This window comes from Bradyrhizobium sp. NBAIM14 (genome assembly GCF_020193895.1).
GTDB classification, from domain to species: Bacteria; Pseudomonadota; Alphaproteobacteria; order Rhizobiales; family Xanthobacteraceae; genus Bradyrhizobium; species Bradyrhizobium yuanmingense.
Map to the genome: position 1 here is coordinate 1 of NZ_JADYVQ010000007.1, position 109,691 is coordinate 109,691.

Below are 109,691 nucleotides of genomic sequence, written 5' to 3' on the forward strand. Positions count from 1 at the left end.
GGCGAAGGGGTGGGTGGAAGAAGAGGTAGACGCGTAGGTTTATCGGCGACGTTCGTGGTTACCCCCTCACCCCACGCTCGCCGCCACCACGGCCATCACCGACAGCAGCAGCACGATCGTCACCAGTTGCAGCGAGGCGACGGGCTGGGTGCGCCAGGCCGTGATTTTGTCGGAGAGCGACAGATGGGCCTCGAAGAATTTCGGCTCGTAGACGGTCTTGAACAGGTGCGGGAAGCTCGGGCCGAGGGTCACGGCGATCAGGGCGTGGGTGAACGAGGCGAAGGCGACGAAGATGGCGACGCCGGGATCGCCGACAAGGTCGTGGTTGCCAACGAGCTTGAGCAGGAAGGCCGCAGTGGCGAAGGTCGGGAAGCTCTGCAGGGCCGCGGTCAGCGCGAGGCCTTCGAGCGCGTTATGCAGGCGGGACTTTCTCGTGGCGGCGATGGTGGCCATGGCACGTCTCCCTGATGACTTGGGGATGACGGTAGCGGCGTCTGGACAGGCGCGACGTGAGATGGATCACGCAGGCCGGCGATGCCGGCTGCGTCTCTCCCCTCCACGTTCACGCAAGCTTCGGCGCACGAGAGCGGGCCGCCTATGTTCCCGGCGCGCGGCTTTGCGGGTTCGTCCACGCGGGCTTGCACACCAAGCAGCCGAAGACGCCGCGAACCCCATGAACCGGGCATTGCGCTCGCACGTCAAAACCTCTGCAAACATTCCTGTGATCTTGCGGATTGCGCCGGCGTGAGACCACGCGCTAGGCTTGCAAAAGGCACAAGATCAAGGAGAGCGGGTGGGAATGACGGTGGAGCAGCTGAATCGCCAACGCGTCGTGCACCTGCTCGATGCCTTCGCGCGCGGCGACATCGAGACGGCGCTGGCCAGCTGCACCGACGACGTCTATTTCCTCACCCACGCCCCGATTGACGTGCTGCCACATCTGGTGCCGCGCCACGGCAAGCAGGAGCTGCGCGAGCTGTGGCAGACGGTCTGGTCGCGCTATTCGGAGGTTCGTTACAAGACGCCGCATATCGTCGCCGAGGGCGAGGCCGTCGCGACCTACATGCACGCTTTTTTCAAGAAGCGCAGCAACGACCGCATCGTGCAGTTCGACATGGCGGTGTTCTACACGTTTCGCGGCGGACTGGTGGCGGAGATGCGCGAGATCATCGATTCCTACGACCTGGTGCAGCAGGTGCTGGAACGGGAGATCGGGCCGCTGATTGCCGGGGCGGACTGAGCGCCGGGACCCGGACAATTACGGGGTTGTATTGTAAATCTCACAAAACCCGTTCAAGTGTGCATTGCGAAAACGTGAATTGCGTTTTGGCCGAAATCTGCTAATTTGTTCGTATACAAATGAGTTGAGCCCTGGCGCCTTGGTGCGCATGGGGTTGTTTGCCGTTTTTTTCCGTAAAGCCAGCTTCAGGACTGCCCCAAATGACAGAGCACAGCCTCTGGCGTTTCTCGCGTGCGTTGCACCGCGCGATCAACGACCGGGATTTTAGGGAAATCGAGGCCCTGATCGACGAGGACGTCGAGTGGGCGCTCTACGGCCCGATCGACATGTTTCCGTTCCTCGGCGCGCGCCAGGGCAAGGATGCCGTGCTCGACGTCATCCGCCAGCTCGCCGACAATTTCCAGGTCCGCCGCTTCGACCGCGAGAGCATCATGCTGGGCGTCGATTCCGCCGCCTCGATGGTGCGCTATTCGCTGACGGCCCTGGATTCCAACAAGCCGATCAGCCTGCGCGTGGCGCAGTTCGCCCAGTTCAAGGCCGGCAAGCTGATCAGCATGCGGGTGCTGATCGACACCTTCGACCTGGTCGAGCAGGCACTCGGCCGCGCCATTCATCTGCCGAAGATGACCAGCGTCGGCTAACGCATGATCCGGCTCCGAAGGGCCGCGTTAGCGCAAAGTGCCAAGCGGTTTTCCGAGAAGATCATGCGCAAACAACAACCTGAAGCGCGACGATGATCATCGCGCTTCAGGGGGGACGCCAACGGGCCCCGCTGTTCGGGACCGATGACGAGGCGATCGCGACGTCCTGGCCTCCAGCCCCGCCGGATGCCGTCGCATCACGAACCTGTCATCGGGCGCGCGCCTTTCGCGCGGCCCGTTGGTTCGCCTCCCCTTGCGAACCGCCACAATTCCGCAACGATAAACCGGCACTTTCAGCGCCGGAATGGCGCATGGTCATTGCGACCGCTATAGTGGGGCGGACAGCATGCGCTGGGGTTCGTGGGCAGGACGATGGAATTCTCGACAGGGTTTGGCTGGACCAGGCTGCCGTTGCTGGCGGCCGCATTCATCTTGGGCTCGGTGCTGACGTTACAGGCACAGATCATTCCGCCCTTCTCGTCACCCGCATCCGACGACGAGGCCGAGGCGGCCGAAGTCCCCGACGTCAATGGTCCCGACATCATGAAGGGCATCGACGTCGACAAGCTCGACTGGAGCCAGATCGGGGTCGATGCGGGGACCGGCATCGACCCGATGGCCGCCAAGAAGTGCGCGCAGGCCGCCGCAAGGGAAGGCCTCGACTGGTCGTCGAATCCCAATGCCAACGGCTCCTCGGCGGTGACCGTGAAGCAATCGGTGTCCTCGTTCTGGGATACCCGAGTCGGCGCCGACATGACGCTGGCGAGCGAGCCCAGGACGATGTCCGAGCTGCTGGCGCAGAAGGCCACCAACGGCGGCAACCTGCCGCAATCCTCGGGCAGCGCCTGGGCGACGGCAACCGCGCCGGGCGCGGGCGCGATCTGGGACAAGACCGCGGTGGAAGCCAGGGTCGATCCCGGCGCCGAGCACAGCAAGATCGGGGCATCGCTGACCAAATCGGTGCCGCTGTCAGGCGACACCTCGCTGACGCTGCAGAACGGCTACAGCGTCAACCAGCAGGGCACCAGTGCGGTCCCCGGCATCGGCGGCCACGTCACGCGCAATTACGAGACCGACCAGAGCGCCAAGGTCACCGTGACCGACACCGGCACCAGCATCGTTGCCGGCCAGACGCTGTCGACCACCGACGACAAATGGCTGCGCAAGCTCGGCGCCGAGCAGAAGCTGTTCGACAACGTCACCGTATCAGGCTCGGTCGGTGAAACCTCGCAAGGCACGCTGAACAAGAGCGTGACGGCGGGCTTCAAGAAGAGCTGGTGAGGCCGGCGCCTCTCCCCGCCTGCGGGGAGAAGGCCATCACCGCGGCAGCATTCACCCTTCCCTAACCATACGCCACGGCAAAACCCCCGAATGGTCCGGCCTTGCCGCATCTCGGCCCATTTGCGGTCAAAATCGGACGCCCTGATACGGCCTGCCTCACAGACGTCGTCGTGCGGGGGACACTCGCGCTGCGCTCAACGCGAACAGGGGAATAACGATGAACGCCATGCGTCCCGAAAAGATCGAAGCCACCGAGACCGAGACGGTCGACACTAACCTCGCCGCCGTGACCGAGGTCGAAGCCGGCATCCGCGACTTCGTCCGCAACGACATCGCCTATCTGCGCCGTCCGGCCGCGACCACCACCGATGCGCCGCCGCTCGATCCGAGCGCGGAAGCCACCGTCAATAACGTCAACTCGCTGATCCAGCGCGTCGCCGGCACTTCGCTCGCCGAGATCGAGAATTTGATCTCCGAGCTCGAGAGCCTGCGCGACCTGCTCCACGCCGAAGGCCAGCGCGTCCAGCGCGAGATCTCCGGCTACGCCCAGCTCAGCCAGGCCGCGATGAAATCGACCCGCATGATCGCCGACAACGTCGCGCAGTGGAAGCGCGCCGCCGACGGCCTGCGCAACAGCTGATCGCCGGTACGAACGCATCATTGGCCGCCGCGTTCCGGAAGGGAGCGCGGCGGTTTTGATTTGTTGGTGGGTCACGCAGCCGTTTCTCCAACACAGGTGTCATCACCCGCCTGTGCGCAATTGCGCACAGGGGCGGGTGATCCAGTATTCCACCAGCGCCGGTGATTGAATCGATAGGCCGCGGCGTACTGGATGCCCCGGACAAGCCGGGGCATGACAGCGGAGAATGTGGCGCGGCCAACGGCCACCATTGAACCCTCCGGCCCACCCCGGCGACCAACGCCAAGCGCCCGTGCTACGGCCGGGCTCAGGGGACATTTCAGATGGAAAGCATTCGGCCCGACACCACGGACCCGATCCCGTTGCGGCCCGCGCCGAATCAATTCGGCACGATCATGCTGCGCTTTGTCGGGCTGCTGGCGGTTGCGATCGCCATCCTGGCGTTCGTCTATAGCCGCTGAGCTGCGGCCGGATGCCGGCCGCGATCGTTAACGAATTCTTACCGGGCCGCTTCCGCCGTCGAGGCTTCCAGCGTGTAGGCGCCATCGGCGTAGCCCTTCGCCACCATGCCCGCGACCAGCATCACGGCCAGCGTCGCGGTCGCGAAGATGAATCCAACAAATTTGAGTGCGCCGCGATCAGCCATGGTCCTCGTCCCCTGTCGTCTGCCTATTCGTTTCAAATAGACAGCGACAGGTTCATAATTAGTTAGCAACTGACTGGTTCCGCGAAACTGCTTCGCCGTAACCATGTTGCGCAGGCTTATGGCAGCCACCCGGAATCGCGTCCATAGCGCGCGGGCAACACTCGCGCACTCATTTGCCCGTTCATCTTGGAACAGATCTAACCGCCCTTGCGCAGCGGCACGAAGGCGGAGGCGGTGATGGAATAGACCTCCTCGCCGCGCTGGTTGGTGCCGGTGGTGCGGGCCGTCAAAATGCCCCAGCCGGGACGGGAGGCGGAGGCGCGCTTGTCGATGACTTCATTGACGTAAGCGACGGTGTCGCCGGCGAGCACCGGCCTGATCCAGCGCAGGTCGCGAAAGCCCGGCGACGGGCCCCACACCGCGACCTCCTCGCCGCGCGAGGCGGCCTCGCGTGCCAGGCGCTGGCCGTCGGCGACAAGCAGGCTCATGCAGGCCGAGCCGACATGCCAGCCCGAGGCCGCGAGCCCGCCGAACAGCGAGTTCTTGCCCTCCTCCTCGTCGAGGTGAAAGCGTTGCGGATCGAACTTGGCGGCGAAGGTCTTGATCTTTTCCGCCGTGAACGTATAGGCGCCGATCTCGCGGCGCTGACCGATCGCGATGTCTTCGAAGAACCGCATCAGGCCGCTCCCTCGCGCCGCTTGATCAGGATCGGCGAGGTCATCTCGGCGAGCGCCTGCCCCGCCGCATTGCGCGCGGTGCATTTGAACTTGACAATGCCGAGCTCAGGTCGGCTCTTCGAGGCCCGCGCCTCCAGGACATCGACGTCGAGCGTGAGATCGTCGCCGGGCCGCAGTGGCGACAGCCAGCGCACCTCGTCGACGCCGGGAGATCCCAGTGACGCGGCGCGCGTGATGAAGCCGTCGGCCATCATCCGCATCATCAGCGAGCACAGGTGCCAGCCCGAACCGGACAGGCCGCGCAGCATGCTCTCAGCTGCTGCCGCCTCGTCGAGGTGCATCGGCTGCGGATCGAACTCGGCGGCAAAGGCCAATATCTCGTCGCGGGTGACGTGGCGCGGGCCGAACGTTCCGAACCGGCCAGGCGGGAAATCTTCGAAGGTCAGGGTCATCTCGGAAAGCTTTGCGGGAATGACAGATTGTGGCCGCACTTTGCGGCAATCTCAACCCGCCGGCCCGCATGGCTCGTGCTACATACTTGAGATCGGCGTTGATTTGAGTCGGATCGATCGACGGCCGAAGCCCGATTTGAAGTCCCGATTTGCCTTGCGATTTGCCTTGGGGAGAGCAATGTTCTCATTCAGCGACCTGTTCCAGTGGGACCGCTTCATCACGCCGACGATCATCAAGACCTTCTACTGGCTGGTGATCGCGCTGATCTGCCTGTTCGGGCTCTCCGGCATCTTCTCAGGGTTGGCCGCGATGGCGATCAGCCCATTCGGCGGCTTCCTGGTGCTGCTGTCGTCGATCGCCAGCGTCGTGGTCGGCATCGTGTTCTCGCGCATCGTCGCGGAGCTGATCCTGATCGTCTTCCGCATCAACGAGCATCTCGGCGCGATCCGGGACCAGGGATCAGGGATGCGGTGATTCCCGTCATTCCGGGGCGCCTCGAAGAGGCGAGCCCGGAATCCATTGAGCCACAGAACAAGCGTATAGATGGATTCCGGGCTCGCGCTTCGCGCGCCCCGGAATGACCAGCTCCTACGTATTAAACCTGAAATGCATCACGTCGCCGTCGGCGACGACGTAATCCTTGCCTTCGAGGCGGAGCTTGCCGGCATCGCGGGCACCGGCTTCGCCGCCGAGCGCGACGTAATCGTCATACGCGATGGTCTCGGCGCGGATAAAACCCTTCTCGAAATCGGTGTGGATCACGCCGGCCGCCGCCGGCGCCTTGGTGCCGCGATAGATGGTCCAGGCGCGCGCTTCCTTCGGGCCCACGGTGAAGTAGGTGATGAGGTCGAGCAGGGTGTAGCCGGCGCGGATCAGGCGATCGAGGCCGGCTTCTTCGAGGCCCAAGGTCTCCAGGAAGTCCGCGCGCTCGTCACGCGAGATGGTCGCGATCTCGGATTCGATCTTGGCGGAGATGACGACGGCAACCGCGCCCTCCTTCGCCGCCTGCTCCTCGACCGCCTTGGAGAAGGCGTTGCCTGTCGCGGCCGAGCCTTCCTCGACGTTGCAGACATAGAGCACGGGCTTGGACGACAGCAGGCCGAGCATCGAGAAGGCCCGCTCCTCCTCCGCCTTGCGCTCGACGAGGCGCGCGGGCTTGCCTTCGCGCAAGAGCACCAGGGTGCGGTTGACGAGATCGAGCTGCTCCTTGGCGTCCTTGTCGTTGCCCTTGGCCTTCTTGGTGAGATTGTCGACGCGCTTCTCGAGGCTGTCGAGATCGGCGAGCATCAGCTCGGTCTCGATGGTCTCGATGTCCGCGAGCGGGGCGATCTTGCCTTCGACATGGGTGATGTCGGAGTCTTCAAAGCAGCGCACGACATGCGCGATGGCGTCGACCTCGCGGATATTGGCCAGGAACTGGTTGCCGAGGCCTTCACCCTTGGAGGCGCCGCGCACGAGGCCTGCGATGTCGACGAAGGTCAGCCGGGTCGGGATGATCTGGCCCGACTTGGCGATGGCCGCGAGCTTGTCGAGCCTGGGATCGGGCACGGCGACCTCGCCGACATTCGGCTCGATGGTGCAGAAAGGATAGTTCGCGGCCTGCGCCGCGGCCGTCTCGGTCAGCGCATTGAACAAGGTCGACTTGCCGACATTGGGCAATCCGACGATCCCGCATTTGAATCCCATGGTGGTCCTGGCCTCCGCGCTTCGCGCGCAAATGTCTTTCGAACTCGTCATGCGCGGGCTTGATCCGCGCATCCATCGTCTTCGAAGGATGGATCGCCGGATCAAGTCCGGCGATGACAGGTGTTATTCCTTGCCGTTCTCGTCCTTGGTCAAAAACCCCTTCGCCTGCATGGCCAGATGCACCCTGTTGGCGAAGGTCGCGTCCGTGCCCTTGGCAAGCAGCGCGGCATGCTCGGCCACCGCATCGCAGAGCGTCGCCACCCATTCGTTGTCGGCCTTGGCGAAGTCCGACAGCACATGGCCGTGCACCAGCTCCTTGACGCCGGGATGACCGATGCCGAGCCGCACCCGGCGATAATCGTTGCCGATATGCGCCGAGATCGAACGCAGGCCGTTATGGCCGGCAATGCCGCCGCCGATCTTCACCCGCACCTTGCCTGGCGGCAGCTCGAGCTCGTCGTGGAACACGGTGGTGTCGCCCGCGGCGATCTTGAAGAAGCTCGCCGCTTCCTGAACGCTGCGTCCGGACTCGTTCATGTAGGTCGTGGGCTTGAGCAGGATCACGCGCTCGGGTCCGAGCGCACCTTCCGAGGTCTCGCCCTGAAAGCGGCGGCGCCACGGCGCAAAACCATGACGCCGCGCGATCTCGTCGACGGCCATGAAGCCGATATTGTGCCGGTTACGTGCGTATTTCGCGCCGGGATTGCCGAGCCCAACAAAGAGTCGCATGACGCGGCGCGCCCCCCGCTCGGCGCGCGGTCAAGGACCGCGCGCCAGCTTCGAGAGATTACTTCTTCTTGTCGCCGCCGGCGGGAGCCTTGGCAGCAGCGGCAGGAGCAGCAGCCGGAGCCGCAGCACCAGCGGCCGGAGCAGCCGCAGCGCCCGGGGCCGCACCAGCAGCGGCAGCCGCAGCAGCGGCCTTCTGCTCTTCGGCGTAACCGGACGGCGGCACGATGGTGACGAGGGTCGCGTCCTCGCGGGTCAGCGCCTTGACGCCGGCCGGTAGCTTGACGTCGGCCAGATGCAGGGAGTGACCGATCTCGAGCGAGCTGACATCGGCCTCGATGTATTGCGGGATGCTCTCGACGCCGCATTCGAGCTCGATCGCGTGGGCGACGATGTTGACGGTGCCGCCGCGCTTCACGCCCGGGGAGGTTTCGGCCTTCACCACGTGCAGGGGAACGCTGATGCGGATGGTGGCGCCTTCGCCCAGCCGCATGAAGTCGACATGGATCGGGAAGTCCTTGACCGGATCGAGGTGATAGTCGCGCGGAATGACGCGGTGCTTCTTGCCCTCGAGGTCGATGTCGACCAGCGTGGTCAGGAACCGGCCGGCAAGGATGCGCTGGCGCAGTTCACGATCCTCGATCGAGATCGTCAGCGGGGGCTGGTTGTTGCCGTAGATCACTCCGGGCACTCGCCCGGCGCGACGCTCAGCCCGGGCGGCCCCCTTGCCGCTCTTCGGACGTGCGGTCGCCTTCAATTCCTTGACGGTCGTCGCCATGTCGTTAAGTCCTTGTTTTTGCAAAAGTTAATGGGCCGCAAGGCGGCCCATGGCATGGTCCACAGCAAGCCTCCAGGGGTGCGGGGGCCGCGGACGTGGCGGGCTTTTACCCGGAAGCTGCGGAAATGACAAGGAGAATGGGCTGGCAGCCCGCGGTTCGCACCCTCCCCTGGAGGGCCAGGTGCTTACCCTCCCCTGGAGGGGGAGGAGTCAGAGACCGCGCTTAAGACGTCGGAGTCCCCCCCAGCCTCGCCTCCAGCGCCGCGATCCGCACCTTCAGCGCCTCGTTCTCCTCGCGTGCCAGGCGTGCCATGTCCTTGACCGCCTCGAACTCCTCGCGCTTGACGAGGTCCATGTCGCGCAGGAATTTTTCGGCCTGGCTGCGCATCACGGAATCGAACTCGCGCTTGACGCCCTGGGCAGCACCGGCGGCGTCGTTCATCAGGCGGCCGATCTCGTCGAAAAACCGGTTATTGGTCTGGGTCATTGTGGGCCTCCGATAAACTTTGCGCGAACACGCAGAATGACAATGGCAATCCGACGGGGCCGGTTCAAGGGCGAAGCGGCGGTATCCTTGTCATGCATCGGTTTCCTTGCAATCGTATTCAACGTCCCCGCATAAGAGGAATCACGGGGCGTCTGCCGGCGCCGACCGCCGCGATCCCGCTTGGACATAGAAGGCGCGATGCCGTTTCTGCTCATCGACTTCCCCGCCTTCAACCCGATCGCGCTCGAGATCGGTCCGTTCGCGATCAAATGGTATGCCTTGGCCTATATCTGCGGCATCGTGTTCGGCTGGCTTTATGCCCGCGCGCTGCTGAAGAGCGAACGCCTGTGGGGCGGACCCGCGCCGATCTCGCTGCTTCAGATCGATGACTTCATCCTGTGGGTCACGCTCGGCATCATCATCGGCGGCCGCGCCGGCTACGTGCTGTTCTACAACCTGCCCTTCTTCATCGACCATCCCGCCGCGATCTTCAAATTGTGGGAGGGCGGGATGTCGTTCCACGGCGGCTTCCTCGGCTGCGTCGTCGCGGTGATGTGGTTCGCCTGGCGCAATGGCATCTCGATCCTGTCGCTCGGCGACATCACCACCGCGGTCGCCCCGGTCGGGCTGTTGCTCGGACGCATCGCCAATTTCATCAACGGCGAATTGTGGGGCCGCGCCACCGACCCGACCCTGCCCTGGGCGATCATCTTCCCCAACGATCCGACGCAACTGCCGCGGCATCCGAGCCAGCTCTACCAAGCCGGCATGGAGGGCATCCTGCTGTTCACGGTGCTCGCGATCATGATCCGGTTCGGTGCCTTGAAGCGCCCCGGCATGATCCTCGGCGCCTTCATCCTGGTCTATGGTCTGGCCCGCATCGCCGGCGAGCATTTCCGCGAGCCGGACGCGCAGCTCGGTTTCCTCTGGGGCGGATTAACCATGGGCATGCTGCTGTCGATCCCGATGCTTATCGTCGGCCTCATTCTTATTGTATTGGCAGTGAGGCGCGGTGCGCCGACGCCCTTCCAGGCCATTCGTTAATTCATTTCGAGAAGATCGCCGTGACCGACCAGCCGCTGCTCAACGAGATCAAGGCGCTGATCAAATCTTCCGGGCCCATGCCGGTCTGGCGGTACATGGAACTGTGCCTGATGCATCCGCGCTACGGCTATTACGTCTCGCGCGATCCGCTCGGGCGCGAGGGCGACTTCACCACGGCGCCCGAAGTCAGCCAGATGTTCGGCGAGCTGTTGGGGTTGTGGACCGCCTCGGTCTGGAAGCAGATGGGCTCGCCGCAGTTCCTTCGGCTGATCGAGCTCGGCCCCGGCCGCGGCACCATGATGGCGGATGCGCTGCGCGCGCTCCGCGTGCTGCCCCCGCTCTACCAGGCGCTCCACATCCACATGGTCGAGGTCAATCCCGTGTTGCGGGACCGGCAGAGCGCGACGCTCGCCAACGTGCGCAACATCGCCTGGCACGACAGCATCGACGAGGTGCCGGAGGGCCCCAGCATCATCCTCGCCAACGAATATTTCGACGTGCTGCCGATCCACCAGATGGTCCGGCTCGAGAACGGCTGGCACGAGCGCGTGATCGAGATCGATCCCAACGGCAAGCTTCAGTTCGGCGCGGCGCCGGAGCCGACGCCTCGCTTCGACGTGCTCCTGCCGCCCGTGGTGCGCGCCGCCCCCATCGGCGCCGTGTTCGAGTGGCGCCCCGACGGCGAGATCATGAAGCTTGCCACGCGCGTGCGCGACCAGGACGGCGCGGCGCTGATCATCGATTACGGCCACCTCCGCAGCGACGCCGGCGACACGTTCCAGGCGATTGCGCGCCACAGCTTCGCCGATCCCTTGAAGGCGCCGGGCCAGGCCGACGTCACCGCCCATGTCGATTTCCAGGCGCTGGCGCGCGCGGCCGAGGATGTCGGCGCGCGCGTGCATGGGCCGGTGACGCAAGGCGACTTCCTCAAGCGGATCGGCATCGACACCCGCGCCGCCGCCCTGATGCAGAAAGCTGCGCCCGACGTTGCCACCGACATTTCGGTGGCGCTCAGACGCCTGACCGATACCGGGCGTGGCGGCATGGGCTCGATGTTCAAGGTGCTCGGCATCTCCGAGCCGCGGCTAGCAAGCCTAGCCGGCCTCAGCGATCTCGAACAGGCAGGAGAGGCCTCATGACGATAGCTTCGTCGCTGCTGTCGGCCGTGCCCGGCCTGCGCCATGCCTTCTTCACCCGCGAAGGCGGCGTCTCCGGCGGCATCTATTCCGCGCTGAACGGCGGGCTCGGCTCCAACGACGACCAGACCCTGGTCGCCGAGAACCGGCGCCGCATGGCCGAGCATGTCGGCGTTGCGCCCGAGCGCTTCCTCAGCCTGCACCAGATCCATTCGCCCGACGTGCTGGTTGCCGAGGCACCGTGGCCGAGCGGGCCACGACCCAAGGGCGATGCGCTGGTGACGAAGACGCCGGGCATCGCGCTCGGCGTCTCCACCGCCGATTGCGGGCCGGTGCTGTTCGTCGATCCGAAGGCGCGCGTGATCGGCGGCGCGCATGCGGGGTGGAAGGGCGCACTGACGGGCGTGCTGGAATCCACCATCGCGGCGATGGAGCAGCTCGGCGCCACGCGCGGCGGCATCATCGCCGCGATCGGCCCCTTGATCCGCCAGGACAGCTACGAGGTCGGCAACGAGTTCGTCGCGCGCTTCATCGAACAGGATGCCGAGAACACTGTGTTCTTCATCCCCTCGGTGCGCGAGGGCCACGCGATGTTCGATCTCGCCGGCTTCATCCGCAAGCGGCTCGAGGCCGCAGGCATCCTGATGATCGACGATCTCGGCCTCGATACCTACGCCGACGAGCGCTTCTTCAGCTATCGGCGTTCGGTCCATCGCAAGGAGCCGGATTACGGCCGTCACGTTCACGCGATTGCGCTGGATGGGTGAACACAGGGGCAACCCCGTGTCATTCCGGGGCTCGCGAAGCGAGAACCCGGAATCCATCGTGCGGCAATTCACGCGGCGAAATGGATTCCGGGTTCGATGCTTGCGCATCGCCCCCGGAATGACAGTGGGGATGTGTCGCGCCTGCCCTAGACCTTAATCGATTTTAACGATATCGCTGCCCTCCATAATGAGGGACGCGTCATTCATCTTCCGCCGCGCGGGTTCGCGCGTGCTGGCGGTCATGCTGCTGGTGGCGGCGGCCGCGCTGGGCGGCTGCGCCGGCGGCGGCGGCAGTGCCGCCAATTCCTATGCGATGGCGCCGAGCGCCGGCAGCGGGGCCACTATCGCCTTCGAATCGATCGACGGGCCACCTCCGCAAGTGTTCGACCGCATGGTCGGCGTGCTCGACAGCGAATCCAAGCTGCGCAGCCTGTCCGTGGTCTCCCGCGAAGGTACGGCTGCCTATCGCGTGCGCAGCTACCTCTCCGCCCAGGTGGTGCGCGGCAAGACCGTGATCGCCTGGGTCTGGGACGTCTACGACGCCAACCAGCAGCGCGCGCTGCGTCTCTCCGGCGAGGAACCGACCTCGGCCAAGGGCGGGCGCGACGCGTGGTCGGCTGCCGACGACCTCGTGCTGCGGAAGATCGCCCAGGCCGGATTCAGCGGACTTTCCAACATGATCAACGGAACGCCGGATGCACCCGGCGCGGCTCCGGCATTGCGGGGACCGGCGGTGGCCAGCGTCGTCAAGGACGCTCCCGCGCAGGACATGCCGGCATCAGCGCTCGGCTATGCCGAGCAATAACCCCCGCTAAACCACGGCCTCAACTTGCGGCCAAGCCGTTGGCCCGACTCAGGATTTTCGAAGGGAAAACGTAGCATCCCGGGTTGCCATCGCGGCCTTCCGCCTGATATTTCCTCGCCCGTCGTAACCGTGCTGCCAGCGGGTATTTTCTGATGTTGAAGGTCGTATCCAGCAAAGCGCGGGAGGAAGCGTCCATGTCGGCCAAAAACGGCTCCATCAAGCTCGTCGCCGGCAACTCCAATCCGGCCCTCGCCCAGGCGATCGCGCAAGGGCTCGACCTGCCGCTGACCAAGGCGGTGGTGCGGCGCTTCGCCGACATGGAGATCTTCGTCGAGATCCAGGAGAACGTCCGCGGCTCGGATGCCTTCGTCATCCAGTCGACCTCGTTCCCCGCCAACGACCATCTGATGGAATTGCTCATCATCACCGACGCGCTGCGCCGCTCCTCGGCGCGCCGCATCACCGCAGTGCTGCCCTATTTCGGCTACGCCAGGCAGGACCGTAAATCAGGCTCGCGCACGCCGATCTCGGCCAAGCTCGTCGCCAACATGATCACGCAGGCCGGCGTCGACCGCGTCATGACGCTCGACCTGCATGCCGGCCAGATCCAGGGCTTCTTCGACATCCCGACCGACAACCTCTTCGCCGCGCCGCTGATGGTGCGCGACATCAAGGACAAGTTCGACCTGACCAAGACGATGGTGGTCTCGCCCGACGTCGGCGGCGTCGCCCGCGCGCGCGGTCTCGCCAAGCGCATCAACACCCCGCTCGCGATCGTCGACAAGCGCCGCGAGCGGCCGGGCGAGTCCGAGGTCATGAACGTGATCGGCGACGTCTCCGGCCACACCTGCATCCTCGTCGACGACATCGTCGATTCCGGCGGCACGCTGGTGAACGCGGCCGATGCGCTGCTCGCCAAGGGCGCCAAGGACGTCTACGCCTACATCACCCACGGCGTGCTCTCCGGCGGCGCGGCGGCGCGCATCGCCGGCTCCAGGCTGAAGGAGCTGGTGATCACCGATTCGATCCTGCCGACCGACGCGGTGACCAAGGCGCCGAACATCCGCACCCTGCCGATCGCCAGCCTGATCTCGGATGCGATCGCGCGCACGGCGGCGGAAGAATCGGTGTCGAGCCTGTTCGACTGATTTGATCTAGCACCGTCATTCCGGGGCGGCGCGTCACCGCCGAACCCGGAATCCATCTTGCAGCAATCCGTGTCGATCAATGGATTCCGGGCTCGCGCTGCGCGCGCCCCGGAATGACCATTGCCTACCCCACGATCCCCGCCGCGACCTGGCCGCGCAAACGCTCCAAGCCGTGCAACGTCTCCGCACAGGCGGTCGCGACCTCGACGCCCTTGATCGCAAAGTGCTTGCGGAAGAAATCGTAGTGCACCTCGGTCTCGTGGAATTGCTGCGGCGTCAGCACGGCCGAGAACACCGGCACCTCCGTCCGCAGCTGCACGTCCATCAGCGCCTTGATCACGGTGTCGGCGACGAATTCGTGGCGGTAGATGCCGCCGTCGACGACGAGACCGGCCGCGACGATCGCGGTGTAGCGCCGCGTCTTGGCGAGGACCTGCGCGTGCAGCGGAATCTCGAACGAGCCCGGCACCTCGAACACGTCGACATGGGTGAGGTGGCGGGCTTCCGCCTCCTTCATGAAGGCGATGCGGGCTTCCGCGACCACGTCGCGGTGCCAGCAGGCCTGCACGAAGGCCACCCGCTGCGGCTTGGCGAAGCGCGGATGCGCAGGGGCCGGATCCACGGGAACCGGCGGCGGCGTTTGGGACGTTTCGGTTTGGGGGTCTTGCAGCATCTGATTCATGGCTTTCCTCGGTTTAAGGACCAGAATCAGGGCACACGGAACGACAAACAGCCGCATCGTCTCGATGCGTCTGCCAGCGACCGTTCTCTTTCATCCGGACTTTAACCGTCGGCTTCGGAGTTGCACCGAATCTGCTGACCCTTCCGTTCGGGATAAACCCTTGCGGAAGGCGCTCGCGGGCTTGGGCCTGTCGGCCCTTACCGCCGGTGGGGACTTTCACCCCGCCCTGAGAACATCGGCCGTCCGGGATGAACGGCCTATCAGGAAATATGCCGCCGCCGGGCAGTCGCGGCAAGCGTGTTCCGCATGGGCCAAGCGCATGGTGCCATGCCGCGGCGGCGGTTCGGCCCTCGCCCCACGGAATTTGCGGCGAGCTTTTTTGCCGAATCCGATTCCGGTTTGTTCTCGTCCGTTAAGAATTGTGGCGGAGATGAGCTGTGGACGAACGAGTCCTGGCTTGTGGACGGACTCGCGACCCCGTTGCGCAGATTCCGCAAATCACATCACTTGATCCGCGACAGGCCCGCGCTGATCCGAGGGATCGCAACAGCGACTCCGAGGGGATTGCAAAGGCTGATCCGAGGGACGCCGCAGCGACGTTTAGGGAGTGCGCGCCGGGCCCAACCGCGTGCGTATCAAAGACAACAAGAAGGCAAGAGGTCGAGACGGCATGTCCCTGCTCGAAGGCACTATCGATTCCAGAAACCATCCGCTCGCGGTGGTCGAGGACATCGCCGCCAGCAACAACTGGCCGTTCGAACGCTCCGGCGAGGACGAGCTCACGATTGTCTCCAAGGGACAATGGACCGACTACCAGCTCTCCTTTACCTGGATGGGAGAGATCGAGGCGCTGCATCTGGCCTGCGCCTTCGACATGAAGATTCCGCCCGCGCGCCGCGGCGAGGTGCAGCGGCTCGTCGCCGCCGTGAACGAGCAGCTGTGGGTCGGCCATTTCGACCTGTGGACCACCACCGGCATGGTGATGCACCGCCAGGCCCTGGTGCTGCCGGGCGGCCTCACCGCCTCGCCGGCGCAATGCGAGGTCATGCTTGCCGGCGCCATTCATGCCTGCGAGCGCTACTTCCCGGCGTTCCAGTTCGTGGTGTGGGCCGGCAAGAGCACGGCGGAGGCGATGGACGCGGCAATGTTCGATACGGTCGGAGAAGCGTAGGGCCTCCCAAGGCGCGAGGGCGGCAGCTCCCTCCCCACGTCATCCCGGACAAGCGCGCCCAAAGCGCGCGCAGATCCGGGATCCAGACCGCGTGATTTCGCTTGTGGCACAACGCTTGTTGCTCTGCCCTCCGTCCATTAGAACGGCCTGTGGTTATGGGTCCCCGCCTTCGCGGGGACGACACCGAGTATTTGGCGACACCGATGGCGAACAGCACCCTCCAAAACGTCACCGGCACAATCCTGCTTGCCGGCGCCGGCAAGATGGGAGGCGCGATGCTGACCGGATGGCTTTCGGGCGGACTCGATCCGCGCCGCGTCGCGGTGATCGAGCCGCACATTGCGCCCGAGATCTCCGCGCTGGCCGCCAAGGGCGTCGTGCTCAATCCTGATGTGAGCGCCGCCGGCGCCGTCGAGACGCTGGTCGTGGCGGTGAAGCCGCAGATGTTCCGCGAGGCCGGCGCCAAGCTGAAGCCGTTCGTCTCGGAGAAGACGTCGGTGGTCTCGATCATGGCAGGCACCACGATCGCCTCGCTCCAGGAGGTCTGTGGCGGCGCCGTGGTGCGCGCGATGCCGAACACGCCGGCAGCGATCGGCCGCGGCATCACCGTCGCTGTTGCCGCGAACAACGTCAGCGCCGCGCAGCGCGCGGTGGCGGATGCGCTGCTGCGCGCCACCGGCTCGGTCGAATGGGTCGAGGATGAAGGATTGATGGACGCGGTCACCGCCGTGTCCGGCTCGGGCCCGGCCTATGTGTTCCTGCTCGCTGAGGAGCTCGCCCGCGCCGGCGTCGAAGCGGGATTGCCGGAGGCGCTGGCGACCAAGCTCGCCCGCGAGACCGTCGCCGGCTCCGGCGAGCTGCTGCACCAGTCGGAGCTGCCGTCCAGCGCCCTGCGCCAGAACGTCACCTCGCCCGGCGGCACCACGGCCGCCGCGCTCAGTGTGCTGATGGGCGAGCCGGGCCTGCGCGAACTCATGATCCGCGCCATCGCCGCGGCCACGCAGCGGTCGAAGGAATTGGCGAAGTAGACGGATCAGAGCGCTTCGGCGGCCGAATGCGCGGCGATCCCGGTCGTTGCCGATAGGGAGAGCAATCGTGAACCTCTACGCGAAACTTCTCGAACGACAGGCCGAGCGGCGCCCCATCAAAATCGGACTGATCGGGGCGGGCAAGTTCGGCGCAATGTATCTCCATCAAGTCCTGCGTACGCCGGGCGTCCATCTCGTTGGAATTGCTGACCTGTCCCCATCGCGTGCCCGCGAAAACCTGTACCGGGTGGGGTGGCGCCCGGAGCAGTTCGCCGCGACCTCACTCGGGGATGCTCTCAAGTACGGCACGACCTTCCTGACCGACGACTGGGAAGCGCTTGTGAAGTGCGAAGGCATCGAGGTGATCGCAGAGTGCACCGGCAATCCTGTCGCGGCGGTCGAGCACTGCCTCGGCGCCTTTTCTGCAGGCAAGGCCGTCATCAACGTGACCGTCGAAGCCGACGCCTTCTGCGGACCGATCCTCGCGCAGAGAGCCAGGCAGGCCGGCGTGATCTACAGCCTGGCCTATGGCGATCAGCCGGCTCTCGCTTGCGACCTCGTAGATTGGGCGAGGGCCTGCGGTTTTCCCGTCGTGGCAGCGGGCCGTGGCCACAAATGGCTGCCGCATTACCGGGAATCGACGCCCGAAACGGTCTGGGATCACTGGGGATTGTCTGCAGAGCAAGCTGCGCGCGGGGGCATGAATCCAAAAATGTTCAACGCGTTCCTCGACGGCTCCAAGCCTGCGATTGAATCTGCCGCGATCGCGAACGCAACCGGCCTGGAGGCGCCCTCGCATGGCCTTGCATTCCCACCGGGATCGGTCGACGACATCCCCACGCTGATGCGCCCCCGTTCGGAGGGCGGCATCCTGGAATCCAAGGGCCAGGTCGAGGTCGTATCCTGCCTGACGGCCGAAGGCAGGCCCATCCCCAACGACATCCGCAAGGGCGTGTGGGTCTGTTTCGAAGGCGACAGCGATTACATCCGCAACTGTTTCCAGGAATACAGCGTCGTCACCGATCCGAGCGGTCGTTACATGAGCTCCTACAAGAAGTGGCATCTCATAGGGCTGGAGCTTGGAATTTCAGTTGCCTCGATCGCTCTGCGCAATGAGGCGACAGGCGTCGCCACGACGTTCAACGCCGATGTTGCTGCCACAGCCAAGAAGGACTTGCGCGAGGGAGACATGCTCGACGGAGAAGGTGGCTACACCGTCTTCGGCAAACTGACGCCCGCCAGCACCTCCCTTGAAAAGCGCTATCTGCCACTCGGGCTTGCGCACAATGTGCGATTGACCAAGGCGGTAGCCAAAGACACCTGCATCACCTGGGCGGATGTGGCGATTGACGAGAGGCTGTCTGCCGTGCGTCTCCGCAGGGAGCAGGAAACGTCGTATTCGTCTCCAAAAGCGCGGAAGCTGGATTAGGCGAAATCCACAGCCGCGTTAAGCCCCGAGCCGCTTGTTGAACATCTCGACATTGACGAGCCCGCGGGCGTGGCGGCCTTCGCCGAGCTTGCGCGGGCCCTCGAATGCCTCAACCTCGAAGCGAATGACGCGGCGCTCGACCGCGACCACCTTTGCAGTGGTCCGCACGGTCGCACCGACGAGCGCGGCGGCAAGATGGCGGATGTCGACCTCGGTACCGACAGTGACCCAGCCCGGCTGAAGCGCTGAGCGGATCGCATCACCCGATGCCATCTCCATCTCCAGGATCATCATCGGCGTCGCGTAGACAAAAGGCATGCCTGACACGAAATGCCCGACGGTGCGCTCCACCGGGACCACCAGCGTGCGCTCGGCGCTCATGCCTGTTGTGATGAAGTCGCGTGCGTCCATGGACCCCTTACACTCAGTGTCGTCCCGGACAAGCGCGCCTTAAGCGCGCGCAGATCCGGGACCCATAACCACAGGATCAAGTTTGGCGAAGGCTCGGAGTTACCAGCTGGCCCAATACCACTCCCTGTGGTTATGGGTCCCCGCCTTCGCGGGGACGACAGCGGTGAATGCAGAACCGTCGACCGCTACTTCTTCGCCGCCGCCGCACGCTCCACGAAGGTCTTGCCGCCCTTCATCTTGTGACGGAGCGGGGCTTCGTTGATCTGGATGACGACGGCATCGGCATCGACGCCGAGATTCTTCACCAGCGCCTGGGTGATGTCGCGCATCATGCCGGCCTTCTGCTCGTCGGTACGGCCTTCGGCCATGCTGATGGTGATCTCAGGCATTGTTCTCTCCCTGCTGCTGTCGTCATGGCCGGGCTTGTCCCGGCCATCCACGTTCTCTTCTATCAAACAAGACGTGGATGCCCGGGACAAGCCCGGGCATGACGCGGCCTGCGAATAGCTAGCCCCACTTCACGTCATGGCGGCCCAGGACCTCGCGCACTTTTGCGACGAGATCGGCTTCGCTGCACGAGAACTGCGCCGGCCGGGTCTCGCGCCATTCCTGGTTGGAGGCGATCGCAGCGGCCGCCTTGGCGCCCTCGATCAGGTCCTTGACCTGCACTTCGCCGCGCGCCTTTTCATCCGAGCCCTGGATGATGACGCAAGGTGAGTTGCGGCGATCGGCATATTTGAGCTGGTTGCCCATGTTCTTCGGGTTGCCCAGATAGAGCTCGGCGCGGATGCCCGCGGTACGCAAGCTCGCGACCATCTTCTGGTAGTCGGCCACGCGGTCGCGGTCGAACACGGTGACGACGACCGGGCCGAACTCGGGCCGCGTGTCGAGCTTGCCGAGCAGCGTCAGCGCGGCCTGCAGCCGCGATACGCCAATCGAGAAGCCGGTTGCCGGCACCGGCTCGCCGCGGAAGCGCGAGACGAGGCCGTCATAACGCCCGCCGCCACCGACCGAGCCGAAGCGCACCGGGCGGCCCTTCTCGTCCTTGGTATCGAGCAGGAGTTCGACCTCGTAGACGGGACCGGTGTAATATTCGAGGCCGCGCACGACCGAGGGATCGATCTTGATACGATCCGCACCATAGCCCGAGGCCGTGACCAGTTTTGCAATCTCTTCCAGCTCGCTGACGCCGGCCTGACCGACTTCGCTCTTGGCGAGATAGGTTTCTGCCGCGGCAATTGCTTCTCTCCAATCCTCGCGCGGCTTGGTGATGGCGAGAACAACATCGGCTTCCGCCGCACTCAAATTGGCGCCTTTGGTGAAGTCGCCCTTGCCTTCCTCCCCGCCATCCCAGCGTCCGGGACCGAGCAGCTTGCGCACTTCATCGGCGGAAAACTTGTCGAGCTTGTCGATCGCGCGCAGCACGGTCAGTCGGCGCGCCGCATTGTCCTCACCAGCGAGGCCAATGGCTTCCAGAACGCCGTCGAGCACCTTGCGGTTGTTCACCTTCACCACGTACTGGCCGCGCGCGATGCCGAGCGCCTCCATCGTGTCCGCCGCCATCATGCAGATCTCGGCGTCCGCCGCCGGCGTCGCCGAGCCGACGGTGTCGGCATCGAACTGCATGAACTGGCGGAAGCGGCCCGGGCCGGGCTTCTCGTTGCGGAAGACGTAGCCGACGCGGTAGCTGCGATAGGGCAGCACCAGACCGTCGGTGCCGTAGCGCTCACCGACATAGCGCGCGAGCGGCGCGGTGAGGTCGTAGCGCAGGCTGATCCATTGCTCGTCGTCGTCCTGGAACGAGAACACGCCCTCGTTGGGGCGATCCTGGTCCGGCAGGAATTTGCCGAGCGCGTCGGTGTATTCCATCGCCGGCGTTTCCACCGGCTCGAAACCGTAGAGTTCGTAGACGGCGCGGATCTTTTCGACCATCTCGCGCGTCGCCCGGATCGCGGCAGGGTCGCGATCCTCGAGCCCGCGCGGCAGGCGCGCCTTCAGTTTCTGGGGTTTTTTGGGTTTCTCGGCCATGCGGGCGTTTACCAGCCGCGGCGCGGGGCGGCAACTGCCCTACGGCTGCTCCATTCGCGCCCGGAGCGCGTCCGCGTCGGCCTTCGGCAGCGATTTCAGCGTCGGCTTGATGGTCTCGCCGCCGACGATCTTGCCGTTGCGCATGAACATCCAGTCCGAGATGTCGGCCTCCGCGAACTTGACCTTATCGCCGGCTCGCTTGCCCGGCAGATCGCGCGGCTCGTTGGCGAAGACGCCGGTCAAGGTCCCGTCGGGCAGCTTCTTCACCTCACCGATCCAGATGTGCTCCCCGCCCTTGCGGGTCGTAAAGCGCACCTTCAAAGCGTGACCAGACTCGGACGGCTTGGGCGATTCATAGGAGGCCCAGAAGGTCGGCAGCGAGCCGCGGGCGCGAGCGATCGCGGTGTTCATCTCGGGATCGCCGGTGCGCACATCGACGATCGGCGAGCGGTCTTGCGCAGCAACCTCGTGCGTCGGGCCGACGGTCAGGATGCCGAAAACGCAAACGCCGGTGATGGCGGCGAGAACGACCCATTTCATGGGTTGGGAGAGCTTTGTTGCCATGATCGCGATGTCCGGGACGCTTGTTGTGTCCTGGCTTTGTCGCACGTCGGCAGCAGCACGTTCAGTGCGCAATAAGCCACAAACGTTGCGCTTTTTACCCTCCCCTGGAGGGGGCCCGGGACGAGCGTAGCTCGCCCGTGGTCGGCTCGCATCTGAGCGTAGCGAAGATGAGAGACGGGGTGGGGTGAGGGTCTCTCCACATCGAACACTGCCCGTGTTGAGAGATCACCCCACCCCGCTCGCGCTGCGCGCGATCGACCCACGGGCGAGCTACGCTAGTCCCGGACCCCTCCAGGGGAGGGTGATCAAAACACCTTGCGGATCCAGTTGTGGGGATCGTTGGTGCGGCCGTACTGGATGTCGACGAGCTGCTTGCGCAGGCCCATGGCGACGGGGCCGGCGGCGCCGCCCGAGATGTCGAAATCGCCGCTGACCGAGCGCACCTTGCCGATCGGCGAGATCACCGCGGCGGTGCCGCAGGCGAAGGCTTCCTTCAGCCTGCCTGAGGCCGCGTCCTTGCGCCACTGCTCGAGCGTATAGGGTTCTTCGCGCACCGTCTTGCCGGCGTCGCGGGCGAGCGTGATGATGGAGTCGCGGGTGATGCCGGGCAGGATCGTGCCGAGCGGCGGCGTCGACAGCGAGCCGTCCTCGAACACGAAGAACACGTTCATGCCGCCGAGCTCCTCGATGTAGCGGCGCTCGACCGCGTCAAGGAAGACGACCTGGTCGCAGCCGTGCTGGATCGCTTCGGCCTGGGCGCGCAGGCTCGCGGCATAATTGCCGCCGCATTTGACCGCGCCGGTGCCGCCGATCGCGGCGCGCGTGTAGTTCTCCGACACCCAGATCGAGACCGGCGCGGGCCCGCCCTTGAAGTAGGAGCCGACCGGCGAGGCGATCACCGCAAAGATGTATTCGGACGACGGCTTGACGCCGAGGAAGGTCTCGCTCGCGATCATGAACGGCCGCAGGTAAAGGCTGCCTTCGCCGCCCGGCATCCAGGCGCGGTCGATGCGCACGATCTGCTCGACCGCCTCGATGAAGACGTCTTCGGGCAGCTGCGCCATCGCCATGCGATCGGCCGAGTCCTTGAAGCGGCGCGCATTGGCGTCGGGACGGAACAGGTTCACCCCGCCATCGTCGCGCTTGTAGGCCTTCAGGCCTTCGAAGATCTCCTGGGCGTAGTGCAGGACCGCGCCGGCGGGATCGAGCTGGAAGTTGGCGCGTGCCTCGATCTTCGCCTCGTACCAGCCGCCCTTGGCCTGGTTGTAGCGGACGATTGCCATGTGATCGGTGAAGACCCGCCCGAAACCGGGATCCACCAGCTTGGCGACGCGGTCCTTCTCGGGCGTCGGATTGGATGCGGGCTGGATGTCGAATGTCATGCTCATGTCCTTGCCTCCCGCTGCCGGTGGCGGCGCTGTTTCTCGCGCCCGCCTGCCCGTTCGGGCCCGGCTGGCTTGATTGGTTTCTGGCCGGACCGCCGCCAGCCATGTTACGGCCGGTTTCCGCAGCCAGCATGTCATCGAGGACATGCTTTTGCGGAAGGCGGAAGTCCAGTATGTTTTGCCGAAATGCCGCTCGACAATCGCACGGTAGATCTGCTTCGGCCGTCGCCGCCTGTCCGGCTCTCTCCGGCCGTCCTGCTCCGATGCCACCCGGCGCGAAACGATCTAAAATTTCGTGCGGGTCGATCGTTTTGTAACATTGAACCCAAGATACGTCAATATGCCTGACATAAATTTCGCGACTCCTTCTCAAGACGCTGCCGCGCCCCGGCCGGCCGCAGGCGATGGAGGCAATTTGCGCTGGGATATCATCGAGCTGCTGTTCTTCGCCTATCGCGATTTCGTCGGCGATCCCGACCAGGAGCTGGAGGCGTTCGGCTTCGGCCGGGCCCATCACCGGGTCATGCATTTCGTCTACCGCTATCCCGGGCTCAAGGTCGCCGACCTGCTCGACGTCCTGCGCATCACCAAACAGTCGCTCGGCCGGGTGCTGAAGCAGCTCCTGGACGAGGGTTATATCGTGCAGAAGACCGGCGACAACGATCGTCGCCAGCGCCTGCTCTACGCGACGCCGAAGGGCGAGGCGCTGGTGCAGAAGCTCGCCGGGCTGCAGACCACGCGGATCACCAGGGCGCTCGCGGAGATGGGTCCGCAGGACGCCGAGACGGTCAAGCGCTTCCTGCGCGCGATGATCGACCGCGACGATCCGGACAAGGTGCTGGAGACGATCTTCGCTGCCGTCAAACAAGACGCCAAGGAGTGACCGTGCCGCTCGCTGCCACGCTCGCGCGCCCGCCGGTGCAACCGGCCGACGATGCCCCGCATCTCTTGCTGGTCGACGACGACCGCCGCATCCGCGACCTGCTCTCGCGCTTTCTTGCAAGTGAAGGCTACCGCGTCACCACCGCGGCGAGCGCCGGTGATGCGCGCTCGAAGCTGATGGGCCTGCATTTCGATCTCCTGATCCTCGACGTCATGATGCCCGGCGAGACCGGCTTCGACCTCGCCCGCTTCATCCGCACCTCGTCGTCGGTGCCGATCGTGATGCTGACGGCGCGCCACGAGGCGGAAGCCCGCATCGAGGGCCTGCAGATCGGCGCCGACGATTACGTCGCAAAACCGTTCGAACCGCGCGAGCTGGCGCTGCGCATCAACAACATCCTCAAGCGCGCCGCGCCGCCGCCGCAGGCCACGACGATCGAGAAGATCGCCTTCGGCCCCTATGTCTACCATCTCGAACGCGGCGAATTGCGCCAGGGCGAGGAGGTCATCCACCTCACCGACCGCGAGCGCGAGATGCTGCGGATTCTCGCGGAGACGCCGGGCGAGACCGTGCCGCGCAGCGCACTGACCGGCAATGGCAGCGTCAACGAGCGCGCCGTCGACGTGCAGATCAACCGCCTCCGGCGCAAGATCGAGACCGATCCCGCCAATCCGCTGTTCCTGCAGGCGGTGCGCGGCATCGGCTACCGCCTGGTGGCCTCGCCCTGAACCGCAGTGAAGCGCGCCAGATGAGCACGATAGATACCGGCCTGACGCTTCTGAAGAGCGCCGCCGGCCGCGTCTCCGCCGCGAACGGCTGGATGGGCAACGCGTTCAAGGGCTGGATGCCGACCGGCCTCTACGCCCGCGCGCTCCTCATCATGATCGTACCGATGGTGGTGCTGCAATCGGTCGTCGCTTTCGTGTTCATGGAGCGGCACTGGAACACGGTGACGCGCCGCCTGTCGGCCGCGGTGGTGCAGGACATCGCCGCGCTGATCGACGTCTACAAGGGCTATCCGCAGGACAAGGACCGCACCGAGATCCGCCGCATCGCGCAGCAGCGGCTCGGCCTCGTCGTCGATTTCCTGCCTGCCGGCGACATGCCGCCGCCGGGACCAAAACCGTTCTTCTCGCTGCTCGACCAGACGCTGTCGGTGCAGCTCGGCCGCCAGATCGGCCGCTCGTTCTGGATCGACACGGTCGGCCGCTCCAACCTGGTCGAGATCCGCATCCAGCTCGACGACGCCGTGATGCGCGTGTTCGCGCAGCGCAGCGCCGCCTATGCCTCGAACTCGGAGATCTTCCTGTTCTGGATGGTCGGCACGTCCTCGATCCTGTTGATCGTCGCGGTGCTGTTCCTGCGCAACCAGATCAAGCCGATCCTGCGCCTCGCCGATGCCGCCGAGAGTTTCGGCAAGGGCCGCGAGGCCCCGAATTTCCGGCCGCGCGGCGCGCGCGAGGTGCGGCGCGCGGCCGTCGCCTTCCTGGAGATGAAGTCGCGCATCGAGCGCACGATGGAGCAGCGCACCGCGATGCTCGCCGGCGTCAGCCACGATCTGCGCACCATCCTGACCCGCTTCAAGCTCGAGCTGGCACTGATCGGAGACAGTCCCGAGCTCGAAGGCATGCGCAAGGACGTCGACGAAATGTCGATGATGCTGGAGGATTACCTTGCGTTCGCCCGCGGCGATTCCGGCGAGCAGTCGCAGCCGACCGACATGGCGCAGGCGCTCGAGGAGCTGCGCAGCGATGCCGAGCGTCACGGCCATACCGCGACCGTCGCCTTCAACGGCCTGCCCGTGGTGACGGTGAAGCCGGCTTCGTTCAAGCGCTGCCTCGCCAACCTCGTCACCAACGCAGCGCGCTACGGCAAGAACATCGCCATCACCGGCCAACGCGATCACCGTTATTTGACCGTCACCGTCGACGATGACGGCCCCGGCATTCCCGCCCACTTGCGCGAAGAGGTATTCAAGCCGTTCCTGCGGCTGGACAACGCCCGCAACCAGGACGAAGGCGGCACCGGCCTGGGGCTCGCGATTGCCCGCGACATCGCCCGCTCGCACGGCGGCGACATCACGCTCGGTGACAGCCCGATGGGAGGATTGAGGGCGAGCGTGCGGATACCGGTGTAGGTGGGGTCTTCCCTTCTCCCCTTGCGGGAGAAGGTGGCGCGAAGCGCCGGATGAGGGGTATCTCTCCGCGCGTCCAAGCCTCATTGAATTCGCGGAGAGAAACCCCTCACCCGTCTCGCCGCTTTGCGGCGATCCACCCTCTCCCACAAGGGGAGAGGGAAAGAGTACACCTACTTCGGCAGCAGCGCCTTCAGCTTGTCCATGTCGCGCGTGTTCATCTTGAAGCCGCCGGGCATGACGATGTCACCGGGCTTCTGATCCGGCTTGCAGGCCCCGAGCCACTTGGCTTGCAGCGTCGTCGTGCTATCGCGCCCCGCCGCACCAGCAACGCCGCCTTTGGCGTGTGAGGTCGTCTTCACCGTGTAGGCCGAGTTGAAGTCTCCGGTGATCTCGGCATGCGAGGTCGTGCTGACGCCGGCGACGCTGCACTCGGAATCGCTGACATAGCCGGTCGCGGTCTTCTTGATCTCCTGCTTGGCGCAGATCTGCTTGGCCATCGGGGAGACGTTGTTGCTCATCTCCTTGTCGACGGTCTCGTCGGTGCAGTGCTGCATGGTCATCTCGGGCATGGGCGAGCCCGATGTGACCAGCTTCATCTCCCAAAGACCGGCCTTGCGCAGCGGCAGTTCGTCGGCGCTGGCGCTGCCTGCCGACAACGCGAGGCAAAGCATCGAGCCGAGCAAAGCGAGTTTGCGCGTCATGAGGGAAGCTCCCGGCTGAGAGAGGTGCGGCGCCTACGACAGCGCCTCAGTACAGTGTGCGGATCGGCCGGTCGGCGGCGCCATAAGGCACCCAGCGGCACGAGAACGAGATGTAGCCGCCCTCATAGCCCTGCACGGCCAGGAATTTCGCCACCTTGCCGTAGCGGGCGCAATGATCGACCGCGACCTGGCGCGCATCGACCCGGGTCGCCATCGAATAGGCGATGATGCCGCCGGTGTCGTTGCCCTTGAACGGCGGCACGTAATCGGCGCGCGCCGACTGGCTCGCCATCATGCCTGAGACAACCAGGCTGGCAAGAAGGCCCGCGGCCGCAATGATTCGCATTCCCGTCACTCCAATTGGCTGGCGCCAGTTTACGGTGCCGCGACGCACGTGAAAAGAACCGAACCCCTGTTGGCCGCGACACTTGGTCAAGTCCTTGCGAAGTGTTGCCGCGCTGCACTTGACCTCCTCCAACCTTCGCGGCACCGTCCGGCCTTCGCAAGACCTTAGCTGCCCGGATTGATCATGCGCGCCCCCTTCGAGAAATCGCTCCGTTTCGCCGCCGTGCTCGGCCTCATGTTCGGAGCATTGTCACTCGGCGAGGCCAGGGCCGCCAATCCGCTGGAGCTGAATTTCTGGCTGAGCGGGCCGCGCTATGACGGCGCCGTCGCCCCTTGCGACTGGGCTCTGCCGAGGATCGTGCACGAATTCGCCGAAAAGGAATCCAAGTTCTGGAATTCTTCGTTGCAGATCACCGGCTTCTCCGCCGTTCGCGAAACCGCGTTCCGGCCCTGGCAGTCCGACAACATTCCGCGCCGCTATTGCACCGGCGAGGCCATGCTCAATGACGGCAAGCCGCGCAAGGTGCATTTCTCGATCATCGAGGATGGCGGCTTCGCCTCCTACGGCAACGGCGTCGAATGGTGCGTCGTCGGGGTGGATCGCAACTGGGCCTATAACCCGGCGTGCCGCGCCGCCAAGCCCTGATTCCAGCAGCGGCTGGCTGGGCTGATCAGCCGGCCGACGACAGCTCCAATTTTGTTCTTGAAATGTTCCCATCGCCTGCTAGGCTGTTTGTACAGTCTAGTTGAGGGGCGTCGCCATGTTTTACTCCAGATTGCGTTCGTTGTCCCGTTTGATGATCTCGCTCACTCTTGCTGCGGGGTTGGCTAGCCTCGCCGGCGGTGCGAAGGCACAGGACAAGCGGCAGAACGCCCCGGGCGAGTTCGATTTCTATGTGCTGGCGCTTTCATGGTCGCCCTCGTTCTGCGAGGAAGCCGCCGAACGCGGCGGCCGGTCCCAGATGCAATGCGGCGGACGGCCCTACGCCTTCGTGGTGCATGGGCTGTGGCCGCAATACGAGAACGGTTTTCCGGAATACTGCCAGCGCCCGGCGCCGCGGCTGAACCGCAACATCGTCTCCTCGATGCTCGATTTGATGCCGGCGCCGGGCCTGATCTTCAACGAATGGGACAAGCACGGCACCTGCTCCGGGCTGGAGGGCCGCGGCTATTTCGAGATGATCCGCAAGGCGCGCGCTGCGATCAAGATTCCGGCCGAATATCTCGATCTGGCGCAGGCCAAGACCGTCGCGCCAGCGGAGGTCGAGGAGGCCTTCATCAAGGCCAATCCGGGTCTCAGCAATGCCGCCGTCTCGGTCACCTGCAACCGGACACGGCTGTCCGAGGTCCGCATCTGCCTCAGCAAGGACCTGCAATTCCGCGCCTGCGACGAGATCGAGCGCCGCGCCTGCCGCCGCGACCAGGTGACGATGCCGCCGATCAGGGGCGGGTAGCTCAGTCATTGCGAGCGCAGCGAAGCAATCCAGAGTGCCTCCGCGGACGCATTTCTGGATTGCTTCGCTGCGCTCGCAATGACAGGGGTTAGGATCGCGCCAGACAACGTAGTCCTCTCCGCCATGAACTACCGCCACGCCTTCCACGCCGGCAGCTTCGCCGATGTCATCAAGCACATCGTGCTGGCGCGCATCCTCACTTATCTGCAGGACAAGCCGGCAGCGTTCCGCGTCATCGACACCCACGCCGGCGCCGGCCTCTACGATCTCGACAGCGACGAGGCGCGCCGCGGCGGCGAATGGCTGACCGGCATCGCGCGGCTGCTGCAGGCGCGCCTGTCCAACGAGAGCGCAGCGCTGACGAAGCCCTATCTCGACATCGTCCGCGCCTTCAATCCGAAGGGGGAGCTCAAGGCCTATCCGGGCTCGCCGTTGATCGCGCGCGGCCTGCTCAGGCCGCAGGACCGGCTCGTCGCCTGCGAGCTCGAGCCGAAGGCACGGAAAGCGCTGATCGATGCGCTGCGCCGCGACGAGCAGGCCCGCGTGGTCGACCTCGACGGCTGGGTGGCGCTGCCGGCCTTCGTGCCGCCGAAGGAGCGGCGTGGCCTCGTGCTGATCGATCCGCCGTTCGAGGCCAAGGACGAGTTCGAGCGGCTCGGCGAAGCCTTCTCGGCAGCGTTCGCGAAATGGCCGACCGGTATCTACGTAATCTGGTATCCCGCCAAGAACCGGCGCGCCACCGACACGCTGGCACAAACCGTCGCGCGGCTCGCAGCTGCAGCAAAGCCGCCCGGAAAATGCCTGCGCCTCGAATTCAGCGTCGCGCCGCAAGCCGACAGCGCCGCCCTCACCTCCACCGGTCTCTTGATCGTCAACCCGCCCTACACGCTGCACGGCGAGCTCAAGACCATTCTGCCGGAGCTGGAAATACCGCTCGGCCAGGGCGGTGCTGCCAGATTCCGGCTGGAGGTGCCCAAGCCTTAGCGCCAAGCATTGACGCCAAGCCGTAACACTCCGGCATTCTTGGGAAAAATATGCAGGACCGGTAGTCAATCTGCAAAGAACCGTATTATGCTATTTCCGTGACTGGCTTTACGTTCCGCTTCCGCGAATGGTTGCGGCGGAGTGAAGGCCCTAAGAAAGATCCCGCCGGACCGATCAGGTCCGTCCAAGGATGGCCAGCTCCCGGGCTCCGTAAGGCCCGGTCATGTCGCGACGTGAGTCTGCGTCGCGACGGAGGAGCAATGAGGGGGAGTTTCCCGATGGCCATGACGGGAACGGTCAAGTTCTTCAACGGCGAGCGCGGCTACGGCTTCATCAAGCCTGACGACGGCGGTCGCGATGTTTTCGTTCACATCACCGCTGTGGAGCGGGCGGGACTGAAGGACCTCGCCGAAGGACAGCGTATTACTTTCGAAGTCGAACCGGACAAGAAGGGGAAGGGACCGAAGGCGGTCAATCTGGTGATCCTCTCCTAGCAAGCCTGGCGAAAAAAAATCCCGGCCGCGAGCGGCCGGGAGGCTGGTCCGGTATTTTCTTCTTTGGATGTCAGAAGCGATAGTTCACGCCTGCGCGGACAACGTTGGCGCTATAGCCGTTTGACACGCCCGTGATTGCGAACTGGCTGGTCGACAGATCGATGTAGAGATATTCGAGCTTGGCGCTCCAGTTCGGCGCGAGGCCGACTTCCGCACCGGCGCCGATGGTCCAGCCGGCACTGGTGTGCGACTCCGACCAACCGAAGGTTTGTGCGCGCAGCTCGCCGAAGGCGAGACCGGCGGTGCCGTAGAACAGCACGTTGTTGAACGCATAGCCGGCGCGGCCGCGCAGGGTGCCGAACCACGGGTTGGAGAACTTCCACGGCGCAAACGTGTCGTCGGCGCCGGCGGCCTGGATGTCGCCCTCGACGCCGAACACCCACGGGCCGTTCTGGAAATTGTAGCCGGCCTGCACACCGGCGACGAAGCCGGACGGCTTGGTGGGGTTGTTGTCGACCGAGCCCCATTCATAGCCGATATTGCCGCCGAGATAGGGACCCGCCCAGCTATAGGCATTAAGCGGCTGATTGACGGTATAGGGCGCGCGCTGCCCGTAACTGAGATCGGCGGCCTCTGCCGAAGCTGTCCAGCCGGCTGCAACCAACGCGGCTGCGCCCACAACGAGCCTCTTCATCACTCACTCCAACGCCACTGTCGCAACCCGAGCGATGCCCGCGCCGCCGCGCGAGCAAAACCGCATGGTTACGGAACCAAGAGCTATTCGCGTAGGATTTATCGAGAGTTTTAAGTTAAAGGGCTGTTAAGCCGGGTTACCGCCCGCTTAACAGACTTAAGGAAGCGTTACCGGGAGCTGCCCGCCATCCTCTGTGCGTGCCGCATGGCAGGAACTTCAAATCAGTCCCCCCAGCGCCTAAATTCGTCCCATGGTTCACGATTCCCCCGACAATCCGGACGACCGCGCGCGCAAGGCGCCGCCGGCTGCGAGCGACACGCCGCCCGAGCGGCTGGCCGGGCCGGACGTAGATCCCGCGGCGGCAGGGGGCGATGACGAGGACGATGCCCTGCTGCCGGACATCCTGGAAGAGAGCGGCGCCGTCGGCGAAGGCCCGCTCGCGACCGGTCACGAGGCGATCGAGCGCGCGGTCCGCCTCGCACCGACCTCGCCTGGCGTCTATCGTATGCTCAATGCGAACGCCGACGTGCTCTATGTCGGCAAGGCCAAGAACGTCAAAAAGCGCCTGTCCAGTTATGCGCGCCAGAGTGCGCCGCTGCCGGCCCGCATCCTGCGCATGATCGCGGCCACCGTCACGGTGGAGATCGTCTCGACCACGACCGAGACCGAGGCGCTGCTGCTGGAAGCCAACCTGATCAAGCAGCTGCGGCCGCGCTTCAACGTGCAGCTTCGCGACGACAAGTCGTTCCCCTACATCCTGATCACCGGCGACCATTGGGCGCCGCAGATCCTGAAACATCGCGGTGCGCAGACCCGGCCCGGGCGCTATTTCGGCCCGTTTGCCTCCGCCGGCGCGGTCAACCGCACCATCACGGCGCTGCAGCGCGCGTTCTTGATCCGCTCCTGCACCGATTCCTTCTTCGAGAGCCGCACCCGGCCCTGCCTGCTCCACCAGATCCGCCGCTGCGCCGGACCCTGCACCCGGGAGATCGATTTCGGCGGCTATTCGACGCTGGTGCGCGAGGCCAGCGACTTCCTCTCCGGCAAGAGCCATGCGGTGAAGCAGGAGCTCGCCGGCGAGATGGAGAAGGCCTCGAACGAGCTCGAATTCGAGCGCGCCGCACTGTACCGCGATCGCCTCGCCGCGCTGTCGGCGATCCAGTCGCAGCAGGGCATCAATCCGCGCACGGTGGAGGAAGCTGACGTGTTCGCCATCCACCAGGAGGGCGGCTTCTCCTGCGTCGAGGTGTTCTTCTTTCGCACCGGACAGAACTGGGGCAACCGCGCCTATTTTCCGCGCGCGGAGAAGAGCTTTACGCCCGAGGAGGTGCTGGGGTCCTTCCTGGCGCAGTTCTACGACGACAAGCCGCCGCCGAGGAACATCCTGCTCTCGCACGATATCGAGGAGAGCGAGCTGCTCGCCAACGCGCTATCGATCAAGGCTGGCCACAAGGTCGAGGTCACCGCGCCCAAGCGCGGCGAGAAGAAGGAGCTGGTCACCCACGCGCTGACCAATGCGCGCGAGGCGCTCGGCCGCAAGCTCGCGGACACCGCGACGCAAAGCCGGTTGCTCGAGGCCATGGCCGCGACGCTGAGCCTGCCGCACGTGCCCAAGCGCATCGAGGTCTACGACAACAGCCACATCCAGGGCACCAACGCGGTCGGCGCCATGATCGTCGCGGGCCCAGATGGCTTCGTGAAGAACCAGTACCGCAAGTTCAACATCAAGTCGGAAGGGATCACGCCCGGCGACGACTTCGCCATGATGCGCGAAGTGCTGGAGCGCCGCTTCAAGCGCCTGATCAATCCGCCCGAGGATGCCGCCAGCAAGGCCAAGGACGACGATTTCCCGCAATGGCCCGACCTCGTGATCATCGACGGCGGCCGTGGCCAGCTCAACGCCGTGCGCGAGATCTTCGCCAATCTCGGCCTGACCCAGGTGTCGCTGATGTCAGTCGCCAAGGGACCGGACCGGGATGCCGGCCGCGAGACCCTGTTCATGCCGGAGCGCGAGGCGATCAAGCTGGAGCCGCGTGATCCCGTGCTCTATTTCATCCAGCGCCTGCGCGACGAAGCCCACCGCTTCGTCATCGGCTCGCACCGCAAGCTGCGCAAGAAGGACATCCGCGAGGCTGGTTTGCAGGAGATTCCGGGCATCGGCCCGTCACGCAAACGTGCCTTGCTGCACCATTTCGGAACCCTGAAGGAGATCGAACGGGCCTCGATCGCCGATCTCGGCAAGGTTCCGGGGGTGAGCGCCGAGAGCGCGCGCAGGATTTTCGAATATTTCCATCCCCAGCCGGGATGAACTAAAGGGGGACCGCAGTCATATGATCGTCGTGTCCGCACCTCATTTGGGGCGCGGGACGGTTGACGTTCAGGCAGCAGCGGTATTGGTAGGACGGATGAACATCGCCACCACACGAGGGACGACCAGCCGCGCGATGTCCCTCCCCAACATCCTGACCTATGGCCGGATCGCCGCGATCCCGGTCGTGGTCGGATGCATCTATGCGCAGTCGATTCTGGATCAGCCGCTCTGGCTGCGCTGGCTCGCGGTCGCCCTTTTCATCGCCGCAGGGGTGACGGATTACCTCGACGGCTATTACGCGCGGATCTGGAATCAGCAATCGGCTTTCGGCCGCATGCTCGATCCGATCGCCGACAAGCTGCTGGTCGCCTCCTGCCTGTTGATGCTGGCCGCGGACGGCATCATTCACGGCTGGTCGCTATGGGCCGCCATCGTGATCCTGTGCCGCGAGATCCTGGTCTCGGGCCTGCGCGAATATCTGGCTGCGCTCCGTGTCAGCGTGCCCGTGACCAAGCTTGCGAAGTGGAAAACCACGGTCCAGCTGGTTGCGATCGGCTTCCTGATCGCCGGCCCAGCCGGCGATCAGGTGGTGCCGGTGGTCTCGATGATTGGGCTCGCACTGCTGTGGGCTTCGGCGATCCTCACCATGTACACCGGCTACGACTATTTCCGCGCCGGCATCCATCACCTCATCAAGGAGGACGAGGGATGAAGGTGAAGTATTTCGCCTGGGTGCGCGAGCGCGTCGGCAAGGCCGAAGAGACGATCGAGCCTCCCGCGAGCGTGCGCACCGTCGAGGAGCTGATCGCCTGGCTCTCCGGCCAAAGCGAAGCCTATGCGTACGCGTTCGAGAAGCCGAAGGTGATCCGCGCCGCGATCGACCGCGCTCACGTCAAGCAGGACGCCGCCATCGCAGGCGCCCGCGAGATCGCGTTCTTCCCGCCCATGACCGGCGGCTAGCCTCATGACCTGCCCCGTCACCATCCGTATCCAGGAAGACGATTTCGACATCGCGCGCGAGATCTCGGTCCTGACGAGCAGCCGGACCGATATCGGCGCTGTGGTGACATTTTCCGGCATCTGCCGCGCCGACGAGGACAGCGCCACGGTCGCCGCGCTGACGCTCGAACATTACCCCGGCATGGCGGAGGAAGAGATCAGGCGCCACGCCGAGGAGGCCGTCTCGCGCTGGCCGCTCAACGGCATCACGGTGATCCACCGCGTCGGCCGCTTGAAGCCGGGCCAGAACATCGTGCTGGTGGTGACCGCCTCGCAGCACCGACAGGCGGCGTTCCAGGCCGCCGAGTTCCTGATGGACTATCTCAAGACCAGCGCGCCGTTCTGGAAGAAGGAAGAGAGCGCCACCGGCACCGGCTGGGTCGAGGCCCATGCCCGTGACGACGAAGCCGCCGCACGCTGGACCAAATCCTGATGGCCAAGCCAACGAAAAAGACCGCGCGCGGCCGCGCCGCGCCTAACCTCGCGAAGGTGGGACCCGGCGAGCTTCTCACGCTGCTCGACTTCGTCCGCTATGCGGTGAGCCGCTTCGTCGAGGCCAAGCTTTCCTTTGCTCATGGCACGACCGACCCCGTCGCGGAAGCCGCGTTCCTGGTCTGCGAGGCGCTGCATCTCAATCCCGACCAGTTCGAGATCTTCGCCAACGCGCGCGTCAGCGCCGCGGAAGGCAAGACCCTCCTTGACCTCATCCATCAGCGCGTCACGACGCGCAAACCGGCCGCCTATCTCGTCAACAAGATCTACATGCGCGGCCTGCCCTTCTATGTCGACGAGCGCGTCATCGTTCCGCGCTCCTTCATCGGCGAGCTCCTGGAGTCGCATTTCGGCGCCCACGGCGAGGCCGGATCGCTGATCGACGACCCGACGGCGGTCGAGCGCGTGCTCGATCTCTGCACGGGCTCGGGATGCCTTGCGATCCTCGCCGCGCATCATTTCCCGAACGCCACCATCGACGCCGTCGACATCTCCAAGGGCGCGCTCGAGGTCGCTGCGCGCAATGTCGGCGAATACGGGCTCGAGGACCGCATCAGCCTGTATCGCGGCGATCTGTTCGCCCCTCTCGGCGGCAATAGATACGACCTGATCATCACCAACCCGCCCTACGTCGACGCCGAGGGCATGGCGGCATTGCCGCCGGAGTGCCGGGCCGAGCCGAAGCTCGCCTTCGATGGTGGCGCCGACGGTCTCGACGTGGTGCGCCGGATCCTGCGCGATGCGCCCGACCACCTGACGGCGGATGGCGGGCTGATTTGCGAGATCGGCCGCGGCCGCGAGCTGGTCGACGAGGCCTTTCCGGAACTGCCGCTGCTCTGGCTGGACACCGAAGATTCCGAGGGCGAGGTGTTCTGGATCGCGACCGCCGATCTCGGCTGATTCATCGCGGCCGATCACGCTCCGTCGGAACAAGTCAAATATCGCCACGTTCATCCCCCGATGAATTTTCTCGTCTTGGGAGGATGTCCGCATGCTCGCGCCATCGGGCGAATTGCTGCGCGCCGGGATGGCGCTCAAGCTCAATCACGTCAAACGCGCTGCTCAATCCTATCTGCGTGACCAGACCAGCCAGGCCACAGGCAAGGTGACATCCTACGCGGTGGCCGGCGGGCTGTTCGCGGTCGCCGGCCTGTTCGTCGTCGCGGCATTCTTCGTCGGACTGATCGCCTTGTACCGCTGGGTCGGGATCACCTACGGGCAGTTCTGGGGATTCGGCGCCGTTGCCGCAGTGCTGCTGGTGCTGGCTGCGGTCTGTGCCGGGGTGGCCATGGCCCAGATGAAACGCAAGGCCAAGCCGGTCGTGCCGCTCGCGAGCCGTCTGCGCGTGGCGGTCGCCACGCCCCGGATCCCGCGTGGAACGGTCAAGGAGGCGGTGAAGGAGGTCGCAACGACGATTCCCCTCGCGCCGCTCGCACCGGGCGAGCGCGGCGGCATCAAAACCTGGCCGGCCCGCGCCAACCGTCCCGTGCAGCTCGGCCTGATGCTCGCGGCGGTCGGCCTGGTCGGACTGACGGCCGCCCGGCGGCGACGCAACAGGCATAGTCTGGAGGCGTGATGCTGGCGCGGCGCCCCGAACAGATCGACTCTTGGCTGCTGGTGGCGGCGACGGCCGTGTTCGTGCTGACCGCGGAGCGCTACTTTCAGGATTCCGGCCTGGCGAGGCCCAGGCCTCCGCAACACCACCGCAAGGGCGAAGCGAATTCCCCGGAAACGCACCCGGCCGGTGCGGCGATGCAGCCGGGCCGCGGCCGCCGGGCGAAAAGCCCGTTCGAGATCCCCTGGGCTGGCTGGAAGGACATTTTCTGGCGGACCTATCAACGCATCGACGAGGATCGCCTGCTCGCGACGGCGGGCGGCGTCGTCTTCTTCGGGCTGCTCGCGCTCTTCCCCGCAGTCACCGCGCTCGTCTCCTCTTATGCCCTGTTCGCCGATCCCGCCACGATCAGCGCCAATCTGCACACGCTTGCGACCATGCTGCCGGAGGGCTCGTTCCAGATCGTCGAGGACCAGGTCGCGCGCGTGGTGTCGAACGGCAATGCGACGCTCGGCGTCACCTTCCTGGTCGGCCTGCTGCTTGCGATCTGGAGCGCCAATGCCGGTGTCAAGGCGATCTTCGACGCCCTCAACGTCGCCTATGAGGAACGCGAGAAGCGCAGCTTCATCCGGCTGAACATGGTCTCGCTGGCCTTCACCGTCGGCGGCATCGTGGCGCTGCTGTTAATGGTGGGAGCCGTCGTCGCCTTCCCGCTTGCGCTCAATCATCTCGGCATGGCGCCGGAAAGCAAGCTGATCGTGGCGCTGGCACGATGGCCGCTGCTGTTCATCATCCTGCTGGTCGCACTCGCCATCCTCTATCGCTTCGCGCCGAGCCGCGATGCGCCGCGCTGGCAATGGCTGAGCCTCGGCGCCGTGATTGCCGCGATTCTCTGGATCGCGGGCTCTGCCCTGCTGTCCTGGTATCTCTCGGAATTCGCCAATTACAACGCAACCTACGGCTCGCTGGGCGCGGCGATCGGCCTGATGACGTGGATGTGGATGTCGGCGATCGTCATCATGTTCGGCGCCGAGCTGAATTCGGAGATCGAGCGGCAGACGCTGCGCGATACCACCACCGGGCGGGCGAAGCCGCTCGGCACCCGGGACGCCGTCTCCGCCGACACCGTCGGCGCCACCGCGCCATTTTGATCGGTGGCGGTCGGGCCGAAGCTAGCCCGACCGCATCCCAGGCGCGATCAGCGCTTGGTTATCACGGCTTCCAGATATTCGCTGTGCACCACGATCGTGCCGTCATCGGCGTGGTTGAACTCTTCTAGCAGCGCCAGGAGATCGCGCGCCAGCGCGGCCTGCCCGTTCGCGTCGAGCGCGGCAAACGCCTTCAGCGTGGGGCCATAGAAGGTCTTGAAGATCTCGAGCCAATGGTCCGGCGAACGATAGCGGAACACGAACATGCGCGGCTCGGCGGCGATCTCCGCGGCCACGCCGCCGAACATCTCCTCGAGCCGTGCCGGTGTGCCCCACATGGCGGGCGATTTCACGCCCGCCGGGGGCGGCAAATGCTTGCCGATGGTCTTGAACAGCTGGCCGATGAAGCCTTGCGGCGTCCAGTTGGCAAGGCCGATCTTGCCGCCGGATCTGCAGACCCGCGCGAGCTCGGAAGCGGCCTTGTCCTGATCCGGTGTGAACATCACGCCGAAAGTGGAAAGCACGACGTCGAAGGCGGCATCCGCAAAGGGCAGCGCCTCGGCATCCGCTTCGCGGAACTCGACGGCGAGGTGTTCGGCCATGGCGCGCTCGCGCCCGCGCTTGAGCAGCGCCGGCACGTAGTCGGTGGATGTGACGTCACACCAGCGCCGCGCCGCCGCCAGCGTCGCATTGCCGTTGCCGGCTGCGACGTCCAGCACCTTGCTGCCGGCGCGCAAGTCAATGGCCTCGCAGAGCTGTTCCCCGACGATCTGCAAGGTGGTGCCGACCACGGCATAATCGCCGGACGACCAGGCGCCGTGCTGGCGCTGCTTGACGGCGGCAAGATCAGGTTGGGGGGCGGCTGGCTTGAGCGCGGCGGATGTCGACATGGCAATCTCCTGCGGTTGAAAACGCCGGGACGATAGGGCGCATGCGGCGCGCTGGCCTTGAGGGCGGCATGATTTTCCGCTGAGAGCGTCTTGATTTCCGCACCTGAGCCGGCAGACGTGTGACGAAACGCTTTGGGCGCGCGGGCCTGAATAGGCTCCGACACAGTCCTATCCCCTCGAATCAACAATGATGTTAGGCTGATCGAAGCTTGGGGGAGCATGAGGCGTGACGAGGTCGAGCGACCCGTGTTTTCCCCGGGTGAGGCAGTCAGCTCTTAAAGGCATAACGCGCGGCATGATTCGCATTTCGACGATCTTCATCGCCATCTGCATGGTCCTGGTCGCGGCCTCGCTCGGGCTCGTGCTCTATTCGGTCGCTGGCATCAGCGGAACGGAATCGGCGATCGTGGCGCTGACCGCGCTGACTTTCCTGATCCTCTACAACGCGGTGTCGATGCGGCTGCGCGACCGCAGCGACGTCGGCGGCCAGATCGCCGATCTCTCGCGCGGCACCGCCGACCTCGCCCGCCAGGTGGCCGAGTTCGGCCGCCGGCTGGCTGCGGTCGAGAGCCGCATCGCCGCGTCCAATTCGACCAATTCCGACCGCATCCAGTCGGTCATCGGCGAGATCAACGAACTTGGCGGATTGGTCAGGCAGCTCGCCACCACCGTGGCGGCCCATGAGGATCTGCTCGCCGGCCACGCGTCGGCCCCCGCACCCGCCCCGGTCTCAAGGCCCGAGCCGGAAACGCCGATCGATCTGGCTGCCCCGTTCGAGGAGAAGCCGCTCGCTCCTCCTCCGCTTCCGCAGCCCCCGCTACGGCCGGCGTCGCCGACGGTGCAGGCCGCCCCCCCGGTTCAGACCGCGCATGGACGCAACCAGACCCAATTGCTGGCGACGCTGCGCAATGCGGTCGACGAGAACCGCATCGATATCTTCCTGCAGCCGATGGTCACGCTGCCGCAGCGCAAGGTGCGGTTCTACGAGGCGGTGACGCGCCTGCGCGACGAGCGCGACCAACTGATCGCCGCCGAAGAGTTCATCAGCATCGCGGAAGCCTCGGGCCTGATCGGGCGCATCGACAACATGGTGATGCTGCGATGCGTGCAGGTGCTGCGGCGCCTGATGGTGCGCAACAAGGACGTCGGCGTGTTCTGCAACGTCGCGGCGTCCACGCTGGGCAATTCCACCACCTTCGCGCAATGTCTCGATTTCCTGGAAGCCAACCGCGCGCTGGCGCCCTCGCTGGTGCTGGAGTTCAAGCAGTCGACCTTCCGCAATCTCGGCCCCGCCGAGACCGAGAACCTCGCGGCGCTCGCCCAGCGCGGCTTCCGTTTCTCGATCGACCATGTCACGGATTTGCGCATCGAACCGCGCGAGCTGGCCGATCGCGGGGTCCGCTTCATCAAGGTGCCTGCCGCGCTGCTGCTCGATCCCAAGCAGGCCTCCGCCTCCGACATCCACCCGTCCGACCTCTCCGACCTGCTCGGCCGCTTCGGCATCGATCTGATCGCCGAACGGATCGAAGGCGAGCGCGCCGTGGTCGACCTGCTCGACTATGACGTACGTTTCGGCCAAGGGTTCCTGTTCGCACCGCCCCGGCCATTGCGGCCGGAGGGGGCATCTGCTACCGGCGGGGCCTCGCCGAACCAGGCGCAGGACATTCAAGGATCCAATGGCTCCGCCACACCCAACTCAGGCGCGACCTCTTCGGCGCCTCCGCCCCAACGCGTCACCGGCAACGCAGCGCTCGCTCGTCGCATCTGATCGGCCGCGCACGCCATGACCGCGCTGCATTTTGCCGAAGGCCTGCGCGAGCTCGTGGGCGGTGTGGAGGTCGTGCTCAGCGATATCTGGGGCGTGGTCCATAACGGGCTGGAATCCTTCGCCGAAGCTTGCGAGGCGCTGCACACCTATCGCAGCCGCGGCGGTACGGTAATCCTGATCACCAACGCACCGCGCCCTGCCGACTCCGTGCAGCGGCAATTGCGCAAGCTCGGCGTCCCCGATGAGACCTATGACGCGATCGTATCTTCAGGCGACCTGACCCGGCTCTACGTCGCCGAGCATCCCGGCCGCAAGATGTTCTGGCTCGGCCCCGAGCGCGACAACTCGATCTATCGCGGCCTCGATGCGGTGACCGCGCCGCTGGAGCAAGCCGATTACATCGTCTGCACCGGCCTCTACGACGACGAGACCGAGACGGCGGAAGACTATCGCGGCATGATGCTGCAGGCGCGCGAGCGCAAGCTGACGCTGGTCTGCGCCAACCCCGACATCGTGGTGGAACGCGGCGACCGGTTGATCTACTGCGCCGGCGCCATCGCCGAGCTCTACCGCGAGCTCGGCGGCGAGGTGATCTTCTACGGCAAGCCGCACCGGCCGATCTACGAGCGCGCCATGGCGCTTGCCGGTGAACGCCAAGGCTACCAGATCGACCGGAAAAAGGTGCTGGCGATCGGCGATTCCGTCCGCACCGACTTAACCGGCGCCCGCGAATTCGGCATCGACTGCCTGTTCGTCACCCGCGGCATCCATGCCGAGGAGTTCGAGGGCCTCGACCAGCTCGACCCGAATTCGGTCATGGAGCTGTTCGGCCACCCGCCGAAGGCGCTGATGCGCGAATTGAAGTGGTGACGGCGGAGCGCGCGCAGCTGCAATGGACTTAGACCAAAGGGCAAGCCTCAGACGCCGTCATGGCCGGGCATAGCCGTCCGAAGGACGGCGTCGCTTGCGCTCGCCTATGACCCGGCCATCCACGTCTTCCTTTTTTTGCATCCAAGAACGTGGATGCCCGGGACAAGCCCGGGCATGACGTTCCAAACGGAAAATTGTTGTCCGGCGAAGAGCGCCCTTACGCGCTCGCCATGTCCGGGAAGACCGCCTCGATCTTGGTCTTCAGCGTCGCCGCATTGAACGGCTTGACGATGTAGTTGTTCACGCCGGCCTTCTTGGCCGCGATCACGTTCTCGGTCTTGGATTCGGCCGTGATCATGATGAAGGGCGTGGTGGCGAGGTTCGGATCCGCGCGGACTTCGCGCAAGAGGTCGTAGCCCGTCATCGGCTCCATGTTCCAGTCGGAGATCACGAGCCCGTACTTCTTGCCGCGCATCTTGTTCAGCGCTGCCGAACCGTCGCTGGCATCATCGATATTCTCGAAGCCAAGCTGCTTCAGCAGATTCCGGATGATACGGATCATGGTGCTGTAGTCATCCACCACCAGAACCGGCATCGACAAATCAACCGCCATCTCGACTCCCCCAACGCAAACCCAGGAATATTACGATCGGACCTGCCAGGCCGGCGCCCGGCAGTTCCACGCCTCAAGGACTAGCACCAAGGCCTTAAACAGCGCGTTAACTGCGGTCAGCTCCGAAGGCTTGAAATCGTGTTCAATGTCTGCCCGCCCCGCCGCTTGACTTCGCGGTGCCGGTCGCGCCACGGTCCGGGCCGGTCCTGCCCGGTTCGAGAATTCCCCTGATGGCTCCGCCTTTTACCGTCATCCGCGATACAACGCCGGATTCCGCGATTCCGAGGGGCGCCGTGGTTGCCATGGGCAATTTCGACGGCGTGCATCTCGGCCATCGCGCCGTCATCGCGGCTGCCCTGGAGATGGGCAGGGCGCATGGCCGGCCTGCGCTGGCCTTGACCTTCGAGCCGCATCCGCGACGGTTCTTCAGCCCCAACACCCCGCAATTCCGCCTGACGGACGAGCGGGCCAAGCTGCGGCTTCTGGCCGGTACCGGGCTTGCCGGCGCCGTGGTCATGACCTTCGACAAGGCCCGTGCCGGAACCAGCGCGCAAGATTTCATTCACCATGACCTGATCGGGCGGCTCGGCGTCAGCGGCATCGCGGTCGGCTACGACTTCCATTTCGGCAAGGGTCGCGTCGGCTCCCCGAGCCTCCTGGTCAACGAGGCGCCCCGGCTCGGCATCGAAGTCGACGTCCAGCCGCATGTCGATATCGACGAGCGGCCGGTCTCCTCCAGCGCGATCCGGATCGCCCTCGCCGAGGGCCAGCTCGACGAGGCCACGACCATGCTGGGCGCGCCCTGGTTCATCACCGGCGAGGTCATCCACGGCGAAAAGCGCGGCCGCGACCTCGGCTATCCCACTGCCAACATCCGCCTGGACGCCAATTGCGGCCTCAAGCACGGCATCTACGCGGTCCGGGTCGGCCGCGGCACCGAGCGGCTGGACGGGGTGGCCAGCTTCGGCCGCCGCCCGACCTTCGACAATGGCGCCCCGCTGCTCGAAATCTTCCTGTTCGACTTCAAGGGCGACCTCTACGGGCAGGCGCTCGACTGCGCCTTCATCGGCTTCATCCGCGATGAGCTGAAATTCGATGGTCTAGAGGCCCTGATTCACCAGATGGACGACGATTCCGCCCGCGCCCGCGCCATGCTCGCCGCCGCCCCGGACGCGTTTCCGCGCCTGGGCGTGATCGATTGAGAGGCGAAACCGGGCCCCCGGACCTTTGCGCTTCCTCCGCCCCCCTGCTATGGAGAGCCCATGTTTGCGCGGCGCATCATAGGGATTAGCGGCCCGGCTTCCGCCTGAGCCTGAAGGCTCGGCGCAAGACCGGGATTTCGTCGTTTCACCCGCGATTCCGCATCGCCATCCGTTCCCGCGCCCCTTCCGAGCCAGTCAGCCTCATGTCCGAAAAGCCGCAAAAGTCCCAAAAGTCTGAAGCCAAGGACTATTCGAAGACCCTGTTCCTGCCGCAGACCGAATTCCCGATGCGCGCCGGCCTGCCGCAGCGCGAGCCGGAGATCCTCAAGCGCTGGTACGAGATCGGCCTCTACGAGAAGCTGCGCCAGAGTGCGAAGGGCCGCGCCAAGTTCGTGTTGCATGACGGCCCGCCCTACGCCAACGGCAACATCCATATCGGCACGGCGCTGAACAAGATCCTGAAGGACCTCGTCACCAAGAGCCAGCAGATGCTCGGCTACGATTCCAACTACGTGCCGGGCTGGGACTGCCACGGCCTGCCGATCGAGTGGAAGGTCGAGGAGGAGCATTATCGCAAGAAGGGCAAGCAGAAGCCCGACTTCCGCGACAGCGCCGCGATGATTGATTTCCGCAAGGAGTGCCGCGCCTATGCCACGCACTGGCTCGGCGTGCAGCGCGAGGAGTTCAAGCGCCTCGGCGTGATCGGCGATTGGGACCATCCCTACGCCACCATGAGCTATCCGGCCGAAGCCCAGATCGCGCGCGAGCTGATGAAGTTTGCCGCAAACGGCACGCTCTATCGCGGCTCCAAGCCGGTGATGTGGAGCGTGGTTGAGAAGACCGCGCTGGCCGAAGCCGAGGTGGAGTACGAGGACCACACGTCCGATACGGTCTGGGTGAAATTCCCGGTGACCTCGCCCGCGCACGGTGCGCTCGCCTCGGCGAGCGTCGTGATCTGGACCACCACGCCCTGGACGCTGCCGGGCAATCGCGCCATCTCGTTCTCGCCGAAGATCGCTTATGGCGTCTACAAGGTGACGGACGCCCCCGCCGACAATTGGGCCAGGAACGGCGACCTCCTCATCCTCGCCGATGCGCTCGCGCAAGACGTCTTCAAGCAGGCGCGCGTGACGGCTTATGAGAAGGTCCGCGACGTCCCCGGCGACACCATGGACGCGATCGAGTGTGCCCATCCGCTCAAGGGCGTCGGCGGTGGCTACGACTTCATCGTGCCGCTGCTGCCTGGCGACCATGTCACCGATGACACCGGCACCGGCTTCGTGCACACGGCGCCCGGCCATGGCCGCGAGGACTTCGATGTCTGGATGGCGGCGGCGCGCGATCTCGACGCGCGCGGCATCAACACCGCCATCCCCTATACCGTCGACGAGAATGGCGCCTACACCGATCATGCGCCGGGCTTTGCCGGCAAGCGCGTCATCACCGACAAGGGCGAGAAGGGCGATGCCAACGAGGCCGTGATCAAGGCGCTCGTCGAGAAAGGCATGCTGCTCGCCCGCGGCCGGCTCAAGCATCAATATCCGCACTCCTGGCGCTCGAAGAAGCCGGTGATCTTCCGCAACACGCCGCAATGGTTCATCGCGATGGACAAGGACATCGCGGTGGGCGGCAAGACGAAGAGCGGCGACACGCTGCGCGCCCGCGCGCTGCAGGCGATCTCGGTGACGCAATGGGTGCCGCCGTCCGGCGAGAACCGCATCAACGGCATGATCGAGGCACGCCCCGACTGGGTGATCTCGCGCCAGCGCGCCTGGGGGGTGCCGATCGCCGTGTTCGTGCGCGAGAAGGGCGACGGCTCCGCCGAGATCCTCCAGGACGAGGCCGTCAATGCGCGCATCGGCGACGCCTTCGAGAAGGAAGGCGCCGACGCCTGGTACGCGACGGGCGCGCGCGAGCGCTTCCTCGGGTCCCGCGCGAGCGAGGACTGGCAGAAGGTCGATGACATTCTCGACGTCTGGTTCGATTCCGGCTCGACCCACGCTTTCGTGCTCGAAGATCCCGTGCAGTTTCCCGGGCTCGCCGGCATCAAGCGCAAGGTCGACGGCGGCGCCGACACGGTGATGTACTTGGAAGGCTCGGACCAGCATCGCGGCTGGTTCCACTCCTCGCTGCTGGAAAGCTGCGGCACGCGCGGCCGCGCGCCTTACGACATCGTGCTAACCCACGGCTTCACCCAGGCCGAGGACGGCCGCAAGATGTCGAAGTCGCTCGGCAACACCATCGAGCCGCAGGCCGTCATCAAGGAATCTGGCGCCGACATCTTAAGGCTCTGGGTCGCATCCAGCGACTACACCGACGACCAGCGCATCGGCCCCGAGATCCTGAAGAACACCGTCGAGACCTACCGCAAGCTGCGCAACACCGTGCGCTGGATGCTGGGCACGCTGCATCATTACAAGCCGGCCGACGCAATCGCGCCGGCCGAGATGCCCGAGCTCGAGCGCTTGATGCTGCACGAGCTCTCGGGTCGCGCCGCCGCGATCGGCAAGGCCTACCGGGAGTTCGACTACAAGACCGTGGTCGCGATCCTGTCGGCCTTCCTGAACAGCGAGCTCTCCGCCTTCTACTTCGACATCCGCAAGGATACGCTGTATTGCGATCCGCCCTCGTCACTGACGCGCAAGGCGGCGCTGACGACCATCGACCTGTTGTGCGCTTCGACCCTGAAATGGCTGGCCCCGATCCTCAGCTTCACTGCGGAGGAGGCGTGGCGCATGTACCGGCCCGACGCCGAACCGTCCGTGCACCTGACGCTGTTCCCGACCGATCTCGAAGCCTTGCGCGACGACAAGCTCGCCGCGAAATGGGAGACGATCCGCAACGTGCGTCGCGTCGTCACCGGCGCACTCGAGCTGGAACGCGCCGCCAAGAACATCGGCTCCTCGCTCGAGGCATCGCCGGTAATCTATGTCGTCGATCGCGCCATGCTGGCGACCTTGTTCGACATCGATCTGGCTGAAGTCTGCATCACCTCGAACTACGAGGTGCGGGAGGGCGAGGCGCCGGCCTCGGCGTTCCGCCTCGATGCCGTCCCCGGCGTCGCGGTCGTGGTGGAGAGGGCGATCGGCACCAAATGCGCCCGCTCCTGGAAGATCTCGCCGATGGTCGGCGAAGACGCCGAATACCCCGACGTCACCCCGCGCGACGCCAAGGCGCTGCGCGAGTGGAAGGCGCTGGGGGTGAGCGTCTGATCGGTCGGCCATGACCCCGCTCCGTGCCGGCATCCTCGCGGCCATGGTCACGCTCGTGGCCGACCAGGCCTCGAAGCTCTGGCTGTTGAACGTGTTCGACCTCGCCCGTCGCGGCGCAGTGCGGGTGACGCCGTTCTTCGACCTGGTGCTGGCCTGGAATATCGGCATCAGCTTCGGCTGGCTCCAGAACGACAGCCAGGCCGCGCAGCTCGCGCTGATGGCCGTCAAAGTGATCGCGGTGGTTGCGCTGGCGATCTGGATGGCCCGCTCGCACACCATGCTCGCGACCGTCGCGCTCGGTCTGATCATCGGCGGCGCCATCGGCAACGGCATCGACCGCTTGGCCTATGGCGCGGTGGTGGATTTCGCCCTGTTCCACATCGAGATCGCCGGAAATACCTATAATTGGTATGTGTTTAACCTCGCGGACGTGGCCATCGTTGCTGGGGTGGCAGCGCTATTGTATGATTCCTTCCTGGGGGTACCCGCCGCAAAAGCGCCCTGATCCCGGCCGATACGGACCGGCAGCTGGAACCCGGCTTTTGCAAGGGTGAAGCCGCGTGTGGGCGGCAATCTGCTACAATATGAAACAGGTACGGTGATGCGCAGCTCGAAGACCAGCGGTTCGATGGTTCGGGGCTCCCAATCGGGGGGCTGGCGGGCACTGAAATTGGCCGCCGTCGCGCTCGGCATCGGCCTCGTCATGTCGATCGGTGGCGCCCGTGCTGCCGACGATGACGACGACGACGACATGACCTTCGAAGAGAAGCTCATCGACAACCTGATGACCGGCCTTGGCGCCCGGAGCATGGAAAAACCCGGCATCGAATACCGCGAGCGTTCGCCGCTGGTCGTGCCGCCCAAGCTCGACCTGCCGCCGCCTGCCGCAGCCGAGGCTGCGGCTGCGCCGAACTGGCCGAAGGACCCCGACGAGAAGCGCCGCAAGGAGGCCATCGCCCAGCGGAAGAAGTCCGGTAACAAGGCAACGGAGTACTGGAAGAACGCCCAGCCGCTGTCGCCCGCCGAGTTGAACGCCCATAGGACGGCCGCCGCCGAAAAGACCGGCAATGACCCGGTCCAGCCGGGCACCAACGTGGCCAATCCGACGATGAGCCCTGCCGAACTCGGATATACCGGAGGGCTGTGGAAACTCTTCAAAGGGAACGGGCCCGAGTCCAAGCAGTTTACGTCGGAACCGCCACGCCAATCGCTGGTGGAGCCGCCGCCGGGATATCAGACGCCGTCGCCGAACTACGCCTACGGCGCCGGCCCGGATAATTCGAAGCGGACCTATTTCGACGTCCGATCCGGCAAGGAGAAGGAACAATAGCGTTCCTGTCCTGTCGCGACATTCTGACCCAGGCGAAGCGAGGGTCGGGCGGTGCATGTCCGCCCACCGCGTTCAAAATTGCTTATCAGTAACTTGCCTAAGCGTTGAGTTCTCTGCTTCGTGACGCGAAGCCTCAGCCGCACGGTGTAGCCTGCCGTGCCCTCCGAGCCGGAGATCCGGGCTCGGCACCTCACAACCAGGGATCATGATGTCCTCTTACCGATCGGCTGCCTGCCTCCTTGCCGCGCTGCTTTCGACGAGTGTCCTTTCGGCCGGCGCCGCCCTTGCCCAGACCACGGTGACATCGGCTCCGCCCGCCAGCTTCACGCTCGCCAACGGCATGCAGGTCGTGGTGATCCCGGACCGCCGCACCCCCGTTGTCACCGAGATGATCTGGTACAAAGTCGGCTCGGCCGATGAGACGCCCGGCAAGTCCGGCCTCGCGCACTTCCTCGAGCACCTGATGTTCAAGGGCACCGCGAAGCATCCGGCAGGCGAATTCTCCCAGACCGTGCTGCGTGTCGGCGGCAACGAGAACGCTTCGACCTCGGTCGACTACACCAACTACTATCAGCGCGTGCCGAAAGAGCAGCTGCCGACCATGATGGAGTTCGAGGCCGACCGCATGACGGGCCTCGTCCTCAAGGACGAGAACGTGCTGCCCGAGCGCGACGTCGTGCTCGAAGAGTACAACATGCGCGTCGCCAACAATCCGGATGCGCGGTTGAACGAGCAGATCATGGCCGCGCTCTATCTCAACCATCCCTACGGGCGGCCGGTGATCGGCTGGCATCAGGAGATCGAGAAGCTCGATCGCGAGGATGCGCTCGCCTTCTATCGTCGCTTCTACGCGCCGAACAACGCGATCCTGGTGATCGCCGGCGACGTCGACGCCGCCGAAATCCGCCCGCTGGTCGAGCGCAATTTCGGCTCGATCCCCGCGCAGCCCGCGATCCCGGCGCGGCGCGTTCGTCCGCAGGAGCCGGAGCCCGCCGCCCCGCGCACCGTCACGCTGGCCGACCCGCGCGTCGAGCAGCCGAACATGCGGCGCTATTATCTCGTGCCCTCGGCGACCACGGCCGCGGCCGGCGAGAGCGCGGCCCTCGACGTGCTGGCGCAGCTGATCGGCAGCGGCAGCAATTCCTATCTCTACCGTGCCCTCGTGGTCGACAAGCCGCTCGCGGTCTCCGCCAGCGCCAGCTATTCGAGCATCTCGCTCGACCCGACCCAGTTCGCGATCTCGGCTGCACCGAAACCCGGCGTCAGTTTTTCGGAGGTCGAGCAGGCGGTCGACGGGGTCCTCGCCAACGTCGCGCAGAACCCGATCCGCGCCGAGGATCTGGAGCGGGTCAAAACCCAGCTCATTGCCGAAGCGATCTACGCCCAGGACAACCAGGCTGTGCTGGCGCGCTGGTACGGCGGCGCGCTGACCACCGGCCTGTCGATCGAGGACATCAGGAGCTGGCCCGATCGCATCCGCGCCGTCACCGCCGAGCAGGTCCGCGCCGTTGCGCAGAAATGGCTCGAGAAGAAGCGTTCGGTGACCGGCTACCTGATCAAGGACACTGCAACCGCCAAGCGCGAGGAGAAGCGCTCGTGACCTATTCCTTCGTTCGCCGCATTGCATTCTCCGTTGCCGCCGGCGCGGTCCTCGCATTCTCTGCGGTCTCGCCGTCGCAGGCCGCCGCAAAGATCCAGCACCTGATCTCGCCGGGCGGCATCGAAGCCTGGTTCGTGCAGGACGCAACCGTGCCGCTGATTGCCATGGAATATTCCTTCGCCGGGGGCTCGGCGGAGGACCCCAAGGACAAGCCGGGCGTTGCCAATCTGGTCGGCTCTCTCCTCGACGAAGGCTCAGGCGATCTCGATTCCAAGACGTTCCATGAACGGCTCGACCGCCGCGCCATCGAGCTGTCCTTCAACGCCACCCGCGACACCCTCCGGGGCAGCCTTCGCATGCTGCGCGACAACAAGGACGAGGCCTTCGACCTGCTCAGGATGGCGCTGACCTCGCCGCATTTCGACACGGCCGACGTCGAACGCATCCGCTCGCAGGTCATATCGGGCCTGCGCCGCGAGACCACCAATCCGACCTCGCTGGCGAGCCGCAAGTTTCTGGAGCTCGCGTTCGGCGATCACCCCTACAGCCGGCAGAGCAACGGCAACCTCGACAGCGTGCCGACCATCACAATTGCCGACCTGAGGAATTATGTCGGCCGTGTCCTCGCCAGGGATGGCCTCAAGATTGCGGTCGTCGGCGACGTCGATCCGGCTACGCTCGGAAAGCTGCTCGACCACACCTTCGGCAGCCTGCCCGCCAAAGCCAATCTGACGCCAGTCCCCGACGTCGAGGCTGCAAAGCCGCCGCAACGCGCCTTCGTGACCCTCGACGTGCCGCAGACGGTGATCACCTTCGGCGGACCCGGCGTGAAGCGGAGTGATCCGAGCTTCATGGCGGCCTACGTCGTCAACCACATCCTCGGCGGCGGCGGCCTATCGTCCCGGCTCTATCGCGAGGTGCGCGAGAAGCGCGGACTGGCCTATTCGGTGTACGAGTCGCTGCTCTGGATGCAGCACTCGGCGATTTTCATCGGCAATACCGGCACCCGCGCCGACCGCGCCGGCGACACCATCGAGGCCATCGAACAGGAGGTGCGCCGCATCGCCGAGGAGGGCCCGACGCAGAAGGAGCTCGATGAGGCCAAGTCCTATCTCAAGGGCTCGCAGATGCTGGCGCTCGACACCTCGTCCAAGCTGGCACAGGCGCTGCTGCAATATCAGCAAGACAAGCTGCCGATCGACTATATCGAGAAGCGCAACGCCATCGTCGACGCCGTGACGCTGGACGATGCCAAGGCGGCCGCCAAGCGGCTCTGGGGCCAGGGGCTGCTGACCGTCGTCGTCGGCCGGGCCCCGCAGGCCGCCGTGCAACCGGCGGCTGCACCGGCGACGAAGTCGAACTGATCTCTTTTCTCGACGTTTCCTGAATGGCCGGGGCCATCCCGGCCATTTGCGTTTCACGGCAGCGCCATTGCTGACGACGGATGTCCGCGGTATGTCCTGACATCACGAATGGTGCCAGCATGCTGCGGATATCCCGCGATCTCGTCATCGACGAGGACGACATCGAGATCGGCTTTGTCCGCGCCTCCGGCCCGGGCGGGCAGAACGTCAACAAGGTCGCGACCTCCGCGCAGCTGCGCTTCGACACGCGCAAGCTGACCTTGCCCGAGGACGCGGCGCTGCGCCTTGCCCGCATTGCCGGCCAGCGCATGACCAAGGACGGCGTGATCGTGATCCACGCTCAGCGCTTTCGCACTCAGGAGCGCAACCGTCAGGATGCCATCGACCGTCTCGTCGAGATCCTCAAGGAGGCCATGGTCCGGCCGACGCCTCGCCGTGCGACGCGGCCGACCTTCGCCTCCAAGCAGCGCCGGCTCGAGGGCAAGAAACGCCGCAGCGACATCAAGGCCGGCCGCGGCCGGAGCTTCGACGATTGATGCGAAAAACCTCCGGTCGCGCGAGCGACCGGAGATTTGCCGTTCGCGAGCTGGCGTCAGTAGCGCTTGCCGGCCGCAGCACCGCCGGTCGCCGCATCGTCCGTGGTGCCCTTGCGCGTCGCGCTGCCGGTGGTCCCGACGGACCCCTTCGTGCCTTTGCCCGACTTCATGCCGACCTTCTCGCCGGCTGCGCCCTGCTGTGCACCGAGATCCTCATCCTCGCTGCCTGACGCGCCTCCTTGCATGGGCTTGCTTTGTACGGTGCCGCCAGGCCTCGTCCCAGACGAGGTGCCTTGGGCGAGAACGGGCGTTGCAACGAGGGCCGCGAGAGCGCAAGCGATCGCAGAGGTCTTCACCAACTTCATCCATTTCTCCTGGAATGTCGCGATGAACCGTCGGTTGCCTTCTGCACCGTTCGCCTGCACCGGACCGGTTCATCGCAAAGAGAGTTCGAACGGCGCGGTGTGATGCAAGCCGCGTCGTGTGGTGATCGTTTAGGGTTTTCGCGGCGCTTTCGCGGAATTGTGCTCCTCATATGCGGCGGCGCGGAACATGCCAAGCATTCCCGACGGACGAGGCGCGCCGAAAATGTCCCCCATTTCGGGTGTGGGAAGCTCGACCTGACCCATGCATTTGTCGCTGCGCGGCATTAGACTTGAGAATATTCGCCGAGTGAGCCTCATGCCCGTCCGCCAGCTGCCAGAACAGGTCGTCAACCGCATCGCCGCCGGCGAGGTGGTCGAACGTCCGGCGAGCGTGGTCAAGGAGCTGGTCGAGAACGCTATCGATGCCGGCGCGAGCCGCATCGACGTCTTCACCGACGGCGGCGGGCGGCGGCGAATCGGCATCACCGACGACGGCAGCGGCATGATCGCAAAAGACCTTGCGCTCGCCGTCGAGCGCCATGCCACCTCCAAGCTCGACGACGAGGACCTGCTGCAGATCCGCACCCTCGGGTTTCGCGGCGAGGCCCTGCCCTCAATCGGCTCGGTGGCGCGCCTCTCCATCACCACGCGGCACGCCAGCGAGCCGCACGCCTGGGCGTTGTCGGTCGAGGGCGGCGAGAAGTCCGGGATCATGCCGGCGGCGCTGGCGCATGGCACGCGCGTCGAGGTTGGCGACCTCTTCTACGCGACGCCGGCGCGGCTCAAGTTTCTGAAAACTGACCGCACCGAAGCGGAAGCCATCCGCGAAGTGGTACGGCGCCTCGCGATGGCGCGGCCCGACATCGCCTTCACGCTCGCCGGCGAGGAGCGCGCACCGGTGACCTGGACCGCGGCGCTGCCCGGCGCGGCCGGACGGCTGACTCGGCTTGGCGACATCCTCGGCGCCGAGTTCCGCAGCCACGCCATCGAGGTCCATGCCGAGCGCGAGGGCGTCGTGGTCGCCGGCTATGCCGCGGCTCCCGCGCTGACCAAGGCCAACGCACTCGGCCAATATCTCTTCGTCAACGGCCGGCCGGTGCGCGACAAGCTCATTCTCGGCGCCGTGCGCGCGGCCTATTCCGACTATCTGCCGCGCGACCGCCATCCGGTGCTTGCGCTGTTCGTCACGCTCGATCCGCGCGAGGTCGATGCCAATGTGCATCCGGCCAAGACCGAGGTGCGCTTCCGCAATGCCGGCCTCGTCCGCGCGCTGATCGTGCATGGCTTGAAGGAAGCGCTGGCGCGCGAGGGCCGCCGCACCGCCGCCAATAGCGGCGAGAGCGCGCTGTCCTCGTTCCGCCCAGCCTTCACGCCGCCACGTCCGGCAAGCTGGGACTGGCGCGCCTCGCCAGCCGCCCCGGTGGCGCCGATGCCGTCGTTCGAAGGCGCCGCCGCGCCCGCCTTCGCCGAGCGTGCGCAGGCTGCCTTCGACGTCGGCGCGCCCAGTGCTGACGTGCGGATCGAGAGCCAACCCGCCGGCGATCTCGTCGATCGCCCGCTCGGCGCGGCGCGCACGCAGATCCACGAGACCTACATCGTCTCGCAGACCCGCGACGGCCTGATCATCGTCGACCAGCACGCCGCGCATGAGCGCATCGTCTACGAGCGGCTGAAGGCCTCGCTCGCCGCCAACGGCGTGCAGCGGCAGATCCTGCTGATCCCCGAGATCGTCGAGATGGATGAGGCCACTGTGGAGCGCCTGCTGGAGCGCAGCGAGGAGCTGGCATCGTTCGGCCTTGCCATCGAATCCTTCGGCCCCGGCGCGGTCGCGGTGCGCGAGACGCCGTCGCTGCTCGGCAAGACCAATGCCGGCGGCCTGTTGCGCGATCTCTCCGAGCACATGGCCGAATGGGACGAGGCGCTGCCGCTCGAACGCCGCCTGATGCACGTCGCGGCGACCATGGCCTGCCACGGCTCGGTGCGCGCCGGCCGCCGGCTGCGGCCGGAGGAGATGAACGCGCTGCTCCGCGAGATGGAGGAGACGCCGAACTCCGGCCAGTGCAATCACGGCCGGCCGACCTATGTCGAGCTGAAGCTCAGCGACGTGGAGAAGCTGTTCGGGCGGCGGTGACGGTGCCGTAGGGTGGATTAGCCGAAGGCGTAATCCACCTCTTCTGCGTCCGCAGTGAGAGACAGTGGCGGATTACGCTTTGCTAATCCGCCCTACGCAAGAACACAAACTCCGTGTCGTCATAGGCGCGCCGCTCCAGCTCCTCGAAACCTTCAGGCGTCACGAACTGCGCGGCCTTCGCCTCTTCCACCACGAGCAGCGCGCCGGGCGTGAGCCAGCCGCCGTCGCGAAGGCTCGCGAGCGCCTTCTCGGCAAAGCCCTTGCCATAGGGCGGATCGAGGAACACCAGCGAGAACGGCTCGACGGGATGCGCGGGGCCGAGATCGGTCGCATCGCGGCGATACACCTTGGTGACGCCGCCGAGGCCGAGCGCCTCGACATTGTTGCGCAACAGCGCACGCGCCTCCGCGCCGTTGTCCACGAACAGCGTGAACTTCGCCCCGCGCGAGGCCGCCTCGATGCCGAGCGCGCCGGTGCCGGCGAAGAGATCGAGCACGCGCGCATCCGCAATCGGATCGTCATAGGCGTGCACGAGGATGTTGAACACGGACTCGCGCAACCGGTCCGCCGTCGGGCGGATGTCACGCGAAGACGGTGAGGCGAGATTGCGCCCCTTCAAACGACCGCCGACGACGCGCAACTTCAATCCTCCCGCGGCGTCAGGTCGCGTTTGCCGTGATAACCGCGCTTGGGACGGCGCGGCGGGCCGTAGCCGCTCGCCTCCATCTCGTTGCGCTCGCGCGCCTCCTCGCTGCCGGTGCGCTGCACCAGCACGCGGCGGCCCTTGCGGTCGTTGATGACGGCGCGCTTGCTGGCGGGCTTCTTCTCGCTGGTCGCGTCGTCGATGCGCGAAGATGACTTCGAGGACGCGTCGAACTGCGCGCCCGACTTCTCGATCACCTTGTCGCCGAGCTGCTCGCGCAGCACGCGCGCGCGGATCTCCTCGACCTGGCCTTCCGGAATCTCGCCGAGCTGGAACGGTCCGTAGGAGACGCGGATCAGCCGGTTCACCTCGAGGCCGAGATGGGCGCAGACATTGCGCACCTCGCGGTTCTTGCCCTCGCGGATCGCGAACACCAGCCAGACATTGGCGCCCTGGTCGCGCTCCAGCGTGGCCTCGATCGGACCATACTTGACGCCCTCGATCTCGATGCCGTTCTTGAGCTGGTCGAGCTGCGCCTGGGTGACGTCGCCATGGGCGCGGACGCGGTAGCGGCGCAGCCAGCCGGTGTCGGGCAGCTCGAGCGTGCGCGCGAGGCCGCCATCGTTGGTGAGCAGCAGCAAGCCCTCGGTGTTGAAGTCGAGCCGGCCGACGCTGATCAGGCGCGGCAGGCCTTCGGGCAGATTGTCGAACACGGTCGGACGGCCCTCGGGGTCGTCATGCGTCGTCATCAGCCCGCGCGGCTTGTGGTAGAGAAAGAGGCGCGTGCGCTCGCGCTCCGGCAACGGCTTGCCGTCGACCATGACGACGTCGTTCTTGGTGACGTCGAGCGCGGGCGAGTTGATGACGCGGCCGTTGACGGTGACGCGGCCCTGCGTGACCATCTCCTCGGCATCGCGGCGCGAGGCAAGCCCGGCGCGGGCCAGCACCTTGGCGATGCGCTCGCCGGCCTTCTTCGGCTTCGGCGCGTCGTCGCGGCGCGGCCGGCCCTCGAAATCACGATCGCGCTCGCGATAAGCGCCGCGGCCGCCGAAGGCGGGACGCTTCTCGAAGATCCTGCTGTCGTCCTCGTTGTCGCGGCGCGGACGGTCGCGGAAGCGGCCCTCGTTGCGCGGATGCTCCTGCCAGTCCATGCGGCCTTCAGGGCGCTGGCGTGGGCGATCGAACTTCGGACGGTCACCGCGTTCGCTGTCGCGGTCACGGGGCCGATCGAATTTCGGCCGCTCGCGAAACGGGCGGTCACCGGATGCGCGGTCGTCGCGCGAACGAGAGAAACGCGGACGGTCCTCGCCACGACCGCCCTCACGGCGATCGTCGCGCTGACGCCAGGGCTTCTCGTCGCCGCGATCGCGGCCGCCGAAATCCTTATCAAAACTCTTGCGCGGGCGATCCCCGCGCGGTGCGCGATCACCGCGATCGAAATTCGGGCGGTCTCCGCGCGGCTTGAAGCTACGTTCGCCACGATCCTCGCGCGGTCCGCGATCCCCACGGTCGCGTCCGCGATCCCCACGGTCGCGTTGGCGATCCGGCCCGCCTCGCGAAAATTTCCGTTCGCCGTCGAACTTGCGCTCTGGACGGTCGCCGCGCGGCGCGTAGGGCTTCTTGTCGCCGAACTTCCTGTCGCTGGAGCGGCCGGCCGAGCGTGCATCGTCGCGATCCCTGCGGGGCGGACGATCGCCGCGGCCAAAGGACGGGCGATCGCCGCGCGGCTTGAAGCTGCGCTCGCCGCGGCCTTCACTGCCGCGGTCGTCGCGCTTGAAGCGGGGACGGTCGCTGAAATCGCGGCGCGGTGCGTCGCCCTCCTCGCGGCGGCGGAATGGACGGCTGTCACGGTCGCCACGGGGCGGGCGGCTGTCGCGCGCGCCCTTACCCTCACCCTTGCCCTCGAAGCTGCGCTTGGCGAATTTCTTCTCTGGCCCGCGCGGCTTGCCGCTACGGCCTTTGGCCGGGCCTCGCCGGCCGCGGGAATCGTTGTCTTTGTCGCTGTCGCGAGGCATGACTAATCTCACTTAAGGGGTGGCGCGAGCATTGTGCGCGCTCGCTGCGAGCCGCATGCTCAGGCAAAATCGGTATCCACTCTTGCTGAAGGCGGAGCTAGTAGCAGGTTTCTGGCGATGATACGAGGCATGAAAGCCCCTTCTTTCATGGATTTGGCACTTCTGGCGGCCGAAAATGCCGGAAAAGCGGGCGAAGTTCCGATCGGCTGCGTGGTGGTCCGCGATCACGAGGTGATCGCCACCGGCGCCAACCGGACGCTGACCGACCATGATCCGACCGCCCATGCCGAGATCATCGCGCTGCGCGCGGCCGCCGCGAAGATCGGCAGCGAGCGGCTGATCGACTGCGACCTCTACGTGACGCTGGAGCCCTGCACCATGTGTGCGGGCGCGATCTCGTTTGCAAGGGTGAGACGGCTCTATTACGGCGCGGCCGACCCCAAGGGCGGCGCGGTGGAGTCAGGCGTGCGGTTCTTTGCCTCGCCGACCTGTCACCACACGCCGGACGTCTATTCCGGCGTCGGCGAGAGCGAGGCGGCGCGGCTGCTGAAGGAGTTCTTTCGGGAGCGGCGGTAGGTCGGAGTCGCGTAGCCCGGATGGAGCGAAGCGCAATCCGGGACAGTGCCGCGGCGAGGAGAGAATCCCGGATTTCGCTGCGCTCCATCCGGGCTACAAGATCGTCAGGCCAAGAAGAACTCGCGCAGCGCCCTCGCTGTCACATCGGGATTCTCCTCCGTGAGGAAGTGGCCGGAATCCACCGGCATGCCGGAGGCGTTCGTGGCCCATTGCTTCCACGTGTCCAGCGGCGTCGCGGCGGCCTGGGCCACGCCGGCATTGCCCCACAGGGCCAGCATCGGGATCGTGATCTTCTTGCCCGCCTCGAAATCGGCCTTGTCGAGGTCGTAGTCGAAATGGGCGCCGGCGCGGTAATCCTCGCACATCGCGTGGATGCGGGCGGGATCGCGGAACGGGGCGAGGTAGTGCTCGAGCGCGCGCGGGTCGATCGCGTCCAGCGTCTTCGACCTGGTCTGGCTCGCCATCTTGAAGCGCAGGAAGAACTCGCCTTGGCCTGCGATCAGCGTCTCCGGCAGCGGATAGGGCTGCGCCAGGAAGGTCCAGTGATAGATCTTCAAGGCATAGGCGCGGTTCATCCGCTCCCAGTAATTATAGGTCGGCAGGATATCGAGCACGGCGAGCTTCGACAGCCGGCCGGGATGATCGAGCGCGAGCCGGTACGACACGCGGCCGCCGCGGTCGTGGCCGGCGAGCGCGAAATGCACGTGGCCAAGGCGCTCCATGACCTCGACCATGGCTTTCGCCATGGCGCGCTTAGAGTAGGGGATGTGCAGCGCATCGCTGGCGGGCATGTCGGACCAGCCGTAGCCCGGCAGATCGGCGATGATCAGCGTGAACGCTTCCGCGAGCTCAGGGGCCACCTGGTGCCACATCACGTGGGTCTCGGAGAAGCCGTGCAGGAGCAGCAGCGGCGGGCCCTTGCCGCCGACGCGGGCGAAGATGCGGCCGAACGAGGTATCGATCCATTCGGCGGCAAAGCCCGGATAGAGGTCGGCGAGATCGGACATCTTGTTGCATCCTTGTTGGTCGGTCGCGGGGCCGCTCGCCAAAAAAGTGTCGAAAACAACCCCATGCACAGTACCGGTATTATCGTCGGGGCAACTAACCCCAACTGCTGATTGCACATTCTGGATTGTAGATGTGGCGGCGCGGTGACGCGAACGTCGCGATTCCGGACCGGCGCTTTTGGGGGCGCCGTCCGCAATGACGCGCTAATTTTTGGCCTTTTCCGCCTCCACCGCCTGCCAGCCGATGTCGCGGCGGCAGAAACCGTCCGGCCAGTCGACGCGGTCGACGGCTTGATAGGCGCGCGCCTGCGCTTCCGTCACAGTCGCCCCCAGCGCGCAGACATTGAGCACGCGGCCGCCATTGGCGAGGATCGCGCCGTCCTTCTCAACCGTGCCGGCGTGGAAGATCTCGACGGTGTCGACCTTGGCGGCCTCCTCCAGCCCCTGGATGCGCGTGCCCTTCTGGTAGTCGCCGGGATAGCCCTTCGCCGCCATCACCACGGTGAGCGCGGATTCCTTGTGCCAGCGCAGGTCGAAGTGCTTCAGCTCCCCGTCGCAGGCGGCGAGCAGCGCCGGCACGATGTCGCTCATCATGCGCAGCATCAAGACCTGGCACTCGGGATCGCCGAAGCGGACGTTGAACTCGAACAGTTTTGGCCCCTGCGTCGTCAGCATGATGCCGGCATAGAGCACGCCGCGGAACGGCGTGCCGCGCTGCTTCATGCCTGCGACCGTCGGCAGGATGATCTTGGCCATGATCGCGTCGTGGACGGCGGGCGTGACCAGCGGCGTCGGCGAATAGGCGCCCATGCCGCCGGTGTTCGGGCCGACGTCGTGGTCGAACACGCGCTTGTGGTCCTGGGCGGAGGCCAGCGGGATCGCCGTCTCGCCGTCGCACAGCGCAAAGAAGCTGATCTCGCGGCCCGGCAGAAACTCCTCGATCACGACCTCCGCGCCGGCCTCGCCGAAGGCGCCCTCGAACATCATGGCGATGGCGTCCTCGGCCTCGCGCACGGTTTTCGCAACGACGACGCCCTTGCCGGCGGCAAGGCCATCGGCCTTGACCACGATCGGCGCGCCCTGGCTCTGCACATAGGCGCGCGCGTCATCGGCATTGGTGAATCGCTTGTAGGCGCCGGTCGGAATGCCGAACTCGGTGCACAGCGCCTTGGTGAACCCCTTGGAGCTTTCGAGCTGGGCCGCGACCTTGCTCGGCCCGAACGCCTTGATGCCGGCGGCGCTGAGATCATCGACGATGCCGGCCGCGAGCGGCGTCTCCGGCCCGACCACCACGAGCTCCACCGCGTTCTTTTTGCAGAAGTCGATCACGGCGGCATGGTCGGCGACATCGAGCGCCACGCATTCCGCCTCCCTGGCGATGCCGGCATTGCCGGGCGCGCACCAGAATTTGGTCACCAGGGGAGAGGCTGCGATCTTCCACGCCAGGGCATGTTCGCGGCCGCCGGAACCAAGCAGGAGAATGTGCATCGAGGGCTCAGGATGAGGGGTTTTGCTGGAGGCGGAGGTCGCATGAATCGGGGTGGGGCTCAAGAGGAAACGGTGCGAACTCCCCGCCATTCGATGTGCTCGATCATTCCAGGCGCTTGCTGGCGAATGACTTTTCGCCATGCGAGCGATCGGCTACACGGGAATTGCATTTCCCCGTGTGCTCGCGGGCGCTGATCCAACAAGGCCCAAAGAATGACTGAGAAGCCGCAACCGGGCGCGCCCGCCCTGGAGAAAGGGCTGGACCTTCTGGAGGCGCTGGCGGGCGCTGCACGCGGGATGAGCCAGAAGCAGCTCGCCGAACGCGTCGGGCGCTCCGTCAGCGAGATCTTCCGGATGCTGGTGGCGCTGGAGCGCCGGGGCTATGTCGCGCGCGACCCCGCGACCGGCGAATACACGTTGACGCTGAAGCTGTTCCGCATCGCCTCGCAATTCCCGCCGACCGAGCGGCTGCTGAAGGCCGCGCTGCCGGTCATGGAGCAACTCGCCTCCCGCGTGCAACTGTCCTGCCACCTGACGGTGCTGCACGGCGAGCAGTTCATGGTGATCGCCCGTATCGAGCCGGAATGGCTGATGGGCTGGTCGGTCAAGGTCGGCGCGGTGTTTCCGCTCACCCAGCAATACGCTTCGGCGAAGGTTCTGGCGGCCTTTCAGCTCGAGGGCCGCCGCCAGGAGCTGGCGCAGGTCATCGCGACTAATGATCGGATCAGCATCAAGAAGGCACTTGCCGCGCTCGACCGCATTTCAGCGGAGGGAGGAAACTTCTCCAACGACGACGGCTATACGCGCATCCTTGCCTATAGCTGCCCTATCATCGAAGTCTCCGGCCGTGCGGTGGCCGCGATGACCGTGCCGCTGGTGAGGCAGGATCAGATCCCGGCAAGCGAGGCCAGCACCATCGCCGCGGAGCTGCGTAGCGCCGCCAGGATCGTGTCCGAGAAGATCGGCGGCGTTTCTTGACGCGATAGCCGACATTGTAGGCGCCGCCATGCCTGGACATGGCGATTCCAGGAGAAGCCTTCGAGGGAGTCCCTGTGATATTATGATCCGATGCAGCTAATTTTCATCTATGGGCAAGTCGCCTCAGGAAAACTGACTATCGCGCGCCATCTTGCCTCCGGGACAGGGATTGCGCTGTTTCACAATCACCTTGTCGTCGATGCAGTTGGCGCGGTGTTTCCGTTTGGCACGGAGGCATTCGCGCGTTTACGTGAACAATTCTGGATGGCCGTGTTTGAGGAAGCTGCCAAGCAGAGGCGATCGTTGATATTCACATTCGCCCCCGAGCCAACGGTGGCTGGCGATTTTCCGATCCGAGTACAAGAATTAGTGGAGCGCAATGGCGGTGAGGTCATCTTCGTAGCACTTCACCTGGAACAGGCAGAGCAAGAGCGACGCCTGGTCGATGAAGATCGTGCCGCATTCGGCAAGATGCGGGACCTGTCGCTACTGCGCACACTCCGACCGCAGTTCGATGCCTGCATGGCATCAATGCCCCAGCCCGCCCTCACCCTCGATGCAGGTCATCTGAAGCCGTCCGAGAGTGCCGAGGCTATCTCAAGCCTGATCTCGGCAAAGGCTAAGTGAGAGACCTAGACTAAAGCGTGATGAGATCAGGTTTGATTTGCGGCCTGGATTCACCCTTTTTGTTTCTCTTCTGCGCTTTTTCCATCGGAGCTTTTCGAGCGCTCTTCGAATCGATCGGCTCCCTTGGCCAGATCGTGCCCCATCTTGCTCTCGTTTTTCGCTTCGTCCTTGGACGTCGATTCCCGCAAGCCTTCAGCGGCCCGTTCGCCCGCCTTTGATGATTTTCGTTCGTCATCCATTGGTGGCTCCTCCCTGATAAAGACGCCTCCCAGGAAGCTCGCTGGTCTATCCCGGATGGACGTACCAACGTTCCAATCGGATCGCCTGGACATTGTTCCCAATTCCGTTGACGCTCTTGGTCGAGCCGCGACACACCCGGCATCGATGCGCCAAGCACGCTTCGACGCGGGCCCAACAGCGCTCGAACGTCTGCCTCGGGTCAAGCCGGCGTCGCCGGATTAGGCGACAAGCTCAGCTGGGCCAGAAGGCGACATTGTGAGTTTGATGTGTTAAGAGCGCTCCATAGATCACGCTCAAATGTTGGGTGCGATGAGTTGGAACGAAACAGCGATTTTGGCTGCCCGCCGGGAGATTCTCACGACCGCGCAAGACATGCTTGCTCGAAGGCTCACTTACATCGAAGGTGCGCGGAGGATCGTTGCGCTTGCCATGGCTGCACGCCTCGATGAGCGGGACCCCGATCTGCTTCCCTTTGTTGGCATAGATTCCGAGACTGACGCATTGCCGTTTGGTGAGATGAGGAAGTATTGGCAGCCGACAGCCCTGGCGGCGCTACAGCCAGAGATCAACGAGAAGGAGGCTTGGGCTCGCGATTTTGGCGAACCTCATTGCAAAAGCCTAGTCGTTCGCCTTTCAGATTAGCAGCGGTTGGCAGCCGCTTCCCACTTTCGGGTCACAAGCGGTAATGCTGGCCGATCAGAAGAATTCCGCTTCGTTCCTCCGGAGGCGGACAGGCTTTGATGCGTACACGCCCTTACGCCAGCGTCATTCCGCCATCCACGACCCAGGCCGCACCATTCACGTGTGCAGCTTCGTCGGACGCGAGAAAAGCAACGACGTTGGCGACATCCTGCGGCCGCCCATGCGTGCTTGCAACGTTTCGGCGCAACGCTATGGCGCCGTCACGCGCCCGGCTTTCCAATTCCCGGATCATGCGCGACTCGACCGGCCCTGGCAGAACGGCGTTGACCCTGATCCTCGTCTCCGCGACATCGAGCGCCGCCGTGCGTGTCAGCCCGAGCACGGCGTGCTTGGAGGCAACATAGCCGGCGAGGCCGGCGCGTCCCCGGATCGCCGAGGTCGATGCGGTGTTGATGATTGCGCCCGTCCCGCGCTGCATCATCCTGGCGATCACGTGCTTGAGGCCGAGAAACACGCCCTTGACGTTCACCTGCAGCAATTGATCGAACGTTTCGTCGGGATATTCGTGAAGAGGCGCGACGACACCCTCGATGCCCGCGTTGTTGGCGAAGATGCCGATCGGCCCCAGACGTGCTTCGGTCGCCTCTACGAATGCGATCGTATCCTGAGCGAGGGAGACATCCGCGCGGATGGCGAGCGCCCTTGCCCCGCCCTCCTCGACCAGCTGCGCGGTGGCGCGTGCAGCCGCTTCGTCGCGGTCGACGATCGCGACCGCAGCGCTCATCTGCGCCAACTTCAGCGCAATGGCGCGCCCGATATCGCCCCCGCCGCCCGTGACCAGCGCGACCGGCCGATCAGTGCCACTCACGACTTCAGGAACTCGCAGCCGCCATCCGCCAGCGGCCGCCAGGCCTCGGACGGCGCGATGGTCTTGACCAGCTTGTAATAGTCCCAGGGATATTTGGAATCACCGGGAGTCTTCACCTCGAACAGATACATGTTGTGCAGCTTGCGACCGTCGGCGCGCACGCTGCCCTTGCCGAACAGGGGATCATCGGTCGGCAGCTTCTTCATCTGCTCGACCACGGCCTTGCCGTCGCTGGAGGCGCCGAGCGCAGCGACGGCCTTGAGATAGTGCAGCGTCGTGGCATAGGCGCCCGCATGCAGCGCGGTCGGATAACGGCCGTTGTTGCGCGGAGCGAAGCGCTTGGTCCAGGCGCGGGTGTCGTCATTCAGATCCCAGTAGAAGGATTCGGTGAACTGCAGCCCTTGCGCAATCTTCAGACCGAGCGAGTGGACGTCGCTGAGATACAGCACTGTTGCCACGACGCGCTGACCGCCCTGGGGAATGCCGAATTCGACCGCCTGCTTGATGGAGTTGATGGTATCGCCGCCGGCATTGATCAAGGCGATGATCTCCGCCTTCGAAGCTTGCGCCTGCAACAGGAAGGATGAGAAATCCTGCGTGTTGATCGGCGTGCGGACGCCGCCGAGAACCTTGCCGCCGAATTTCTGCACCACGGTCTTGATGTCGCCTTCCATGGCGTGGCCGAAGGCGTAGTCGGCGGTGAGCAGGAACCAGCTCTTGCCGCCGCTCTCGACGACGGCGCGCGCGACACCCGACGAGAGCGCGTAGGTGTCGTAGGTCCAGTGCACGAGATTGGGCGAGCAGGACTTGCCGGTCAGGTCCGACGACGAGGCGCCGGAGACCAGCAGCGTCTTGTTGTTCTGCTGCACGACGTTGCGCACCGCGAGGGCGACGGCCGAATTCGGCGCATCGACGATGACATCGACGCCTTGCCGGTCGATCCACTCGCGCGCGATGTTGGCGCCGAGATCGGCCTTGTTCATGTGGTCGCCGCTGATGATCTCGATCGGCCGGGTCATCTTGGGAGACGATGCCTGGAAATCCTCGACCGCCATCTTTGCCGCCAGCAGCGAGCCCGGGCCGGTGACATCGGCATAGAGGCTGGACATATCCGTCAGCACGCCGATGCGGAGCGGCTTTGCTTCTTGCGCCCGTGCACCGAGCCCCGCCATGCCTAACGCCAATCCGCCGGCGCCAGCCAGCAGCCGGCGGCGGCTCACTCGAAATCGTGCTGCCATGGGCAGACCCTCCTTTGCCTTGTGCGTGTTTCTTCCCAATTTTCGCCGCCCGCATGTACATTGCACGCAGGCTGATCTTGTCGTTCAGGGTGTGAGGCGCTCGACGAGTCGCCGGTCCTCGACCTCGAATCCGCCGCCATAGACGTCCGAGACCATGAAATGCGCGCCGAGGATCTCCGGATCGAGCTCGGCAATCGGATCGTACGCGCTGGCGTGCAGCGTCATCGCGGCGCGGCCCGGCACCGGCTTGGAATATTTCAACGGCGTGCGGCGGTAGGCGATGTCCGCATAGGCCGTGCCGAGCCGCTCGGGATGCGGCAGACGGCGCACATGGATCTCACCGGCCGGCAGCTTATCGCCGTCGACGATGCGGACGACCGGCGCGGACGGATCCGGCGTGAAGGCGAAATCGGCGAGCGGAATGCCGCGGCGCCGCACCCATCCGGTGATCGATCCATCGGCATGCTCGTCGAAGGCGTAATGCGCATCCTTCTTGGTGTAGCCGAACACCTCGCGTCCGGCACAGATCCCCATGGGATCGCTGCAATACATGAAGATATGCGTCTCGGTGAACAGCCCCTTGTAGCGCACGGGCACCGAGATCATCAGATCGAACATCTCGCCCGCATGCACGGCGAGAGAATGGCCAGGCGAACGCATGAAGCGGAACGCCACGCGGTCGCTGGCGATCTCGAACGGCGTCTCTGCGAGCAAGGTCGCGACCTTGCCGGGCGCGACACGGGTCATGATCTCGACGGTCCGCAAGGTGCAGCCCCATTCCACCGGATAAGCCGGCGAATAGGGCGGATTGACCCCACTATTCGGCTTGAGCTGGTACTGCCCGAACATGCGTCCGCGCGGGTCGTCGGGATCAGTAACCGCAGTCATCGGGTCCGCTTCCTCTGAATCCATATATGATTTTACAATTTCATATATGAAAATTGAGGTTGGTCAAGTCGCCTTCCAGGGCGGTTCCCCGGCACCCCCGAATCGATTGGCGCTTGCCTGCGAAAATCCTTAACGTCGGGCCTGACCCCGAAATGCCGAATCGTTTGCTATGCCGCCTGCGGAACAACTGCTCAACGCGCCTGAATTCACCGTCTCCGAACTGTCCCTGTCCCTGAAGCGGACGGTCGAGGACGCCTACGGCCATGTCCGCGTCCGCGGCGAGATCTCCGGCTTTCGCGGGGCTCATTCCTCCGGCCATTGCTATTTCGCGCTCAAGGACGAGAGCGCCAAGATCGAGGCGGTGATCTGGAAGGGCGTGCATAGCCGCATGCGCTTCAAGCCCCAGGAGGGGCTCGAGGTCATCGCCACCGGCAAGCTCACGACCTATCCGGGCTCGTCGAAATACCAGATCGTGATCGAGGCGCTGGAGCCGGCCGGCATCGGCGCGCTGATGGCGCTGATGGAGGAGCGCAAGAAGAAGCTCGCCGCCGAGGGCCTGTTCGACGAGGCGCGCAAGCAGCTCCTGCCCTGGCTGCCGGAGGTGATCGGCGTCGTGACCTCGCCGACCGGCGCCGTCATCCGCGACATCCTGCATCGGCTGGAGGACCGCTTTCCCCGCCGCGTGCTGGTGTGGCCGGTGAAGGTGCAGGGCGACGGCTCGGCCGAGCAGGTCGCGGCCGCGATCCGCGGCTTCAACGCGCTCCCCGAGGGCGGCCGGATTCCGCGGCCCGACGTCTTGATCGTCGCGCGCGGCGGCGGCTCGCTGGAGGATCTCTGGTCGTTCAACGAGGAGATCGTGGTGCGCGCCGCAAGCGAGAGCATGATCCCGCTGATCTCGGCGGTGGGGCACGAGACCGACATCACGCTGATCGATTTCGTCGCCGACAAGCGCGCGCCGACGCCGACGGCGGCGGCCGAGATGGCCGTGCCGGTGCGCAGCGACTTGTTCGTCGAGGTGGGCGATCTCGGGCGTCGCACCCGCGCCTATTGGCAACGCGCCCAGGAGAGCCGCCGCAGCGAGCTGCGCGCCGCCGCGCGCGCGCTGCCGGCAGCCGGCGATCTCTTGGCGATCCCGCGGCAGCGGCTGGATTCGGCGGGCGCGTCCCTGCCCCGCTGTCTCAAGGCCAACACGCATGCGCATTTCCGCAGGTTCACCGCCGCCAGCGCGAAGCTGACGCTGCGCGTGCTGCACGGCCAGATCTCCCAGGCCGATCATCGCCTCACCGTGTGCGGCGAGCGGCTTGGTCTCTCCACGCGCTCGCTGCTGCGGCGGCGGCGCGACCGCTTTGCGGGACTGGAGGTGCGCCTGCGGGCCTCGAAGCTTGCGAATGCGCAGGCGCAGCGCAACGCCATTGCCCGCCAGCGCGAGCGCACCCATCGTCTGACTGAGCGGGCTCAGCGCGCACTTGTCACGCTGCTGCATCGGCTGGAGGCGCGGGTCGAGAACAGCGGCAAGCTGCTCTCCGCGCTGTCCTATCGCAGCGTGCTCGCGCGCGGCTTTGCCCTGGTGCGCGACGAGGCCGGCCATCCCGTGCATGCGGCTGATGCGATCGGCCCCGGCGCACGGCTCGAGATCGAGTTCGCGGACGGCCGCGTCGGCGCGACGGCGGATGCGGATCGGCCGGCGCCCGCGGAGAGGCGCGCGCCGGCGCAGGCGAAGCCGGCGGCGGAGACGAAGCCGGCTCCGAAGCGCGTGGCCAAGCCGGTGGATCAGGGCAGCTTGTTTTAGGGAGCGAGCACGGGCTCTATCCGCGTCATTGCGAGCGCAGCGAAGCAATCCAGAGTCTTTCCGCGGAGGGACTCTGGATTGCTTCGTCGCAAGGGCTCCTCGCAATGACGACGTGGAGGCAGCGCGTCGCCCATCCAAATCTACTTCAGCGGCACGACAATCCCGCCTCGATCGTGGTCCAGAAGCCGCAATGGTCCGGCGCGTGATGGGAGGCGCCGGCGCGGGCTTCGAACAGCAGGATCGCGACGGTGAAGACGATCAGGGCGGAGGCGAAGAGCGTGATGCGGTTGCGCATATGAGATGCGTTGAATCGACATCGTGGTCGAATGATGACGCGGCCACGTGCTGAAACCGCAGCCATGCGCGATCCGTAGATTTCCCCGTCGGCCACACTCCGTGCAGGGCGGTGGTCGATGCGGGGCTGTCCGCCTGACGTTGTTCCCCGGACGGCCCCGCTCGGGCAGGACGCGTAGCCCGGATGGAGCGAAGCGTAATCCGGGGTCGGGCCACACGTTGCATTGTCCCGGATTTCGCTTTCGCTGCATCCGGGCTACGGCACCGCCATCACCGCGCCAGCCATTGCGCGACGTCCTTTTGCGAGGCGGCACGCGCCTCGGCATCCTGCTCGGGTGCGGCGGCGTGCAACGGCGTGGTGGCGCGGTCGAAATCGTGATCGGCGCCGGGATAGACCACGATGCGCGCCAGCGCGCTGCGGCCGCGCGCGCCGTCCACCATCTGGCGGCAGGCCGGCGGCGAGGACACCTCGTCATCGGCGCCGATCAGGACCAGCGTCGGCACCCGCGTGCTCCAGCCGAGGCCCGCCGAGATCCGGCAATCCGGATAGAATGCGATCGCGGCACGGAAGTCCGGACCGGGATCGCGCCCCGCGCTCTGCGGACGCACGGCCCAGAGCAGCGCGCTCGCACCATTGGCCCAGCCGATCAGGCTGACACGGTCCCGCGCCACGAAAGGCTGCTGCATCAGCCAGGCGCGCGCGGCCGCGATATCGGCGACGCGTTCGCGCCGCGCCTTGACGTGCATCTCCTTGACGCGGCATTGCGGGCCGAGCTCGCGCGAGCCGTAGCTGTCGGGCAGCAGCACGGCATTGCCGCTCCTGAGCAGTCGCTCGGCCCATTCGCGATAGCGCGGCAGCACGGGATCGGAATGGCTACTCAGCCCGCCGCAGCCGTGCAGCGCGATCACGGCCGGAAACGGCCCCTCGCCCGCGGGCTTGTAGAGCTGCGCATGGAGCACCCCGGACGCGAGCGGAATCTCCACCGGCTGCGGCGCCGGGGCGGCGTGCGCGGCCGACATCAGCAGCGTCAGGAACAAAGCGGCGAGGCGAAGGCGCATCGAACTCTGCCGCAGGAGCTGCCGGAACCAGCGCCCCTTCGACTGAAGCTCTATCATGCGAAAACGGCGGCAAATCATCACGAACCGGTGGGTTTAACGGGCGGACAAGCCACCCCATCTATGCTACATCCCGTCCAACACATCGTGCCTTCCACGGTTTTCCTGGAGAGGCCTTCCGCGGAGACTTTCGACCGTGCTGAACAAGTTCGGCCCCTCGGGCCATGGCGAAGCGCAGGTGCAATATCTCGACGGCGATTTCCGCGTGATCTCGCCGGGGACTTACGTGCGCTGCGCGATCACCGACGTCCGCATCCCGCTCGACGAGCTGAAGTATTGGAGCGTCGATCTGCAGGAGGCCTATGCCACGCCCGCCGCGGTGCTGCAGCGGCATTTTCCCGGCGCACCGAAGCAGTCGTGATCCCTCGGCTCTCGTAACTCTCGCAGGGCGGGCAAAACCGGCAGACACACGGGGCCGGCGGTAACAATTGCAGACCGCAATTTCATCTGACTTCTCCTGGACGCGGCTTCATTCAATAAGATTGCGGCCATGAATGCCGGCTGAATGTTCGCCGATGTTTAAAATTGTCCGGCTCCCATTGGGGCCCATTTAAGCCGCCCCGCACCACATTGCCTCGGGATAAAGTGGCAATCGGGCAGGAAGCATGGACCTCCGGAGAATTTTCAGCCGTTCGTTCGGTGCACCTTCGAGCGCAAAGGATCAATTGCTCGAACGGTTCATCCGCGACGAGCAGGGCAGCTACGTGCTCATTTCTGCGGTGCTCATGCCGGTCCTGGTCGGCACCGCCGGCCTCGGAACGGAAGTGGGCTGGTGGTACTACAAGCACAAGAACATGCAGAGCGTTGCAGATTCCGGCGCGGTCAGCGCTGCGACGGCTGCCAGTGCAGGCGGCGACCCCCGGTCCGAAGCCAAGGCGGTCGCGGCAAATTATGGTTACACCGACGGCGCGAACGACGTCACTGTGACGGTGAACCAGCCACCGAAAACAGGCAGTCAAGCGTCGAACGCGCAGGCCATCGAAGTCATCGTCAGTCAACCGCAGCGTCGGCTGCTGTCGGCCTTGTTCGGCTCGGATCGCGTACCAATCACCGCGCGCTCGGTCGCGCTGCCCAATTCCGGCACCGGCTGCGTCCTTGCGCTCAACAGGAGCGCAAGCCCCGCCGTCAACGTCAGCGGCGGCAACCAGCTCAACCTGATCAAGTGCAATCTCTACAGCAATTCGAGCGCGAGCCCCTCGCTCAACGTCGCCGGCAGCGCCTCGGTGGCGGCAAACCAGGTCGGCGTGGTTGGCGACGTCTCCGGCGCGAGCAGCATCACGGCGGCCAACGGGATCAAGACGCACATCACGCCTGTCGCCGATCCCTATGCCGACGTCTCTCCGCCGACGCGGCCGAGCTGCAGCAATGCCAAGATCACGGTCAACGCCAACGGAAAGACGAACTCGCTCGACCCCGGCTGCTACATGGGCAGCATCACGGTCAACGCCGGCGCAGTCCTGAACCTCAATCCCGGCATCTACTATCTGGACGGCGCCAGCTTGAGCGTCGCCGGAAATGCCACCATCACCGGCAGCGGCGTCACCCTGGTGTTCACGGGCTCCGGCAGCGACTGGGGCACCGCCTCAATCGGCAGCAACGCGACCGTCGACCTGACCGGGCCGACCAGCGGCCCGACGAAGGGCATCGTCATGTACGGCGACCGCAACATGCCGGCCGGGACCAATTTCAATCTCACCGGCGGTGCTACGCAGAATTTCGGCGGTGCCATCTACCTGCCAAAGGCCAATCTCAGCTTCAGCGGCGGCAACGGCACCAGCACATCCTGCACCAAGATCATCGCGGATACGCTGACGTTCAGCGGCACGTCGAACCTGCAGGTCAATTGCACCGCGCTCGGCACCGCGACGATCGGTTCGCAGACCGCGCAGCTCGTCGAATGAGGTTTGGAGCGATGCAGATCCGGAGGTTCTCATTTAAGCTTGGCCGTCGATGGCTTGGTTATCTGGCGCGGCATGTGCGAATCGCTGCCGGCGATCAACGGGGCGTCGCGGCAGCCGAATTCGCCATCCTGGTTCCCCTGCTGTCTCTGATGGTCGTCTCGGTCACGGACATCGGGCTTGCGCTCTATCGCAAGATGCAGGTCGAAAATGCCGCGCAAGCAGGAGCCCAGTACGCGATTGCACGCGGCTTCGACACGAGCGGCATCGCGAACGCCGTCGCAAGTGCCACCAGCGCAACGAACATCACCGCTTCACCTCCGCCGGTCCAGTTCTGCGGATGTCCAACGAGTGCGGGCGTCAGCGCCACCAGCTGCGGAACGGTCTGCACCGGCGGTGCGCCGGCCGGGACATATACGACGGTCTCGGCGCAAGCGACGTACTATACGATCATCGATTATCAGATCGTGGCGGCTACCTACACATACACCGCGCAGTCCACCACGAGGCTGCAGTGAAGCTCACCGCATTATGGCGGGACACGCGCGGCACCACAGCGCTGGAATTTGCGCTGACCGCTCCCGTGTTCTTCCTGTTCATATTCGGGATCATCGAATGCGGGCTGCTGTTCTGGACTCAGCTCGGAATCCAGCATGGCAGCGAAATGGCGGCGCGCTGCGCGAGCGTCAACAACACGCTCTGCCCGAGCAGCAGCGCGATCACGACCTACGCTGCCGAGCAGGCCTACGGCCTCACGCTCCCGCCGGGGACATTCACCTTTGCCACGGCCGCGTGCGGCAACCAGGTCAGCGCCAGCTATTCATTCGAGTTTCCGCAGATCATCAACCTGTCCCCGATCACGCTGACCGCGCGAGCCTGCTTCCCGAGTTGAGGTCGCCGACAGAAAAATGGATTCTGCCATGCCAATCGCTTGCGTTCTACATTCCTTGCAGCCGTGGGTGAGTCGTTTCGCCCTGTGGTTGGATTCTTTGTTGCAATTCCGCGCCCTAGAGTTGTTTGATGAAGTTCTGCTGAAACAAAGCACTGCTATAGTGCAGGTTAGGTAATTGGCCCTGTTCTTTTTATCGCACAGACGATCAGGTCAACCAAACAGCCATCGAGCGTTGGAATTGGCGCGGTCTGTGAACGGGCTCATATCGAAGAGCCATCTGACGGGCGACGATCACCTTGAAAATTCGCGGTGGAATATCTGTAAATCGACAATCAAGCGATGGGGGTGATCATGCCCGCCATTTTCGACCTGCTCTATCGTGAATATTGCCGCGCCCGTCTCGCTGAGATGCGCAAACAGCTTCTGATCGCAGCTGAGCGCGCTGAAGCTGTCGCAGCGGATCATTATCCCGCGACGCTGAGTGATGATGAGAGAACGGACCCGCACCGCAAGACCGGTCTCGGCCTGCCGAATTGAAGCGGCTCCAAGACCGGCGATCACTCCCGCGTAGCAGTGACCAAGCAATTGGCAACAGTTTGGGAGACGGCAATGAATACACCCGAATGCTACACCGTCGTCGTCGCCTGCATGTCGTGCCTCACCATCATCGGATTGATGGCCGCCGGCGCGTGGTGAGCATGGCTCGTTGCAGACATGATTCCGACTTCGACATGAGTACAGCCGCCGCGTCGTCCGACGGCGGCGGCTGCGCTTTGGATCCGCAGATCAGCTTCCCGGCGGCGAATACGACACGATTCGCGACCAGGGCAGAGACCTTGCCTCACGTTGCGCGATCAGCGCGCACTGAACCTTCGCTCGCGCGCTCTGTATAGATGATCGCTGATCAATTGCCGCAGCTTCGCCAAGTCATCGAACTCGAGCTGAACGGCGAACGGCACGATGCCGTCAGGCACGCCTGCGCGGCCGCGCAAGCGTGCAAGATCCTTTTCCGTCGTCACCAGCGTGAGCTGCTCGCGCTGCGCCTCCGCTGCGAGCGCTGCGATCTCGCCGTCCGAAAACATGTGGTGGTCGGCGAAGGCGCGGGTGCGCGCGACGTCGATCCCGCTCGCACGCAGGGTACGGAAGAAACGCTCGGGATCGCCGATGCCGGCGAAGGCGAACACCCGCGTGCCGAGCAGCTGCGCGAGCGAGGCCGCATCCGGCTTCAGGCGCGCACGCAGCTCGGGCTTGTTCCGCTTGGCGATCTCCGCCGCGACATCGTTGGCGGCATTGCCGTCGCCGATCAGCACCAGCGCATCGGTGCGCGCGAGCTGCACCGCGAGCGGTGCGCGCAGAGGCCCTGCGGGAAACACCGCGCCGTTGCCAAGGCCGCGCTCGCCGTCGATCACGATCAGCGAGGCGTCCTTGAACAGGCGCGAATTCTGGAAGCCGTCATCCATCAGGATCACGGTGGCGCCTTGCGATTTCGCCAGCGCGACGCCGTCGAGGCGGTCGCGCGCGACCACGACCGGGACGTCGCGCGCCATCATCATGGGTTCGTCGCCGACGTCGGACGCATCGTGACGCTCGCGGTCGACCATCACCGGCCCCTTCAGGCGCCCGCCATAGCCGCGGCTGAGCACGACCGGCGTCTCGCCGAGCTCGCGCAAGAGCTTGGTCAAGGCCAGCACCGTCGGCGTCTTGCCGGCACCGCCGACATGATAGTTGCCGACACAGATCACGGGGATGCCGGCGTCCACGCCCTGGCGCAGCATGCGCCGTGCAGTGATCGCGCCGTAAAGCGCACCGAGCGGCCATAGCGCGTACGATTGAAGGGAGCGTGGCCGGTACCAAAAGGCCGGCTCACGCATTGGCGGCCCCCATCTCGATCCGCAACTGCAGCAGATAGGGCTCGAGCGCGGTCATGGTGCGATCGAGCGCACCGCCAAGCTGCTCGACCACGCCCGTGCCTGCGCGCTGCATCTTGTCGCGCATGGTGGGATCGGCCAGCAACTGGCCGAGCTGCTTGACGAGCGCCTCCTGCGTGTCGGCTTGCCGCGCCCCGCCGCTGGTATCGAGCGCTTCATAGACGTCGGCGAAGTTGAACACGTGCGGACCGTGGACGATCGCGGCGCCCAGCTTGATCGCCTCGATCGGGTTCTGCCCGCCATGGTGGATCAGCGATCCGCCCATGAACACAATTCCCGAGAGCCGATAGAACAGGCCGAGCTCGCCCATGGTGTCGGCGACATAGACGTCGGTCGTCGCGGTCGGCAGCTCCTCGCGCGAGCGCAAGCTGGGCTTCAGGCCCGACGCCGTGACGAGGCCTGCGATCGATGAGCCGCGATCCGGGTGCCGCGGCACGATCACGGTGAGAAGCTGCGGGAAGAAGCCGACCAGGCTGCGATGCGCCGCGACCAACATCTCGTCCTCGCCCGGATGGGTCGAGGCCGCGACGATGATCGGACGCCCGCGCGTCATCGCCATCAGCCGTTCGAGCTTGGCGGGGTCGGCCGGCGGCGCGGGCACGTCGAGCTTGAGATTGCCCGTCGTCGCGACGTCGCGGCCGCCGAGCGCGGCAAAGCGCTCGGCATCTTTCTTCGACTGCGCAAGACAGATGTCGAACCGCGACAGCAGCGCCGAGATGGTGCCGTGCATGCGGCGCCAGCGCGGGAAGGAACGCGGCGACATCCGCCCGTTGATCAGCACCATCGGCACCCGGCGCGCCGCGCCGGCGAGGATCAGGTTCGGCCACAAATCGGATTCAATGAACAGCGCCAGCGACGGCTTCCAATGATCGAGGAAGCGCGCAACATAGCGCGGCGAGTCATACGGCACGTATTGATGGATGACGTCGGGGGGAAAGCGTTTTGCGACGACCGCGGCCGAGGTGACCGTGCCCGAGGTGAGCAGGATGCGCAGATTGAGATCGCGCAGGCGCTCGATCAGGGCGGCCGCCGCCAGGACCTCGCCAACGCTGGCACCATGAATCCAGACCAACGGGCCGTGCGGCCGCACGTCGGCGGACAGGCCGCGCCGCTCGCCGACGCGGGCGGGATCCTCCTTGCCCTGCTTCAGCCGCCGCTTGATCAGCGCAGGCGCGAGTGGCACCAGGCCGGCGGCCAGGCGCCGATACATCCGCAGCGTGATCGGCAGCGCAATGGGCAGCGACTTAGGCATCTTCCGGTCCCGGACGGCCGAGCTGCGCATAGGCGCGACGGGTCGCCTCGTTCAACGTGTCTTCCAGCTCCTGCCGCAACGTCTCCATCATGGCGGCGTCGGCATCTGCGGGAACGTGGATTTCCTTGATGCCGACCAAAGCGCCCCGCCCGAATGGCAAATTGATGGTGGTGCGATCCCAGTTCTTGAGCCGGACGAAGCGGCTGGTCGCCATCGCGAAAGGCATGATCGGCCGTCCCGATTCCCGTGCCAGCATGATAATGCCGAGCCCGACCACGCGCGAGCGCTTGGGGACATCGGCGGTCAACGCGACATTACAACCGGCCTGGAGCGTCCGCACCATTTCCTTGAAGGCGCCGACGCCACCTTTGCGGTGGAACGCGCCGCCATGGTCGCCGGAACCGCGGATCGTACCGATCCCGAGCCGCTCGGCGGCGATCGCATTGAACTCGCCGTCGCGGTGCCGGGAGATCAGCACCTTGGCCCGATAGGAGGCCTTGTTCTGGTTCTTGATGAAGGGCGTCAGGAAATGCTGGCCGTGCCAGAACGCGAAGATCGCAGGGAGCTGCGGCTCGACGCGCTCGTAGACGTCGGGCGGATCGAAGGTGAAGGTGTTGGTCCGCCAGACCAGACGCAGATATTCGGCCGCCAGGACCCCGACGGCACGCTGAAACCAGCTGCTTCGCAGCGTATTGCGAAGCAGTTTCTTCAACGCGCCGGTTCTTGATTCGGATCGAGCAGCCGATGCAGGTGGACGATGAAGTAGCGCATCTGCGCGTTGTCGACCGTGCTCTGCGCCTTGGCCCGCCAGGCGGCGTGGGCGCTGGCATAGTTCGGATATAGGCCGACGATGTCGACCTCGTCCAGATTCTTGAAGGTGTTGTGCTCGAGATCGACGAGCTCGCCGCCGATGACGAGGTGGAGCAGTTGTTGCGGGGCGCTATCTGGCATGAGTTCTGTTCCTAAGGGGCTGCCCGGCAAAGCAGTGTTCGAGAAGCACCACGAATGCGCCTTAGGCTATCGGACGGTTGCGAAAATGCGCGACAATGCCCGCATGACGTTCGCGTCCCGCTGCCACCAGCACCCCGTGCGCCACTTCCCGGCGGTTATAGAGGATGGGTTCTCCGGAGAGGTCGCTCATCCTACCATCCGCTTCCTGCACGATCAAATCGGCCGCCGCAAGATCCCAATCATGGCTGTTGCCGCCCGCAAATGCCGCATCCAGCGCGCCATCGGCGACCCGGCACAGCCGCAGCGCCAGCGAGCCGATCCGCCGGTGCAGCTTGATCTCGCCGAGTGACGGCTTCAGCCGCTCGACCAGCGGCTTCGGGCCGGCGACGCGGGCGAAGTCGAGTTCGGATCCGCCTGTCGCGCGCACCGGCTTGTCGTTGAGCGTCGTGCCCTTGCCGCGCACCGCGAAGAAGAATTCGTCGCTGGCCGGGGCGAATACGGCGGCGAGCACCGGCGAAGCGTCCGCCACCAGTGCGACGCTGACGCACCATTCGTCATGGCCGCCGAGATAATTGCGCGTGCCGTCGATGGGATCGACGATCCAGGTCAGCCGCCGCGACAGCCGCGCCGCATCGTCGGCGCTCTCCTCGGACAGCCAGCCATATTCGGGCGTTGCAGCACGCAGGCGCGATTCGAGCAGATCGTTGACGGCGATGTCGGCCTCCGACACCGGCGAGGACGCGCCCTTGGTCCACTTCCTCAGCTCGGTGCGGAACATCGACTGCGCCAGCGCGCCCGCCTCCCGCACCGTGTCCTTCAGCAGCGCCGCGTCGCGGGTCAGGAGGGTGTGGTCGAGAGAATGCGCGTCAGCGTCCGCCAAGCGTCAAACCCTCGATGCGCACCGTCGGCGCATTGATGCCGTAGCGGAATTCGAGATTGTTCGCAGGCTGCATCGACCTGAAGATCTCGAACAGATGGCCGGCGATCGTCACCTCGCTGACGGGATAGGTGATCTCGCCGTTCTCGATCCAGAAGCCGGAGGCGCCGCGGCTGTAATCGCCGGTGACGCCGTTGACGCCGGAGCCGATCAGGTCGGTGACGTAGAAGCCCTGCTTGATGTCGGCGATCAGCTCGGCCGGCGTTGCAGAGCCGGGCTCGAGATGCAGATTGTACGGCCCCGGCGAAGGCGAGGAGGACACGCCGCGATGGGCGTGACCGGTGGTGGTGAGGCCGAGCTCGCGCGCGGTGGCACAGTCGAGCAGCCAAGTCGTCAACACGCCGTCGTCGACCAGCGCGGTCCGCTTCACCGCGACGCCTTCGGCATCGAAGGTCTGCGAGCGCAGCCCGCGCTTGCGCAGGGGATCGTCGATGATGCGGATGTTCTTCGCAAACAGCTGCTGGCCGAGCTTGTCCTTCAGGAAGCTGGTCTTGCGCGCGATCGAGGCGCCGTTGATGGCGCCGACGAGATGGCCGACCAGGGAGCCGGCGACGCGCGGATCGAACACCACCGGGACCTTGCAGGTCTCGACCTTGCGCGGATTGTAGCGCGCCACGGTGCGCTCGCCGGCGGAGCGGCCGACGACCTCCGGCGACAGCAGATCGGCGCCATGCGGCGCCGAGGTGAAGTCGTAGTCGCGCTCCATGCCGGTGCCTTCGCCCGATATGGCGGTGGCGGAGATGCCCTGGCTGGAGCGCAGATAGGAGCCGTGGAAGCCGGTCGAGGTGACGAGCACCATGCCGCCGATGCCGGATGAGGCCGAGGCGCCGCCGGACTTGGTCACGCCCTTGACGCCGAGCGCGGCAGCTTCGGCCGCGAGCGCGCGGCGCTCGAGCTCGGTCGTCGTGGGCACGGCGGGATCGAGTAGGTCGAGATCGGGAAAGTCGCGCGCGAGCAGCGCGGGATCGGCAAGGCCGACATATTTGTCGTCGGGCGCGACGCGCGCCATCGCAACCGCACGCTCGGCGAGCTTGGTGACGGCATCGCCGCTGACGTCGTTGGTGGAGACCACCGCCTGACGCTGACCGACCAGCACGCGCAGACCGACATCGTCGCCCTCGGACCGCTCGGATTCCTCGACGCGTCCGTCGCGGACCTCGACGCCCTGCGAGACACCGCGCACCGCGACCGCGTCGGCCGCATCCGCGCCGGCGCGCTTGGCCGCCTCGACCAGCCGCTGCGCGAGATCGGAGAGCGCGGACTGATCGAACAGGTCGCGATTGGCGGAAGGCGAAAGCGTCGGGCTTGGTGAAGAGTTCACGAACGAAATCCTGTTGGGGCGGGGTTCGGGACCGGAACCCACAGATGTGCCCTGATAGCGCGGACTTCAAGCATTTTCAGCCCGCCAAAAGCTCAGATTCGCGACGTCGGCGCAACGTCTCGTCAATCATGCACGCCAAGGTCTTGTCAATCATGAGGAGCGAGTGACGGTGGGTTAACCAGCCTTTTTAAGCGGTTTCGGACCGCCCGGCGCTAAGGTCCTCGCATCGACCGGGAACATAATCCTGGCGGGGAGAACGAAGCCGTGAGGCGTCAAACAGCAACATGCGGGGCCCACCCCGCCGGGTCGAGCCGCTCCCTGCGGCTCGACCCTCTTTCCCTTCCGGTCCGCTTCGATGCGCATGATCCGCGCGCCGACGGACATGTCAGGCAGATCGAGCTTCATCGCGAGCGTGTCGTGCTGCGCCGTGCCGTGCGCGGCATGCAGATGGCGATCAACGTGCGCGTCGCCGACTTCACCGGCGTTGCGCTCCGCGGCAATGACGAGACGCAGACGCTCGTCCTCGTGCATCGCGATCCTTCGCTGTCCATCCCGCTACTGATCAGCGCGGACGCGGACGAGATCGCGCAGGCCTGGGCGATCTGGAGCGAGATCTTTGCGCTGCCGCAGCTCGACGAAGGCGCGCGCAAACCCGCACCGCGCCGCCGCCGCGCCAATGCGATCCGCGCCCGCCGTCCGAAATTCTTGATGCGCCGGCGCACCGCAATGGCGCGCGAGCTGCCGGTTCATCAGGGCGAGCGCGAGATCATCGCGAGGAATTGACGGTGCCGTAGGGTGGGTTAGCCCGAAGGGCGTAACCCACCTCTTTGCTTTTCGCGCGGATAGAAGTTGGTGGATTACGCTTCGCTAATCCACCCTACGCATTTTCGCGTCACGCCGCTCGCATCATCGCGTCCGCGAGCAATCCCGCAAACAGCAACAGGCCCGCATGCTTGTTCGACTTGAACAGGCGAAGGCAGAGCGCGCCATCGGCGATATTCAGCCGCACGATCTGCCACACCAGATGCGCGGCGAAGGCGGCAAGCCCAAGCCAGGCCGGCCAGCGCGCTTCGCCAGATGCCAGCGCGACGCCGATCAGCATCACCGCGAGCCCGTAGAACAGGACCAGCGCCTGGCGCGTATGCGCGCCGAACAGGCGCGCGGTCGACTTGATGCCGATCAACGCGTCGTCCTCAGTGTCCTGATGCGCGTAGATGGTGTCATAGCCGATCACCCAGGAGATCGCGCCGGCATAGAGCACGAGCGCGGTGGCGTCGATGCGGCCGAAGGTGACGGCAAACCCCATCAACGCGCCCCAGGAGAAGGCGAGCCCGAGCACGATCTGCGGCCACCAGGTGATGCGCTTCATAAAGGGATAGATCGCGACGATCAGGAGTGAGGCGATGCCCGTTGCAATCGCGAAGCGGTTGAACTGCAGCAGCACCGCAAGACCGACCAGCGCCTGCGCGACCATGAAGACCAGCGCCTGCCTGGTGGTCACCTGCCCCGACGGCAGCGGCCGCGAGCGCGTGCGCTCGACCTTGCCGTCGAGGTCGCGATCGGTGATGTCGTTCCAGGTGCAGCCGGCCCCGCGCATGACGAAAGCGCCGATGAAGAACAGCACGATGGTGAGCGGCAGGCCGCGAACGTCATGCGCCATGCCGGCGGCCAGCGCCGCCGACCACCAGCATGGCATCAGGAGAAGCCAGGAGCCGATCGGGCGATCGAAGCGGGACAGGCGCAGGTAAGGCCGCGCCCAATGCGGCGCGAGCGTATCGACCCAGTTGCCGGTGGAATCGGCAACGCGGGCGGATGTATCGCTCATCGGGTCAGGACGTTGCCGTTGAGCGTATCGAAGGTGCTGCCACCCTTCCTGCCGGCATTGGCCTCGGGCGCCGAGCCCGAGCCCAGCACCTCGCTCAGCGACGGTCCGGCGGGCCCGCGCGGCTGGTTCTGCATCTGTTGCGCGACGTTGCAGACCTTCGTCGCCATGGCCTCGGTGTTCTTGTGACCTTCCTTCAGCTGCGCACCGATCTGGGGCGGGATTCCGCATTTGGCGGCATTGGTCTCGATGTACTTGATCATCTTGACTTCAGCCTGGCTGAAATTGCGGATCAGCTTGCAGGCCTCGTCCGGCTGCGCGCGACGATCGCTCGCGGCCTTGATCAGCTTGCCGCGCTTCTCGGCTTCCTCGCGCAGCGGAATGAATGCCTTCATGCAGTCCTCGCCGGGACCGGCCTGCGTCGGGGGAGCCGCGCTGAAGGCGCCAGCGCCACCGATCGGGGCAGCACCGTTCACGGGAAAGGACGATTGCGGCGCCGCACCGAGCGAAGCAGCGGGTGCCGAACCGTTAACCGGAGGAAATGGGGAATTGGCGGCAGGCTGGTTGGGCAGCGGCGCCGGGAACGCGCTTTGGGCAGTCGCGCCCGCAGCACCCATGGCCACCATGGCGGCAGTGATCGGAACCATCAAATGGCGGATCATCAAGACAGTCTCTCCGGCAGGAGCTTACGGGTTCAGGGCTTCCCAATTGAAGCGCGACCAGCGTGTTCGCGTTTTTACGATTCCCGCCGGCGCTTAACAACCCGTGGAATAGGGCGAGAGCGCGGCGCTGGGACGCACCAGTTCGGCAATATTTACCCCCGAAATGGCGCCTTTCGGTTAAGAACGGCCGGTAATCGGATCCCAAGCGATGCCTTCCCACGATTTTCGCGCCCCCCGCCTGTTCGTCGATGCCACCCTGGCCCAGGACGCCAGGGTGCCGCTCGACCGCGACCAGAGCAACTATCTCGGCAATGTGCTGCGGCTGGCGGCCGGGGCCGAGGTCCTGGCCTTCAACGGCAGGGATGGCGAGTGGCAGGCCGCCATCGAGGGCCGCAAGCGGCCGGACGGCCTCGTGATCCTGCAGCAGACCCGGCCCCAGGACCATCTCGCCGACCTCACTTACGTCTTTGCCCCGCTCAAACATGCCCGGCTGGACTACATGGTGCAGAAGGCCATCGAGATGGGCGCCGCCGCCCTGCAGCCGGTGCTGACCCGGTTCACCCAGGCGTCCCGGGTGAACACCGAGCGGATGCGCGCCAATGTGGTCGAGGCGGCCGAACAATGCGGCATCCTCAGCATCGCCAGCGTGGCCGAGCCGGTGCCGCTGGAGCGCTTCCTGAGCCAGCGGCCCGCCGACCGCCTGCTGATCTTCTGCGACGAGGCGGCGGAGGTCCAGAATCCCATTCAGAGCCTGCAAGGCGCGCGCGAGGTCGGACGCGGTATCGACGTGCTGATCGGCCCCGAGGGCGGTTTTGCCGAGGAAGAGCGGGCGCTGTTGCTGCGCCAGCCCAAAATCCTGCAGCTGGCGCTCGGCCCCCGCATCATGCGGGCGGACACCGCCGCCGTGGCCGCGCTGGCGCTGGTGCAAGCGGTGCTGGGGGATTGGCGCGGCAAAAGCGCCTGATCCTGCGCATTGCCCACCCGTTAAGCGATTGATCCTTTGGAGGTCGAAACCGCTGTCGGGCCATGCTAAGGGCTGCGCCAATTCGCCTCCCCTTGCCTAACCCGGTTCCGCCGGGACGATGGACCCGTGAGATGACCGCGACTGCCACCTCAAATGCTGCCGGCTCCGCCGCCTGGGCGGATACGCTGCTCTTGTCGTTTGCGCAGGCCGGCTACGTCAGGGCCGAGCCCGCCATCCTGCAGCCGGCCGAGCCGTTCCTGGACCTGTCCGGCGAGGACATCCGCAAGAGCCTGTACCTGACCACCGACCTCTCCGGCGAGGAGCTCTGCCTGCGCCCGGACCTGACCATTCCTGTCGCGCGCGACTATCTGGCCTCGGGGCGCGCCGGCCAGCCGGCGGGGTTCAGCTATCTCGGTCCGGTGTTCCGCTACCGTAGCGGCCAGGCCCGTGAATTCCTCCAGGCCGGTATCGAATCGTTCGCCCGTCAGGACCGCGCCGCGGCCGATGCCGAGATGCTGGCGCTGGGGCTGGAGGCGACGGCCGCCTTCGGCGTCCGCGACGTCGAGATCCGCACCGGCGATGTCGCCTTGTTCAATGCGCTGCTCGACGCCCTCAATCTCTATCCGGTCTGGCGGCGCCGCCTGGTCAAGGATTTCAACCGCAAGATCAGCCTGGAGCAGGATCTGGAGCGGCTGGCGGCCGCGACCACCGCGACGCGCAGCGAGTATGAGGGCGTGCTGGCGGCCCTTGCCGGCTCCGACCGCAAGGCGGCGCTCGCCTTCGTCACCGATCTGATGTCGATCGCCGGCACCACCAATGTCGGCGGCCGCACCACGGCAGAGATCGCCGATCGCTTCCTTGAGCAATCGACGCTGAAGGGCGGCGCGCTGCCGCGCGAGGCGATCGCCGTGCTCAAGCGCTTCCTGTCGATTTCGGGCAATCCAGACGACGCCATCGCCGAGCTGCGCGCACTCACGACGGACGCGAAGCTCGATCTCGCATCTGCGATCGATCAGTTCGAGAGCCGGGTCGGCTTCATGGCCGCGCGCGGCATCAACGTGAGGCAGATTCGTTTCTCGACCGCGTTCGGGCGCGGGCTCGATTATTACACCGGCTTCGAGTTCGAGCTGCATCACAGCGGCAACGGCACCGAGCCGCTGGTCGCCGGCGGCCGCTACGACGGGCTGATGACCCAGCTCGGATCAGCTGAGCCGATTCCGGCGGTCGGCTTCTCGGTCTGGGTGGAGGCGCTGAACCGGATCGGCCGCAAGGTGGGAGCTTAAGTTATGAGCGCGCCATTCGTTCTGGCCGTTCCCTCCAAGGGCCGCCTGCAGGAGAACACTGAGGCCTTCTTTGCCCGTGCCGGCCTCAAACTGTCGAAGGCCGGCGGCGCCCGCGACTACCGCGGCACCATCGCAGGCCTCGACAATGTCGAGGTCGCCTATCTCTCGGCGAGCGAGATCGCCGCGCAATTGTCGCGCGGCTTCGCGCATCTCGGCGTCACCGGCGAAGACCTGGTGCGCGAGAACATCGCCGATGCCGACAAGCGCGTGTCGCTGATCGACGGGCTCGGCTTCGGCTATGCCGACGTCGTCGTCGCGGTGCCGCAGGCCTGGATCGACGTCCGCACCATGGCCGACCTTGACGACGTCACCACCGGCTTCCGCGAGCAGCATCACATGCGGATGCGGGTCGCGACCAAATTCGTCAACCTCACCCGCGGCTTCTTCCAGGCTCACGGCATCAGCGATTACCGCATCGTCGAAAGCGCGGGCGCCACCGAAGGCGCGCCGGCGGCCGGCAGCGCCGAGCTGATCGTCGATATCACCACGACCGGCGCGACGCTCGCCGCCAACGGCCTGCGCGTGCTCGACGACGGCGTGATCCTGCGCAGCCAGGCCAATCTGGTGGCCGCCAAGGAGGCCGACTGGTCGCCGCAGGCGCGCGAGACGGCGCGTGTCATCCTCGATCACATCGCAGCACGGGCGCGGGCCAACAAGTACCGCGAAGTCCGCACCCGCTTCCGCCAATGCGATGCCGCCCTGCTCGGGGAAGCCCACAGCCGGTTCGGCGTGGAGGCCCCGTTCGGCGGTCCGACCTCGTCAGGCATGCTGACCCTGCACTGCCCACCGGGGCAGCTCTACGCGCTGGCGAGCTTCCTGCGCGAGCATGGCGCCGAGACCGTCTCGGTGGTGTCGCTCGACTACGTGTTCGACCGCGAGAATCCGCTGTTCGCCAGGCTGGAGGCGTTCCTGCGGCGGTGAGCCCAAGGTTTGTTCAGCTTTGCGACAGCAAACGGCAGCTACCATATGCGGTTGAGAAGACCTAAACACCTCTGGAACCTTGATCGATGACGCTGGGCTCTGACGTATCCGGCATGACGACCACCGCAGCCAGCGCAGCCGCGAAGGGGCTGTCGATCGTCATCCCCGTCTACAACGAGGCGGCTGGCCTTGCCGGCCTGCATCAGCGCATCTGCGAGCTCGCCAAGACCCTGCGGCAGCGCTATCGCCTGTCCTGCGAAGTCGTCTATGTCGACGACGGCAGCAAGGATGCGACGCTGTCGATCGCGCGGTCATTGCCGGCCGACGCTATCGACGTCCAGGTGGTGTCGCTGTCGCGCAATTTCGGCAAGGAGGCCGCGCTGATGGCGGGGCTCGACCATGCCCGCCTCGGCGCGGTGATGTTCATGGACGGCGACGGCCAGCATCCGCCGGCGCTGGTGGAACAGCTGGTGCGGCACTGGATCGATGACGGCTATGACGTCGTCTATACCGCCAAGGCGCATCGCGACAACGAGTCCTTCCTGCGCCGGGTCGCGGTGCACGGCTTCTACGCGCTGATCAATTGGGGCGCCCGTCAGAAGATTCCGGAGGACGCCGGCGATTTCCGCCTGCTGTCGCCGCGCGCGGTCGCGGCGCTGAGGCAGCTGCCGGAACGCAACCGCTTCTTCAAGGGCCTCGCCAGCTGGATCGGTTTCCGCCAGATCCGCGTCGACTACGAGCCCGCAGCGCGTGCCCATGGCGTCACCACTTTCAACGCCGCGAGCCTGCTTGGCCTGTCGATCGAGGGCCTGACGTCCTTTTCAGTGGCGCCCTTGCGCTTCGCCAGCCTGCTCGGCGTCATTCTCGCAGGAGGCGCCTTCCTGTTCGGCCTTTCGATCCTCTGGGAGGTGTTCACGACCGGCAAGCAGGTGCCCGGCTATCCTTCGCTCGTGATCGGACTGATGACGATCGGCGGCGTGCAGCTCATCATGATCGGCATCGTCGGCGAATATATCGGCAAGATCCTTTCCGAGCTGAAGGCGCGCCCGATCTACTTCGTCGCCGAGCACAGCGAGAAGCATTCCGAAGCCGATGATGCCGCGAGCAGGACGGCAGCCGAATGAGCGTGGCCGCGAGCCCGCGGCGGATCTGGCTCTGCGCCGACGATTACGGCATCAGCCCGGGCGTCAACCGCGCCATCCGCGACCTGATCGAACGCGGCCGCCTCAATGCCACCTCGGTGATGATGGTGGGACCCGCGGTCGCGCGCGGCGACGTCGAGGCGCTGCAGGCTTCGGCAACGCAAAGCCCGCGCTGCGCGATCGGGCTGCATGTGACGCTGTCGGCGCCGTTCCGGCCGCTCACCATGCATTTCCGCCCCTTGGACGGCGACATGTTCTTCGCCTTTCCCAAGCTGCTGCGCGCCGGACTGATGCGCCGGCTCGACCGTGAATTCATCCGCAACGAGGTGAAGGCACAGCTGGCCGCCTTCATGGACGCGTTCGGACGCACCCCCGACTTCGTCGACGGTCACCAGCATGTGCAGCTCTTCCCGCAGGTGCGCGACGGTTTTGTCGATGCGGTCAGCGAAGTCGCGCCGAACGCCTGGGTGCGCCAAGGCGGCCGCGACCTGCCGCTGCGGCAGCGGCTGGCCTCCCCCAAGGCCATGGTGCTCGATATCCTCAGCGCGCAATTCCGCCGCCGCGCCGGCAGCGCCGGCCTCAGCTTCAACCCCGGCTTCGCCGGCGCCTATGATTTCACGCGCGCCGCCGATTTCGGCGCGCTGATGCGGCAATTCCTGGAAGGTCTCCCCGACGGCGGCCTCGTGATGTGCCATCCCGGCTTTGTCGATGATGTCCTCACCGGCCTCGACCCCATGACCGACGTCCGCGAGCGCGAGCACGCCTATCTCGCGGGCGATGCCTTCGCGCGCCTGCTGGCCGACAGCAACGTGACACTGCAGTGAACGGCGAAAAGCGGCCCAGAGGCAGCTTGTCGCATACCGAAATTTAATCCGGCCGGCACTGTTGGGGCCATAATGGAACCCTACATCTCCTCTCGCGCTTGGTTTGGCGCGAAGGAGACAGATCATGACGCCGCAGGAACGCCAGCTCGTCGACGACCTTTTTGACCGGCTTTCTAAGCTGGAGAATGCACAGCGCGATCCCGATGCGATCGCCGCGATCTCCGACGGGCTGCGCAAGGCGCCCGGCGCCATCTACGCGCTGGTGCAGACCACGCTGGTCCAGGACGAAGCGTTGAAGCGCGCCAATGCCCGCATCCAGGAGCTGGAAGCGGCCCACGCGCCCGAGCAGGCGCAGTCCGGCGGCTTCCTCGACACCATGCGCGACACATTGTTTGGCGGCGGCCCGTCCCGCGGCTCGGTGCCGAATGTGCCGCAGCGTGAGCAGCGTCCGGCTTGGAACACCGGCCAGGCGATGCCGCAAGGCCAGCCGGGTTACGGCGCGCCGCCTTACGGACAGGCTTACGGCCAAGGTCCGGGTCAGGGCGCTCCGCCGATCGGCGGTGGCGGCGGCTCGTTCCTCGGCACGGCGGCGGCAGCCGCGGCCGGCGTCGTCGGCGGCTCGCTGCTGCTCTCCAGCATCCGCGGCATGATGGGCGGATCGCACCAGCAGGGTTTTGGCGACAGCAACGCGCTCGGCGACCGCAGCGCTGGTGGAAGTCCTTGGGGCGGCGGCGATCAGTCCGGCGGCTCGCTGGCGCGCGAGGCCGGCCTCGATGACATCGGCTCGAACCGGGAATCCCGCCAGGGCTTCTTCGACCAGGCGTCGAACGAGCGCGACAACTACGACCAGAACTACGGCAACGATCACGACGACAGCTTCGACACGGCCGACAACAGCGATTTCGGCGGCGACGACGACGGCGGCAGCGATTACGCGTAGGCCATTCGACCGACAGATGTGGAACGGCCGCCTCCGGGCGGCCGATTTCTGTTCAAGCAGAGCTCAACGCACTTCTCTGCCACCACACGCCATGATGCCATTCGATATAATATGACTAGTGCGTGCGTTGTCGGACAGCACCGTGCAGAACGTCACGAGGTGCGCCTGACTTCACCATGCCGGGCGAAATCGTCCTCCGACACACGCCGCCGTAGACTCCCGGATTTCCAAATTAGGACATGGGTGTTCAATTGGAAGAACACACTGCTTATGCCACACATCGTGGCTGCCTCTCTTGGCTACAGTCGGGGGTTTTAAGAATGAGTTCACTTCAACAGCGCATCGCGACCCTGAGCGACGTCACGACCCATCTCATCACCGAATTGTACGAGTTGGAGGGACTGCACGAGCGCCTCAGGAAGGCAGAGCTGTCGGTGCGGCGGCTGAACCGCTCGGCTCGCGCACCGCATTCGGCTTCATCAGCTCGTCCTCGCCGCTCCGCTGTCCCTCGTCGCGGGTCGAGGCACCGTCAGCGGACGTAGGACTATTCAGGCGGACGTTTGGCGGCGGCAGCGTCCCTTCGACGCCGCGCATTTCGAGCCGACGCGGCACCCGGACTTGATCGCTCCATCGAGCGCATGACGCTTCACATCACCACGACCTTGGTGCCGACATTGACGCGGCCGTAGAGATCGATGACGTCCTCGTTGCGCATGCGGATGCAGCCGGAGGAGACGTTGGTGCCGATGGTCCAGGGCTCGTTGGAGCCGTGGATGCGATAGAGCGTCGATCCCAGATACATCGCACGGGCACCGAGCGGATTTTCCGGGCCGCCTTCCATGTGCCTGGGCAGATCGGGCCGGCGCGCGAGCATTTCCGCCGGCGGCGTCCAGTCCGGCCATTCGCGCTTGGCGGTGATCGATTTCACGCCGGACCAGGTGAAGCCGGGACGGCCGACGCCGATGCCGTAGCGCAATGCCCGGCCGTTGCCCTCGACGAGATAGAGGAACTTGTTCGGCGTATCGACCACGATCGTGCCGGGACTTTCCTTGCCGCTATAGTCAACGAGTTGTTTCTCGAATTTCGGATCGAACGGACGCTGCCGCGGATCGACCGCCTCCTGCTGCAGAGACGCGCCCTGCTGATATCCGCCTTGTTGATACCCACCTTGCATCTGCGGCTCGCCCATCGGCGGCAGGCGCCGCTGGTCGTAATAGCCCGGCTGCTGCTGATACACCGGCCGCTCCGGCGCGTAGGCCGGGCCGCGGCCGGGGCCATCGCCGAACAGGAATTCGATGAAGCCGCCGCCCATGTTGGAATGGGACGCCACGCGCACCGGCGCCGGCGGCACGCGCGGCTGGTACAGCACCGCGGGCGGATCGTTCGGCACGCTGTTGTCGAAGGCGCCCGCGTCGTTCGCGCCGGCCATGAAGGTGCAAGCGCTGCCGAGCAGCGCGACAGACATTTTCTTGAACATCGACGTACTCTGTACTGTTTCGTCTAGATCACATGCGTCGTGGAGAGCCGGTGGCTGATCCGCGCTCTTCGACGTGGTCAATAAAAAGCAAAAGCCGTTTTGTTTGGTAAACGGACAGCGCGTTTGGATTCACCACGTCGCGAGCGCGCCTGCAATTTGGCGATCAGCGTTTATTTTCGATGAACGCCGCGCGGTGATGGTTAATCGCTTCTTTGCGCCGCGTCGCGCGCGGCCGATCAGCAGTTCCTGCTGTGAACTTCGTGTTAAATCGCTTCTGCCTACAAAGACGCGTGAGTGAGGTGGGGGGAGTATCCTGATGGCTGTTCACCGCAAGCGTTTTCGCGTCGAAGATATCGTCGGTGGCGAGATGCCCATTGTAGACGTAACTGAAGAGGCACTCCCGATGCATAGCGAGATCATGGCCGAGCTGCGCGCGATCCGCGCCCAGATGGCGAAGGGCATCGTCGCGGCCCCGCTGTCCGGCAGCGCTGCCATGGCGGCGATCGACGCCTCGACCGCGCACGAGCTTGCCGAAGCGCGCACCATGCTCGATACCTACCGGGCGCAGATCGAGCAGTGCGAGAAGCTGAAGGTCGAGCTCGACCTCATCCACGACGCCATCGACCGCACCAAGCGCGAGATCGCGACGCTGCACGGCAAGAGCTTCGACGGCGGCGAGATGGCCAAGGTCAACGGCGAGCTCGGCGCGGTGGTCGGCGGCACCGAGCAGGCGACCCAGCAGATCCTCGAAGCCGCGGAATCGATCGACCAGGCCGCCAGCGCGATGTCGAAGGTGGACTCGATCGATCAGCAGAAGCGCCTTGCCGACGACATCCAGGAACGCGTCATCTCGATCTTCGAAGCCTGCAACTTCCAGGACCTGACCGGCCAGCGCATCAGCAAGGTCATGGGCACGATGAAGTTCATCGAGCAGCACATCAACGCGATGATGGAGATCTGGGGCGGCGTCGACGCGATCAAGTCCCATGTGCCCGCGCAGGTCGACAACCGCAGCGAGGACGAGAAGCTCCTCAACGGCCCCAAGCTCGCCGGCGACGTCGGCCACGCCTCGCAGGACGACATCGACGCGCTGTTCGACTGAGCGGCGACGACATCGGAATAACAAAAACGCCGGCCTTGGGCCGGCGTTTTTTTGTTTTGGCCGGTGCAGATCGTGAACTCTTCTTCCCTTCTCCCCTTGTGGGAGAAGGTGGCGCGAAGCGCCGGATGAGGGGTTCTCTCCACTCGCAAGACCGTTCGTGAGGAGATAGACCCCTCACCCGTCTCGCCGCTACGCGGCGAGCCACCTCTCCCACAAGGGGAGAGGGTAAGAGACCGTCACGCCCTCGGCGCGCAGCGGACGTAGACCATGTTGCCGTAGCGGGTGCCAGCGTCCTTGTCGATGAAGCGGGTGATCATGACGCGACCGTCGAAGGAGACGATTTCGCGGTCCTGGTCGCCGGGGGTCGGGCCGGCCGGCCCGATGTAGTTCTTGCCGCTCGGCGAGCCCTTCAGCCGCAGCTCCTGCGGCGTCGCCTGGTCGGCGAGATGCATGATCACGCCACCGGAGGAACCGGCGGTGATCACGTAGGGGTTCCTGCATTGCTCACGCGCCATCTTCTCGGTGCGGGCGCGATCGGCCGGGTTCTGGAACGAGGCGAGGCCCCAGCGGCCGACGATCTCGTCGGCGCGGATGCTGGCGGGCATTTCCGGCGCGACGCCAGGTTCGGCTTCGGGCGGCGGCGGGGACGACGTGAGGGACGGCAGGTTGAAGCCGCCGCCGCAGGCGCCCAGCAGCAGCGCCAGACAAGAGGCGGCCGCCAGATTGGCAACCGTGCGCGCGTGAGCCGAACTGATCATGGCATTCCCCCGAACAAAACCATGGCCGCACCCCTCCCGCAGCCAAGCGCAAAACCGCTGCCGGAGCAATGACGTCGTTCTTTACGGCGACGCCCCGAGCGAGTTTCCAATGCCACCATCCTATATCCGCCTCAACAATCGCTTAACCACCTTTGCTTGACAGGATCGCGGCCAAGCCATATTTCCGGACCCACTATTAGCACTCGGAAAGCCCGATTGCTAAGCGCGCCGTTCGATCCTCGACGCGAGGGCGGACGGAAGCGCCGCCCCACCGACCCCACTACTTCCGAAGCGAGCCTCCAAAGGGAAACGTCATGGCTAAATCCAAATTTCGTCCGCTGCATGACCGTGTCGTGGTCAAACGTATCGACGCCGAGGAAAAGACCAAGGGCGGCATCATCATTCCGGACACGGCCAAGGAAAAGCCGTCCCAGGGCGAGGTCGTCGCCGTCGGCCCCGGCGGCCGCGACGAGACCGGCAAGCTGATCCCGATCGACCTCAAGGTCGGCGACCGCGTGCTGTTCGGCAAGTGGTCGGGCACCGAGGTCAAGATCGACAACGAAGAGCTCCTGATCATGAAGGAGTCGGACATCATGGGCGTGCTGGCCTAAGGCCGTCCGCCTGAACAGCCGCTGAATGTCATGCCCGGATCCAGGCGATCCGGGCATCCATCGTTCCGCCGCACGGCACAAGACAACACACATCACATAACACGAGGGATTGCAGACCATGGCTGCCAAAGACGTCAAGTTTTCCGGAGACGCGCGCGATCGCATGCTGCGCGGCGTCGACGTTCTCGCCAACGCCGTCAAGGTGACGCTCGGCCCGAAGGGCCGCAACGTTGTCATCGAGAAGAGCTTCGGCGCCCCCCGCATCACCAAGGACGGCGTCACGGTCGCCAAGGAGATCGAGCTCGAGGACAAGTTCGAGAACATGGGCGCCCAGATGGTGCGTGAGGTCGCCTCCAAGACCAACGACCTCGCCGGCGACGGCACCACCACCGCGACCGTGCTGGCCCAGGCCATCGTGCGCGAAGGCGCCAAGGCGGTCGCCGCCGGCATGAACCCGATGGATCTCAAGCGCGGCATCGACACCGCGGTTGCCGCCGTCATCAAGGACATCGAGAAGCGCGCCAAGCCGGTCGCCGCCTCCTCCGAGGTCGCCCAGGTCGGCACCATCTCGGCCAACGGCGATGCCGCCATCGGCAAGATGATCGCCCAGGCGATGCAGAAGGTCGGCAACGAGGGCGTCATCACCGTCGAGGAGAACAAGTCGCTCGAGACCGAGGTTGATATCGTCGAGGGCATGAAGTTCGACCGCGGCTATCTCAGCCCCTACTTCGTCACCAATGCCGAGAAGATGACCGCCGAGCTCGAGGACGCCTACATCCTCCTGCACGAGAAGAAGCTCTCGGGCCTGCAGGCCATGCTGCCGGTGCTGGAAGCCGTGGTGCAGTCGGGCAAGCCGCTCGTCATCATCGCCGAGGACGTCGAGGGCGAGGCGCTGGCCACCCTGGTCGTCAACCGGCTCCGCGGCGGCCTCAAGGTCGCGGCCGTCAAGGCGCCGGGCTTCGGTGACCGCCGCAAGGCCATGCTGGAGGACATCGCGATCCTGACCGGCGGCCAGCTGATCTCCGAGGAGCTCGGCATCAAGCTCGAGAACGTCACGGTGAAGATGCTCGGCCGCGCCAAGAAGGTGGTGATCGACAAGGAGAACACCACGATCGTCAACGGCGCCGGCAAGAAGCCCGACATCGAGGCCCGCGTCGGCCAGATCAAGGCGCAGATCGAGGAGACCACCTCGGACTACGACCGCGAGAAGCTCCAGGAGCGCCTCGCCAAGCTCGCCGGCGGCGTCGCGGTGATCCGCGTCGGCGGCGCCACCGAGATCGAGGTCAAGGAGAAGAAGGACCGCGTCGAGGACGCGCTCAACGCCACCCGCGCCGCGGTTCAGGAAGGCATCGTCCCGGGCGGCGGCGTCGCGCTGCTCCGCGCCAAGAAGGCGGTCGGCCGTCTCACCAACGCCAATGACGACGTCCAGGCCGGCATCAACATCGTGCTGAAGGCGCTGGAAGCCCCGATCCGCCAGATCTCCGAGAACGCCGGCGTGGAAGGCTCGATCGTGGTCGGCAAGATCCTGGAGAACAAGTCCGAGACCTTCGGCTTCGACGCCCAGAACGAGGACTATGTCGACATGGTCGAGAAGGGCATCATCGATCCCGCCAAGGTGGTGCGCACCGCGCTGCAGGACGCCTCCTCCGTGGCCGGCCTCTTGGTGACTACCGAAGCCATGGTCGCCGAGATGCCGAAGAAGGAAGCTCCGCCCGCGATGCCCCCCGGCGGCGGCATGGGCGGCTTCTAAGCCTTCCGTTCCGTGACAGAGTTGCGAAGGCCGCCTCCGGGCGGCCTTCTTTTTTGCCGACCCTGCCCGTTTCGCTTTCCGATTCAACCAGCGGCCAAAACCCACTACGGTGGCGCGCCGATTCTGATTGTTTGGGCATGATCCTAGAGACCGCTTCACGCTTTCCGGATCATGGCCGTTGCGCGAGGATGTCATCGATGCGTGCGCTTCTGGTTTGCTCCACGGCCGTTCTGGCCCTGCTCGCCGTTCCGCCGCAGGCCTCCGCCCAGATGAAGCTGTCGCCGAAGGCGACCGCGCCGGGGGGAACCGAGACGCGCTATTTCACCGCGATGGACGGGCTGATGGACGGCAATGCCGACGTGATCCTGAAGGAGACGCGCCAGGGCAAGACGCTGACCGCGGCGGTGCTCGACGTCTGCTACCCCATCGCGAAGAACTCCGACCGCAAGGACCGCTTCGTCGTCAACCTCCAGGTCGCCGGCCAGACGCTGACCGGAACGACGCAGAGCATCAGTGAGAAGTCGCCGGTCAGCGTCAAGCTGACGCGCAAGCAGTCCGGCGACATGTTCGAATTCCGCGGCCAGATCGCGGTCGGCCAGGCGGTGACCGAAGTGACCTCGCCGGACAATTCCGATCTCAGCGAAAAGGAATTCCTGGACAGTCAGGCCTCCGACGACGGCATCACGCCGCAGCCGAAGGATTTCACCGACGTCTCGCCGGAAGCGATCGCGGTCAAGGTCAAGCTCGATGCGGCGACCGACTTCCTGAAGAGCCTGAAGGGCCAGGAGGTCGAGGTGACGCTGGCGAGCCTCAATGTCGGCTGCGACGCGCTGCGCGCGGGCGAGCAGACCATCACCATGTCGGTCGATCCCGAGCGCGCCGGCGCGCTGCTGGCGAAGTTCAAGGCAATGCCGGGCGTCACCGCCGCAGGCTGGACCGCGGGCATGACCGAGATGGACCGCACCATCCGCTTCCCTGCGGCCGACTGGCGCGAGGGCGACAAGATCAACAAGGGCAAGCTTGCAACGGCGGTGGCGAGCGTGCTGAGCAGGACGCTCGCCGCAAAGCCGGTCACGCAAAACTTCAACCCGGCCACCGGTAGGCTCAAGCTGGTGTTCAAGCGGCCGAACCAGGACTTCCCGGCGCTCGAGCTCACCGACACGATCGAGGTCGCAGGCCTGGTCTCGCCCGACAAGCCGGGCACCACGGACAAGCTCATGCTCTGGATCGGCAGCCCGGCGACCACGACGGCCGACGAGGGCAGCGGGGCCAGGCTCAATCTGTCCGACGATGCCAGCCTCGACGAAGAAGGCGATCTGCCCGACGACAACGGCTCGATCGAGGCGCTCGTCAAGGAGCTGAAGGGCCAGCGCTGGGACGCCGACAAGTCGGTGTGGAAGTAGGCTGAGACAGCCACCGCTGTCATCGCCCGGCTTGACCGGGCGATCCAGTACTCCGAGACAGCAGCGATGGAATCGATAGGCTGCGGCGTACTGGATTCCCCGCCTTCGCGGGGAATGACAGAGGCCTAATTCCCCGTCGTCCTGAAGCGCAGCGGCTTCGGGCCGACCAGCGTCAGCACGTCGCCCTGGCGCTTCCAGGTCTCGACGCTGCCGAGGGCTGCGACGAGCTCGTCGTCGGCCTGCGCTCTCGCCGGCGGACAGTTGCGGTTCTGGATCTGGCCGGGCACGAAGATCACGGTGTTGCCGGCGACCGAGAACTGGCCCTTGCCGCCCTTGCACCAGAGCTCCAGCACGACCTCGCCATTGTCGCCGATCTCGATGTTGGGAATCCGCTTCGAGCCTGCCTGCGGCAACGCCTCCAGCGTCATCTCGGTGCCGAACGGAAACCCCTCCTGAGCACGCGCGAGTGTGGACATCGCGAACATTGCAACCGCCGCACACACCAATCGCTGGAACGAAACCATGAGACCTCTCGACCGACCTGACTTGCCGCACCTTCTATGAGACGGCGGGGGCGTTGAGAAGGTTCGCGCATGGTCGATGCAGGCGCACCGGCATGGCGAAGCCCGGGGCGCCTTCGAAGACCACGCCGAACGAGAAAGCGATCGGCAGCCAGTTGCAGCCGCGGCGCGAAGTTCTCGCGCATCCGGCGGTTCCCGTCCGCTCACAAGGTCGCGAAATCCCGGAGCACCCTGCCCCGCACCGGCGGGCACCATGCTAGGGTTGCTGGCTGCGACAATCCAACGCAAATTGCAGAACTTGCGACTTTCGTCTAAGCGCGCCCATTTCCGCCATCGCCTCAGCTATTTGGCTCTGGGCATCGTGCACATCCCCTGAGGAGATCCAGCTCTGTGAACAACATCCGCGCCACGCTCGCGATCGTCTGGCGAATCGCCATCCCTTATTTCCGATCAGAGGACAAATGGGCCGGCCGCGGCCTGCTCGCCGCGGTGATCGTGATCGAACTGCTGCTGGTCGCCATCGATGTGCTCGTGAACCAATGGTACAGCCGCTTCTACAACTATCTCCAGGAGCGCGACTGGAACGGCTTCGTCTGGGAGCTGGGCGTCTTCACATTGCTCGCGAGCGCCAGCGTCGCGCTTTCCGTCTACCAGCTCTATCTCAATCAGTGGCTCCAGATTCGCTGGCGGCAATGGCTGACGCGTCACTATCTGGCCGAATGGCTGAATAGCGCGACCCACTATCGGATGCAGCTCAAGGGCGATGCGGCCGACAACCCGGACCAACGCATCACCGACGACGTCAGGAGTTTCGTCGAGCAGACTCTCAATATCGGCATCGGGCTGCTCTCCTCGATCGTCACGCTGCTCTCGTTCGTGGTCATTCTGTGGGGGCTGTCGAACGCGGCACCGCTGCATATCTCCGGCCTCGACTTTCCCATCCCCGGCTATTTGGTGTGGGCGGCGCTCGTCTACGCGATCTTCGGCACCGCGCTCACGCACTGGATCGGTTCGCCTCTCGTCAATCTCAACTTCGAGCAGCAGCGCTACGAGGCCGACTTCCGCTTCAACCTCGTCCGCGTGCGCGAGAACTCCGAACAGATCGCACTGCTCAAGGGCGAAGGCGCCGAACGCGAACGACTGCTGCACCGCTACGGCTATGTCGTCGGCAATTGGTACGCGATCATGAGCCGGACCAAGCGTCTGACTGCTTTCACGGCGAGCTATTCCCAAGCCGCCGTGATCTTCCCCTTCATCCTCACCGCGCCTGCCTATTTTGCCGGTAAGATTCAACTTGGAGGGATGGTGCAGACCGGCTCCGCCTTCGGCAGCGTGCAGAAGGCCCTGTCCTTCTTCGTGAGCGCCTACCGATCCCTGGCCGAATGGCGTGCGGTGGTTGCCCGTCTCGATGGCTTCGAGATGTCGGTCGCCTCGGCGGTCAATCTGCCGGCGCATGAGCCTGCCATCGCGCTGGAAGTCGCCGGCCGCCATATCGACCTCGAGCAGCTCTGCGTGAACCTGCCCAACGGCACGCCGCTGGTGGCCGCCAAGGCCTTCACCATTCAGGCCTCGGAGCGCGTGCTGGTGACCGGACCGTCCGGCTCCGGCAAGTCCACGCTGTTCCGGGCCATCGCCGGCATCTGGCCGTTCGGCACCGGCACGGTTGTGGTCCCGGAAAAGGCAAAGCTGATGATGCTGCCGCAGCGGCCCTATTTCTCGGTCGGTGTGTTGCGCGATGCCGTGGTCTATCCGGCAGCGCCGGGCGCGTTCGACGCCGCGCAGGTCCGCGAGGCCCTGATCGCGGTCGGGCTGCCCGATCTCGCCGAGCGGCTGGACGAGGACGGCCACTGGAACAGGATGCTCTCGCTCGGCGAGCAGCAACGTCTCGGGCTAGCGCGCGCGCTGCTGCATGCGCCGGACTATCTGTTCCTGGACGAAGCCACCGCCTCGCTCGACGAGCCGTCGGAAGCCCGGCTCTACCGGCTGCTGGCGGAGAGACTGCCGCAGGCCACCATCGTCTCGATCGGCCACCGCTCGACGCTCGATGCCTTCCACACCCGCAAGGTGGCGCTCGTGAAGGACGGTGCGATCCACGTCGTCGGCGGCGAGCGGACTGCGGCGGAGCCGAGCGCCGCGCGCTGAGGCGAGCGCTGGGTAGCCGCTGATCATCAAGTTCGAGTCGTCACTCCATACACGCGTCAAGCCCGGCCATGACGGCGTGGAGAAAAGCAAAAGGGCGGCAGGTTGCCCTGCCGCCCTCGCGAAGTCGTTTCGGGAAGAAGCTTACTTCAGATTGCTCATCGCCGTCAGGTCGAACGAGAGCTTGGCCACGCCGGCCGCGCTGCACCAGTTGGAGCCGAAGCCGCCCGGGTTGATGGGGGTGAAGCTTCCGGTGAACTTCGCGGTGTGATCGCTGGTCAAGGCGTTGCAGTCGCCCTTGTTCAGGTCGGTGTCGTGATAACGCAGATCGAGCGTGAACACCTTGTAGGTGAAGCCGACGCCGACGTTCCAGGTGTTATAGCTCGGCTCCTTGATGCCGTTCGCATAAACCGGATCGCCCGCGATGCCGTAGAAGATGTCGGAAGTGCCGAACCACTGCCGGCCGAACTCACCCGACACATACATGCCGACGCCGCTGGCACCGAAGATTGTGCTCGGGGCGGTCCACTTGGCCGTGATCGAGGCGTAATTGCCCCAGGCGCCGAGGTTCAGGAAGTTCGGCGAGTAGTACTCGTTGAAGCCGACCGTCCACTGGTCGTTGATGACGACGTTCAGCTTGGCGTAGGCTTCGAAGAAGCTGGCGTCCTTCTTGGCGAAGTTGCCGTTGATCGGAAGGCCGATTGCCCCCTGCGAGTAATCGATGTCGCCGCCACAATTGCCCTGAGCCAATGTGTACTGCGAGCCGAAGCATTGTCCGCCCGGATAGAGGTAGCCCCAGAGACCGAAGTCGAAGGCGAACATGCCGAAGGTCGGGCGGATACCGCCGTAGAAGTCGACTTCCGCCGCAGCGCGGTTCGGGAAGGAGATGCTCGAGGCGGACGTACCGACGTAGAGCTGCAAGTCCTTGGTGACGTTGTAGCGAGGCTCGAAATAGGCCGTGACGGCCGGCTTATGGTTGGACTGGGTGATGCCGCGGAAGACGTAATCGCTCATGATGCCGCCGCCGAAGGCGATATCCCAAGGATCGAACGCCGGGGGCGGCGGGGCTTTCAATGCCTTCACGCGCAGATCTGCCGCGAACGCCGAACCCGTCGTCACCATTGCCAGCGCCGTTGCCAACAAAGCCACTTTTTTCATTTCGATCCCCATCTACCCGTTCTTACTTAGCAGTCGCCCCCGGAAGCCCCCCGGGGCATGCGGCCTACCTGCAAAATTGCGTCACTGCGGCAATTTGGATCGATGGACAGGAACCGTGAAGCAAAAAGCACGGGCATCTGCCGACTTTTTAGGCGTTTTGACGAATTCACGAAAGGTTGTCAGGCTGTGTGGCTTCTCGATCACATTATTTGCATTCCAAGGTGCAGTGCAGACCCGTGTAAACCCGGGGATCGCCAGGCGGCGTGACACCTTCGCTACGAATCAGGGTGGGCCCGGAGCGCCAGCCGCCAAGGGCGGCTTCCGCGATGCAAAAAGGCCGCAGCACCGGGGGGTGCCGCGGCCTTCTCGTTACAATCCCAAGTAACAATCCCGAGTAACAGTCCCGAGTGACAGTCCGAAGGCGATGAGAGACCGCCTTCCTACCCCTGCCCCTCGGCCGGCGCCGCTTCCGCAGAAGACGAAGGCATCGCCCAGCTTGTCTCGGCGGGCGCGGGAGTCTCCGCCGGTGCCGACGGCTTCGGAGCAGGCGCTGCCTTCGCCTTCTTCGGTGCCGCCTTCTTCGCGGCCTTCTTCGGAGCAGCCTTCTTGGCCGCCGACTTCTTTGCAGTCGTCTTGGCAGCCTTCTTCGGGGCGGCCTTCTTGGCAGATTTCTTGGCAGACTTCTTGGCGGTCTTCTTGGCCGCCTTCTTCTTCGTCGCCTTCTTCGCGGACTTCTTCGCCGTTACGGCCTTCTTGGCCTTTTTGGCCTTCTTGCTTTTCTTCTTCTTCGCTTTCGCCATCGTGGTCCTCCTGTTGCCGCCGAACAATGCTTGATCGGGCGTCTTCAGTCGTCACCTCGGGAGGACAGTTCGGGCTCCTGAAAGCTCAAACCTGCGCGTTCAGTGCCGGCCGCGCCCCGCCCGTCGCCCAATCGAGAAGCTCAATCGTGTGTACGACCGGAACTGACGTGCCACTGGCAATCTGCACCATGCAGCCGATATTGCCCGCGGCAATCATGTCCGGCTTGACGCTCGCGATGTTGGCGACCTTACGATCACGCAACCGACCCGCAAGCTCGGGCTGGAGAATGTTGTAGGTCCCCGCCGAACCGCAACACAAATGGCTCTCGGGCACATCTTTCACCACGAATCCATTCTTGGAAAGCAATTCTTTCGGAAGCCCTGTGATTTTCTGTCCATGCTGCAACGAACACGCGGAGTGATAGGCGACGACGATGTCGTCCGCTCGCGCCGCGGTCGCAAGCTCGAGGCCGGCGACGTATTCGGTGATGTCCTTGGCGAGCGCCGAGACCCTCGCAGCATCGGCCGCGCACGCTGTGTCCTCGCGCAGGAGATAGCCGTAATCCTTGATCACCGTGCCGCAGCCGGAGGTCGTCACCAGGATCGCGTCGAGCCCCTCGCCGGCCATTTCCTTCCGCCACGCCGCGACGTTGGCGCGAGCCCGTGCCAGCGCATCCTCGTCGTTGCCGAGGTGATGGGTCAGCGCGCCACAGCACTGCTCGTCCTTGACAAGGACGACCTCGATGCCGTGGCGGGTCAGGAGACTGATGGCGGCCTGGTTGATGCGCGGCGCCAGCACCTGCTGGGCGCAGCCCTGGAGCAGTGCCACACGGCCGCGCTTCTTGCCCAGCGCCGCGAACACGCTGCCGGCGGCGGGCCCTGCGGGCGGCAGCCGGTCCGGCGCCAGCGCCAGCATCGCCTTGATGCGCTGGATCAAGCCCGGCGTCGCCGCAGGCCGGGGTGTCGGCAGCAAGACGCCGAGCGGACGGGCGAGCCGCGCCAGCCACATACTGACGCGAAAGCGCTGCGGGTCCGGCAGGACGAAGGCCAGCACCTGGCGCAGCAGCCGCTCGGTCAGCGGCCGCCGATAGCGCTGCTCGATTTGCACCCGGGCCTGATCGACCAGGTGCATGTAGTTCACGCCCGAGGGGCAGGTCGTCATGCAGGCAAGGCACGACAGGCAACGGTCGATATGCTTGACCACGTCGGCGGTCGGCGCCTGGTCCTTCTCCAGCATCTCCTTGATCAGATAGATGCGGCCGCGCGGGCTATCGAGCTCGTCGCCGAGCAGCACATAGGTCGGGCAGGTTGCGGTGCAGAAGCCGCAATGGACGCAGGCGCGCAGGATCTTGTCGGCTTCCGCGATATCGGGGTCGGCGAGCTGCGCGAGTGAGAATTCGGTCTTCATCAGCCAGCGCTCCGCGTGAGCCGCCCCCGGTTGAGGATGGTCTTCGGATCGAAGCTGGCGCGCACCCGCTCGCTCAGCGCGGCAATGCCAGGTGCCTGCGGATGGAACACGTCGACCTCGCGCCTGATATCCTCGGCGGCCCGGATCAGCGTGGCATGCCCGCCGACGGAATTGGCGTGGGCACGCACGGCCGGGGCATGCGCGTCCGGCTTCGGCGGAAGCGCCGCCCAGATCAGCCCGCCGCCCCAATCGTAGATCACATCGCCGCCCGTCTCGCGCGCTAGCTGCGAGCCCAGCGCGGCGCCCGAGGCCGGCGGGCAGACGATCCGCCAGACCGGCCAGGCGCCGAGCGCGCCGCTCGCCGCGAACGGCAGCACGTCGCGGATCGCGCTCCACAAGGCCGCGGATGCCACGTCCTCGATCAGCGTCGCGGTTCCAAACGGCGCAAGCAATTGGCGCAGCGAGCCGGCGCGGTGCGCAGCGGACGCGGTGATGCCCTCGAGCCGCAGCACGGTCAGCGCCTCGGCCTCGCCTTGGCCCGCAATGTCGCCCAGCCCCTCGGTCCCGGCCCTGAACGCCGATTTCGGCAGATGCGCGGCGGCGGAGACGTCGAAGGGCGAGCCCAGCGCCGCAGTCATGGCCTTGTTGGCGGTGGCATCATCTAACCCGCGCAGCAACAGCGTCCGCTCGGCCTCGGGCTTGGGCATCACCTTGAGCGTGACCTCGGTCATCACCGACAGCGTGCCCCAGGACCCCGCCAGCAGCTTGCAGAGGTCGTAGCCGGTGACGTTCTTCACCACCTTGCCGCCGGTCTTGAAGCTGTCGCCGAAGCCCGAGACGGCATGCGCGCCGAGCAGGTGGTCCCGTACCCCGCCCGCCCGGATCCGCCGCGGCCCGGCGAGCCCGGCCGCGATCATGCCGCCGATGGTGCCTGTTGCCGGCGTGCCGAGCAGCGGGGCGGTGTTTACAGGCTCGAAGGCGAATTGCTGATTCTTGGCGTCGATCAGCGCCAGCACGTCGGCCAGCGGCGCGCCGGCCTGGAGCGTGATGATGAGCTCGTTCGGCTCGTAGGCGGTGACGGCATTGAGCGCGGAGACGTCGAGCACGGCGTTGGTCGCCATGGCGTGGCCGATGCCGCGCTTGCCGCCATGGCCGATGATCTCGAGCGGCTGCTCGCTCGCGATCGCCGCGCGCACCACCTCTTCGACGTCTTTGGCGTCTCTGACCTTGAGCGTATCCACGGGAAAAGGCGGTAGCGAAATTCGCGCAGGAAATCAATTCGACCCACGACGGAACGTCGGGCCGTTCGGCGACATTCGCACTACGATGTTCATCGAACCATTGTCGCCCAGAGCCGCGCTATCGAATGGAGAATTCTCAGGGAGCTCCATCATGATCGAACAGGCAATGAATCAACAGACCGGCCACCCGGCCATCGGCGGCGGACTTCTCGTCGTGGCGCAATGGGAAGCAAAGGCCGAAGAGGTCGACCGGGTTGCTGAAATCCTGCGCGGCTTCCTCCCTCAGGCGCAGCGCGAGCCAGGCGTCAAGCTGTTCCTGATCTCGCGCGCCAAGGACAATCCGGCCCAGTTCCTCTTCTACGAGTTGTTCGGCGACGAAGACGCCTTTAGGGCGCACCAGGAGAGCGCGCATTTCAAGAGCTACATCGCGGAACAGGCGCTGCCGCTGCTGACCAGGCGCGAACGCGCGCAATACACCTTGCTGTGAATGATCTGCTTCCTCCTTGCGAGCCAGGGCGATCGCCTATGACTCGCAGCGGCGGGCTGCGTGCAAGCTGGGGCTGGATCAAGCCCCGGCCTTGCACGTGATCCCGCCGTCGACAACGAGCTCGATGCCCGTCACGTATTTCGACTCGTCCGAGGCCAGGAACAGCGCGGCGTTGGCGACGTCGAATGCATCGCCCATATGGCCCATCGGCACCTGGGCGTCGCGCGCGCGCCACATCGCCTCGACATCGCCCTTGGCGTAGCTGGCGGCGAGGCCGGCGGAGCGCTCGACCATCGGCGTCTTCATCAGGCCGGGCAGGATCGCGTTGACCCGGACGTGATGGCGCGCGAACTCGATCGCTGTGGTGCGCGTCATCTGGTTCATCGCCGCTTTCGAGGCGCCGTAGGTGACGTAGGAGATGCCCATGTGGCGGATCGAGGCGATCGAGGAGATGTTGATGATCGAGCCGCCGCCCTGCTTCACCATAACAGGGATCACGTGCTTCATGGCGAGATAGGCGCTCTTGAGGTTGACGCTGAAGACGCGGTCCCAGCTTTCTTCGCTCACCTCGACGACACTGCCCATCTCGGCGATGCCGACATTGTTGTCGAGCACGTCGATGCGGCCATAGGCCTTGAGGCACGCCGCGACCATCGCCTCGATCTCGCCGGCGCGCGCCACGTCGGCCGTGAACGCAATCGCCTTGCCGCCCTCGCCGCTGATGATCCTGGCGGTCTCCTCGGCCGCGGCACCGTTGCGATCGACGCAGAACACCTGCGCGCCCTCGCGCGCAAAGGTCACCGCGGTCGCCTTGCCGTTGCCCCAGCCGGGACCGATCGAGCCGGCCCCCACCACCATCGCAACCTTGCCCTTGAGCCGATCCATCGCGTGTCTCCCGTGTTGTTGTTCTTCTTGTAGCCCGGATGGAGCGCAGCGCAATCCGGGGCAGTGGTGCCGGATTACGCTTCCGCTCCATCCGGGCTACGGTTCTTTGCAGATGCTCATCGCCATGACGTTAGCACCAATGGGATGCCCGACAATCTCGGACAATGTCCGGCACGTCCCGTCATGGCACAGTCGCCATTCTCCGGCCGCGCCGGAATTGCCGAGCACCAATTCCGGCATCGGCGCACGCTGCGGCCGCCATTGAAACCAGCCGTCGACCAGCCGCGCCTCGGCCGGCGGCTCCATGCCGGGGCCGGTGCCCTTGACGCGGGCTTGCACCAGCTCGAGGCCGGCGGGTGTGAGGCGCCAGTCTTCCTGCCATTCGACCTTCGCGATCGAATGCGTCCAGACAAGCGTGAACGCGGACAGCGTCAGCGCTTTCACGCCGCCCGCTGTCGCAAGACAGAGGCTCACACCGCCTCGACCGGCGCCGGCGGACGCTGCCGCCATTGCCACAGCACCAGCGCGGCGGCGAGCACGAAGCCCGCAGTGTCGCTGAAGGGGAATTCGCCGAGCAGGCAGAACGCGGCGCCGAGCGCGACCAGGCGCTCGATCAGCGTCAGCCGCGTGAACAGGAAGCCGATCGCGGCCATGCCGAACAGGCCGATCGCCACCAGCGCCTTCAAGCTCGCCAGCGCCACCGCGCCGTAGAAGCCGAGCTTGGCCGCCATGGGATCGCCGGCCTGCAGCATCAAGGCCGGCGAATAGACGAAGATGAAGGGAATGACGTAGCCGGCGAGCGCGATGCGCATCGCCTCCCAGCCGATCTTGTCCGGGTTCTCCTTGGCGATCGGCGCCGCCGCAAGCGCGGCGAGCGCCACCGGCGGCGAGAGGTCGGCCATGATGCCGTAATAGAATGCGAACATGTGGCTCGCGATCAAGGGCACGCCGAGCTTGGCCAGCGCGGGAGCTGCGAGCGCGGCAGTGATGATGTAGGTCGGGATGGTCGGGATGCCGGTGCCGAGCAGGATCGACAGCAGCATGGTCATGACCAGCGCCAGGAACAGGCTCTTCTCGCCGAGTCCGATCACCCAGCCGCCGAAGATGGTGCCGACGCCGGTCTGCGACATCATGCCGATGATGACGCCGACGATGGCGCAGGCCATGCCGACGGTGATGGCGGATTTCGCGCTCTCGGCCAGCGCATCGCGGCAGGCCCGCAACGCCGCAAAGCCGCCGCGCACGAACGCCGTGATCACGATCAGGCCGACCACGACGGTCGCGACCGGCACGATCTGGAGGCCGTCGCGCGACAGTGCCGCGACGACGAGCGCGAGCCCGACCCAGAAGATGGTCCGGATCACGTTCGAGGAGGCGCCCGTCGTGATGGCGGTGCCGAGGATCAGCGTCACCGTCAGCGCAAGGCCCATGCTGCCGGCATAGAGCGGCGTAAAACCCTCGAACAGCATGTAGACCAGCGCCGCGAGCGGCAGCACGAGGTACCAGCGCGTCACCAGCGCCTTCCAGGCGCTCGGGATCTCCGAGCGCTTCATGCCGACGAGGCCGTGCTTGCCGGCTTCCAAATGCACCATCCAGAACGCGGAGGCGAAATAGAGGATCGCGGGGATCGCGGCGGCCTTGACGATCTCCGAATATTGCACGCCGAGCGTCTCGGCCATGATGAAGGCGACCGCCCCCATCACCGGCGGCATGATCTGGCCGCCCATCGAGGCCGTCGCCTCGACGCCGGCCGCGAAGGCGCGGCGGTAGCCGAACCTGATCATCAAGGGAATCGTGAACTGGCCGACGGTGACGACGTTGGCGACGCCCGAGCCGGAGATGGTCCCCATCATGCCCGAGGCGAACACCGCGACCTTGGCAGGTCCACCGCGGGTGCGGCCGAACAGGCCGAGCGAGACATCGGTGAACAGCTGGATCATGCCGGCGCGCTCCAGGAACGAGCCGAACAGGATGAACAGGAAGATGTAGGTCGCGGAGACGTAGACCGGCACGCCGTAAAAGCCTTCGGTGCCGAACGACAAATGCGTGACGATCTGGTCGAAATCATAGCCGCGATGGTTGAGCGGCGACGGCAGGTACTGACCGAAAAACCAATAGACGAGACACGCACCGCACATCAGCGGCAGCGCCGCGCCCATCAGCCGCCGCGTGCCCTCGAAGATCAGCACCGCGAGTAGGGTGCCGACGGCGAGATCGAGCCTGGTCGGATCCCCGTCGCGCGCGATCAGGTCGGCATAGAAGATCCATTGGTAGAGACCGCAGTAGAAGCCGGCGGCGCCGATCGCCCAGCCCAGCGCACGGCCGAAATTGCTCTTCGCGGTGAAGTTGGCGATCAGGCCGAAGGTGAGCAGGAGCAGGAAGCCGACATGGACGCCGCGCACCACCTGACTCGGCAGATAGTTGAAGGCGGCGACGTAGAGCTGGAAGATCGCGAACGCGATGCCGATCCAGTAGGCGAGCCGGCCCCACCAGCCCGGGCCGAAGCCTTCTGGGAAGCCATGCTCGAAATTGTCGAACTCGACCTTGACCTTGTCGGGCGCGATCTCAGTCCCCTCTGCCTTTTCCAGCATCTCAGCCCATCCCCAATCGTCGAGCGCTTGTAGCATTGGCACGGTATGTCCCGAGCCGTCATGCCCGGGCTTGTCCCGGGCATCCACGAAACTTCCATGCACAGCCGCAGAACGTGGATGGCCGGGACAAGCCCGGCCATGACGTCCGACGACAGGAGCTGATTACTTGATCAGCCCCTTTTCCTTATAATAGCGGATCGCGCCGGGGTGCAGCGGGACCGGGCTGCCGGTGGCGGCGGTCTCGAGCTTGATCTCCTTGCCGGCCGCGTGCGCAGTGACGAGTTCGGGCAGCGATTCATAGACCAGCTTGGTCATCTGATAGGCGAGATCGTCCGAGACGGCGGAGCTGGTGACCAGATAATTGATCACGGCCGCAGTCGGCACGTCCTTGTCCTGGCCGGTATAGGTGTTGGCCGGAATAGTCGCCGCCACGAAGGGCGGGCCGATCTTGTCGACGGTCTCCTTCGGCACCGACACCACCGTGATCGGGCTCGAGGTCGAGAGGTCCTTCAGCGAGGCAACGCCGAGCCCGGCCGATTGCAGCGTGGCGTTGAGCTGCCGGTTCTTCATGAGATCGACGGATTCGGCAAAGGGCAGATATTCGACCTTGCCGAGCTCCTTGTAGCTCATGCCATCAGCAGCCAGGATCGCGCGGGAGTTCAGCTCCGTGCCCGATTTCGGCGCACCGACCGACAGGCTCTTGCCCTTGAGGTCGGCGAGCGTCTTGATGCCGCTGTCCGCGGTCGCGACGATCTGGATGTAGTTCGGATAGATCGCGCCGATGGTGCGCAGCTTGTCGAGCTTGGTCTTGAAGCCCGCCTCCTCCTCGCCGTCCCAGGCGGCCTTCAGCGAGTCGCCCAGCGTGAACGCCAGCTCGCCGCGGCCCTGCTGCAGCAGGATCAGGTTCTCCACCGACGCCTTGGTGGCCTGCACCTGCGTCTTCACGTTCGGAATCTTTTCGCCGTAGATCTTTCCGATCGCGACCCCGAGCGGATAGTAGACGCCCGAGGTGCCGCCGGTCAGCACGTTGATGAAGGATTGCGCCTGGGCGCAAGGTGCCGACGCCGCCAGAGCCAGAGCCGCGGCCGCGCCGAAAATCGTCCGTTTCATGGTTGTTGTTCTCCCCAAACCGGCGGCGAAATTGGCCGGATGAGGGATGCGGGTCAACCCATCCAAAAGGCAAAACAGGACTGCGGCAAAGGGCCGTTCCCGCTGGGTTTTTGGGAACCGGACGGTGCGGCGAGGTGGCGCAGCGGGACTGGAGTCGCGTTAGGTTCGAGTCGGAGCGGCTTGCTCGGTCACCTCTCCCGCTTGCGGGAGAGGTCGCGCCGAAGGCGCGGGTGAGGGTTTTCTCCTCTAGGAGATTGTCCCGATGCGGAGACACCTCTCCCCAGCCCTCCCCCGTAGGCGGGGCAGGGAGCGCACCGTCTACGCAGTGGCTATCGAGCGCTCGCTCACTGGAACGTCATGTCCAGGCATTTGGAGATGTCGGAGCCGAGGCCGGAGGAGATGGTGATGCAGCCGCGCACCTTCTGCGCGCCGACGTCGGCGGCCCAGACCGAATAGCCGCCGGGGCCGAAGAACGAATTGGTGTTCGGCGGCTCGGTCTCGGTGGCGTCGAAATCGTACTTGCCGTCGGTCTCGAAAATGCGCGGTTTCTTGGTGCAGCCGCCGTCGGTCTGGACGTTGATGACTTCCTTGTTGTCGCGGGTCAGCGCCAGGGAGACCTGGCAGCGGAAATATTCCGAGGTCCTGGTGTTGAAGAGATAGGTGTAGGACTTGCAGGTCGCCGTGTTCAGCTTGCCCGGGGCAAGGCCGCGGCTGCACGAAATCCGCTGGTTGTGGCTGAGCCGGTAGTCATCGGCTTGGGCGGCCGGCGCCAGCGCCGTGAGCAACAGCGCGGCAGCCGAGCAGGCTTTGACGACTAGGTTCATTCGAATCATCCCCACCAATATTTTTGTCGAGTTGCGTTCTAAACGGAAAGCGGAACATAGTCGCGAGGGGACGGAGGGAAAATCACAAACTGCTGGGCAAGACGTGATGCGCTGCGGCGCTATCGCAAGTTGACCGGGACGCATCGTTCGTGATTTGTTCAATCATGGAATGTCCCGATCTTGGGAGGATGGGATGACGGCATTTTCAATCAAGACATTTGCACTCGCAGCCGCGCTCGGCGCATTGGTAGCGCCCGCATTGGCGCAAACCGCAGCGACGCCCTGGGAGCTGAAGACCGACACCGGCTACGCCTACGACAGGGAGGGCAAGACCTATTCCTACAAGATGGGCACCAGCAACGCCGGCGAGCTCTTGAAGGGCGCCAAGAAGGTGCCCAAGGGCACACTGTTCTTCATCGGCCAGAACGGCCAGCTCTACATGCGCACCGGTCCGTATCTGGAGGGTGACGGCAAGTTCAAGTTCGGGCCGGATCAGTAGGGGCCCGCGCTCGCAGGCGACAGAGCGTAGGGTGGGCAAAGGCGCGTTAGCGCCGTGCCCACCATCTCATATCGTCAAATCAACAATGGTGGGCACGCTTCGCTTTGCCCACCCTACGCCAGCGTCCTAGAACGCCCCTGCCAATTCCCTTGCGCCGGGTTTGCCGCTGTTCACGTCCATGCGCTCGTCGGTTATGGCCAGCAGCTTCGCCACCGTGTTGTGGCGGATCGCGACTGGGTTGCGCTCATAGCCGCCGCGCTGGAAGAAATTCGAGGTCGGCACCCGCTCGCGCATCGCTTGCGGCATCGTCACCATGTCGAGGCCGGTGCCGTCGCCGGTGAGGTTCATCATCTCGAGCTCGGCCGCCGACAGCGGGCGCGAGTGTCCCTTGGCGCGGGCGAAATGCACCGAAGTCAGCAGCTTGTGGGTCTGCAGCATCGGTCCGATGTCGACGTCGAGCACCATCGCATGCATGGCCCAGCCCTGCGGGGTGGCGCCCATCTTCTCGTGCTCCGACCAGGTATCGGGCACCGACTTCGCGTGCGCCACCATCTTCTTCAGGACAGTGAGCTTGTGCTCGAGCGCATGCCGCGCCGGTCCAGATGTGCGCGTCACCTTCTCGGACAGCGCGCGGATCAGTTCATGGCCCTGCTCGGCGAGCAGCTCGACGCTGTTGGTGGTGAGCAGCTGGTTGTAGCCCATCGCGGTCGAGATCGCGCGCTTGCCGCCATGCTCGATGCCCGCCTGCACGTCGTAACTGCCGGTGCCGCCGGTCTCGAACGAATAGACCCGCACCGCCTGCTCGCGCGTCAGGCCATGGGCCAGAGCGTAGCGCGCATAGGCGCGCTTGAACTCGAGCTCGCTGGACGGGCGTTGCGGCGTGAACTGGTAGAGTTCCTGCGCCGCACGCAGGAAATCGGCGACCACGGGGATCGGTCTTCTCGCGGGGCGATCCGGCGTTTCCTCCGGCTCCGGATTCACCGGCTTCTTCGGCCCGGTATAGAGCGGCGGATGCTCCAGCACGTAATCATCGAGCGTGATCTGCTGCCCATTGCGCCGCTTGGCGTTGCGGGCCTTCCGCTTCTCCGAGATCTGGCTCCAATAGGCGCCGGCCTCGGCATCGAAGGCGGCGCGCGCGGCCTGATATTCCGCGAGCTTGCGGCGATATTCGAGCACGGCCGGCGAAGCCCCCGCGCCTTGCGCGAAAAACTGCGACAGCAGCTGGGCGTTGGCATTGCGAACGGCGGGCGACAGCGCGTCGGCCTCGGCGCCGCGCGCCGCAGGCGAGATCAGGACGAGCGCGAGCGGAACCAGCGCCAATTTATTTCGAATCGAATGATGCATGCTGCCTTCTTAGCAGGCATCCGGTAACCGTCGCGTTAACGCGCCGTTTACCATCATCACGTCCAGGCGAATACCGGCTGTTCCAGGTCGGTGACGCGGGTGTGCCGCCCCGCCAGCACCTCGCGGAACTGGTAGATCAGCGCCGCGGTCGGGGCATGGATCAGGCTCATCTGGTGATGGAAGCGGATCACGCGGCGGCTGCTCTCGGGGATCTCAGTGAAATCGAAGGCATCGTCGCGCTCGATCGTGGCCAGCGCGATGCGATGGACGGAAGCGACCTCGTCCGGGTTCGGGCGGATCGCAGCACTGTCGGCCGCCCAGACCACGACCGGCGTGATCAGATAGCCCGAGCGCGTCGGATAATCGTCGAGCAGGCCGAGCACCGCATCGGCTGACAGCGCGAGTGCGAGCTCCTCGTCGAGCTCGCGCAGCGCCGCCTCGACCGGCGTCTCGCCGGCATCGCAGCGTCCGCCGGGCAGCGCCCATTGGCCGCGATGGGCGCGCAGGTGCGAGGCGCGCCTGGTGAGCAGGAAGGCGGTGTCGCCACCGTCGTCGGATTCGGTTAGCGCCAGCACCACCGCGGCGCGCTTCAGCGCCGACGGCTCGGCTGTGTCGGGCAGCCGCGCGAAGGCCGCGCAGACCTCTGCGATATTCCGTCTGGTGGCATCGTCGAACGTTCTCATGATGCTTGACTACACCAGGACTGCATCTGATGAAACGAGGAGACATCGCGTTGCAAGGACGAACGACGACATGACCAGCAAGGCCGCCGCAAGGTTGAAATCAGAGGGCTGGAGCATCCTGGAGACCACGGGCTTCCTGCATCTGATCGGCCCGTTGTGGGAGCGCAAGGTCGACGGCCATTACGAATTCGCGCTCGCGACCGAGGACAAGCACCACAACCGCCGCGGCATGGTCCAGGGCGGCGTAATGATGACGTTCGCCGATCGCACCTGCGGCATGACGGCCCGTTACGTCTCCGGCAAGGAGTACTTGGCGACGGTGCAGCTCGACACCCATTTCGTCGAGGCCGGCCAGATCGGCGACACCCTGATCTCCCGCCCGCGCGTGGTGCGCTCGACCCGCAGCCTGATCTTCATGAGCACCGAGGTGACCGTGGACGACCGCTGCATCGTGATGGCGAACGGCGTGTTCAAGATCTTGAAGGGGCCGGGGTAGCGGGCGATCAGGCCGGCGCTGCTGCGCGCCACACCCGCAGCCGTCATTCCCCGCGAAGGCGGGGAATCCAGTACGTCGCGGCCCCTCGATCGATCACGACTGTCTCGGCGTACTGGATCGCCCGCCTTCGCGGGCGATGACACTGAATGTGAGGCGCAAACGTGCCCCACCGTCATTGCGAGCGCAGCGAAGCAATCCAGCATCCCTCCGCGGACACATCTCTGGATTGCTTCGCTGCGCTCGCAATGACGGACTTTGCTGGTTATGCTGCCGTCCACCAACATCGAGGACTCGCCCATGCAATACCGCCAGCTCGGCCGCAGCGGCCTCAAGGTCTCGCCGATTTGCCTGGGCACCATGATGTTCGGCGGGCCGACCGATGAGGCCACGTCGAAGCGGATCATCGACAAGGCACGCGATTCCGGGATCAATTTCATCGACACAGCGGACGCTTATTCCAAAGGCGCCTCCGAGGAGGTCGTCGGCCGCGCCATCGCGCGCAATCGTGGTGCCTGGGTGCTTGCCACAAAGCTCGCAAACCCCATGGGGGACGATCCCAATCGCGGCGGGCTGTCGCGGCGCTGGGTGTTGCAGGCGGCGGACGAGAGCTTGATGCGGCTCGGCACCGATCACATCGACATCTACTATCTGCACAAGGAAGACCATGCCACGCCGTTGGAGGAGACGGTGCGCGCCATGAGCGACCTGATCCACGCCGGCAAGGTGCGCTATTTCGGCGTCTCCAACTACCGCGCCTGGCGCGTCGCCGAGATCTGCAACATCTGCGACCGACTCGGCATCGACCGGCCCGCGGTGAGCCAGCCTTATTACAACGCCATGAACCGCATGCCGGAGGTCGAGCACTTTCCGGCCTGCGCCTATTACGGTCTCGGCATCGTGCCCTATAGCCCGTTGGCGCGCGGCGTGCTCACCGGCAAGTACAGGGTGGATGCAGCGCCCGACAAGGAGACGCGCGCGGGGCGCAACGACACCCGCATGATGCAGACCGAATGGCGGCCGGAATCGCTCCAGCTTGCGCAGGAGATCAAGGCTCACGCCGAGAAGAAAGGCATCACCGCCGGCCAGTTCGCGGTCGGCTGGGTGCTCAACTCCGCCTTCGTCTCGTCGGTGATCGCCGGTCCCCGCACCGAGGAGCAATGGGACGGCTACATCAGCGCGCTCGATTATCGTTTCACCGCGGAGGACGAGGCGCTGATCGACCGCCTGGTGACGCCAGGCCATCCCTCGACGCCAGGCTACAATGATC

At 65.4% G+C, this 109,691-nt stretch carries 116 protein-coding genes and 1 riboswitch (1 of these 117 running past the window's edge); of the genes, 64 read left to right on the plus strand and 52 right to left on the minus strand.

Annotation, left to right across the window (positions count from 1 at the left end; all coding sequences use genetic code 11):
• Nucleotides 1–66 precede the first annotated feature (66 nt).
• Entirely contained in the window at nt 67–453 is a 387-nt protein-coding gene (locus tag I6F28_RS18605; protein ID WP_225140461.1) for a hypothetical protein, read from the minus strand.
• 346 nt (nt 454–799) lie between these two features.
• Between I6F28_RS18605 and I6F28_RS18610 the strand changes: the two genes are divergently transcribed.
• The 5 genes from I6F28_RS18610 (at nt 800) to I6F28_RS18630 (ending at nt 4,263) form a co-directional block, all read left to right on the plus strand.
• Nucleotides 800–1,240, plus strand: coding sequence for a nuclear transport factor 2 family protein (locus I6F28_RS18610; protein ID WP_225140462.1), 441 nt, complete (start codon nt 800–802; stop codon nt 1,238–1,240).
• Between the two features lie 200 nt (nt 1,241–1,440).
• A complete protein-coding gene (locus tag I6F28_RS18615) occupies nt 1,441–1,881 on the plus strand; it encodes a nuclear transport factor 2 family protein (protein WP_225140463.1) in 441 nt (146 codons plus the stop codon).
• 372 nt (nt 1,882–2,253) lie between these two features.
• Complete coding sequence (locus tag I6F28_RS18620; RefSeq protein ID WP_225140464.1) at nt 2,254–3,162, plus strand: hypothetical protein; 909 nt, start codon at nt 2,254–2,256, stop codon at nt 3,160–3,162.
• Between the two features lie 217 nt (nt 3,163–3,379).
• Nucleotides 3,380–3,802 carry a hypothetical protein gene (locus I6F28_RS18625; protein ID WP_036009414.1) on the plus strand — a complete coding sequence of 141 codons (423 nt, stop codon included), beginning with the start codon at nt 3,380–3,382 and terminating at the stop codon, nt 3,800–3,802.
• Nucleotides 3,803–4,125: 323 nt separating this feature from the next.
• On the plus strand, nt 4,126–4,263 hold the full coding sequence (locus I6F28_RS18630) for a hypothetical protein (protein ID WP_007614812.1): 138 nt from the start codon (nt 4,126–4,128) through the stop codon (nt 4,261–4,263).
• A 38-nt stretch (nt 4,264–4,301) separates the two neighbouring features.
• On the opposite strand, the gene I6F28_RS18635 is transcribed toward I6F28_RS18630, so the two are convergent.
• From I6F28_RS18635 to I6F28_RS18645, 3 genes are all read right to left on the minus strand, one after another.
• The gene (locus tag I6F28_RS18635; RefSeq protein ID WP_036009412.1) at nt 4,302–4,448 is read right to left on the minus strand and encodes a hypothetical protein; all 147 of its coding nucleotides are present in this window, start codon (nt 4,446–4,448) and stop codon (nt 4,302–4,304) included.
• Between the two features lie 197 nt (nt 4,449–4,645).
• Nucleotides 4,646–5,125, minus strand: coding sequence for a MaoC family dehydratase (locus I6F28_RS18640; protein WP_036027193.1), 480 nt, complete (start codon nt 5,123–5,125; stop codon nt 4,646–4,648).
• Entirely contained in the window at nt 5,125–5,577 is a 453-nt protein-coding gene (locus I6F28_RS18645) for a MaoC family dehydratase (protein WP_036027191.1), read from the minus strand. The genes I6F28_RS18640 and I6F28_RS18645 overlap by 1 nt, the downstream gene beginning before the upstream one ends.
• A 178-nt stretch (nt 5,578–5,755) precedes the next feature.
• On the opposite strand from I6F28_RS18645, the gene I6F28_RS18650 reads away from it, so the two are divergent.
• Nucleotides 5,756–6,052, plus strand: coding sequence for a DUF4282 domain-containing protein (locus I6F28_RS18650; RefSeq protein WP_028134403.1), 297 nt, complete (start codon nt 5,756–5,758; stop codon nt 6,050–6,052).
• 114 nt (nt 6,053–6,166) lie between these two features.
• On the opposite strand, the gene ychF is transcribed toward I6F28_RS18650, so the two are convergent.
• From ychF to I6F28_RS18670, 4 genes are all read right to left on the minus strand, one after another.
• Nucleotides 6,167–7,264 (minus strand): redox-regulated ATPase YchF, encoded by a 1,098-nt coding sequence (gene ychF / locus I6F28_RS18655; RefSeq protein ID WP_036009406.1) that lies wholly within the window; start codon nt 7,262–7,264, stop codon nt 6,167–6,169.
• 123 nt (nt 7,265–7,387) lie between these two features.
• A complete protein-coding gene (gene pth, locus I6F28_RS18660; protein WP_036009403.1) occupies nt 7,388–7,993 on the minus strand; it encodes an aminoacyl-tRNA hydrolase in 606 nt (201 codons plus the stop codon).
• A gap of 58 nt (nt 7,994–8,051) precedes the next feature.
• On the minus strand, nt 8,052–8,768 hold the full coding sequence (locus I6F28_RS18665; RefSeq protein WP_225140465.1) for a 50S ribosomal protein L25/general stress protein Ctc: 717 nt from the start codon (nt 8,766–8,768) through the stop codon (nt 8,052–8,054).
• 223 nt (nt 8,769–8,991) lie between these two features.
• Nucleotides 8,992–9,255 carry an accessory factor UbiK family protein gene (locus I6F28_RS18670; RefSeq protein WP_225140466.1) on the minus strand — a complete coding sequence of 88 codons (264 nt, stop codon included), beginning with the start codon at nt 9,253–9,255 and terminating at the stop codon, nt 8,992–8,994.
• 198 nt (nt 9,256–9,453) lie between these two features.
• On the opposite strand from I6F28_RS18670, the gene lgt reads away from it, so the two are divergent.
• The 5 genes from lgt (at nt 9,454) to I6F28_RS18695 (ending at nt 14,155) form a co-directional block, all read left to right on the plus strand.
• On the plus strand, nt 9,454–10,299 hold the full coding sequence (gene lgt / locus I6F28_RS18675) for a prolipoprotein diacylglyceryl transferase (RefSeq protein WP_225140467.1): 846 nt from the start codon (nt 9,454–9,456) through the stop codon (nt 10,297–10,299).
• A gap of 20 nt (nt 10,300–10,319) precedes the next feature.
• A complete protein-coding gene (locus I6F28_RS18680) occupies nt 10,320–11,438 on the plus strand; it encodes a class I SAM-dependent methyltransferase (protein WP_225140468.1) in 1,119 nt (372 codons plus the stop codon).
• A complete protein-coding gene (pgeF, locus tag I6F28_RS18685) occupies nt 11,435–12,202 on the plus strand; it encodes a peptidoglycan editing factor PgeF (RefSeq protein WP_225140469.1) in 768 nt (255 codons plus the stop codon). The genes I6F28_RS18680 and pgeF overlap by 4 nt, the downstream gene beginning before the upstream one ends.
• 187 nt (nt 12,203–12,389) lie before the next feature.
• Entirely contained in the window at nt 12,390–13,007 is a 618-nt protein-coding gene (locus I6F28_RS18690) for a hypothetical protein (protein WP_225140470.1), read from the plus strand.
• Nucleotides 13,008–13,201: 194 nt separating this feature from the next.
• Nucleotides 13,202–14,155, plus strand: coding sequence for a ribose-phosphate pyrophosphokinase (locus tag I6F28_RS18695; RefSeq protein WP_036009398.1), 954 nt, complete (start codon nt 13,202–13,204; stop codon nt 14,153–14,155).
• A 124-nt stretch (nt 14,156–14,279) separates the two neighbouring features.
• Here I6F28_RS18695 and I6F28_RS18700 read toward each other — a convergent pair whose 3' ends face one another.
• The gene (locus tag I6F28_RS18700) at nt 14,280–14,837 is read right to left on the minus strand and encodes a 6,7-dimethyl-8-ribityllumazine synthase (RefSeq protein ID WP_036027167.1); all 558 of its coding nucleotides are present in this window, start codon (nt 14,835–14,837) and stop codon (nt 14,280–14,282) included.
• Nucleotides 14,838–14,915: 78 nt separating this feature from the next.
• A riboswitch (FMN riboswitch) is annotated at nt 14,916–15,075 on the minus strand.
• Nucleotides 15,076–15,507: 432 nt separating this feature from the next.
• Between I6F28_RS18700 and I6F28_RS18705 the strand changes: the two genes are divergently transcribed.
• The 3 genes from I6F28_RS18705 (at nt 15,508) to I6F28_RS18715 (ending at nt 18,465) form a co-directional block, all read left to right on the plus strand.
• Complete coding sequence (locus I6F28_RS18705) at nt 15,508–16,008, plus strand: type III secretion system chaperone family protein (protein ID WP_036009392.1); 501 nt, start codon at nt 15,508–15,510, stop codon at nt 16,006–16,008.
• Nucleotides 16,009–16,211: 203 nt separating this feature from the next.
• Nucleotides 16,212–17,036: a pyrroline-5-carboxylate reductase gene (gene proC / locus I6F28_RS18710; RefSeq protein WP_036009371.1), complete on the plus strand. Its 825-nt coding sequence runs from the start codon at nt 16,212–16,214 to the stop codon at nt 17,034–17,036.
• Nucleotides 17,037–17,103: 67 nt separating this feature from the next.
• Nucleotides 17,104–18,465 (plus strand): NAD(P)H-dependent oxidoreductase, encoded by a 1,362-nt coding sequence (locus I6F28_RS18715; RefSeq protein ID WP_036009368.1) that lies wholly within the window; start codon nt 17,104–17,106, stop codon nt 18,463–18,465.
• Nucleotides 18,466–18,483: 18 nt separating this feature from the next.
• On the opposite strand, the gene I6F28_RS18720 is transcribed toward I6F28_RS18715, so the two are convergent.
• The 5 genes from I6F28_RS18720 to I6F28_RS18740 all read right to left on the minus strand — a co-directional run bounded on the left by I6F28_RS18720 (nt 18,484) and on the right by I6F28_RS18740 (nt 22,856).
• A complete protein-coding gene (locus I6F28_RS18720; RefSeq protein WP_036009365.1) occupies nt 18,484–18,876 on the minus strand; it encodes a thioesterase family protein in 393 nt (130 codons plus the stop codon).
• Between the two features lie 185 nt (nt 18,877–19,061).
• Complete coding sequence (locus I6F28_RS18725) at nt 19,062–19,316, minus strand: tautomerase family protein (protein WP_275498569.1); 255 nt, start codon at nt 19,314–19,316, stop codon at nt 19,062–19,064.
• 67 nt (nt 19,317–19,383) lie between these two features.
• Nucleotides 19,384–20,904, minus strand: coding sequence for a histidine--tRNA ligase (gene hisS / locus I6F28_RS18730; protein ID WP_036009357.1), 1,521 nt, complete (start codon nt 20,902–20,904; stop codon nt 19,384–19,386).
• Nucleotides 20,905–20,943: 39 nt separating this feature from the next.
• The gene (locus tag I6F28_RS18735) at nt 20,944–21,468 is read right to left on the minus strand and encodes a YegJ family protein (RefSeq protein ID WP_036009354.1); all 525 of its coding nucleotides are present in this window, start codon (nt 21,466–21,468) and stop codon (nt 20,944–20,946) included.
• Between the two features lie 305 nt (nt 21,469–21,773).
• A complete protein-coding gene (locus I6F28_RS18740) occupies nt 21,774–22,856 on the minus strand; it encodes a branched-chain amino acid aminotransferase (RefSeq protein ID WP_036009351.1) in 1,083 nt (360 codons plus the stop codon).
• 337 nt (nt 22,857–23,193) lie between these two features.
• Here I6F28_RS18740 and I6F28_RS18745 point away from each other — a divergent pair, with 337 nt between their 5' ends.
• The 3 genes from I6F28_RS18745 to I6F28_RS18755 are packed head-to-tail and all read left to right on the plus strand — an operon-like array spanning nt 23,194 to nt 25,873.
• On the plus strand, nt 23,194–23,736 hold the full coding sequence (locus I6F28_RS18745; protein WP_050991840.1) for a MarR family winged helix-turn-helix transcriptional regulator: 543 nt from the start codon (nt 23,194–23,196) through the stop codon (nt 23,734–23,736).
• Nucleotides 23,733–24,464 carry a response regulator gene (locus I6F28_RS18750; protein WP_036009315.1) on the plus strand — a complete coding sequence of 244 codons (732 nt, stop codon included), beginning with the start codon at nt 23,733–23,735 and terminating at the stop codon, nt 24,462–24,464. Before I6F28_RS18745 ends, I6F28_RS18750 begins: the two co-directional genes overlap by 4 nt.
• Before the next feature lie 20 nt (nt 24,465–24,484).
• A complete protein-coding gene (locus tag I6F28_RS18755) occupies nt 24,485–25,873 on the plus strand; it encodes an ATP-binding protein (protein WP_036009312.1) in 1,389 nt (462 codons plus the stop codon).
• Between the two features lie 170 nt (nt 25,874–26,043).
• Here I6F28_RS18755 and I6F28_RS18760 read toward each other — a convergent pair whose 3' ends face one another.
• Both I6F28_RS18760 and I6F28_RS18765 read right to left on the minus strand, forming a co-directional pair.
• Nucleotides 26,044–26,574, minus strand: coding sequence for a DUF3617 domain-containing protein (locus I6F28_RS18760; protein ID WP_036009304.1), 531 nt, complete (start codon nt 26,572–26,574; stop codon nt 26,044–26,046).
• A 46-nt stretch (nt 26,575–26,620) separates the two neighbouring features.
• A complete protein-coding gene (locus I6F28_RS18765; protein ID WP_036027125.1) occupies nt 26,621–26,920 on the minus strand; it encodes a hypothetical protein in 300 nt (99 codons plus the stop codon).
• 183 nt (nt 26,921–27,103) lie between these two features.
• Here I6F28_RS18765 and I6F28_RS18770 point away from each other — a divergent pair, with 183 nt between their 5' ends.
• From I6F28_RS18770 to I6F28_RS18785, 4 genes are all read left to right on the plus strand, one after another.
• On the plus strand, nt 27,104–27,565 hold the full coding sequence (locus I6F28_RS18770; RefSeq protein WP_036027123.1) for a hypothetical protein: 462 nt from the start codon (nt 27,104–27,106) through the stop codon (nt 27,563–27,565).
• 115 nt (nt 27,566–27,680) lie between these two features.
• A complete protein-coding gene (locus I6F28_RS18775; protein ID WP_225140471.1) occupies nt 27,681–28,373 on the plus strand; it encodes a ribonuclease T2 family protein in 693 nt (230 codons plus the stop codon).
• 123 nt (nt 28,374–28,496) lie between these two features.
• Nucleotides 28,497–29,357: a 23S rRNA (adenine(2030)-N(6))-methyltransferase RlmJ gene (locus I6F28_RS18780; protein WP_036040013.1), complete on the plus strand. Its 861-nt coding sequence runs from the start codon at nt 28,497–28,499 to the stop codon at nt 29,355–29,357.
• 278 nt (nt 29,358–29,635) lie between these two features.
• Nucleotides 29,636–29,851, plus strand: a complete 216-nt coding sequence (locus I6F28_RS18785; protein ID WP_008544396.1) for a cold-shock protein — start codon at nt 29,636–29,638, stop codon at nt 29,849–29,851.
• A 70-nt stretch (nt 29,852–29,921) separates the two neighbouring features.
• Here the strand turns inward: I6F28_RS18785 and I6F28_RS18790 are convergent, their stop codons facing one another.
• On the minus strand, nt 29,922–30,545 hold the full coding sequence (locus I6F28_RS18790) for an outer membrane protein (protein WP_225140472.1): 624 nt from the start codon (nt 30,543–30,545) through the stop codon (nt 29,922–29,924).
• Between the two features lie 250 nt (nt 30,546–30,795).
• Between I6F28_RS18790 and uvrC the strand changes: the two genes are divergently transcribed.
• The 7 genes from uvrC to I6F28_RS18825 all read left to right on the plus strand — a co-directional run bounded on the left by uvrC (nt 30,796) and on the right by I6F28_RS18825 (nt 37,053).
• Nucleotides 30,796–32,853 (plus strand): excinuclease ABC subunit UvrC, encoded by a 2,058-nt coding sequence (uvrC, locus tag I6F28_RS18795; protein ID WP_225114834.1) that lies wholly within the window; start codon nt 30,796–30,798, stop codon nt 32,851–32,853.
• Nucleotides 32,854–32,950: 97 nt separating this feature from the next.
• Entirely contained in the window at nt 32,951–33,568 is a 618-nt protein-coding gene (gene pgsA / locus I6F28_RS18800; protein ID WP_036009286.1) for a CDP-diacylglycerol--glycerol-3-phosphate 3-phosphatidyltransferase, read from the plus strand.
• Nucleotides 33,565–33,816: a molybdopterin converting factor subunit 1 gene (gene moaD / locus I6F28_RS18805; protein WP_036009285.1), complete on the plus strand. Its 252-nt coding sequence runs from the start codon at nt 33,565–33,567 to the stop codon at nt 33,814–33,816. Before pgsA ends, moaD begins: the two co-directional genes overlap by 4 nt.
• A gap of 4 nt (nt 33,817–33,820) precedes the next feature.
• Nucleotides 33,821–34,288 carry a molybdenum cofactor biosynthesis protein MoaE gene (locus I6F28_RS18810; RefSeq protein WP_225140473.1) on the plus strand — a complete coding sequence of 156 codons (468 nt, stop codon included), beginning with the start codon at nt 33,821–33,823 and terminating at the stop codon, nt 34,286–34,288.
• On the plus strand, nt 34,288–35,247 hold the full coding sequence (prmB, locus tag I6F28_RS18815; protein ID WP_225140474.1) for a 50S ribosomal protein L3 N(5)-glutamine methyltransferase: 960 nt from the start codon (nt 34,288–34,290) through the stop codon (nt 35,245–35,247). Before I6F28_RS18810 ends, prmB begins: the two co-directional genes overlap by 1 nt.
• Before the next feature lie 91 nt (nt 35,248–35,338).
• Nucleotides 35,339–35,923, plus strand: coding sequence for a phage holin family protein (locus I6F28_RS18820; protein ID WP_057027666.1), 585 nt, complete (start codon nt 35,339–35,341; stop codon nt 35,921–35,923).
• Nucleotides 35,923–37,053, plus strand: a complete 1,131-nt coding sequence (locus I6F28_RS18825; RefSeq protein ID WP_225140475.1) for a YihY/virulence factor BrkB family protein — start codon at nt 35,923–35,925, stop codon at nt 37,051–37,053. Before I6F28_RS18820 ends, I6F28_RS18825 begins: the two co-directional genes overlap by 1 nt.
• A gap of 47 nt (nt 37,054–37,100) precedes the next feature.
• On the opposite strand, the gene I6F28_RS18830 is transcribed toward I6F28_RS18825, so the two are convergent.
• On the minus strand, nt 37,101–37,940 hold the full coding sequence (locus I6F28_RS18830) for a class I SAM-dependent methyltransferase (protein ID WP_225140476.1): 840 nt from the start codon (nt 37,938–37,940) through the stop codon (nt 37,101–37,103).
• 295 nt (nt 37,941–38,235) lie between these two features.
• Here I6F28_RS18830 and I6F28_RS18835 point away from each other — a divergent pair, with 295 nt between their 5' ends.
• Nucleotides 38,236–39,708 (plus strand): EAL domain-containing protein, encoded by a 1,473-nt coding sequence (locus I6F28_RS18835; RefSeq protein WP_225126840.1) that lies wholly within the window; start codon nt 38,236–38,238, stop codon nt 39,706–39,708.
• Nucleotides 39,709–39,723: 15 nt separating this feature from the next.
• Nucleotides 39,724–40,578, plus strand: a complete 855-nt coding sequence (locus I6F28_RS18840) for a TIGR01459 family HAD-type hydrolase (protein WP_225140477.1) — start codon at nt 39,724–39,726, stop codon at nt 40,576–40,578.
• Nucleotides 40,579–40,795: 217 nt separating this feature from the next.
• On the opposite strand, the gene I6F28_RS18845 is transcribed toward I6F28_RS18840, so the two are convergent.
• Nucleotides 40,796–41,191: a response regulator gene (locus tag I6F28_RS18845; protein ID WP_008567674.1), complete on the minus strand. Its 396-nt coding sequence runs from the start codon at nt 41,189–41,191 to the stop codon at nt 40,796–40,798.
• A 230-nt stretch (nt 41,192–41,421) separates the two neighbouring features.
• On the opposite strand from I6F28_RS18845, the gene I6F28_RS18850 reads away from it, so the two are divergent.
• The 7 genes from I6F28_RS18850 to arfB all read left to right on the plus strand — a co-directional run bounded on the left by I6F28_RS18850 (nt 41,422) and on the right by arfB (nt 50,435).
• Nucleotides 41,422–42,393: a bifunctional riboflavin kinase/FAD synthetase gene (locus I6F28_RS18850; protein ID WP_036027101.1), complete on the plus strand. Its 972-nt coding sequence runs from the start codon at nt 41,422–41,424 to the stop codon at nt 42,391–42,393.
• 203 nt (nt 42,394–42,596) lie between these two features.
• Nucleotides 42,597–45,605, plus strand: a complete 3,009-nt coding sequence (gene ileS / locus I6F28_RS18855; RefSeq protein ID WP_225140478.1) for an isoleucine--tRNA ligase — start codon at nt 42,597–42,599, stop codon at nt 45,603–45,605.
• 10 nt (nt 45,606–45,615) lie between these two features.
• Nucleotides 45,616–46,110, plus strand: a complete 495-nt coding sequence (lspA, locus tag I6F28_RS18860; protein WP_036027098.1) for a signal peptidase II — start codon at nt 45,616–45,618, stop codon at nt 46,108–46,110.
• A 96-nt stretch (nt 46,111–46,206) separates the two neighbouring features.
• A complete protein-coding gene (locus I6F28_RS18865) occupies nt 46,207–46,935 on the plus strand; it encodes a hypothetical protein (protein ID WP_225140642.1) in 729 nt (242 codons plus the stop codon).
• A 205-nt stretch (nt 46,936–47,140) separates the two neighbouring features.
• Nucleotides 47,141–48,535, plus strand: a complete 1,395-nt coding sequence (locus I6F28_RS18870) for a M16 family metallopeptidase (RefSeq protein WP_370057809.1) — start codon at nt 47,141–47,143, stop codon at nt 48,533–48,535.
• Entirely contained in the window at nt 48,532–49,899 is a 1,368-nt protein-coding gene (locus I6F28_RS18875; protein WP_036009252.1) for a M16 family metallopeptidase, read from the plus strand. The genes I6F28_RS18870 and I6F28_RS18875 overlap by 4 nt, the downstream gene beginning before the upstream one ends.
• A 119-nt stretch (nt 49,900–50,018) precedes the next feature.
• On the plus strand, nt 50,019–50,435 hold the full coding sequence (gene arfB / locus I6F28_RS18880) for an alternative ribosome rescue aminoacyl-tRNA hydrolase ArfB (protein ID WP_027575820.1): 417 nt from the start codon (nt 50,019–50,021) through the stop codon (nt 50,433–50,435).
• A 56-nt stretch (nt 50,436–50,491) separates the two neighbouring features.
• Here the strand turns inward: arfB and I6F28_RS18885 are convergent, their stop codons facing one another.
• A complete protein-coding gene (locus I6F28_RS18885) occupies nt 50,492–50,800 on the minus strand; it encodes a hypothetical protein (protein ID WP_225126843.1) in 309 nt (102 codons plus the stop codon).
• A 316-nt stretch (nt 50,801–51,116) separates the two neighbouring features.
• Between I6F28_RS18885 and mutL the strand changes: the two genes are divergently transcribed.
• A complete protein-coding gene (mutL, locus tag I6F28_RS18890; protein ID WP_225140479.1) occupies nt 51,117–52,931 on the plus strand; it encodes a DNA mismatch repair endonuclease MutL in 1,815 nt (604 codons plus the stop codon).
• Nucleotides 52,932–53,013: 82 nt separating this feature from the next.
• Here mutL and rsmD read toward each other — a convergent pair whose 3' ends face one another.
• Both rsmD and I6F28_RS18900 read right to left on the minus strand, forming a co-directional pair.
• Nucleotides 53,014–53,571: a 16S rRNA (guanine(966)-N(2))-methyltransferase RsmD gene (gene rsmD / locus I6F28_RS18895; protein ID WP_225147360.1), complete on the minus strand. Its 558-nt coding sequence runs from the start codon at nt 53,569–53,571 to the stop codon at nt 53,014–53,016.
• A gap of 2 nt (nt 53,572–53,573) precedes the next feature.
• On the minus strand, nt 53,574–55,589 hold the full coding sequence (locus I6F28_RS18900; protein ID WP_225140480.1) for a pseudouridine synthase: 2,016 nt from the start codon (nt 55,587–55,589) through the stop codon (nt 53,574–53,576).
• Between the two features lie 117 nt (nt 55,590–55,706).
• On the opposite strand from I6F28_RS18900, the gene tadA reads away from it, so the two are divergent.
• Entirely contained in the window at nt 55,707–56,165 is a 459-nt protein-coding gene (tadA, locus tag I6F28_RS18905) for a tRNA adenosine(34) deaminase TadA (RefSeq protein ID WP_225140481.1), read from the plus strand.
• Nucleotides 56,166–56,269: 104 nt separating this feature from the next.
• On the opposite strand, the gene I6F28_RS18910 is transcribed toward tadA, so the two are convergent.
• The gene (locus I6F28_RS18910) at nt 56,270–57,172 is read right to left on the minus strand and encodes an alpha/beta fold hydrolase (RefSeq protein WP_225140482.1); all 903 of its coding nucleotides are present in this window, start codon (nt 57,170–57,172) and stop codon (nt 56,270–56,272) included.
• 204 nt (nt 57,173–57,376) lie between these two features.
• Nucleotides 57,377–58,660, minus strand: a complete 1,284-nt coding sequence (gene purD, locus I6F28_RS18915; protein ID WP_225140483.1) for a phosphoribosylamine--glycine ligase — start codon at nt 58,658–58,660, stop codon at nt 57,377–57,379.
• A gap of 213 nt (nt 58,661–58,873) precedes the next feature.
• Here purD and I6F28_RS18920 point away from each other — a divergent pair, with 213 nt between their 5' ends.
• A complete protein-coding gene (locus I6F28_RS18920; protein ID WP_225140484.1) occupies nt 58,874–59,638 on the plus strand; it encodes an IclR family transcriptional regulator in 765 nt (254 codons plus the stop codon).
• Between the two features lie 90 nt (nt 59,639–59,728).
• Nucleotides 59,729–60,265 carry a P-loop nucleotide/nucleoside kinase family protein gene (locus I6F28_RS18925; RefSeq protein ID WP_109145337.1) on the plus strand — a complete coding sequence of 179 codons (537 nt, stop codon included), beginning with the start codon at nt 59,729–59,731 and terminating at the stop codon, nt 60,263–60,265.
• A 50-nt stretch (nt 60,266–60,315) separates the two neighbouring features.
• Here I6F28_RS18925 and I6F28_RS18930 read toward each other — a convergent pair whose 3' ends face one another.
• Nucleotides 60,316–60,504, minus strand: coding sequence for a hypothetical protein (locus I6F28_RS18930; RefSeq protein ID WP_036039966.1), 189 nt, complete (start codon nt 60,502–60,504; stop codon nt 60,316–60,318).
• Nucleotides 60,505–60,802: 298 nt separating this feature from the next.
• Here I6F28_RS18930 and I6F28_RS18935 point away from each other — a divergent pair, with 298 nt between their 5' ends.
• A complete protein-coding gene (locus tag I6F28_RS18935) occupies nt 60,803–61,147 on the plus strand; it encodes a phospholipase D-like domain-containing protein (RefSeq protein ID WP_225140485.1) in 345 nt (114 codons plus the stop codon).
• Nucleotides 61,148–61,259: 112 nt separating this feature from the next.
• On the opposite strand, the gene I6F28_RS18940 is transcribed toward I6F28_RS18935, so the two are convergent.
• The 3 genes from I6F28_RS18940 to I6F28_RS18950 all read right to left on the minus strand — a co-directional run bounded on the left by I6F28_RS18940 (nt 61,260) and on the right by I6F28_RS18950 (nt 64,141).
• Nucleotides 61,260–62,015, minus strand: coding sequence for an SDR family NAD(P)-dependent oxidoreductase (locus I6F28_RS18940; RefSeq protein ID WP_225140486.1), 756 nt, complete (start codon nt 62,013–62,015; stop codon nt 61,260–61,262).
• A complete protein-coding gene (locus I6F28_RS18945) occupies nt 62,012–63,253 on the minus strand; it encodes an ABC transporter substrate-binding protein (RefSeq protein WP_524536108.1) in 1,242 nt (413 codons plus the stop codon). The genes I6F28_RS18940 and I6F28_RS18945 overlap by 4 nt, the downstream gene beginning before the upstream one ends.
• Nucleotides 63,254–63,337: 84 nt before the next feature.
• The gene (locus I6F28_RS18950) at nt 63,338–64,141 is read right to left on the minus strand and encodes an acetoacetate decarboxylase family protein (RefSeq protein WP_225140487.1); all 804 of its coding nucleotides are present in this window, start codon (nt 64,139–64,141) and stop codon (nt 63,338–63,340) included.
• 169 nt (nt 64,142–64,310) lie between these two features.
• Between I6F28_RS18950 and xseA the strand changes: the two genes are divergently transcribed.
• Nucleotides 64,311–65,930, plus strand: a complete 1,620-nt coding sequence (gene xseA, locus I6F28_RS18955) for an exodeoxyribonuclease VII large subunit (protein WP_225140488.1) — start codon at nt 64,311–64,313, stop codon at nt 65,928–65,930.
• A 145-nt stretch (nt 65,931–66,075) separates the two neighbouring features.
• On the opposite strand, the gene I6F28_RS18960 is transcribed toward xseA, so the two are convergent.
• Entirely contained in the window at nt 66,076–66,225 is a 150-nt protein-coding gene (locus I6F28_RS18960) for a hypothetical protein (protein WP_225140489.1), read from the minus strand.
• 269 nt (nt 66,226–66,494) lie between these two features.
• Nucleotides 66,495–67,283 carry a dienelactone hydrolase family protein gene (locus tag I6F28_RS18965; RefSeq protein WP_225140490.1) on the minus strand — a complete coding sequence of 263 codons (789 nt, stop codon included), beginning with the start codon at nt 67,281–67,283 and terminating at the stop codon, nt 66,495–66,497.
• Nucleotides 67,284–67,476: 193 nt separating this feature from the next.
• Between I6F28_RS18965 and I6F28_RS18970 the strand changes: the two genes are divergently transcribed.
• From I6F28_RS18970 to I6F28_RS18990, 5 genes are all read left to right on the plus strand, one after another.
• On the plus strand, nt 67,477–67,701 hold the full coding sequence (locus tag I6F28_RS18970; RefSeq protein ID WP_225140491.1) for a DUF2093 domain-containing protein: 225 nt from the start codon (nt 67,477–67,479) through the stop codon (nt 67,699–67,701).
• A 244-nt stretch (nt 67,702–67,945) separates the two neighbouring features.
• A complete protein-coding gene (locus I6F28_RS18975) occupies nt 67,946–69,241 on the plus strand; it encodes a pilus assembly protein TadG-related protein (RefSeq protein ID WP_225140492.1) in 1,296 nt (431 codons plus the stop codon).
• A gap of 74 nt (nt 69,242–69,315) precedes the next feature.
• Nucleotides 69,316–69,756: a TadE/TadG family type IV pilus assembly protein gene (locus I6F28_RS18980; RefSeq protein ID WP_036027076.1), complete on the plus strand. Its 441-nt coding sequence runs from the start codon at nt 69,316–69,318 to the stop codon at nt 69,754–69,756.
• Nucleotides 69,753–70,130 carry a TadE/TadG family type IV pilus assembly protein gene (locus I6F28_RS18985; RefSeq protein WP_225140493.1) on the plus strand — a complete coding sequence of 126 codons (378 nt, stop codon included), beginning with the start codon at nt 69,753–69,755 and terminating at the stop codon, nt 70,128–70,130. Before I6F28_RS18980 ends, I6F28_RS18985 begins: the two co-directional genes overlap by 4 nt.
• Nucleotides 70,131–70,481: 351 nt before the next feature.
• Nucleotides 70,482–70,667, plus strand: a complete 186-nt coding sequence (locus tag I6F28_RS18990; RefSeq protein WP_225124433.1) for a hypothetical protein — start codon at nt 70,482–70,484, stop codon at nt 70,665–70,667.
• Between the two features lie 317 nt (nt 70,668–70,984).
• Here the strand turns inward: I6F28_RS18990 and lpxK are convergent, their stop codons facing one another.
• The 6 genes from lpxK to I6F28_RS19020 form a co-directional block, all read right to left on the minus strand.
• Nucleotides 70,985–72,001, minus strand: a complete 1,017-nt coding sequence (gene lpxK / locus I6F28_RS18995; protein WP_225140494.1) for a tetraacyldisaccharide 4'-kinase — start codon at nt 71,999–72,001, stop codon at nt 70,985–70,987.
• Nucleotides 71,994–73,340 (minus strand): 3-deoxy-D-manno-octulosonic acid transferase, encoded by a 1,347-nt coding sequence (locus I6F28_RS19000; RefSeq protein ID WP_225140495.1) that lies wholly within the window; start codon nt 73,338–73,340, stop codon nt 71,994–71,996. The genes lpxK and I6F28_RS19000 overlap by 8 nt, the downstream gene beginning before the upstream one ends.
• Entirely contained in the window at nt 73,303–74,022 is a 720-nt protein-coding gene (locus tag I6F28_RS19005; RefSeq protein ID WP_036039958.1) for a lysophospholipid acyltransferase family protein, read from the minus strand. Before I6F28_RS19005 ends, I6F28_RS19000 begins: the two co-directional genes overlap by 38 nt.
• Entirely contained in the window at nt 74,019–74,261 is a 243-nt protein-coding gene (locus I6F28_RS19010; RefSeq protein ID WP_036039955.1) for a DUF4170 domain-containing protein, read from the minus strand. Before I6F28_RS19010 ends, I6F28_RS19005 begins: the two co-directional genes overlap by 4 nt.
• Nucleotides 74,262–74,322: 61 nt before the next feature.
• On the minus strand, nt 74,323–75,141 hold the full coding sequence (locus I6F28_RS19015; RefSeq protein WP_036009209.1) for an inositol monophosphatase family protein: 819 nt from the start codon (nt 75,139–75,141) through the stop codon (nt 74,323–74,325).
• Entirely contained in the window at nt 75,128–76,519 is a 1,392-nt protein-coding gene (locus tag I6F28_RS19020) for a TldD/PmbA family protein (RefSeq protein WP_036027073.1), read from the minus strand. Before I6F28_RS19020 ends, I6F28_RS19015 begins: the two co-directional genes overlap by 14 nt.
• Before the next feature lie 264 nt (nt 76,520–76,783).
• Here I6F28_RS19020 and I6F28_RS19025 point away from each other — a divergent pair, with 264 nt between their 5' ends.
• The gene (locus tag I6F28_RS19025; RefSeq protein WP_225113345.1) at nt 76,784–77,302 is read left to right on the plus strand and encodes a DUF6101 family protein; all 519 of its coding nucleotides are present in this window, start codon (nt 76,784–76,786) and stop codon (nt 77,300–77,302) included.
• A gap of 109 nt (nt 77,303–77,411) precedes the next feature.
• Here I6F28_RS19025 and ubiA read toward each other — a convergent pair whose 3' ends face one another.
• Both ubiA and I6F28_RS19035 read right to left on the minus strand, forming a co-directional pair.
• Complete coding sequence (gene ubiA, locus I6F28_RS19030; RefSeq protein ID WP_036027071.1) at nt 77,412–78,344, minus strand: 4-hydroxybenzoate octaprenyltransferase; 933 nt, start codon at nt 78,342–78,344, stop codon at nt 77,412–77,414.
• On the minus strand, nt 78,341–79,003 hold the full coding sequence (locus tag I6F28_RS19035; protein WP_225140496.1) for a hypothetical protein: 663 nt from the start codon (nt 79,001–79,003) through the stop codon (nt 78,341–78,343). Before I6F28_RS19035 ends, ubiA begins: the two co-directional genes overlap by 4 nt.
• A 208-nt stretch (nt 79,004–79,211) precedes the next feature.
• On the opposite strand from I6F28_RS19035, the gene I6F28_RS19040 reads away from it, so the two are divergent.
• The 6 genes from I6F28_RS19040 to I6F28_RS19065 all read left to right on the plus strand — a co-directional run bounded on the left by I6F28_RS19040 (nt 79,212) and on the right by I6F28_RS19065 (nt 85,137).
• Nucleotides 79,212–79,967 carry a 16S rRNA (uracil(1498)-N(3))-methyltransferase gene (locus I6F28_RS19040; protein WP_109145349.1) on the plus strand — a complete coding sequence of 252 codons (756 nt, stop codon included), beginning with the start codon at nt 79,212–79,214 and terminating at the stop codon, nt 79,965–79,967.
• Nucleotides 79,968–80,098: 131 nt separating this feature from the next.
• Nucleotides 80,099–81,250 carry an ATP phosphoribosyltransferase regulatory subunit gene (locus I6F28_RS19045; RefSeq protein ID WP_109145350.1) on the plus strand — a complete coding sequence of 384 codons (1,152 nt, stop codon included), beginning with the start codon at nt 80,099–80,101 and terminating at the stop codon, nt 81,248–81,250.
• 3 nt (nt 81,251–81,253) lie between these two features.
• On the plus strand, nt 81,254–82,231 hold the full coding sequence (hisG, locus tag I6F28_RS19050) for an ATP phosphoribosyltransferase (protein ID WP_036014272.1): 978 nt from the start codon (nt 81,254–81,256) through the stop codon (nt 82,229–82,231).
• 86 nt (nt 82,232–82,317) lie between these two features.
• On the plus strand, nt 82,318–83,355 hold the full coding sequence (locus I6F28_RS19055) for a glycosyltransferase family 2 protein (RefSeq protein ID WP_036014274.1): 1,038 nt from the start codon (nt 82,318–82,320) through the stop codon (nt 83,353–83,355).
• Complete coding sequence (locus tag I6F28_RS19060; RefSeq protein WP_225140497.1) at nt 83,352–84,197, plus strand: ChbG/HpnK family deacetylase; 846 nt, start codon at nt 83,352–83,354, stop codon at nt 84,195–84,197. Before I6F28_RS19055 ends, I6F28_RS19060 begins: the two co-directional genes overlap by 4 nt.
• Before the next feature lie 124 nt (nt 84,198–84,321).
• Nucleotides 84,322–85,137, plus strand: coding sequence for a DUF2076 domain-containing protein (locus I6F28_RS19065; RefSeq protein ID WP_036014279.1), 816 nt, complete (start codon nt 84,322–84,324; stop codon nt 85,135–85,137).
• 646 nt (nt 85,138–85,783) lie between these two features.
• On the opposite strand, the gene I6F28_RS19070 is transcribed toward I6F28_RS19065, so the two are convergent.
• Nucleotides 85,784–86,614: a L,D-transpeptidase gene (locus tag I6F28_RS19070; protein ID WP_225113352.1), complete on the minus strand. Its 831-nt coding sequence runs from the start codon at nt 86,612–86,614 to the stop codon at nt 85,784–85,786.
• Between the two features lie 316 nt (nt 86,615–86,930).
• Between I6F28_RS19070 and I6F28_RS19075 the strand changes: the two genes are divergently transcribed.
• The gene (locus I6F28_RS19075) at nt 86,931–87,716 is read left to right on the plus strand and encodes a protein phosphatase CheZ (protein ID WP_036014285.1); all 786 of its coding nucleotides are present in this window, start codon (nt 86,931–86,933) and stop codon (nt 87,714–87,716) included.
• A gap of 236 nt (nt 87,717–87,952) precedes the next feature.
• On the opposite strand, the gene I6F28_RS19080 is transcribed toward I6F28_RS19075, so the two are convergent.
• Nucleotides 87,953–88,474 carry a hypothetical protein gene (locus I6F28_RS19080; protein ID WP_036014287.1) on the minus strand — a complete coding sequence of 174 codons (522 nt, stop codon included), beginning with the start codon at nt 88,472–88,474 and terminating at the stop codon, nt 87,953–87,955.
• 314 nt (nt 88,475–88,788) lie between these two features.
• On the opposite strand from I6F28_RS19080, the gene I6F28_RS19085 reads away from it, so the two are divergent.
• The 3 genes from I6F28_RS19085 to I6F28_RS19095 all read left to right on the plus strand — a co-directional run bounded on the left by I6F28_RS19085 (nt 88,789) and on the right by I6F28_RS19095 (nt 92,238).
• On the plus strand, nt 88,789–89,085 hold the full coding sequence (locus tag I6F28_RS19085) for a co-chaperone GroES (RefSeq protein WP_025033779.1): 297 nt from the start codon (nt 88,789–88,791) through the stop codon (nt 89,083–89,085).
• A gap of 118 nt (nt 89,086–89,203) precedes the next feature.
• Nucleotides 89,204–90,835 (plus strand): chaperonin GroEL, encoded by a 1,632-nt coding sequence (groL, locus tag I6F28_RS19090; RefSeq protein WP_036014289.1) that lies wholly within the window; start codon nt 89,204–89,206, stop codon nt 90,833–90,835.
• Between the two features lie 197 nt (nt 90,836–91,032).
• Nucleotides 91,033–92,238 carry a hypothetical protein gene (locus I6F28_RS19095; RefSeq protein WP_036027054.1) on the plus strand — a complete coding sequence of 402 codons (1,206 nt, stop codon included), beginning with the start codon at nt 91,033–91,035 and terminating at the stop codon, nt 92,236–92,238.
• Between the two features lie 125 nt (nt 92,239–92,363).
• Here the strand turns inward: I6F28_RS19095 and I6F28_RS19100 are convergent, their stop codons facing one another.
• Nucleotides 92,364–92,762, minus strand: coding sequence for an META domain-containing protein (locus tag I6F28_RS19100; RefSeq protein ID WP_225140498.1), 399 nt, complete (start codon nt 92,760–92,762; stop codon nt 92,364–92,366).
• Nucleotides 92,763–93,149: 387 nt separating this feature from the next.
• On the opposite strand from I6F28_RS19100, the gene I6F28_RS19105 reads away from it, so the two are divergent.
• Complete coding sequence (locus I6F28_RS19105) at nt 93,150–94,901, plus strand: ABC transporter ATP-binding protein/permease (protein ID WP_225140499.1); 1,752 nt, start codon at nt 93,150–93,152, stop codon at nt 94,899–94,901.
• Nucleotides 94,902–95,042: 141 nt separating this feature from the next.
• Here the strand turns inward: I6F28_RS19105 and I6F28_RS19110 are convergent, their stop codons facing one another.
• The 4 genes from I6F28_RS19110 to I6F28_RS19125 all read right to left on the minus strand — a co-directional run bounded on the left by I6F28_RS19110 (nt 95,043) and on the right by I6F28_RS19125 (nt 99,505).
• Nucleotides 95,043–96,056 carry a TorF family putative porin gene (locus I6F28_RS19110; protein WP_036027050.1) on the minus strand — a complete coding sequence of 338 codons (1,014 nt, stop codon included), beginning with the start codon at nt 96,054–96,056 and terminating at the stop codon, nt 95,043–95,045.
• A gap of 440 nt (nt 96,057–96,496) precedes the next feature.
• A complete protein-coding gene (locus tag I6F28_RS19115) occupies nt 96,497–96,856 on the minus strand; it encodes a histone (protein ID WP_225140500.1) in 360 nt (119 codons plus the stop codon).
• A gap of 85 nt (nt 96,857–96,941) precedes the next feature.
• A complete protein-coding gene (glcF, locus tag I6F28_RS19120) occupies nt 96,942–98,264 on the minus strand; it encodes a glycolate oxidase subunit GlcF (protein WP_225140501.1) in 1,323 nt (440 codons plus the stop codon).
• Entirely contained in the window at nt 98,264–99,505 is a 1,242-nt protein-coding gene (locus tag I6F28_RS19125; protein WP_225140502.1) for an FAD-binding protein, read from the minus strand. The genes glcF and I6F28_RS19125 overlap by 1 nt, the downstream gene beginning before the upstream one ends.
• Here I6F28_RS19125 and I6F28_RS19130 point away from each other — a divergent pair.
• Nucleotides 99,492–99,992 carry a putative quinol monooxygenase gene (locus tag I6F28_RS19130; RefSeq protein WP_225140503.1) on the plus strand — a complete coding sequence of 167 codons (501 nt, stop codon included), beginning with the start codon at nt 99,492–99,494 and terminating at the stop codon, nt 99,990–99,992. The genes I6F28_RS19125 and I6F28_RS19130 overlap by 14 nt on opposite strands.
• A 78-nt stretch (nt 99,993–100,070) precedes the next feature.
• On the opposite strand, the gene I6F28_RS19135 is transcribed toward I6F28_RS19130, so the two are convergent.
• From I6F28_RS19135 to I6F28_RS19155, 5 genes are all read right to left on the minus strand, one after another.
• The gene (locus I6F28_RS19135) at nt 100,071–100,877 is read right to left on the minus strand and encodes an SDR family NAD(P)-dependent oxidoreductase (protein ID WP_225140504.1); all 807 of its coding nucleotides are present in this window, start codon (nt 100,875–100,877) and stop codon (nt 100,071–100,073) included.
• A 96-nt stretch (nt 100,878–100,973) separates the two neighbouring features.
• A complete protein-coding gene (locus I6F28_RS19140; protein WP_036039902.1) occupies nt 100,974–101,387 on the minus strand; it encodes a DUF1850 domain-containing protein in 414 nt (137 codons plus the stop codon).
• A complete protein-coding gene (locus I6F28_RS19145) occupies nt 101,348–103,468 on the minus strand; it encodes a TRAP transporter permease (RefSeq protein ID WP_036039900.1) in 2,121 nt (706 codons plus the stop codon). Before I6F28_RS19145 ends, I6F28_RS19140 begins: the two co-directional genes overlap by 40 nt.
• Before the next feature lie 162 nt (nt 103,469–103,630).
• Nucleotides 103,631–104,578: a TAXI family TRAP transporter solute-binding subunit gene (locus I6F28_RS19150; RefSeq protein ID WP_225140505.1), complete on the minus strand. Its 948-nt coding sequence runs from the start codon at nt 104,576–104,578 to the stop codon at nt 103,631–103,633.
• A gap of 344 nt (nt 104,579–104,922) precedes the next feature.
• Nucleotides 104,923–105,402 carry a hypothetical protein gene (locus I6F28_RS19155; protein ID WP_036014322.1) on the minus strand — a complete coding sequence of 160 codons (480 nt, stop codon included), beginning with the start codon at nt 105,400–105,402 and terminating at the stop codon, nt 104,923–104,925.
• A 193-nt stretch (nt 105,403–105,595) separates the two neighbouring features.
• Here I6F28_RS19155 and I6F28_RS19160 point away from each other — a divergent pair, with 193 nt between their 5' ends.
• On the plus strand, nt 105,596–105,901 hold the full coding sequence (locus tag I6F28_RS19160) for a hypothetical protein (protein ID WP_036014324.1): 306 nt from the start codon (nt 105,596–105,598) through the stop codon (nt 105,899–105,901).
• A gap of 126 nt (nt 105,902–106,027) precedes the next feature.
• Here the strand turns inward: I6F28_RS19160 and I6F28_RS19165 are convergent, their stop codons facing one another.
• Together I6F28_RS19165 and I6F28_RS19170 are read right to left on the minus strand one after the other, a co-directional pair.
• The gene (locus tag I6F28_RS19165) at nt 106,028–107,245 is read right to left on the minus strand and encodes a hypothetical protein (protein WP_225140506.1); all 1,218 of its coding nucleotides are present in this window, start codon (nt 107,243–107,245) and stop codon (nt 106,028–106,030) included.
• A gap of 56 nt (nt 107,246–107,301) precedes the next feature.
• Nucleotides 107,302–107,928: an NUDIX hydrolase gene (locus tag I6F28_RS19170; RefSeq protein WP_225113358.1), complete on the minus strand. Its 627-nt coding sequence runs from the start codon at nt 107,926–107,928 to the stop codon at nt 107,302–107,304.
• A gap of 70 nt (nt 107,929–107,998) precedes the next feature.
• On the opposite strand from I6F28_RS19170, the gene I6F28_RS19175 reads away from it, so the two are divergent.
• Nucleotides 107,999–108,424 (plus strand): PaaI family thioesterase, encoded by a 426-nt coding sequence (locus I6F28_RS19175; protein WP_036014328.1) that lies wholly within the window; start codon nt 107,999–108,001, stop codon nt 108,422–108,424.
• A gap of 297 nt (nt 108,425–108,721) precedes the next feature.
• Nucleotides 108,722–109,691, plus strand: partial view of an aldo/keto reductase gene (locus I6F28_RS19180; RefSeq protein WP_225140507.1) — the 5' portion only. It continues 41 nt past the right edge of the window; only the first 970 of its 1,011 coding nucleotides appear in the window; it begins with the start codon at nt 108,722–108,724; the stop codon falls past the right edge of the window.

Coding starts and splice junctions, on each gene's coding strand:
- I6F28_RS18605 (WP_225140461.1), bottom strand. CDS start 453: ATGGCCACCATCGCCGCCACGAGAAAGTCCCGCCTGCATAACGCGCTC.
- I6F28_RS18610 (WP_225140462.1), top strand. CDS start 800: ATGACGGTGGAGCAGCTGAATCGCCAACGCGTCGTGCACCTGCTCGAT.
- I6F28_RS18615 (WP_225140463.1), top strand. CDS start 1,441: ATGACAGAGCACAGCCTCTGGCGTTTCTCGCGTGCGTTGCACCGCGCG.
- I6F28_RS18620 (WP_225140464.1), top strand. CDS start 2,254: ATGGAATTCTCGACAGGGTTTGGCTGGACCAGGCTGCCGTTGCTGGCG.
- I6F28_RS18625 (WP_036009414.1), top strand. CDS start 3,380: ATGAACGCCATGCGTCCCGAAAAGATCGAAGCCACCGAGACCGAGACG.
- I6F28_RS18630 (WP_007614812.1), top strand. CDS start 4,126: ATGGAAAGCATTCGGCCCGACACCACGGACCCGATCCCGTTGCGGCCC.
- I6F28_RS18635 (WP_036009412.1), bottom strand. CDS start 4,448: ATGGCTGATCGCGGCGCACTCAAATTTGTTGGATTCATCTTCGCGACC.
- I6F28_RS18640 (WP_036027193.1), bottom strand. CDS start 5,125: ATGCGGTTCTTCGAAGACATCGCGATCGGTCAGCGCCGCGAGATCGGC.
- I6F28_RS18645 (WP_036027191.1), bottom strand. CDS start 5,577: ATGACCCTGACCTTCGAAGATTTCCCGCCTGGCCGGTTCGGAACGTTC.
- I6F28_RS18650 (WP_028134403.1), top strand. CDS start 5,756: ATGTTCTCATTCAGCGACCTGTTCCAGTGGGACCGCTTCATCACGCCG.
- ychF (WP_036009406.1), bottom strand. CDS start 7,264: ATGGGATTCAAATGCGGGATCGTCGGATTGCCCAATGTCGGCAAGTCG.
- pth (WP_036009403.1), bottom strand. CDS start 7,993: ATGCGACTCTTTGTTGGGCTCGGCAATCCCGGCGCGAAATACGCACGT.
- I6F28_RS18665 (WP_225140465.1), bottom strand. CDS start 8,768: ATGGCGACGACCGTCAAGGAATTGAAGGCGACCGCACGTCCGAAGAGC.
- I6F28_RS18670 (WP_225140466.1), bottom strand. CDS start 9,255: ATGACCCAGACCAATAACCGGTTTTTCGACGAGATCGGCCGCCTGATG.
- lgt (WP_225140467.1), top strand. CDS start 9,454: ATGCCGTTTCTGCTCATCGACTTCCCCGCCTTCAACCCGATCGCGCTC.
- pgeF (WP_225140469.1), top strand. CDS start 11,435: ATGACGATAGCTTCGTCGCTGCTGTCGGCCGTGCCCGGCCTGCGCCAT.
- I6F28_RS18690 (WP_225140470.1), top strand. CDS start 12,390: ATGAGGGACGCGTCATTCATCTTCCGCCGCGCGGGTTCGCGCGTGCTG.
- I6F28_RS18695 (WP_036009398.1), top strand. CDS start 13,202: ATGTCGGCCAAAAACGGCTCCATCAAGCTCGTCGCCGGCAACTCCAAT.
- I6F28_RS18700 (WP_036027167.1), bottom strand. CDS start 14,837: ATGAATCAGATGCTGCAAGACCCCCAAACCGAAACGTCCCAAACGCCG.
- I6F28_RS18705 (WP_036009392.1), top strand. CDS start 15,508: ATGTCCCTGCTCGAAGGCACTATCGATTCCAGAAACCATCCGCTCGCG.
- proC (WP_036009371.1), top strand. CDS start 16,212: ATGGCGAACAGCACCCTCCAAAACGTCACCGGCACAATCCTGCTTGCC.
- I6F28_RS18720 (WP_036009365.1), bottom strand. CDS start 18,876: ATGGACGCACGCGACTTCATCACAACAGGCATGAGCGCCGAGCGCACG.
- hisS (WP_036009357.1), bottom strand. CDS start 20,904: ATGGCCGAGAAACCCAAAAAACCCCAGAAACTGAAGGCGCGCCTGCCG.
- I6F28_RS18735 (WP_036009354.1), bottom strand. CDS start 21,468: ATGGCAACAAAGCTCTCCCAACCCATGAAATGGGTCGTTCTCGCCGCC.
- I6F28_RS18740 (WP_036009351.1), bottom strand. CDS start 22,856: ATGAGCATGACATTCGACATCCAGCCCGCATCCAATCCGACGCCCGAG.
- I6F28_RS18745 (WP_050991840.1), top strand. CDS start 23,194: ATGCCTGACATAAATTTCGCGACTCCTTCTCAAGACGCTGCCGCGCCC.
- I6F28_RS18755 (WP_036009312.1), top strand. CDS start 24,485: ATGAGCACGATAGATACCGGCCTGACGCTTCTGAAGAGCGCCGCCGGC.
- I6F28_RS18760 (WP_036009304.1), bottom strand. CDS start 26,574: ATGACGCGCAAACTCGCTTTGCTCGGCTCGATGCTTTGCCTCGCGTTG.
- I6F28_RS18765 (WP_036027125.1), bottom strand. CDS start 26,920: ATGCGAATCATTGCGGCCGCGGGCCTTCTTGCCAGCCTGGTTGTCTCA.
- I6F28_RS18770 (WP_036027123.1), top strand. CDS start 27,104: ATGCGCGCCCCCTTCGAGAAATCGCTCCGTTTCGCCGCCGTGCTCGGC.
- I6F28_RS18775 (WP_225140471.1), top strand. CDS start 27,681: ATGTTTTACTCCAGATTGCGTTCGTTGTCCCGTTTGATGATCTCGCTC.
- I6F28_RS18780 (WP_036040013.1), top strand. CDS start 28,497: ATGAACTACCGCCACGCCTTCCACGCCGGCAGCTTCGCCGATGTCATC.
- I6F28_RS18785 (WP_008544396.1), top strand. CDS start 29,636: ATGGCCATGACGGGAACGGTCAAGTTCTTCAACGGCGAGCGCGGCTAC.
- I6F28_RS18790 (WP_225140472.1), bottom strand. CDS start 30,545: ATGAAGAGGCTCGTTGTGGGCGCAGCCGCGTTGGTTGCAGCCGGCTGG.
- uvrC (WP_225114834.1), top strand. CDS start 30,796: ATGGTTCACGATTCCCCCGACAATCCGGACGACCGCGCGCGCAAGGCG.
- pgsA (WP_036009286.1), top strand. CDS start 32,951: ATGAACATCGCCACCACACGAGGGACGACCAGCCGCGCGATGTCCCTC.
- moaD (WP_036009285.1), top strand. CDS start 33,565: ATGAAGGTGAAGTATTTCGCCTGGGTGCGCGAGCGCGTCGGCAAGGCC.
- I6F28_RS18810 (WP_225140473.1), top strand. CDS start 33,821: ATGACCTGCCCCGTCACCATCCGTATCCAGGAAGACGATTTCGACATC.
- prmB (WP_225140474.1), top strand. CDS start 34,288: ATGGCCAAGCCAACGAAAAAGACCGCGCGCGGCCGCGCCGCGCCTAAC.
- I6F28_RS18820 (WP_057027666.1), top strand. CDS start 35,339: ATGCTCGCGCCATCGGGCGAATTGCTGCGCGCCGGGATGGCGCTCAAG.
- I6F28_RS18825 (WP_225140475.1), top strand. CDS start 35,923: ATGCTGGCGCGGCGCCCCGAACAGATCGACTCTTGGCTGCTGGTGGCG.
- I6F28_RS18830 (WP_225140476.1), bottom strand. CDS start 37,940: ATGTCGACATCCGCCGCGCTCAAGCCAGCCGCCCCCCAACCTGATCTT.
- I6F28_RS18835 (WP_225126840.1), top strand. CDS start 38,236: ATGATTCGCATTTCGACGATCTTCATCGCCATCTGCATGGTCCTGGTC.
- I6F28_RS18840 (WP_225140477.1), top strand. CDS start 39,724: ATGACCGCGCTGCATTTTGCCGAAGGCCTGCGCGAGCTCGTGGGCGGT.
- I6F28_RS18845 (WP_008567674.1), bottom strand. CDS start 41,191: ATGGCGGTTGATTTGTCGATGCCGGTTCTGGTGGTGGATGACTACAGC.
- I6F28_RS18850 (WP_036027101.1), top strand. CDS start 41,422: ATGGCTCCGCCTTTTACCGTCATCCGCGATACAACGCCGGATTCCGCG.
- ileS (WP_225140478.1), top strand. CDS start 42,597: ATGTCCGAAAAGCCGCAAAAGTCCCAAAAGTCTGAAGCCAAGGACTAT.
- lspA (WP_036027098.1), top strand. CDS start 45,616: ATGACCCCGCTCCGTGCCGGCATCCTCGCGGCCATGGTCACGCTCGTG.
- I6F28_RS18865 (WP_225140642.1), top strand. CDS start 46,207: ATGCGCAGCTCGAAGACCAGCGGTTCGATGGTTCGGGGCTCCCAATCG.
- I6F28_RS18870 (WP_370057809.1), top strand. CDS start 47,141: ATGATGTCCTCTTACCGATCGGCTGCCTGCCTCCTTGCCGCGCTGCTT.
- arfB (WP_027575820.1), top strand. CDS start 50,019: ATGCTGCGGATATCCCGCGATCTCGTCATCGACGAGGACGACATCGAG.
- I6F28_RS18885 (WP_225126843.1), bottom strand. CDS start 50,800: ATGAAGTTGGTGAAGACCTCTGCGATCGCTTGCGCTCTCGCGGCCCTC.
- mutL (WP_225140479.1), top strand. CDS start 51,117: ATGCCCGTCCGCCAGCTGCCAGAACAGGTCGTCAACCGCATCGCCGCC.
- I6F28_RS18900 (WP_225140480.1), bottom strand. CDS start 55,589: ATGCCTCGCGACAGCGACAAAGACAACGATTCCCGCGGCCGGCGAGGC.
- tadA (WP_225140481.1), top strand. CDS start 55,707: ATGATACGAGGCATGAAAGCCCCTTCTTTCATGGATTTGGCACTTCTG.
- I6F28_RS18910 (WP_225140482.1), bottom strand. CDS start 57,172: ATGTCCGATCTCGCCGACCTCTATCCGGGCTTTGCCGCCGAATGGATC.
- purD (WP_225140483.1), bottom strand. CDS start 58,660: ATGCACATTCTCCTGCTTGGTTCCGGCGGCCGCGAACATGCCCTGGCG.
- I6F28_RS18920 (WP_225140484.1), top strand. CDS start 58,874: ATGACTGAGAAGCCGCAACCGGGCGCGCCCGCCCTGGAGAAAGGGCTG.
- I6F28_RS18925 (WP_109145337.1), top strand. CDS start 59,729: ATGCAGCTAATTTTCATCTATGGGCAAGTCGCCTCAGGAAAACTGACT.
- I6F28_RS18930 (WP_036039966.1), bottom strand. CDS start 60,504: ATGGATGACGAACGAAAATCATCAAAGGCGGGCGAACGGGCCGCTGAA.
- I6F28_RS18935 (WP_225140485.1), top strand. CDS start 60,803: ATGTTGGGTGCGATGAGTTGGAACGAAACAGCGATTTTGGCTGCCCGC.
- I6F28_RS18945 (WP_524536108.1), bottom strand. CDS start 63,253: ATGGCAGCACGATTTCGAGTGAGCCGCCGCCGGCTGCTGGCTGGCGCC.
- I6F28_RS18950 (WP_225140487.1), bottom strand. CDS start 64,141: ATGACTGCGGTTACTGATCCCGACGACCCGCGCGGACGCATGTTCGGG.
- xseA (WP_225140488.1), top strand. CDS start 64,311: ATGCCGCCTGCGGAACAACTGCTCAACGCGCCTGAATTCACCGTCTCC.
- I6F28_RS18960 (WP_225140489.1), bottom strand. CDS start 66,225: ATGCGCAACCGCATCACGCTCTTCGCCTCCGCCCTGATCGTCTTCACC.
- I6F28_RS18965 (WP_225140490.1), bottom strand. CDS start 67,283: ATGCGCCTTCGCCTCGCCGCTTTGTTCCTGACGCTGCTGATGTCGGCC.
- I6F28_RS18975 (WP_225140492.1), top strand. CDS start 67,946: ATGGACCTCCGGAGAATTTTCAGCCGTTCGTTCGGTGCACCTTCGAGC.
- I6F28_RS18990 (WP_225124433.1), top strand. CDS start 70,482: ATGCCCGCCATTTTCGACCTGCTCTATCGTGAATATTGCCGCGCCCGT.
- lpxK (WP_225140494.1), bottom strand. CDS start 72,001: ATGCGTGAGCCGGCCTTTTGGTACCGGCCACGCTCCCTTCAATCGTAC.
- I6F28_RS19000 (WP_225140495.1), bottom strand. CDS start 73,340: ATGCGCAGCTCGGCCGTCCGGGACCGGAAGATGCCTAAGTCGCTGCCC.
- I6F28_RS19010 (WP_036039955.1), bottom strand. CDS start 74,261: ATGCCAGATAGCGCCCCGCAACAACTGCTCCACCTCGTCATCGGCGGC.
- ubiA (WP_036027071.1), bottom strand. CDS start 78,344: ATGAGCGATACATCCGCCCGCGTTGCCGATTCCACCGGCAACTGGGTC.
- I6F28_RS19035 (WP_225140496.1), bottom strand. CDS start 79,003: ATGATCCGCCATTTGATGGTTCCGATCACTGCCGCCATGGTGGCCATG.
- I6F28_RS19040 (WP_109145349.1), top strand. CDS start 79,212: ATGCCTTCCCACGATTTTCGCGCCCCCCGCCTGTTCGTCGATGCCACC.
- I6F28_RS19045 (WP_109145350.1), top strand. CDS start 80,099: ATGACCGCGACTGCCACCTCAAATGCTGCCGGCTCCGCCGCCTGGGCG.
- hisG (WP_036014272.1), top strand. CDS start 81,254: ATGAGCGCGCCATTCGTTCTGGCCGTTCCCTCCAAGGGCCGCCTGCAG.
- I6F28_RS19055 (WP_036014274.1), top strand. CDS start 82,318: ATGACGCTGGGCTCTGACGTATCCGGCATGACGACCACCGCAGCCAGC.
- I6F28_RS19060 (WP_225140497.1), top strand. CDS start 83,352: ATGAGCGTGGCCGCGAGCCCGCGGCGGATCTGGCTCTGCGCCGACGAT.
- I6F28_RS19065 (WP_036014279.1), top strand. CDS start 84,322: ATGACGCCGCAGGAACGCCAGCTCGTCGACGACCTTTTTGACCGGCTT.
- I6F28_RS19070 (WP_225113352.1), bottom strand. CDS start 86,614: ATGTTCAAGAAAATGTCTGTCGCGCTGCTCGGCAGCGCTTGCACCTTC.
- I6F28_RS19075 (WP_036014285.1), top strand. CDS start 86,931: ATGGCTGTTCACCGCAAGCGTTTTCGCGTCGAAGATATCGTCGGTGGC.
- I6F28_RS19080 (WP_036014287.1), bottom strand. CDS start 88,474: ATGATCAGTTCGGCTCACGCGCGCACGGTTGCCAATCTGGCGGCCGCC.
- I6F28_RS19085 (WP_025033779.1), top strand. CDS start 88,789: ATGGCTAAATCCAAATTTCGTCCGCTGCATGACCGTGTCGTGGTCAAA.
- groL (WP_036014289.1), top strand. CDS start 89,204: ATGGCTGCCAAAGACGTCAAGTTTTCCGGAGACGCGCGCGATCGCATG.
- I6F28_RS19095 (WP_036027054.1), top strand. CDS start 91,033: ATGCGTGCGCTTCTGGTTTGCTCCACGGCCGTTCTGGCCCTGCTCGCC.
- I6F28_RS19100 (WP_225140498.1), bottom strand. CDS start 92,762: ATGGTTTCGTTCCAGCGATTGGTGTGTGCGGCGGTTGCAATGTTCGCG.
- I6F28_RS19110 (WP_036027050.1), bottom strand. CDS start 96,056: ATGAAAAAAGTGGCTTTGTTGGCAACGGCGCTGGCAATGGTGACGACG.
- I6F28_RS19115 (WP_225140500.1), bottom strand. CDS start 96,856: ATGGCGAAAGCGAAGAAGAAGAAAAGCAAGAAGGCCAAAAAGGCCAAG.
- glcF (WP_225140501.1), bottom strand. CDS start 98,264: ATGAAGACCGAATTCTCACTCGCGCAGCTCGCCGACCCCGATATCGCG.
- I6F28_RS19135 (WP_225140504.1), bottom strand. CDS start 100,877: ATGGATCGGCTCAAGGGCAAGGTTGCGATGGTGGTGGGGGCCGGCTCG.
- I6F28_RS19140 (WP_036039902.1), bottom strand. CDS start 101,387: ATGGCGGCAGCGTCCGCCGGCGCCGGTCGAGGCGGTGTGAGCCTCTGT.
- I6F28_RS19145 (WP_036039900.1), bottom strand. CDS start 103,468: ATGCTGGAAAAGGCAGAGGGGACTGAGATCGCGCCCGACAAGGTCAAG.
- I6F28_RS19150 (WP_225140505.1), bottom strand. CDS start 104,578: ATGAAACGGACGATTTTCGGCGCGGCCGCGGCTCTGGCTCTGGCGGCG.
- I6F28_RS19155 (WP_036014322.1), bottom strand. CDS start 105,402: ATGAACCTAGTCGTCAAAGCCTGCTCGGCTGCCGCGCTGTTGCTCACG.
- I6F28_RS19160 (WP_036014324.1), top strand. CDS start 105,596: ATGACGGCATTTTCAATCAAGACATTTGCACTCGCAGCCGCGCTCGGC.
- I6F28_RS19165 (WP_225140506.1), bottom strand. CDS start 107,245: ATGCATCATTCGATTCGAAATAAATTGGCGCTGGTTCCGCTCGCGCTC.
- I6F28_RS19170 (WP_225113358.1), bottom strand. CDS start 107,928: ATGAGAACGTTCGACGATGCCACCAGACGGAATATCGCAGAGGTCTGC.
- I6F28_RS19175 (WP_036014328.1), top strand. CDS start 107,999: ATGACCAGCAAGGCCGCCGCAAGGTTGAAATCAGAGGGCTGGAGCATC.